This is a genomic window from Nonomuraea sp. NPDC002799, assembly GCF_053592075.1.
The window spans coordinates 1-92,212 of sequence record NZ_JBSFVA010000037.1 but is presented as its reverse complement, the minus strand read 5'-3'; the positions used below and the strand labels follow the sequence as shown (position 1 = coordinate 92,212).

Sequence of the window (92,212 nt, the reverse complement as noted above, 5' to 3'; positions counted from 1 at the left end):
GACTTGAAGACGGCGAACATGACCGCCGCCGTGCGGCCGCGACCCGACCCGGGCCGTCCTGGCGCTTTCCTGCCCAACGGGCGGGCCGCGAAGTCGGGCCTGAACAAGGCGATCCTGGACAAGGGCTGGTACGGGCTGGAGATCGCGCTGCGGTCCAAGGCCCGCTACACCGGGACGGTCATCGCAGCCGTTCCGGCCCCGTACACCTCACAGACCTGCCCGGCACCAGCCTGCGGGGTGATGGATGGCAAGAGCCGCGAGAGCCAAGCACTCTTCTCCTGCACCACCTGCGGGCATACCGAGCACGCCGACATCGTCGGGGCAAAGAACACGTTAGCGAAGTATCAGGCGGCCGGGCCGGCCGTCTCAGGGCGTGGAGACCCATCCGGGTCTGTGAAGCGTCAAGCACCCCGTTCCACAGCACGGGCCGCGTCAGCGGCACGAACTGCCGCGTGAGCGGCACGGGAATCTCCGTCCTCAGGGCGGAGAGCAAGTCAATTGTTGCCCTCGGCGGCCGAGATGTCGGCGAGGGCCGAGGTGGGGTCGCGTTCGACCGCGAGGTCGCCGAGGCTGACGATGCCGACCGCGCGGCCGTCCTCGACCACCGGCAGACGGCGTACGGCGTGCGAGCGCATGAGCTGCACCGCCTGGTCGACGCTGGTGTCGGGCCCGACGGCCTCGACGGACGGGCTGTAGGCGTCGCGCACCGGCGTCTGCGGCGGCTTCTCGCCGGCCACCACGCGCACCGTGATGTCCCGGTCGGTGATGATGCCGCACATGCGCCCGTTGTCGTTGACGATCACGGCTCCGGCGTCGTTGTCGCGCATCAGCGCCGCGGCGACGGACACCGGCTGCCCGGCCTCCACCGTCGCCGGATGCGAGGTCATCACGTCTGCCACGGTCTTCGCCATGGGGTCCTCCTGTGAGTTCGGTCCAGGCGGCCCCTACCCGGGGGCATTGGTGACTCACGGCGCTTTGTCGGTTCTCTGCGTTCGGCCCGCATGTCCGGCACGTGCGCAGGCCGCCTTTTTGACCTGCCGCGACCTACGGCGACACCGTGACCTCCTGCAGGTCCTTGGCCGCCAGGCGGATCTCATCGAGCAGCACGGTCAGGTCGTCCTCGGTGGTGTCCGGATGCAGGAAGCAGGCCCGCAGCGCGTCGCGCCCGCCGAGCCGGGTGCCGGTGATGAAGGTGTTCCCGCGGGCCTGGACCGCGCCGGGGATCGCCCGGTTGAGGGCGTCCAGCCCGTCCGCGTGCCGCGGGGTGTGGCGGAAGGCCGTGATGGAGGTCGCGACCGGGGCGAGCAACTCGAAGTCGGGAGCCTGCTCGACCATGGCGGCCAGCGTGCGGGCCAGGCCGGTCGTGTGGCCGACCAGGCGGGTGATGCCCTGTCTGCCCAGGTAGGACATGGTCGCCCACGTCTTCAGGGCGCGGAACGGGCGGGTCTGCTCGGGCCCGTACTCGGCGAACCACCCCAGATCGCCCGCGTTGTCGTCGATCAGGTACGACGGCACCAGGCTGAACGCCGCCCGCGCCGCGCCCGGGTCGCGCAGCAGGGCGCAACCGCAGCCCACCGGCACGCCCAGCCACTTGTGCGGGTCGAGGGCGAGCGAGTCGGCCCGCTCCAGCCCCGCGTAGCGTGGCGCGGCGCCGTCGGCCAGGATGCCGAGGGCGCCGTACGCGCCGTCCACGTGGAACCAGAGCCCGTGCTCGGCGGCCACGTCGGCGATCTCGGCGAGCGGGTCGACCGCGCCGGAGTTCACGGTGCCCGCGCTGCCCGCCACGCAGAACGGCCGCAGGCCGGCGGCCAGGTCGTCCGCGACCATGGCGCGCAGCGCGCCCACGTCCATCCGGTAGGCGTCGTCGACCGGCACGACGCGGACGTTCCGCGCCCCGAGGCCGAGGAGCTGGGCCGCCTTGTGCAGGCAGCTGTGGCCCTCCTCCGTGACGTACATGATCATGGCCGGCCGGCCGGACAGCCCTTCCTCGCGGGCGTCCCAGCCGTCGGCGAGGGCCGCCTGCTGGCGGGCGGTGGCCAGGCAGATCACGGTGGCCATGGACGCGCCGCTGGTGAGCAGCCCGCCGCCGGGCGGGTGCGGGAAGCCGACGAGGTCCGCCAGCCAGCGCACGACGGAACGTTCCAACTGCGGGCCCGCGTGGTCGCCGCCGGCGCAGCTCGGGTTCAGGGCGGCGGCGAGCGGCTCCACGAGGACGCCGGCCGGGTTGGGCGGGGAGTTCACCCATCCGAAGAAGCGGGGGTGGCCGTTGCCCATCGGGTGCGGCAGCACGCGGGCGCGGGCGTCGTCGAGCAGGTCGTCGAGGGGGCGGCCGGTCTCGGGCAGGTCCTGCTCGCTCAGCCAGGCGCGGTCGGCGGCGGGCACCGGCTGCCACACCGGGCGCCCGGTCACGCCGGCCAGGTGCTCGGCCACGATCCCGGCCGCCCGCACACCGGCCCGGCCCAGGCCGGTCTCCGGGGCGGCGGGGTGGTCGAGGCCGGTGCCGGCGGTGTGCGGCGCGGGCGGGCGGGGCTCATCCATCGGGCGATTCCTTCCAGTGTTCGTGCTGTCCGGCCGCGCCCAGCTCCATGGCGAGGTAGTAGACGCAGTCGGTGGCGCCGTCGTTGGCGAAGGCGTGGCGGCAGTCGCCCGGGTAGTACGCCGAGTCCCCGGCCGCCAGTTCGTACGGCCTGCCGTTGATCGTCAGCCGCAGGCCGCCGTGCTCGACCGCGAGGTATTCCCGCGACCCCGGCGCGTGCGGCGCGAACTCGCCCGCGTCCACGCCGGGCGCGATCGTCGTGCGCATGAACTCGAACTCCACGTCGCCCAGCACCGGCGACAACACCCGCCGCTCCCAGCCGGACGGGTCGCGCAGGACCCGCTGCTCGGCGTGGCGCAGCACCCGCATCGCCGCGTGCGCGGGCTCGTCGAGCAGTTGCCCGATCGAGGTGCCGAGCGCCGTGGCCAGCCGGTCGAGCACCAGCACGGTCGGCGTCTTGGCGCCCCGTTCGACCTCCGAGACCATGCTGCGGCTGATGCCGCTCAGCTCGGCCAGCCGCTCGATGGACAGCCCGCGCTCGCGGCGCTCGGTGCGGATCCGCGACCCCAGCTCGGCCATCGACAGGCCGCTGGACAGAACCCCTTCGCCTTGCATTCCTCCACTATAGCGGTGAAATGTCCACTATGGCGGAATGCTCCTCCTGATACGCCGCCAGCACCTGCCTGCGGCGCTTGGCCGGAAGGCGGTCGATGTACAGGTGGCCGTCGAGGTGATCGCTCTCGTGCTGCAGGCAGCGGGCCAGCAGCCCGGTGCCCTCGACCGTGACCGGCTTCCCGGCCGCGTCGAACCCGTGCACGGTGGCGTGGTCGGCGCGGGGGAGCGGCGCGTACTGGCCCGGAACCGACAGGCAGCCCTCGTCGCCCGGATCGAGCCGGCGCTCGCCGAGCCGCGGCAGCTCCAGTGCCGGGTTGACGACCACGCCCTTGTGACGCTCGCCGTCCTCGTCCGGGCAGTCATAGACGAACACGCGCAGCGGCACGCCGATCTGGTTGGCGGCCAGGCCCACGCCCTCCGCCGCGTACATGCTGGCGAACATGTCGTCCACCAGCGCCGCCAGCTCACCGTCGAACCGGGTGACCGGCTCGCACGCCCGGTGCAGCACCGGGTCTCCCACACGCACGATCGGCCGGACCTCTCCCACGACCAACGCCTCTCCTCACCTCGCGAACGTTTCGCGCCAAGTGTACGAGTATTTCACTATGTCTCATATATCAAGACGTTCTTTCTTAAAGTATGAGATGAGGGATAGGGTCGTTCTTATTGAAGGCGAAACAAGGGAGTTTGTCGCGATGGATGCCGTCTACACCCATGGCCATCACGAGTCCGTGCTGCGCTCGCACCGCTGGCGCACCGCGGAGAACTCGGCCGCGTACCTGCTGCCGCACCTCAAGCCGCACATGAAGGTGCTGGACGTGGGCAGCGGCCCCGGGACGATCACCGCCGACCTGGCGGCCAGGACCGGGCACGTGACGGCCTCCGAGGTGACGGCGGACGCGCTGGAGCTGGCCAGGGCCGAGGTGACCGCCAGAGGGCTGGCCAACGTGGACTTCGCCGTCGCCGACGTGCACGCGCTGGAGTTCGCCGACGACACGTTCTGCGTGGTCCACGCGCACCAGGTGCTGCAGCACGTGGGCGATCCGGTGCGGGCGCTGCGCGAGATGCGCCGGGTGACCAAGCCCACCGGGTACGTGGCCGCCAGGGACAGCGACTACGCCTCCTTCGCGTGGTACCCGCTGCTGCCTGAGCTGGACGAGTGGCTCGCGCTCTACGACAAGATCGCGCGCGGGAACGGGGGCGAGCCGGACGCCGGGCGGCGGCTGCTGTCGTGGGCCAGGGCGGCGGGCTTCTCCGACGTCACCGCCACCTCCTCCACCTGGTGCTTCGCCACCCCGGAAGACCGGGCCTGGTGGGGCGGGATGTGGGCCGAGCGCATCCTGCGCTCCTCGATGGCCGAGCAGGCGCTGGCCACCGGGGCCGCCACGGAGAGCGACCTGCGGCGGATCTCGGAGGGATGGCTGACGTGGGCGGCGGCCGACGACGGCTGGTTCTCGGTCCTGCACGGCGAGATCCTCTGCCGCGTCTGACCACCCTGCCCGAGGCTGGGTGGCGTCTCAGCCAGGGATGGCTACAGGCCGAGGGTGCGGGCGCGCTGCCAGGCCGGGTCGCGATAGAGCACCCGGTCCGTGCCGACCAGCTCGTCCGGCGCCGACAACATCGTGATCTCGCCCTCGGCCTGCAACCGCAGCAGCAGATCCCGCACCCGGGGCCCCACCGGCAGGCGCCCCGGCGGCAGTCCCAGCCCGGAGCGCACGGTGTCGGCGATCTCCGACAGGTGGAACGGCCCGTCGAACCCCGCCACGATCCCGCGTACGACGGGCATCGAGATCAGCTGCTCGGCCTCGGCGTGCGCGAGCTGCCAGATGACCTGCTCCTTGCGGCGGCCGGTCGCCGCGCACGCGGTGCAGTCGCGCGGCAGGCCGGGCGCCATCTCCCCGGCGGCCGAGCCCAGGCACGCCGAGCACAGGCCGTTCTCGGCCGCGTGCGACTCGGCCGTCATCCGGCCGGCCAGGAGGACGCCGCAGTCGCAGGCGTACGCGTCATCCAGGATGCCGGTCTGCGGGGAGATCGCATGCTTAGTCACCGAGCCGACTCTACCGGGGCCCGCCGCCGGGCCGACCCCGCCCGAATCGCCGGGCCGACCCCGCCCCAACCGCCACGCCGACCCCGCGCTCACCGCGCCCGGTGTGGTCAGCCGCGGGCGTCGGCCAGGCCGTGCAGGCGGCGCAGGGCCTTGCGGGCCGAGGCCGCCACCCGTTCGTCCGGATGGTGGTCGATGAACACCCGCAACACCCGCCCCGTCCACGGATGATCCCCGAACGCCAGGATCGCGATCGTCCCCGCCTGCTCCTCCGCCGCCATCCCCATGGCGATCGACTCGATCACCTCACCCGTCTCGCCGCCGAACTCCAGCAGCGCCGCCGCCATGTCCACCAGCACCCAGGCGATCTCCTCCGGTGCCGGCTGCCGGTCCTCGCGCCCGGTCCTGGCGGCGATCACGGCGCCCAGCCGCGGCTCCTCCAGCAGTCCCGCCAGGGCCAGCCGGCCCTCGTCGCCGAGGTCCGACGACAACAGCTCCACGCCGACGGCCCGGCTCAGCGGGCTCACCGTGCCCAGCACCGAGGCGATCTGGGCGGCGGCCCCGTCCCGCTCCTTGAGCCACCCGGCCAGCTCCTCGCCGCGCTCGGCCTCAGGGTAGGAACGCAGTCCGTGCAGCAGCGCCGCCGCGTCGGCGTCCGCGAGCGAGCCCATGACCGGGATCTCCTGCCCGGTGGTGTCCGCGATGATCCGCCGCGCCGCCCACAGGCCGAGCCAGCTCAGCGTGTACGGCTCCGCCTGCCGTACCAGCCCGAGCCCGGTCAGCGTCTCGGGAACGTCGCCCACGAGCGGCTCGCGCGACAGGAACATCCGGATCAGCTCCAGCAGCAGCCCCTCGTCGGCGGCCAGCCGCTCGCGGCAGTGGTCGGCCCACACGGTCAGCACCTCGGCGTCGGAGCCTTCCGGCGTCAGCTCCCCGGCCAGCGGGGCGGCGTGTACGGCGGCCGCGAGCGTGGCCTCGCCGGGCAGCCGGATCGGGGGCTGCAGGGGCAGCGTGTCGTCTTCGTAGGACCTCACGAGCCCATCCTGTCGCGATATTTCCGGTAGAGTGCCGCCGGATAACCGAAAAGTCGGAAGAAAGGAGGCGCAGAGATGTTCAGCATTGCCGTGGGCGCTCGCCGCGCCCGCTTCTACTTCTCGGAGGAACCGTGCTTTTCCGTCCTGCGGTCGAGGCTGACCTAGACCGCTTGCTCGGCTGTGTCGTCGATGAGTCCATCAGCTGGGCGCATCCCGACCGGCTGCTGTCGTTCCTGGAGAGCGGCAACTACCGTTATGACCGCATCTGGCTCGCCACTGATGACGACGGCGAGATCCTGGGCCGGGCCGTCTGGTGGGGCTTCCCTGACGGGGCCAAGCCGCTCGCGATGGACTGCCTCTACGTCGGCCCGTCCGTCGACGACCGCGTGGGCCTGGCCGCCGAACTGCTGACCCATGCCCACGCCGCCTTCGGGCTGGCGCCCGAGTACCACGTCTTCGTCGCCGGCGACTGGCGCGACGACCCGCGCGCCTCCGCCGCCGTCGCCTGGCGCTGGGAGGCCGCCGGCCGGGCCGGGCTGATCAAGGAGCTGGAACGCCTGCGCTACGCCTGGACGCCGGACGCGCCCGTGCCGCGGCCGTCGGAGCGGCTGGTGTTCCGGGAGGATGACGACGACGAGGCGTTCGTGACCGCGTTCCGGCGGGTGGCGGCCGGCACCCTCGACGCCCACACGCGTGCGGCCCTGAAGACCACGGACCCCGTGGCGCAGGCCCGCGAGGACGTCGCCGACTACAGATCCATGCCGGGGGAGCGGGCATGGTGGCGGCTGGCGTACACGCCGGACGGAGACCTGGTGGGGGTCGCGCTGCCGTCGGAGAACAACGCGGGTCCCGTGGTCGGCTATCTGGGCGTGGTGCCCGAGCACCGCGGCCACGGATACGTCGACGACCTGCTCGGCGAGATCACCCGGTTCCACGCGGACCGCGGCGTGCGGCGGATCGCGGCCGACACCGACACCGGCAACGTGCCGATGGCGGCGGCGTTCGAACGGGCCGGATACGAGAAGTTCGCGATAAGGCTGGTCCTGTCCGCGGACCCGCCCACCGCGTGAGCTGACCCACCCGCCCGCCCCGCCCGCCACGGCGCGGCGGGCGGGGCGGTCTCACACGGGCGGTCTCACACGGGCGGCCCCACGCGGGCGACCCCACCTCAGGTCACCGCGCCGGTCCGGGCCCGCACCACCAGGTCGTGCAGGGCGTCCTCCGCCGTCGCCCGCTCGGGCAGCGCGCAGGACTCCCGCGCCTCCTCCAGCGCCCCCGTCATCCGCTCCAGGTCCGCCGCCACCTCCGGCCTGGCCGGCGCCGCCCCGTGCTCGGCCTCCCGCTTCATGGCGACCAGCTCGGGCAGGTACGCGGGCCCGTACGCGTACAGCCGCGTCAGATCGGCCTGGAGCTCGCCGGTGCGCATGAGGTGCGTGCCCGTGGCCAGCACACGGAAGGTGTAGAGCAGCGGCTTCAGCTCCCGGGTCCGCTCGAACAACCGCCACTGCGTACGCGCGAAGCCCAGGTAGTGGTGCGCGTGATGCCGCGTCACGCACTCGGGGGCCAGCGCGACCAGCTCCTCGTGCACCGGCGACGACGCCACCACCAGCGGCGACAGGAGCTGCTCCAGCACGTAGCCGTTGCGGCCGAGCAGCAGCCGGCCGAACTTGGCCAGGTCATGGGTGACCAGGTCCATCTCCACGCCGTCGCGCGTCCACGAGCCCTCCAGCGTCTCCGGGCCGTGCCGCAGCCCCGCCACCTCCTCGACCGGCAGCACGTGCGCGCCGCGCAGGTCCACGTCGGAGTCCGCCGACGGGAACCCGTACAGATGCGCGCCGCTGACCGTCGCGAACACCATCGGATACGGCTGCGCACCGGGGATCTCGGTGAGCCAGCCGGGCAACTCGGTCACAGGCCCTCCCTTCGGACTTCCACCAGGAAGTCGTCCACCCGCTCACGGTCCGGCCGCGCGGGAAGCGTGTCCGGCGCCGAGGAGAGCGCGGCCGTGAGCGCGGCGCGCCAGGCGTCCACCTCGGCCCACGGCAGCTCGCCCCGCTTGATCGCCAGCAGCCGCTCCCGGTGCGCGTCCATGGCCACCAGCGGCTCGCCGTGCCGCACCAGGTTGAGGCCGCTGAGCAGCAGCCGGATCATGTGCATGGCCTGCTTCCACTTGGGCGCGGCCGGGTCGAGCCGGCGGAACTGGGCGTCGGCGTACCCGGCGAACGACTGCCGCGCCCGCGCCGACACGAACGCCCCGCGCAGGTCCCGCAGGCGCTGCCCGGCCGGGGTGACGACCTCGACCATGGGGGACCACAGGCATTCCAGGACGGTCGGGTTCGCGTCGAGGGCGAGGACGCAGAAGCGCTCGACCTCCCACGAGAACTGCTCGGGCAGGGGGCCGTCCCGGTGCGTGGCCGGCTTGTCCAGCCGCCAGAACGCCGCCGTCGGCGCGGCGAACACGCCGCGCCGGTCGGTGTCGGAGTCCTCCGTGTCGAGCCCGTACGCCCTCGACCCCAGGACGACGGAAAGGATCATGTCATCGCTCACGCGCCTATCTTGCGTCATGGGGCGGTGGACTGGTCTGATCGATAAGTGGGCGGTTATGACGAGGCTTACCGGCGCAGCATCGAGGACCCCGAGGCGTTCTGGGGTGAGGCGGCGCGCGCGATCGACTGGGACGTGGCGCCGGCCACCGTGACCCGTGACGGCCGATGGTTCCCCGACGGGCGGCTCAACACCTGTCACAACGCGGTGGACCGGCATGTCGCGGCCGGGCGCGGCGATCAGGCGGCGCTGATCTACGACAGCCCGGTCACCGGCACGGTGCGCACCATCACCTACGCCGAGCTGCTCGACGAGGTCGCCAGGACCGCGGGCATGCTGCGCGACCTCGGCGTCCGGGCCGGCGACACGGTGGTGATCTATCTGCCCATGGTGCCCGAGGCGGTGGTCGCGATGCTGGCCTGCGCGCGGCTGGGGGCGGTGCACTCGGTGGTGTTCGGCGGGTTCGCGGCCAGGGAGCTGGCGGTGCGGATCGACCACGCCCGGCCCAAGGTGGTGCTCTCGGCGTCCTGCGGCATCGAGCCGGGCCGCGTCGTGCCCTACAAACCGCTGCTCGACGCGGCGCTGGAGCAGGCCGCGCACCGGCCCGCCCACTGCGTGATCCTGCGCCGGCCGCAGTGCCCGGCCGAGCTGGTGGACGGCCGCGACCTCGACTGGGAGAGCACGGTCCGCGACGCCGAGCCCGCTTCCTGCGTGAGCGTGGCGGCCACCGACCCGCTCTACATCCTCTACACCTCCGGCACCACCGGCTCGCCCAAGGGCGTCGTGCGCGACAACGGCGGCCACGCGGTCGCGCTGCGCTGGAGCATCCCGGCCGTCTACGGCGCCGCCCCGGGCGAGGTCTTCTGGGCGGCCTCCGACGTGGGCTGGGTGGTCGGCCACTCCTACATCGTGTACGCGCCGCTACTGGCCGGCTGCACGAGCGTGCTGTACGAAGGCAAACCGGTCGGCACCCCCGACCCCGGCGCGTTCTGGCGGGTGGTGGCCACGCACGGGGTACGGACGCTGTTCACGGCGCCGACCGCGTTCCGCGCCATCAAGAAAGAGGACCCATCGGGAAATTTCACTAAAAAGTGGGACTTGTCCTCACTTCGATACCTCTTCCTCGCGGGCGAGCGGCTCGACCCCGACACCTACCACTGGGCCTCCGACCTGCTCGGCATCCCGGTGATCGACCACTGGTGGCAGACGGAGACCGGCTGGCCCATGGCCGCCGACTGCGTCGGCATCGAGCGGCTGCCGCTCAAGCCCGGCTCGCCCACCAAGCCCGTCCCCGGCTGGGACGTGCGCATCCTCGACGCCGACGGCGAGGAGTGCCCGCCGGGCGTGGAAGGCGCGGTCACGGTCAAGCTGCCCCTGCCACCCGGCGCGCTGCTCACCCTCTACCGCGACGACGCCCGCTTCACCGCCTCCTACCTGTCGCGCCATCCCGGCCACTACCTCACGGGCGACGGCGGCCACGTCGACGCCGACGGCTACCTCTACGTCATGGGCCGCATCGACGACGTGATCAACGTGGCCGGCCACCGGCTCTCGACCGGCTCGATGGAGGAGGTCATCGCCGCCCATCCGGACGTGGCCGAGTGCGCCGTGATCGGCGTGGCCGACGAGCTGAAGGGCCAGCTCCCGGTCGGCTTCGTGGTGCTCAAGGCCGGCGCCGCCCGCGACCACGGGGAGATCGAGCGCGAGCTGACCGCGCTCGTCCGCGAGCGCATCGGCCCCGTCGCCGCCTTCCGCCGCGCCGTGGTGGTCGCCCGCCTGCCGAAGACCCGGTCGGGCAAGATCCTGCGCGCCACGATGCGGGACATCGCCGACGGCAATCCCTACACCACGCCGTCGACGATCGAGGATCCGGCGGCGTTGCCGGAGATCGCCCAAGCCGTGAAAAGGCCGGAGAAGGCCGTGAAGGAACCATGACGGACGGATAACGTCCGTGGCGTCTCCGCCAAGAAGCCTGCGCGATAGCCGCATACAACGCATGATGGGACATCCCAGTCTCGGGAGGAGGCCATGATCGAGACTCCCAGCTACGCCGACGCCCTGAGGATCCTCGGCTGCAAGGACAGCAGGCTGGTCAAGGTGGTCGGGTTCGCGGCGGCCGCGGCCCGTACCGGATGGGCGCTGGCGGGGGCCGGGCGCCTGGTGACGAGCCTGGCCGACATGCGCGCGGACGTCCTGCGCTACGGCGAGGAGGTCGTCCGCCGCCTGCCGGAGCTGAAGACCGGCGTGGACCGTTTCACCCGCACCCAGCGCATGGCCGCCGCGCACGCCGTCATCGTCGTCTCGGCCTACTTCGAGGCGCTGGGCGAGACGAAGCTGCCGTTCACGCTGGAGCAGCTCGACCGCGGCGGCAAGATCTCCCGCGGCGTGCCGACACCCGAGCGGTTCGCCCGGCTGATGGCCGGGCTGCTGCTGGAGCGGCTGCCCACGCCCGAGCCGCACCTGCCCTACGCCGAGACCCGCCAGGACGTGGAACGTGCCTATCTGCGCATGTCCGAGGCCGTGGCCGGATACATCGGCGGCCTGGCCGTCTGGGACGAGCTGTCCGTCGACGAACGGCTCCTGCTGCCCCGCATGCTGACCGAAGGGCCGCCCGCGCACGCGCTGCGCATCTACGACGAGGACTACCGGTCGCTGGCCCTCGACAGCCACGAGTTCGGCGTGCGCACCCTCGTCACCGAGAAGCCGGCCCCCGCCACGGCGCTGTCGCGGGTCGCGTGGCTGCTGGCCGAGCTGGCCCCGCCGCGCGTGGGCGACCGCCCCGTGATCCACCGGGCCAGGATGGCCGCCAACGCGCTCGACCAGCCGCTGCTGATCGCCGGCAAGCTCCCCGAGGACGTCTACCTGCCGCTGCTCGGCGAGGGCTATCTCAGCCCCCGCTTCCGGGTCGCGGAGCTGGCCCGCGAGGCCACCCCCGCCCAGCGCGACTGGTGGGCCGACCGCCGGCTGCTGGCCGACAGCGAGGCCTTCCTGGTCGGGCACCTCACCTCGCTGCGCGCCACCCAGGCGCCCCTGCTCGTGCTGGGCGAGCCCGGCTCCGGCAAGACCAAGCTGACGGAGGTGCTCGCCGCCCGCCTGGCCAGGTCGGAGTTCCTGCCGATCCGGGTGGAGCTGCGCGGCGTGGCGGCGCGGGCCGGCGTCACCGAGCAGATCGAGCAGGCCGTCGCCGAGATGCTGGGCGAGGAGGTCGGATACGCCGACCTGGTCGCCGCCGGCGACGGCGCCATGCCGGTGATCCTGCTCGACGGGTTCGACGAGCTGGTCCAGGGCGGGGCCGGCCGTTACGACTACCTGGAGCACGTACGGGAGTTCCAGCGCAGGGAGGCCGGTCTGGGCCGCCCCGTCGCGGTGATCGTGACCAGCCGCACCATCGTGGCCGACCGGATACGGTTCCCCGACGGGCTGCTGGCGCTGCAGCTCCAGCCGTTCGAGGAGCAGCAGGTCCGCCAGTGGCTCGACGTCTGGGACCAGGCCAACCGCGCCCTGCTGGCCCGGCGCGACCTGCGGCCCCTGCCCGCCGCGGCGGCGCTCGCGCACGGCGAGATGGCCCGCCAGCCGCTGCTCCTGCTGCTGCTCGCGCTCTACGACGCGGGCAGCAACGCCCTGCAGCGCGACCACGGCCCGCTCGGCCGCGCCCGCCTGTACGAGGTCCTGCTGCGCGACTACACCGAGCGCGAGACCGGCGGCGTCCGGCGGGTGGCGATCGACCAGGAGCTGGTCCTGCTCGGCGCGGTGGCGCTGTCCATGCTCGCGGCCGGCCGGCAGGTGATCACCGACGAGGCGCTCAACCGGGACCTGCCCGCGCTCTGCCACGGCGGCGATGAGGACCCCGGTGAGGAGGACGGCCGCGTCGACTGGGCGCGCAAGGCCACCGAGCGCTTCTTCTTCGTCCGCCGGGGCGGCCACGCGTTCCTGCACGCCACGTTCGGCGAGTTCCTGGTGGCGTGGCTGGCCATGTACGCCCTGCGCGACCTCGACCGGCGCCGCCGCCTGGCCGGCGACGAGCCCCTCGCCATCGTGCAGAGCGTGGACGACGACCTGCTGTACGCGGTCACCTCCCACTCCTGCCTGGCCGAGCGCGGCCCGACGGTCGGTTTCGTCCTGGAGCTGCTCGGCGAGGTGCCCGGAGCGGTGCGGGCCCGATGCGTCACGCTGCTGTCCGGGCTGCTGCGGCGCTCCCTGTACGAGCGGCCCCGCCGCCACTTCACCGGCTTCAGCCCTGTACGCCACACGCTGACCCGCCGCCTGGCCGCCTACTCCGCCAACCTCACCCTGCTCATCGTGGCCGCCTCCGAGCAGCCGGTCGCCGTCTCCTCGATCCTGACCGGCCCCGACCACCTCGAACGCTGGGCCGCGCTCACCCACCTGTGGAAGGGCCAGCTCGGCCAGGAGGGCTGGACCGGCCTGGTCACCGCGCTGTCGGCGCACCGGGTCATGGCGGACGGCAAGGAGGACGTCGTCATCGGGGGCGTCCCCGGGGGCGCCCCCGGGGACGCGGAGGCCGGCGGCATGGGCGACGTCGTGGTCGCGGTCGCCACCGGGCACACGCCCCGGCACCGCCGCCTGCTCGACCTGCTGCTGCGCGCGCTGGGGGAGGGGCGCGCCCTGCCCTACCGCGACCGCGCCGGCATCCTGGAGGAGCTGGTCCACGCGGTGGGCGCGCGGTCGCCGGCCGTGCACCAGGCGCTGGGCGCCATGTGGGCCGAGGAGGACGCCGACCACGCCCTGCTGCGGCCGCTGCTGAAGGCCATGCTCGCCGACGCGACCGACCGCATGGCGACCTGGGACCAGCTTGTCAAGGCCGGCATCCCGGACACGGTGCTCTGGGAGATCCAGGAAGGCGTCTGACCCGCCCGACCGGCACCGCGCCGCCTGGCTGCGGTGCCCGCCGCCGCGAAAGTACCCGGTGAGTGCGCCCGGTGGTTTCCCGGCCTCACCTTTGCGAGGCTGCCACTCAAGCCGAATGTTACGTAATATCCCAACATCACGAGCGTTGGGGGCGCCAGGGTGCCAGGACAGAGCGTGGGTGTGGTCGTCGATCCGGGAGTGCCGCCGGAAGTCGCCGGTGTGCTGCGTGCCAACGCCCCGCTGCTGTCGAGGGTCAGATCCGGCTGGGTGCCCCCGGCCGATGTGCGGCCCACGCGCCGGCGCAGCCCGTCCAGCGCGGCGTTGCTGGCCGCCACCCCCGTCGTCATCGCCCTCATGGCCGTCCTGCTCGCCTCGCGCTTCGCGCCGGCCGGATTCGTGCTGCTGGGCACGTACGTCTTCATCGTCCTGGTCAAGATCGCCTCCATGAGCGAGGTGCCCGACGACGACCGGCCGCACGAGCGCGGCGTGTACGAGCAGGCCCGCTGGTACGACGGCCGCTACCTGCTGTCCGAGGACTTCGACCCGGAGGCCAGGCTCGTGCTGACCAGGGCGCAGCGCGCGATCGGCTCCGTGCTGCGCTCCCACGTCAACGCCGAGGGGCTGCTCGACGACGCCCGCAACGCGGTGATGCTGCCCGCGCAGGAGTGGGAGATCGCCCGGCTGCTGGCCAAGCTGTCGGCGCTGCGCGTGGAGCACAGGGAGCTGCTGGCCAGGGGGATCGCCCCTGAGGTGGCCGCGGTGATCGAGCCGCTCGAACGCGCCCTGTCCACCAGCGAGGCCGCCGTGGTGGCCCGCGTCGAGTCGCTGGAACGTTACGCCGGCCACGTCGCCGAGGCCGAGCGCGCCTACCACGCCCAGGGCCAGATCGAGGAGCTGCGCGCCCGCCTGCCGCGTTACGAGGAGCTGCTGGCCGAGTCGGGCGCCGACGCGCTGGCCGTGCCCGAGATCGAACGCCTGGCGGAGGACGCCGACGTGCTCGAACGCACGTTGCGGCGCAGTGTCCGGTCCGCGCACGAGGCCTTCCGCTACCTCGAAGGATGAGCGGGCGGCCCGGGTACGAGGGCCGCCCGCCTGAGGCTTTCGCCGCCTTAACGGCTGCATTCCCTTAGAATCCGGATTCGTGGCGGACGTGATGGTAGACCCGGGGATCCCGCCGGACGATGCCCGGCTCCTCAGGGGCGGCCGGCAGGTGCTGATCAAGATGCGCCGGGGCTGGGCCCCCGATGCGCGGCGGGTCAGGACCACCTCGCCTTTCCGCATGATGGCGACCCTCGGGACCGTGGCCTTCATCGGCATGCTGGCCGGCCTCGGCTTCCTGCGCCAGGGGCTGGGCCTGCTGATGCTGGTGTTGATCGGCGTCCCGCTGATGATCGTGCTCTTCCTCCGTGACGACCTGCGCGACAACGACGAGGACGAGGACGGCGACGAGAGGGAGACCTACGAGCGGCTGCTCCGGTACGAGGGCCACTACCTGCTGGTGGAGGACCTCGACGAGTCCGCCCGCAGACTGCTCTCCCGCGGCCGGCGCGCCATCGACGCCGTGACCGCCTCCCGGGTCAACGCCGAGGGCCTGCTCGACGACGTGCGCAACGCGGTGATGTTGCCCGCGCAGGAGTGGGAGATCGCCCGGCTGCTGGCCAAGCTCTCCGCCCTGCGCACCCAGCACCGGGAGACCGTCTCCCAGGGGATCACGCCCGAGGTGGCGGCCGTGGCCGAGCCGCTGGCCAGGGCGCTCGACAGCAGCGAGAACGCCGTGCTGGCCCGGGTCGAGGCGCTGGAACGTTACGCCGCCAACGTCGCGGAGGCCGAGCGCGCCTACCGGGCCCATCACCAGATCGAGGAGCTGCGCGGGCGGCTGCACCAGTATGAGGAGCTGGTGGCCGAGACGGGGGCCGACAGTTTCGCCCTGCCGGAGCTGGACCGGCTGGCGCACGAGGCCGACCAGCTCGACCAGGCGCTGAGGCGGAGCGTGAGCTCCGCCCGCGACGCCTTCCGCTATCTCGGCCCCGGCGGCGGGGACCCGACCGGTCCCGCGGACCCGGCCGCGACGCTCTGAGCCGCCTGCAGCAGCACGTCGCACAGCGCGTCGGCGGCGTCCAGCCGGCCCAGCCTGGCCGCCGCGTAGCCCATCGACTGGCGCAGCCCCGGGTCGGCCAGCAGCGGCATCAGCTCCGCCAGGAGCTGATCGGCCGCCGGGTGCGGCTCCAGCAACGCCCGCGCCGCGCCCGCCGAGGCGAGGTAGCCGGCGTTCTTGCGCTGCTCGTCGCCGCCCGTCGGGATCAGCGGGATGAGCACGGAGGGCTTGCCGATGGCCGTCAGCTCCGACACCGTGCCCGCGCCGCTGCGCGAGATCACCACGTCGGCCGCCGCGAACAGGTCGGCCAGCTCCGCGCCCACGTAGGGCACCGGATGGTAGCGGTCGGCCAGGTCGGGCGGCAGCTCCACCGCCCGCATCTGGTCGATCCAGGCGGGCCCGCACTGGTGCACGATCTGAGCGTGCGGCAACAACCGCGGCAGCACCTCGGCGATCAGGGTGTTGATCTGCTTGCTGCCCTGCGCGCCGCCTGTCACGTAGATCAGCGGCACCTCGAACGTCAGCCCGAACAGGTCATAGGCCGCCGCCCGGTTGCCCTGGAGCAGCTCCGGCCTGATCGGGTTGCCCGTCACCACGGCCTTCTCCCTGGCCGAGGCCGGCAGATAGTCGAGCGACGACTCGTGGGACAACGCGATCCTGGTCGCCAGCCGGGCCAGGAGGCGGTTGGCCAGCCCCACCACGGTCGTCTGCTCGTGCATGACCAGCGGCCGGCGGATCAGCTTGGCCGCCACCCCGATGGGCACCGCCACGTAACCACCGGTCGAGAGCACCACGTCGGGCAGGTAGCGGGCCGCGTGCCCGACCGCCTGGAAGACGCCGATCGGGATGCGGAACACGTCGGCGATGTTGGTGCCGAGCTCTTTCAGGTTGGGGCGGCGGCGCAGCTTGCCCGTGGTGATCGCTTTGAATGGGATGCCGTGCTCGGCCGTGATCCTGGCTTCCAGGCCGTTCGCGGTGCCCACCCAGAGCACGTCGTGCGGCACCTGACGTCGCTGGACGGCCGACAGGGTCGTCAGGGCCGGATAGGTATGACCGCCGGTCCCGCCGCCGGTGATCAACAGTCGCAAAGTTCGTGACATGCGATCAGCGTAGGGCCGCGCAGCGGAAACCGGTGTGCCCGGTCGAGGAGTCCGGCGTGTTCGAGGTTCTGGCGGCCACGCGGTAGCGGTTGCAGTAGGAGTCGTGGCACATGTACGACCCGCCGCGGGTCACCTTCGCCGTGCCCGTCGCGGGCCCCGCGGGATCGTCGGCGACCGGCTCCCACGCCGTGCCCCACCAGTCGGCGGTCCACTCCCACACGTTCCCCGACACGTTGTACAGGCCGTAGCCGTTGGGCTGGAACGACTTCACCGGCACCGTGCCCTTGCTCGGCGCGGCCGGGAAGGGGCCCTGCCAGATGTTGCAGCGCTGCCGCCCCTTCGGCGCCAGCTCGTCGCCCCACGGGTAACGCGCGCCTTCGAGCCCGCCGCGGGCCGCCATCTCCCACTCCGCCTCGGTGGGCAGCCGCTTGCCCGCCCAGGTGGCGTAGGCGGTGGCGTCGTTCCAGGACACGTGCACGACCGGATGGTTCTGCCGGTCGCCGATGGAGGAGCCGGGCCCCTCGGGCGAGCGCCACGTCGCCCCCTCGACCCCGGCCCACCAGGGGGCGCCCGGCACGGTGGCCTCCATCACCCCGCCCGTGGCGAACTGCCGGAAGACGAACGACCAGCCGATCCGCTCCGCCTCGGTCACGTAGCCGCTCTCCTTGACGAACGTGGCGAACTGCGCGTTCGTCACGCACGCCGGGTCGATCATGAACGGCTGGAGCCGCACCTCCCGCACCGGCCCCTCACCGTCCTCGGGGCGCCCGTCCGGATCGTCGCCGCCCATGAGGAACCTGCCCCCGGGCACGCGCACCATCCCGCGCGGAGCCGCCCGCCGCACGGCGATCCGCACGTCCTCGTACGGCCGTACGGCAGTGTCCCGGCCTGGGCCACAACAAGCGCTCAAAATACCCCCAAAACGTGTCATGACACCAAGGAAGGGTAGTCCCTGAAGCATGGCCACGACGACGCGGCTGCCCAAGGTCACGGCCGCGCAGAGCCTCGCGCTCGCCACCACGCTGGTGCTGCCGGCCGTCGCGCAGGGCGTGATCCTGCGCCGCCCGATGGCGGTGCACGCGGCCGGGCTCGCCGGCGCCGACGCCCGGGCCGTCAAGCTGCTGCGCCGGCTGCGCGCCGAGCACGGCGACGGCCCGCTCCTGGCCCGGCTGCCGGGGCGCGGCCGGATGATGGTGCCGCTGGCCGCGCACGACGTGCGCGCGGTGCTGGAGAGCCGGGCGTTCGCCCCGGCCACCAAGGAGAAACGCGGCGCGCTGGCCCACTTCCAGCCCGACGGCGTGCTGATCACGGCGGAGCCGGACCTGCGCGAGCGGCGGCGCGCGCTCAACGAGGCGGTGCTCTGCTCCGGGTTCGCCCCCTTCGAGGAGGTCGTCGAGCAGGAGGCCGGCACACTCCCCGTCGAGGGGACGCTGACCTGGCGGCGCTTCCACGCCGCGTTCTGGCGGATCGCGCGCCGCGTCGTGCTCGGTGACGGGGCCCGCGACGACGTGACGCTCACCAGGCAGCTCGACCGGCTGCGCGGCGACGCCAACTGGTCCTACCTGCGCGGGCGCCGCACCGACGTCTACAACGCCTTCCGGCGCAGGCTGGCGGGGCATCTGGCGCGGGCCGAGCCCGGCAGCCTGGCCGCCGTGCTCGCCGCCACCCGCTGCCCGGCCGACGTGCACGCCGAGGGGCAGGTGCCGCACTGGTTGTTCGCGTTCGACGCGGCGGCCATCGCCACCTACCGGGCGCTCGCCCTGCTCGGGACCCATCCGGGGCCGCGCGACCCCGGCCGCCTGCGCGCCGCCGTGCTGGAGTCGCTGCGTCTGTGGCCGACCACCCTGGCCATCCTGCGCGACGCCGACGGCCCCAACCCGTGGGACCTGCCCGCGGGCACGCGGGTGGTCATCTACAGCCCGTACGTCAACAGGGCCGAACCCGGCGACGCCTACCGGCCCGAGTTGTGGCTGAACGGCGGCGGCGTATGGGCGGGCGTGCCCTTCAGCGCCGGGTTCGCCCGCTGCCCCGGGCAGGACCTGGTGCTGTTCACCGCGGCCGCGTTCCTGGCCGCCTTCCTGCGTGAGCGCTCAGTCAGGGCGTCCGTCACCTTGGAGGATCCATTGCCTGCCACGCTCGATCACTTCTGGCTCCGTTTCGCGGTAAAAGCCGCAGACCGGTAGCGTTTTCCCATGCGACTCGGCGTGCTGGACATCGGTTCTAACACCGTCCATTTACTGGTCGTCGACGCCCATCGCGGCGCCCGGCCCATGCCCGCCTATTCCCACAAGGAGGGGCTCCGGCTGACGGAGTACCTCGACGCGGACAACCGCCTGGTCGGTGAGGGCGTCGAGCGGCTCGGCGCGTTCGTCGAGGAGGCCGTGCACCTGGCCGAGGACAAGGGGGTGGAGGACCTGCTGGCCTTCGCCACCTCCGCCGTGCGCGAGGCCGCCAACGGCGAGCAGGTGCTCGCGCGGATCCAGGAGCGCAGCGGGGTGCACATCTCCGTGCTGTCCGGACGTGACGAGGCCCGGCTGACGTTCCTGGCCGTGCGCCGGTGGTTCGGCTGGTCCTCGGGACGGTTGCTGGCCTTCGACATAGGGGGCGGCTCACTGGAGATCGCCGCGGGGGTGGACGAGGAGCCGGACGCGGCCGTGTCGTTGCCGCTGGGCGCGGGGCGGCTGACGCGCGACTGGTTCACCGGTGACCCGCCGTCCGCCGATGAGGTGCGCAAGCTGCGCAAGCACGTGCGCGCCGAGATCGCCCGCTCCGTCGGCGACGTCGTCAGGTTCGGCGAGCCGGACCGCGCGGTGGCCACGTCCAAGACCTTCAAGCAGCTCGCCAGGATCGCCGGCGCGGCGCCCTCCCATGAGGGCCACTACATCTCGCGCGCGCTGTCCCGGCAGGACATGGCCGACTGGGCGATCAAGCTCACCACCATGGACTCCGTCGAGCGGGCCGAGCTGTCCGGCGTCTCAGAGGGGCGCGCGGCCCAGCTCGCCGCCGGGGCGCTGGTCGCCGACGCGGCCATGGACCTGTTCGAGGTGGACCGGCTGGAGGTGTGCCCGTGGGCGCTGCGCGAGGGCGTGATACTGCGCCGGCTCGACCTCCTGCCGGGGCGGCTCGACCAGCTCAACGGCGGTCCTGCGTCATAGTAAGGTCGATATATCTCCCAAAACTGGCATAAAGTGCTGGTGAGCGGGCATTTTTGGCCAAATGTTGGCTGTGCTCGGCGCGATCGGGTCCCTGGTAATCGCTTCGCTCCTCATCGTCCTGGCCGTTCTCCTCGTCGCGGTGGTCTTCCTGGCCGTCCTCGCGGCGCTGGCCGGGTCGATGACCGACTGGGGGGCGTTGCGAAGACGGCTGAGCCGCCGGCGGGCGCCGCTCGCGCTGAAACTCAGCGGGAGCGCCGTGCCGCAGCGGCTCCGGGCCGAGCTGACCGGCCGGACCCCGCGCCTGCGCCGCCGCTTCGTGCTCGGTGACGGCCCGCCCAGGGCGCCGCACCGGATCGCCGGGGAATCGCGCTTCGGGTTCCGCCGGCACCGGGGGCTCGCCCGCCGCAGCAGGATCTGACATGACGCGGCCCGGGCCGATCCGGCATGGCTCGGCCCGAGCCCGCGTGACGCGGCCCGGGCCGATCAGACATGACGAGGCCCGGGCCGCGTCATGGGGACGCGACCCGGGCCGACCGCCTTGCTCAGGTCGCCATCAGGTGCCGGCCCACCGCCCCCGGGGCGAACTTCAGCCGCTTCTCCAGGCAGACCATGGCGCCGTTCTCGCGCTTGTTGGTGAACCGGATGTCGTCGGCGAGCGCGCGCATGATCTGCAGCCCCCGCCCGTTCTCCGCGCCGGGCTCGGGCTCGGTCACCTGGCGCGGGTCGAAGCCGCCGCCGGTGTCGATCACCTTGATGACGCACAGGTCGTCGCGCAGGGTCGCGCTGACCGTGTAGTCGTCGCTGGGGGCCGCGTGCCTGATCACGTTGGAACAGGCCTCGCTGAGCATGAGCTCGATGTCCTCGCGGACCTGCTGGTCGACGCCGAGCGACCGCAGCGTTCCGTCCAGCATCTGCCTGCTCACCGGGACGCTCGCCGCGTCCCTGGGCAGCCGGAGCGCTATCGTGGCCTCCACTGCGTCTCCTCCCGTGGGGTTGCTTTGCGGGGCACTTCTGCCCCCGATCCTGCGCCCCAATCGTCCCTTTCGGTAACGGACGTCCGAAGCGTTAGGGCTCCAGCAACCTCATGGCGACGTCCATGCAGGCCTTGTCGACCTCGTCCTCCGTCAGCCCGCCCTCCAGCGGCAGCCACTTGCCCGCGTGCAGCGCGAACAGCGCCAGCGAGCGGCTGACCCGCTCGGCCGGCGTGGCGTCGGGGCCGCTCATCTCCCTGGTGAGCTCCAGCATCGCCGCGCGCATCAGCCTGAGTTTCGGATGGTCGCGCAGCGCCGTCTGGTTGCGCTCCAGGAACCGGGCGACCTGGAGGTAGCGGCCCTCCTTGAGCTTGCCGGCGTAGCGCTCCAGCAGCTCGCGGCGCGTCTGCAGGGTCTTCGGCCGGCTCCGCGCCCAGGCGAGCAGCTCCTGCATCTCGGTGACGCGCAACTCGACGAGGCTCGTGACGATGTCGTCCTTCGTCTTGAAGTGGTAGTAAAGAGCGGCTTTGGTCACGCCGAGCTCCTCGGCGATCTCCCGCAGGGAGGTCGCCTCGTACCCCTGCTCGGTGAAGAGCCTCAGGGCGATCTCCTGGATCCGGGCTCTCGTGTCTTCCCGCACTTCGCACCTATTCTGACTTGACGGCCGACAAGTAAGTATTTACCTTATTCTATGCTTGCCGGGCGGCAAGTAAGCACGATCCAGAGCGTGGGGGTGCGCAGTGGCGGAGTTGGCGACGGCGGCGGGGGGACGGCGCCGCGAGGTCATGGTCGTCCTGCCGGGACTGATGCTGGCGATGGTCCTGGCGATGCTGGACAACATGGTCGTGGGCACGGCGATGCCGCGCATCGTGGGCGAGCTCGGCGGCCTGGCGCACTTCTCCTGGGTCGTCACGGCGTACGTGCTGGGCACGACCGTCTCGACCCCGATCTGGGGCAAGATCGGCGACCTCTACGGCCGTAAGAGCATCTTCCTCATCTCCATCGTCATCTTCATGATCGGCTCCGCGCTCTGCGGCATGGCCGGCTCGTCGTTCTTCGGCGGCGTCGACGGCGGCATGACCGAGCTCATCGTCTTCAGGGCCGTGCAGGGCCTGGGCGCGGGCGGCCTGATCGTGAACGTCATGGCCATTATCGGCGACCTGGTGCCGCCCCGCGAACGCGGGCAGTACCAGGGCATCATGGCCGCCGTCATGTCGCTGGCGATGATCGCGGGCCCGCTGGTCGGCGGCTTCATCACCGACCACCTCGACTGGCGCTGGGCCTTCTACGTGAACCTGCCGGTCGGCGCGGTCGCCCTGGTGCTGATCGTGGCCCGGCTGAACCTGCCCAAACTACGCAACCGGGTGCGCATCGACTGGCTGGGCGCCGTCCTGCTGTCGGCCGGCATCACCGCCCTGGTGCTCATCACGACCTGGGGCGGCGCACAGTACGCGTGGGGCTCCTGGCAGATCCTCGCCCTGGCGGCGGCCGCCGTGGTGACGCTGGCGGCGTTCGTCCTGGCCGAGCGCCGGGCCGCCGAGCCGATCATGCCGTTGCAGCTCTTCCGCGACCGCAACTTCACCCTGATCTCGCTCATCGGCTTCCTGCTGGGCTTCGCGATGTTCGGCGTGATCAACTTCCTGCCGATGTTCCAGCAGCTGGTGCAGGGCGCCACGGCCACCAACTCCGGCCTGCTGTTGCTGCCGATGATGGGGGCCGCCATGGTGGTCTCGCTGGTCGTGGGCCGGGCCATCACCAGCACGGGCAAGTACAAGATCTATCCGGTGCTCGGCGGCGCCGGCATGGTGGCGGGCATGTGGCTGCTGTCCACCATGGACGTCACCACGCCCGCGTGGGTGACCGGCGTGCACATCGCGGTGCTCGGCCTCGGCATGGGCTTCCTCATGCAGACCACGCTGCTCATCGCGCAGAACAGCGTCGAGCAGCGCGACCTCGGCGTGGCCAGCAGCACCTCCACGTTCTTCCGCTCGATCGGCGGCTCGTTCGGGGTGTCGCTGTTCGGCGCCATCTTCAACGACCGTTTCCTGTCGGAGCTGACCGGCAGGTTCGGTCCCGAGGAGGCGGAGCGGCTCGCCAGGGGCGGCATGCGGATCGACCCCGCGGCGCTCGCCCGGATGGCGCAGGGGCGGCGCACCGGGCTGCTGGAGTCGCTGGCGACCTCGATCACCGGCGTGTTCTGGTGGGCGATCGTGTTCGCCGTCGCCGTGCCGGTGCTGGCGGCCTTCATCAAGGAGATCCCGCTGCGCGGCGGGAACCCGTTGGACGCCTCCGGTGAGCAGGCCCCCGCCCCGGACAGCCACGCGGGAAAATAGGAGGCGCCCGGCCGGGGTTTTTGAGGACAATTTCGCACATGCATCGGTTCAGCCGGCCGCGGGCGGAAGACGCCCAGGTCATTCACGAGCTCGTCGCGGCCTACGACACCACGGTGATCGGGGTGCCCGACATGACGCTAGCCGACATCGCCGACGAGCTGGCCGAGCCCGGCTTCGACCATGACAGGGACGGCTGGCTGGCGTACGACGCCGAAGGCGCGCCGGCCGGCTGGGCCTGGGCGTTTGCGAACGGCGACAGCGACCTGGTCGACGTCGAGGTGATCGTCCGCCCCGGCGTCGAGGGCCTGGCGGCGGAGTTGTGGCAGCGCGTGCTCGGCCGGGCCCGCGAGCTGGCCGCCGAGCGCGGCCACGACGGCGCCACCGCGCACGTCGGTGTCTACCGCGCCGACCACGGCAAGCAGCGCGCGGTCAAGGAGCTCGGCTTCGAGCCCGGCACCAGCTATCACCGCATGCGCATCGACCATGACGGCCCGCTCGGCCCGCCCGCCCCGCCGGCCGGCCTCACGCTGCACACCGGCGAGAGCGACGACGTGCGCCGCGAGGCGCACCGGGTGCACCAGGAGGGGTTCGCCGAGCACTTCGGCTTCGTCCCGGCGGGCTACGACCTGTGGTACGAACGCAGGCAGGCGATGACCGCCACCGACTGGAGCCAGTGCACGCTGGCCAGGATCGACGGCCGGCCGGCGGCGCTGCTGATCGGCACCGACCAGTTCGTGCCCGACGAGGAGTGCGGCTACGTGGCCACACTGGCCGTGCTGCGGGAGTTCCGCGGCAGGGGGCTCGGCCGGTTCCTGCTGCGCCACGCCTTCGCCGCCGACGCGGCCCGCGGGCGCAAGGGCACGATCCTGCACGTCGACTCCAACAACACGACACCGGCGCTGGGACTGTACGAGTCGGCGGGGATGCGCCTGGTGCTGGCCATCGACGTCTGGCGCCGCCGCCTCTGACCCGGGGAACGGCCCGCTGAACGACCCGGGGGAGACGGCCGCTAAACGCGGTGCCGGGACAGGTGGTCCAGGACCGACTGGTTGGCCTCCCACCCGTCGGGGAACTTCACCGGCACCCCGAGCTGCACCGGGTCCGCCGACGGGTGCGCGTCGAGCAGCTCGGCGATCCCCGCCCTGGCCACCACCACGCACGCGTGCCGGTGCCGGGAGGCCAGCACGCACAACCGCCCCGACTCCAGGTGGAACGCCGTGGCGTCGCGGCGGCCCGACAACGGGTGGAGGACGATCGTCACGTCGTACTCCCGGCCCTGCAGCCGGTTGGCCGTGTCCACGGTGACGTCCGGCGGCAGTCCCGCGGCCCGGATGGCGGCCACCTGGTCGCGATGCGCCGCCCCGACCGCGATCCGCTCGGCCGTCACCGGCCGCTCGCCCTGCTCGGAGCCGGCCACCGCGCCCCGCTGCAGCAGCCGCCGCGCCAGCGCGGCCACCGCCTCGACGGCCTCGCCGTCGGTGCGCACGGTGTGCCGGTTCGGCAGCTCCAGCAGCGCCCATCCCGACCGCGCGGCCTCCTCCAGCGCCCGGTCGTGCACCGTGCCCATGCCGCCCGTCACCAGCTCCAGCCGCCGGTCACCGTCGCCGGTGCCCGACCGGAACCCGGTGAAGGGGTAGAAGGCCCGCGACACCACGGGGGCGGCCGAGGCCGGCAGCCGCCACGACACCGGCAGCCGGTGCACGGGCAGGTCCGGGTTGTGCCGCAGCAGCACCGACACCGCGCTCTGCAGCGGGTCCCAGGACAGCCCCGACCAGCGGTCGCCGTCGACGATCGAGAACGGGTCGAGCTGCCCGGGATCGCCGACGAACAGCGCCCGCTCGAACAATCCGGCGATCCGCAGCAGCTTGTCCGAGCGCATCTGGTACGCCTCGTCCACGATCGCCCACGGCCACACCCGGCCGCTGATCCAGGCCCACTTGTCCGCGGTCGCGATCACGATGTCGGGATCGCCGAGATCCTGGATCCGGGTGCCGACCCGCACGCCCGGCAGCTCCAGCATGCGCAGCGGCGGCACGTAACCGCCCGCCGACAGCCGGCCCACCGTCAGACGCGGATGCCGGTCGGAGATCCGGCCCACCAGGTCGTCGACCTGCTCGTTGGTCTGGGCCACGATCATCAGCGGCTCGCCGGTCGCCGCGATGTGCGCCGCGGCGCGCACGACCAGGGTGGACTTGCCCGCACCCGGCGGCGAGTCGACCACCACGCCGCGGTGCCGGGGCAGGTCCGCCAGCACGTTCGCGATGACCTGCTCCGGGCTGTCGGTCACGACCACTCCTCCTGGGCGTCCTCGTCGTCGGGCACGTAGTCCTGCGGCGGCCCGCCGTGCGTCCACGGCGTGGCCTCGGAGTCGGGCAGGCTCGGTGAGCCCTGGAAGTCGTCGGTCAGCGAGCTGTAGCAGACCCGCTCGCCGACCTCGGGCACCGCGCCCGGCGCCGCCGTCTTGCCCCGCCCCATGCCCTTGGTGATCTTCAGGGTGACGAGTCCTCCGTCCGCCGACACCAGCTCCGCCCCCTGGGCGCGGCGCTGCGGGGTGCCGAGGGAGGTGCCGGGCGGCAGGCGTACCGGATCGTCGGTTTTGATCACCACGAGCGGGCGGAGCTTGCGCGAGCGGCCCTCGCCCTCGACGTTGTCGGGCACGACCTCGATCACCTCGCCCGCGAACGCCTCCCCGGTGAGCCGGTATTCGGCCATGACGAGGGGGTCGTCGTAGGCGCGCTGCACGTCGTAGGCGGCCTGGGCGCGCTCCATGCGCGACAGCTTGGCGGCGGCGGAGACGGCGCCGTCCCGCCTGGCCTGCGGCGGCGCGCCCTCGGCGACGTGCGCCGCCATACCGCTGAACGAGCCGCGGTCCTGCTCCCACCGCTGCGCCACGCTGGCGCCCGCCGTCAGCCCGGCGAGCAGGTCGACGGCCTGCCACATGAGCCGCCAGGTGGGCTCCACCTGGGTGCGCAGCGCCTCGGTGATGCGCTCGGGCGAGCCGTTCTCGATGGCCGGCGCCAGCACCTCCCCGTCGAACCCCGGGTCGGTCGCGGGCCCGGCGGGCGGCCAGATCAGCGGATCCTCGGCCGCCTCGCCCGGCCCCTCGGTGATCCAGCCGACCAGGGCGGCCAGGTTGGCGTCCTCCAGCCCGCTCTGCCCGCTGGCCCAGTGGCGGCCCAGCTCCTCGGTCATGGCGACCATCAGCGACGAGCCGGGGTAGGCGGCCCGCTCCCCGAAGTAGGTCAGCCACCGCCCCAGCAGCGGCACCCGCTCGGGCACCGGATAGGGGCCGTCGGCCCGGCGGAAGCGGGTCGAGCGGCCCAGCAGCCTGGTGAAGGCCACGCCGGCCTGGTTGGGCACGAGAAGTTGCGGCGCGTCGACCGTCCGCTCGTAGGGGTCGGCGTTGCGCCGCTCCACCGTCTCGGTGCCGGCCAGGAAGCTCTCGACGTACGGCAGCAGCACCCCGGCCAGCTCGGCGGCCCAGGCGAAACGCAGGTCGCGGTTACGCGGCTGGGTCACCACCAGCAGGCGCGGCCGTTCGCGGTCGGTGCCGAGCATGGCGGCCAGCGGCGCGGCGGCCTCGCCGGACAGCTTGAGCGGGATGAACACCATCGGCCGCGCCGACAGGTGCACGTGCCTGACGGTCGCGACCGGTTGCGCGATGCCCTCGTCGAGGGCCCGCAGCCGGGCGAGCGAGGTCAGCAGGCTCACCTCACGAACCTCCGGCGGGCGCGAGGTCGAGGCACTCCCGGCGCAGGCGTTCGGCGCCCTGGAGCAGGCGGGCGATCTCCTCCTGCCCCGGCGCGGGGTCGCGGGTGCCGTCGGCCAGGCCCAGCGCCTCGGCCACCGAGGCGACGCCGCCGAGCTCGTCGCGCACCTGGCGGCCGAGCAGGTCGGACGCGCCCTCCTGGCGGGCCTCGTCCCGGCAGAAGAAGCACAGGTCGCAGGCCGACAGGCAGTCGGGGGCGTAGCGGGCCGTGGCGCCGCGCAGCGCGTCGGCCAGCTCGGCGGCCGGCCGGGTGGGGCGCCCGTCCTTGTCCGGCCGCAGGTCGAACGTCAGCCCGTCGGGCAGGCCGTCGAGCAGCCGGTCGAGCGAGGTCATCCGGGCGAGCTGGCGCCGCAGCACGGCGAGCTGCTTGCGGACGTCGACCAGGGTCGCGACCGGGCGGTTGGCGAAGTTCTCCGGGCAGACCAGGATCACGTCGTGGGAGACCTGCCGGGGGTCGTGCCCGAGCTCCTCCAGCAGGGTGCCCAGCGCCAGCACGTAGACCGCCGCCTGCCGCGCCGCCGCCGCCACCGCCGCGGGGTCGGCCTGGCCGTCGACGACCGCGAACGACTTGATCTCCACGATGTGGAAGCGGCCGCCGAGCTGGAAGGCCACCACGTCGGGCTCCAGGAAGGCGGTGTGCCCGGCGATCTCCAGGGTGAGCAGCGGATGGTCGTACAGGGTGCCGGCGTCCTGGCCGTCGCCCGCCGCGCGGTCGATCAGCGCCCTGGTGTGGGCGTGGCGCAGGTGGGCTCCGACGTTCTCCACGTCGTGGTAGGAGACCTCGGCGACCGGCAGGCCGAGCAGCTCGCGCAACATCCGCAGCAGCTCCGCGCAGCCGTCGGCCTTGACCAGCGACTCGAACACGTTGCCGCGCGTGATCGCGAACGGCGACTGCCCGAACGGCGCGGGAAAGCCCAGATGCCGGGCCGCCGCGTCCTTGTCGACCCCGGCGCCGTCCAGCAGGGCCCGGCGGGTGCAGCCCGGGTTCGCGGCCAGCGCCGCGATGGCGCGGGCGTCGTGCGGGTGCGGCGGCGTCGTGCCGCGCAGGGCGTCGAGCCGGTGCACGGGATCGCCTTCGCGCTTCAAGCCGCTCACTTGGCCCCCTCTTTCTTGATCGTGCTCAGCGTAGCGGCGCCGAACAGCCGGGCGACGTCACCGAGCTGCGCCGCCGCGCGTCCTGCCAGCTCGGCGCGGTCCCGCGTGTCGCGCTCGGCGTGCACGCGCAACTCCGCGCGGGCCGCCTCGATCACCCGCGCGCGGTCCGGCGGGCCGATGGCGGCGGCGTCGGCGGCGCCGGGGATGTTCCTGGCCATGCGCACCAATAACCGGCCGCCCCGCTCGCCCGCGCCCTCCTGGGAGGCGATCGCGATGGCGCAGGTCAGGAAGTCGACCCGGGGGCTGAGCGGGCCGACCACGCGCCGCTCCAGCGGCCACGTGCTGAGCGTCAGCAGGCCGCGGGCGGGGGAGAGGCGGTCGGTCAGGGCCGCGCACAGGTAGTAGGGGCGTCCGTGCGGCGTGGAACGGAACGAGCGCTCCTCGTCCCTGCGCAGGCTGGTGAGCCGGCTGCTGCGGATCGTGCCGCCGAAGAAGGCGTCGCTGACGGCCACGATCAGCCTCGGCTGCGCCGCCGCGCCCAGCACCCGCAGCCCCTGGTGCACCTGCTCGCGGACGGTGACCAGACGGGGCGGCTCCGGCTCGGCCCGCGGCTGCTCGCCGGTGACCAGCGCGTCCCAGGCGCGCTCGGCGGTGCGCAGCTCGGCGCGGAGCACGCGGGCGGTGCCGCCGTCCTTGTCCCGCATCGCCTTGCGCACGCCCGCGCGCAGCCCGTCGATCCGGCGCTCCAGATCGTCCAGCCCGTCACTCATGGCGCGAGCGTACCAACAGTCCCAGTATTTTCCAGTATTTTCGGGACTTCGACACGATCGCGTGATCTACAGCGTAAAGGCGGCGGCCTGGGGCGGCCCGCCTACCGGCGCAGCGCCCATTCGACGCCGGGACACCGGTCCATGACGACGTCGAGCCCGGCGTCGAGGGCGCGCCCTGCGGCGGCCTCGACGATCACGCCGAGCGGCAGCCAGATCGCGCCGGCGCCCGCCGCGATCGCCTCGTCCACCGCCCGCGCCGCGAACTCCGAGCGCCGGTACACCGCCACGACGTCCACCTGGACGGGAACGTCGGCCAGCCGGGCGTATCCCGGCTCGCCCAGCACGGTCTCGGCATCCGGATGGACCGGGATGATCCGCTTGTCCCTCGACTGGAGCAGGCGGGCCTGGTCGTAGGCCGTGCGCTCCGGGTTGTCGCTCAGGCCCACGAAGGCCCACGTCCGTGACCGGTGGAGCAGGCGCTTGATGACGTCCGCGTCGGCGTAACGATGATCCATGCTCTGAGCAACGCGGCGGCCCCGCCGGAACTTCCTGGAGCGGGCGGGCGAGGGGGCCGGTGAGCCGTCGTCCCTCGCCGCTCACCGGCCCGGGCGCCGCTGCCCGCACACGGGCGATGGGCAGGAGCGCGTGATCAACGTAGGCGGTGCGACGTTGCATCCAGGTTGCCCCCTTTTGTTCACCATTGGGGCCCGTACGCCCTCCAGCCCTCGGCGCGCTATGACCCCGCCGTCACTCCTTCCCGACTCCGGGTCGCCGATCATGTGACCCCATGACGGATGCGTAACGTGTGCGTCCTGCTACATGCTGTGACGGGGCCGGAGGAAGGTCCCCCGATATGAGGAGGACGGCAATGAAGACGACGACACGGACGGCCATGGCCGCGGGCAGCGTCGCACTCGTCATGCTGACCGGCGTCACCCCGGCCGCGGCCGCCGGCCGCGCGGCCGGGGACATCTGCCTGTGGAGCGGATCGAACTTCACCGGCGGGTCGTGGTGCTGGAACCCGGGCAACGGCTACGTGGACGTCCCGCCGGCGCTGCACGACAACGTGGGCTCGTTCAGGGCCCAGGCCGACGGCTGCTTCATCAACTGGATCCACGTCCCCGACCGGAAGGAGACGCGGGTGGTCCGCAACGGCGACTACCGCAACGTCTACAAGAACGACTTCGGCGGCAAGATCGACGCGGTGGCGCCCACCTGCTGACGTGAGCGGGCTCCCGGGCTCACCCGCCCGGCCCGTCGCAGGGCTGGAAGAGCTCCCTGACGGCTGCGATCACCCGCCGCGTGTACGCGGACGCGGCGCCCGGCCCGTCGAACGCGTGCGTGCCGCCCTCGGCGACGCCTTCCACGGTGGCGATGTCGGCGCCCGGATGGCAGACGACATCCGGTCCCGGCAGATTGGCCAGCAGGAACTCGCCGCGCTCGGCACGCGCGTCCGCCGGGTGCGCGCCCCGGCGAACCCACGAGAGGTGGCCGCCGGGGTCCAGGCGGTAGACGCCCGGGCCCTGGCCGGCCGCGACGCGCACCGGGCCGTCCTCGTGGCGCAGGCGCACCTTGACGTAGAAGGGGCCGCCGGGCTCGGTGGCGCGCAGGAGCGTGCGGTGGTTGTGCTCCTGCGAGTCGCCCAGCCAGGTCAGCGGGCCGTTCAGCATGACGGCCAGATGCGCCAGGACGAACGGCGGCATGCCGAGCGTCTGCTGGTTGACCGCCGCCACCTCGGTGCTCTCCCGGTGCCGCCACTTGATCGCGCACACGTAGACGCGCTCGCCCGGCGTGAGGATGGCGTCCAGGCCGAACAGGCCGGCGATGCCGTACCTGCGCCAGGCCCAGACCGCGATCCGCTCCGCGCACTCGATGAGCAGCGCGGCGGCCGGAGTCGGCCACGGCCGTGACCAGTCGGTGCCGGCCCGCCGCATCAGCCCGACGCCCAGCTCCGCCATCCCGGCCGCCGTGTGCGCCGGGCGGTCGGCGTACACGCGCACGCCGCCGTCGCCGTCCGGCACGCTGAGCACCGAGAGGGTGGACGGCCAGCCGCTCACGTAAGCCGCCACCCGGTACGGGCCGAGCAGCCGGACCGCCCGGGCCATGTCGTGCTCGCCGGCGACGATCACCGTGCCACGCCCGTCCGTCGTCCACCCCGCCTGCACCACGACCCGCTCGGTGCCGACCGCGCGCCGCAGCTCCGGCAGCTCCGGCAGCCGCTCGGCGTGCACGCACGGGATCCTGGCCACCGCGGGCACGCCGGCCGCGCGCAGCAGGTCGTCCAGGAGGTGCTTGGCCTCGATCGTGGCCCGCACGCCGCCGTCGATCGCCGCGATCACCGCGCCGGGGCCGGCCAGCTCGCGCAGCCTCGGGTTGGTGTGCCAGGTGAAGACGACCGGCGGCCGGTCCAGCTTGAGCAGGTGACGGGCGGCGTCATGCCGGATCAGGGACAACCAGCCGTGCCGCTCGGGGATCGAGCGCACGCGGGTACGGTCCTCGGCGGCCACGACCATGGCCGGCGTGGCCGGGTCCCACGCCGAGTAGCAGCCGAGGCTCAGGGCCGGGCGCAGGGCCTCGATCGCGTACGGGCCGGTGTAGCCGATGCGCAGCGCGGTGCTGAACCGGTCGAGACTGATCAGCGGGCGGCCCGCCAGCGCGGTCACCAGCTCCTGCTGGGCCGCCCGCGCGCGGGCGACGTCCATGGTGCCGCCGTCCCTGCTGTTGTGCGGCCTATCCATCAGGCGTCCTCTGCTCCATCGGGCCTCCTTCGCGAAGTCACGTCGGCGCCGTGACCTCCCCCGGTCACGGTTCGCACTATTGACGGTGCGCTGCGTGGGGCGCATCGTCGAGGCCACGGCGATGTGAAGCGATGTGAAGATGCGATGCCGCCCCGGCGCACCCACCCCGTCGTCAACCGGGCGCTCGCCACGCTGATCGAGCAGGCGGGCTGGACGCACGCCGCGACCGCGCAGCGGGTCAACGCCGTCGCCGCGGAGGGCGGGGAACGGTTGCACTACGACCGTTCGGCGATCGGGCACTGGCTGACCGGGACCACCCCGCGCCCGGAGGCCGTGCACGCCGCCGTGGAGGCGTTCCGCCGCGGGCTCGGCCGGCCGCACCTCGGCCCGGCCGATCTGGGGTGGCCCGAACCGGGCGGACCGGCCCCCGCCGACGACCCCTGGCGTGGCGATCCGGTGTCCCGGCTGGCCACGCTGGGGGAGGACGACATGCTGAACCGCCGTACGGTGCTCACCGCGGGCACGTTCACGCTGGCGGCCCTGTCCGGCCTGTCCGGCTTATCCGCGCACGCCGGCGCCCGGAGCGCCGGTCCCCGGCGCGCGGGCGCCGGCGAGGTCGAGCGGATCCGCGCCACCACCCGCGGCTTCGCCGACCTCGACGACCGCTTCGGCGGCGGCCACGCCCGCGCGGCCGTCGCCGCCTACCTGGCCAGGGAGGTGACGCCGCTGCTGCACGAGACGACCGGCCGCAGCCGCCCGGACCTGTTCGCCGCCGCCGCCGAGCTCAGCTACCTGGCCGCCTACATGGCGATGGACGCCGGAGCGAACGCGCTCGCCCAGCGCTACTACATCAGCAGCGTGCGCCTGGCCGACGAGGCGGGCGACGGGGTGCTGCGCGCGACGGCGTTACGCAGCATGGCCGTCCAGGCGGCCGAGCTGGGCCACGACGGCGAAGCGCTGGTCCTGGCCGAGGCCGCCGCCTCCGCGCTGGCCGGCCACGGCCCCCCGCGCACGCAGGCGTGGATCACCGGGATGCGTGCCGAGGCGCACGCCGCCGCCGGGACCCGCTGGGACGCGCTCAGCCTGCTCCACCGCACCGAGTCCCAGCTCGAACGGGCCGACTCCGCGCCCGAGTCCGACTGGACGGGCAACTACCGGCGCGAGTCCCTGGAGCACCAGATCGGATTGACCCTCACCCAGCTCGGCGACCATGCCACCGCCGCCCGCCACTTCACCGCCTCCATGAACGCGCGGCGGCCGGGGGAGCTGCGCACCCACGCGCTGATCGGCCTGCGGGCCGCGCACGCCTACCTGCGGGCGGGGGAGGTCGAGCGGGCCGCCGTCACCGTTCTGGAGCTGAGCGACGACGTCCGGCAGCTCTCCTCCGCGCGCGTCCGCGACGAGTTGCACCGGCTGCGCGCGGGCTGGCAGCCGTATCGCGGGAACGCGCTCGTCACCCGGGTCGACCGCCTCGTGGCGGAAACGGTCCGGCGGACGAGGATCTTCTGAGCCGCCGGCGGGGCCGGGCCCGCCGGTGAGCGTGCCGGTTCCGCCACCGGCCGCGCCGGGGCGGCTCAGGTGACCTCGTCGGCGGCCAGGAGGGCGGCCAGGCCGAGGAAGCACACCCCGGTGCCGAAGTCGACCCGGCGTCGCGTGCGAGAGCGCAGACCTGTCGCGCCGATGCGGCTGCCGATCCCCACGTAGCCGAGCCCGACCACGAGCTCGATCAGGAGATAGGCCGCGCCGAGCAGCGCGATCCGGGTGTCGAGGTCGCCCGCCGGCCCGCCGGTGAACTGCGGCAGCAGGGCGGCGAAGAGCAGCAGCGCCTTCGGGTTGCTGATCGCGACGGCGAACTCGTGCGTCACCACCGGCCACATGCCCTTGTCGCCGGTGGTGCCGGGAGCCGCCGCGGGGACCGGCTCGCGCCGGGCGCGGCGCAGGCTCGCGTACCCGAGCCAGGCGAGGTAGACGACGCCCACCCATTTGATCACCGTGAGCGCGGTGGCCGACGTCGCCAGCACCGCGCCGAGCCCGGCCACGACCAGCCCGATGAGGATGACGAAGGCGGCGAGCCGGCCGCCGATCCCGGCCAGCGCGTACGCCGTGCCGTGCCGGACCGCGTTGCTCAGGCCGAGGAGCTGGTTCGCCCCGGGGATCAGGGACACGAGCAGGGCGGCCGGCAGGAATCCAGCCCAGTTGACCATGTAGTCCTCACTTCGGCTCCACGTCCGTTGCGTAGATATTCACCCTATTGGGGGGATTTTGATGCTATGTCGGCTTTTATCGTCCTGGATGCGCAACCGGTGAGCGTCCGGCCCGCGACCTCAGGCCGGAAGACCCCTTGACCGTGACGTGATCTCAGGCTGAGCTGACCCTGCCCCCTGGACGAGGACGGGAGAAATTCCGGCGTGAACGACGACAGCGACGCTCGCAAGATCCAGCGCCCCGGCATCGAGGAGACCTGCCCGGTCAGCCGCACCGGCGACGGCACCTGGCAGGTCCGCGGTTACCCGCAGGCCCGCGCCCTGCTGCGCAGCGACGGCACCGTACAGGCCGGCCTCGGCATCGAGACGGTGGAGAAGATGCCCGCCCGCATCCGGCGGCCCGTCCTCTACCGCGACGGGCCCGAGCACCGCGAGCACCGCCGGCAGACCGCCCGCTACTTCACGCCCCGGCGCGTGGACGAGCAGTACCGCGGGCTGATGGCGGAGATCGCCGGCCAGCAGCTCGCCCGGCTGCGCGCGGCGGGCGAGGCGGACCTGCCGGAGCTGAGCTTCGGCATGGCGATCGGGGTGGCGGGCGCGGTCGTCGGCCTCACCTCCAGCAAGCCGGGAATCCGGCGCAGGCTGGAACGCTTCTTCCCGGAGAAGTTCGGCCGCCCGGGGCTGACCAGCGCGAGCGGGATCTACTGGCTGGTCCGCCAGAACGCCAACTGGCTGCGCTTCTACCTGGCCGACGTGCGCCCGGCCATCCGCGACCACCGCCGCGAGCCGCGCGACGACCTCATCTCGCACCTGCTCGGCGAGGGCCGCACGGCCGCCGAGATCCTCGGCGAGTGCCTGACCTTCGCCGCCGCCGGGATGGTCACCACGCGGGAGTTCATCTGCGTCGCGGCCTGGCACCTGTTCACCGACGAGGCGCTGCTGGAGCGCTACCGCGCGGGCGACGAGCCGGGGCGCCTGGCCCTGCTGCACGAGCTCCTGCGGCTCGAACCCATGGTCGCGCGGCTGCGGCGGCGCACCACGGCCGCGCTCGAACTCCCCGGCGCCGGCGGTCCCGTCACCGTTCCGGCGGGCGCGCTGGTCGAGGTGCTCGTCGAGGCGGCCAACACCGACGCGGGCGCGGTGGGCGCCCGGCCGCTGTCGGTCTGTCCCGGCCGCGTCATCGAGGGGGCCACGACGGGCGCGGCCCTGTCCTTCGGCGACGGCCCGCACCGCTGTCCAGGGGCGGGCATCGCGATCCTGGAGACGGACGTCTTCCTCAGCCGCCTGTTCGCGATCGAGGGCATCCGGATGGTGACGGAGCCGCGCGTCAGCCTGAACGACGAGATCGGCGGATACGAGATCCGCGGGTTGCGGGTCCGCGCCGGGTAGCGCGACGGACAGGGGTGGAGCGGGCGGCCGGGTGGCGCGACGGATCGGGGTGGAGCGGGCGGCCGGGTGGAGCGGGCGATGGCGTCCGCTCCACCCTGATGTTCAGCCTTGTTCGTGCACCACGATCGCGGCGGCGGGGCAGACGGCGGCGGCCTCACGGACCAGGGCGTGCTGGTCCTCGCCGGGCTCGGCCTCCAGCAGGACGACGATGCCGTCGTCCTCGTTCTGGTCGAACACCTCCGGCGCGATCAGCACGCACTGGCCGGCGCCGCAACATTTGACCTCGTCCACGATGACTTTCATGGGGTTCCTCTCTGTATCAGCAGGTGTGGTGGCGCGGGGTCACCAGCGGACGGGGACCGTGCGCAGGCCGCCGACCGCCAGTCCCTCCACCCGCTCCAGCTCCTCCACCGGCACGGCCAGCTCCAGGGACGGCAGCTTGCGCAGCAGCACCTCCAGCACGACCTGCAGCTCGGTGCGGGCCAGCGCCTGGCCCAGGCAGGAGTGGGCGCCCGCGCCGAAGGACAGGTGGGGGTTCGGGCTGCGGCTCAGGTCCATCTCGGCGGCCGCCTCGAAGGCGCCCTCGTCGCGGTTGGCCGCGGCCATGCTGCAGATCACCGTGGTGCCCCGGGGCAGGACGGTGCCGCTGACCTCGGTCTCCTCGCGCAGGTAGCGCGGCAGACCGAAGCCGGAGTTGGCGTCGAGCCGCAGCGTCTCCTCCACCGCCGTGCGGATCAGCGACGGGTCGGCCAGCAGCGCCTCCCACCGGGTGCGGTCGGCCAGCAGCATGGAGACCATCTTGCCGATCATGTTCGCGGTGGTCTCGTGCCCGGCGACCAGCAGCGCCATGCCGGTGACCAGGATCTGGATCTCCGACAGCCCGCCGTCCTCGGGGCCGCCGGCCGCGATCAGCGCGCTGAGCAGGTCCTCCCCGGGCGCGGCGCGCTTGGCGGCGACGTGCTCGGACATGTACTGGAAGAACGCGGCCTGGGCCGCCTCGATCTCGGCCTGGCTGTAGCGGGTCAGGTTGAGCAGGGTGTCGGACCAGTACGAGAACCGGTCCCGGTCCGCGGCCGGCACGCCGAGCATGTCGCAGATCACGTACACCGGCAGCGGGAAGCCCAGACCCGCCTTGAGGTCGCCCGGCGCGCCGCCCTCGACCAGGTCGTCGATGAGCTCCTCGGCGATGCGGGCCATCGAGGGCCGCAGCGCGGCCATGCGCTTGGCGGTGAACCACTTGCCGACCAGGCGCCGCCAGTGCTGGTGCTCCTCGCCGCCGTCGGGGATGATCGTCGCCATCTCGCTGTTGAACACCCCGCCGCCCTCGGCCGACAGCCGGGCCGCGTCCGGCGCGTTGAGCTGGCGGGTGAAACGCGGATCGGCGAGCACCTGCTTGACGTCGTCGTAGCGGGTCAGCAGCGTCGCCCCGTCACCGCTCGGCAGCTTCACGTGGGCCACCGGACACGTGCCGCGCAGCTCCGCCCATGCGGCGGGCGGCTCCAGAGGCGCGTCGCCGGGGATCGGGTAGCTCAGAACCTGCTCGTTGACACTCATTCGACATCTCCTTCGGAGGGATGGTTGGTCGTCCGCGTACCGGCGGCCGGTGCCTCCCGGCGCCGTCGTCAGGCGGGCGCGAGCGGCTGGGCGTCCCACCAGGTGCCGAGAGCCTGCTGCCGCAGGAGGCGGGCCTGTTTGGGCATGTTCCAGCCGAGCACGCCGGTGACCCGGCCGCCCTCGCGGTAGAGGGCGGCGAAGCGGTGCCGGCCCGGGTCGCCTTCGGCGATGCTCACCTCGGCCGCCGGCGACGGGAGGCCGTGGGCCTGGATCTTGACGTCGTACTGATCGGTCCAGAAATAGGGGATCGGCGTGTACGGGCGATCGGCGCCGAGGAGGTTGGCCGCCACCACCTGGGCCTGTTCGGTGGCGTTGGTGCGGCTCTCCAGGCGCAGCCGCCTGCCGAGCCCTTCGTGCTCCCAGGAGGCCACGTCCCCGACGGCGTAGACACCTTCGGCGGCGCGGCAGCGCGAGTCGCACTCCACCCCGTCGCCCACGGCGAGCCCGCTGCCGCGCAGCCACCCGGTCGCCGGACGGGAACCGATCGCCACCGCGACCGCGTCGGCGGGCAGGAGCTCGCCGCCGGCCAGCCGGACCCCGGTCACACGCCCGGCGGTGCCCGTCAGCCCTTCGACGGCGACGCCCAGCCGCAGCCGGACCCCGCGCTCGGTGTGCGTCCGGGCGAGCATCGTGCCGATCACGCCGCCGAGCTGGTCGCCCAGCAGGGTGTGCCCCATCCCGGCGAGGGTGACGTCCAGGCCCATGGTGCGGGCGGTGGCGGCGATCTCGGCGCCCAGCACCCCTTCGCCCACGACCACGAGCCGCTTGGCGGCGGTCAGGTGGGCGTGCAGGGTGAGCGCGTCGTCCAGGGTACGCAGCACGTGCACGCCCGCCAGCCCGTCCTGGCCGGGGAGCCGGATGGGGGTCAGGCCGGTGGCGATCACCACGGCGTCGCCGCGCAGCACGCGGCCGGAGGCGGTGGTGACGGCCCGCGCCGCCGCGTCCAGCGCGCCGACGGGCTCGCCCAGCACCAGGTCGGCGTGCAGGGCGTCCAGTTGGGCGTGGTCGCGGAGCCGGGCGCGGGACGGCTCCCAGTCGCCCGCCAGGACCTGCTTCGACAGCGGCGGCCGGTCGTAGGGGAGGTGGGGATCGGCGTCCAGGAGGGTGAGGCGGCCCTGGTGGCCGTGCCGCCGCAGGGCCTCCGCCGTGCTCAGGCCGGCGGCCGACGCGCCGACGATCAGAACGTGGCCGGGCGAGGTCACGAGGCGTCGCTCAGGCAGAGGGTGGTGACCCGGCCAAGACGTATCCGCATATGTCGTGATCCCTTCGGTCGTCCCGTCCCGTCGAGATTACCGTACACATGTAGGAAAACGTACAAGTGTAGTAAAAGGTAAGGTAGACGGTGTGGTGACGACCAGAGGCGGCATTCCATCGGGTGACAGGCGTGTGCGCCGCACCCGCGCGGCTCTGGCGCGCGCGCTGATCCAGCTCGTCGAGGAGCAGGATCTGTCCCGGATCAGCGTCGCCGACGTCGCCGAGAGCGCGGGGGTGAGCCGCTCGACCTTCTACGGCCATTTCCGCGACGTTCACGAGCTGGCCGAGGCGGCCTGCACCGCGATGGTCGACAACCTGATCGAGTCGTTGCCGGTGCCCGGCCCCGACTCGGTGGATCCGGTGCACGACGCGACCCGGTCGCTGGAGGCGTTCTTCGCCAGCCTCGCCCAGCACGCCGGGCTCTACCGCGCGTTGCTGGGGCCGCAGGGCAGCGCCCGCCTCGTCGACCACATCCGCCGCCGCACCGCCGCCGGCGTCTATGACCGCGTACGCCAGGCCGCCGTCGGTGGCGATCTGCCGGTACGCTCCGGCGCGCTGGAGGACATTCCGCACGACGTGCCCGCCGCCTTCACCGCAGGGGCGCTCGTCGGGGTGGCCACCGACTGGATCCAGCGCGGCTGCCCGCGGTCGCCGGCCGAGATGGCCGCCCTGGCCTGGCCGCTCTTCAACGCGCTCTACCGCGTCGACACCAGCACCCTCACCTGAGCCGAACCTCAGCGCCCTCTACTGTGTTGACGCCCTCACCTGGGCCGGGACTCCAGCGCGCTCCACCGCGTCGGCACCCTCACCCGAACCGGGACTCCGGCGCCGGACTCGCGGCTGGAAGTTCGATGCCGGACTCGCGCCTGGGATGCATCGTGCCGCCACCGGGGAGGACCAGGGGAGCCGCCGTCCGGCGGCGCTCCCGACGGGAGCCGCCCGCGACCTCGCCGAGGAGTGCGACCATGACGACCGGTCCGCGACCTCACCGCGTCAGGAGCGCGTTGCGGTGGGCCGCCGACGGACTGTTCTCCAGCGGTGCGAACCCGCACGGCGTCCTGCCGGCCCTGCTGATCGTGCTGGCCCTGGTGACCGGCCTCGTCGACGCCGTCAGCTACCTCGGCCTGAACCGCGTCTTCGTCGCCAACATGACCGGCAACATCGTCTTCCTCGGCTTCGCCCTGGCCGGTGACATCGAGCTGTCGAAATGGGCGCCGCCGCTGGCCCTCGCCTCGTTCGGGGCCGGCGCGTGGACCGCGGGCCGCGTCATCAGGCGGACGGGGCAGGCACGGCGGGCCTTCGCCGCCGCCACCGGCGTGCACCTGCTCCTCATGATGGCCGCCCTCGTCGTGGCCGCTGTCGGCGGGCACGTCGTGGCGGGGGCGCAGGTGGTGCTCATCGGGCTGCTCGGCTGCGGCATGGGCCTGCAGAACGCGTCCGTACGCGCGCTGGGCGTGCCCGACCTGACCACCAACGTTCTCACCACCACTCTCACCGGCCTGGCCGCCGACGCTCCCGGGCGGCCGGCCTTCCGCCGGGCCGCCTCCGTGGCCGCGATGTTCCTCGGCGCGCTGACCGGCGCCGCGCTGCACCTGACGATCGGCCCGGTGCCCGTGCTGGCGGTGGCGGCGGTCCTGCTCGCGAGCGTCGCCGTCCTGGCCCGCCGGCCCGCCAAGAGCACGGGCTGAGCCCAGCCCGGTGGGTCAGCCGTTCGCGTCCAGTGCCCCGACGAGCCCGCACAGGGCGGTGGTGAGGTCGGCGCCCAGCCGGCGCCAGGCGTCCGCGGCGGCCACGGCGCCGGGCTGCTCCCGGGCCAGCTCCGCCTCCAGTTCGGCGCTCATGTGCACGAGGAGCTGGCGGATCATGGCCTCGCGCCGGGCGCCGCGGCCCGGGTCGTGCTCGTCGTGATGGGCGTGGACGGCGTGGATGGCGTCGTACAGGCGGCGCAGCGACGGTGTGTTCAGGTGCGCCAGGACGGCGTACTCGCGCAGGGCGGGCTCGACGGCCACCTGCGCCAGGAACCGGCCGTACCAGGAGGGCGTGCCCAGGTCGACGTGATGCTCGATCTTGGGCTGGACGATGCAGCGGAGCTGCTCGCGCAGCGGCATCCGGCCCGGCTCGCCGAGCGGGCTCATCATCGCGAACCGGTGCCGTTCGACCGCCTCGGCGTGCTCGGCCAGGATGGCCTTGATGAGCTCGTCGCGGCCGGCGAAGTGATACTGCACGGCCGACTTGTTGCGCTGCCCGGCGGCCTCGCCGATCTGCCGCATGGACACCGCGGCGAAGCCCTGGGCGGCGTAGAGCCGTTCGGCGGTGCGCATGATCAGCGCCCTGACGGTCGCCGAACGCGCGCGCAGCACGCCGCCCTCCGCGCTCACCAGGTCACCCACACGTCCTCCAGGCCGCCGGACAGCAGTCCGGTGCGCAGCCGCAGGTCTCCGGCGTCGTCGCGCAGGCGCAGGGCAGGCAGCCGGCGGGTGAGCGTGCCGAGCACGATCTGCAGCTCCAGCCGGGCCAGCGGCTGGCCGAGGCAGTAGTGCGCGCCCGCGCCGAAGGCCAGGTGCTGGGCGGCGTTGTCCCGGCGCGGGTCGAAACGCTCGGGGTCGGCGAACTTGCGCGGATCCCGGTTGGCCGCCGGCCGGGCCGGGATGACCGTGCTGCCCGCCGCCACCACGACCCCGTCCAGGTCGACGTCCTCGGCGGCCACGCGGGGGAAGCCGATCACGCTGAGCGTGCTGTCCAGCCGCAGGACCTCCTCGACGGTGCCGGGGATCAGCTCCGGGTCGTCGATGACCGCCTGGTAGCGCTCGGGCTCGGCCAGCAACATCGCGGCCATGATGGCGATCATGTTGGAGGTGGTCTCGTGCCCGGCCAGCAGCAGCGCCCGTACGGTCGCGATCAGCTCCTCGTGGCTGAGCCGCCCGTCCTGGCTGTCGGAGATCTGGGTCAGCTCGCTGAGCAGGTCGTCGCCCGGATGGGCGCGCGCGGCGTCGACCAGGTCGGAGACGTAGGCGTTGAACTCGCGATAGGCCAGCTCCACCTCCTCCTGGGTGTGGCGGGTGAGCGTCAGCATGACCTGTGACCAGTGCGCGAACCGGTCCTGATCCGCGGCGGGCGCGCCGACGAGGGCGCAGATGACGCGTACCGGCAGGGGCAGGCCGAGCCGGGTGGACAGGTTGCCGGGGGAGCCCGACTTCAGCAGGTCGTCGACCAGCTCGTCGGCCATCTCCTGCACCCTCGTCCGCCAGGTCTCCATCTTGCGGATGGTGAAGGAGCGGCTGAGCAGCCGCCGCCAGCGCAGGTGGCCGTCGCCCTCGATGGTGTTCGTGTTGCCGCTGCGCGCGAACAGGCCGCCGTCCTGGGTGGTCGACACCCGCGCGGCGTTCTGCCCGCCGCGGCGGAACCGCGGATCGGTGAGCAGCGCGCGTACGTCGTCGTAGCGGGTCACGAGCTGGGCGGTGTCGCCGCTGGGCAGCCGTACGTGGGCCACGGGGCAGCGGGCCTGCAACTCCGCCCACTCCTGCGGCGGCTCCAGGGCCGTGGCCCGGTCGAAGGGATAGGCGGGCATGGACTCGGTCATGACGGCCCTCTTTCTTGACGGTACTCCGCACGCTAAGGCAGGCACCCAAGTAAGGCAAGTGCCTTAAACCGTGTGAAACCGTCGAGCTCGCTCGCGAGTCCGGCGTCAGGCCGGGGCCGGGTGGCGCACCATGAAGACGTCCACCTCGTCCTCGGTCTCCGTCGTGAACCCGTGCCGCTCGTACAACCGGCGGGCCGGGCTGCCCCGCAGCACGTTCAGCCGGACCGTGGCGGCCTCGCGATCGCACCGTTCCAGCAGCCCGCTCAGCACGGCGGCGCCGGTGCCCCGGCCCTGCAGCTCCGGGTCCAGGTAGAAGTGCTGCAGCCAGTAGGCGTCCTTCGCCGGCCGCAGCGCCACGCAGCCGGCGAAGGCGCCACCCACGTCGATCATCCAGGTGTGCGCCGGGGTGAACTCGTCCCGCAGGCGCTGCTTCACCCGCTGCGCGTCGTACCGTCCGAGCCGCGTGAGGTCCGGCCTCATCACCACGGCTCGCAACTCGGCCACCGCCTCAACGTCCGTCACCAACGCCGGCCGAAGCTCCCAATCCGCCACGATCGGGATGTTATCGCCCCAGACTTCGCCCCATCCTGCGGGGCCACTTGGACGGGCCGCGCAGGCCGGGCTACTTGGAGCGGCCGCGCAGTCCGCGCAGGCCGAGGAACGCGATCACCAGGCCGATGACCAGGACGATGGGCCCGATGACGGCCCAGGTGGTGTCGCCGCTCATCACGCTGCCGCCGACGACGCCCAGCCCTTGCAGCGCCCACACGGCGCCCGCCAGAGCCAGGAGAACGCCGACGACGAGGAGGATCCATGCTTTCACTGCTTCCTCGTTTCCCGATCGGGGGTGGCGGGTCCAGGATGACAGATGAGAATGGCTGCTGACCGCGGACCCGTCGCCATGATCAGGGGCACTCTTGAACATGACCATCGAGCAGGCCGGGCTCATGCTCGCCGATCCCGCCTCCTACACCGATGAGACACGGCTGCACCAGGGGCTCGCCCTGCTGCGCCGGGAGGATCCCGTGCATCTCGTCCAGGCTCCCGGCTACCGGCCCTTCTACGCCGTCACCGGGCACGCGGACATCCTGCGGATCGAACGCGAGAACGCCCTGTGGCTCAGTGAGCCCCGTCCGCTGCTGGCGCACCGCGCGTTCGAGGAACTGGCCGGAAAACAGGCGGCGCAGGGCATCGTGCTGAAGACCCTGGTCCACATGGACGATCCGCAACACCGCGTGGTCCGCGCGATCGGCGCGGACTGGTTCCGCCCCAAGGCCATGCGGGCCATGGAGAGCCGGATCCAGGAGCTCGCCCGCCGTTTCGTCGACCGGATGGCCGACTACGGCGGCGCCTGCGACTTCGCCGGCCAGGTCGCGGTGCACTACCCGCTGTACGTGATCCTCTCGCTGCTCGGCCTGCCCGAATCCGACTTCCCGCGGATGCTCAAGCTCACCCAGGAGTTGTTCGGGGGCGAGGACGCGGAGAACCGGCGCGGCGAGAGCGTCGAGGAGCGGTTCGGCGTGCTCCTGGACTTCTTCTCCTACTTCCAGGAGCTCACGGCCGCCCGCCGCGCCCGTCCGACCGAGGACCTGGCCTCCGCCATCGCCAACGCCGTGGTCGGCGGCGAGCCCCTGAGCGACATGGACACGGCCTCCTACTACGTCATCATCGCCACCGCCGGGCATGACACCACCAGCTCCACCGTCGCGGGCGGGCTGCACGCCCTCCTGGAGCACCCCGGCGAGCTGGCCAGGCTGCGCGAGGATCCCGGCCTGCTGCCGCTCGCGGTCGACGAGATGATCCGCTGGGTCACGCCGGTCAAGGAGTTCATGCGCACGGCCGCGGTGGACACCAGCGTGCACGGCGTGCCGATCCGCGCGGGGGAGTCGGTGTTGTTGTCCTACCCGTCGGCCAACCGCGACGAGGCGGTCTTCGACGCCCCGTTCCGGTTCGACGCCGGTCGTGACCCCAACCGGCACCTCGCGTTCGGGTTCGGCGTGCACTACTGCCTGGGCGCGGCGCTGGCCAGGATGGAGCTGCGGGCCCTGTTCGCCGAGCTGCTGCCCCGCCTGGACAGGGTGGAGCTGGCCGGCCGCCCGGAATGGACGGCCACGACGTTCGTCGGCGGCATCAAGCACCTGCCGATCCGTTTCACGCTGCGCCGCTGAGGATTCTTCCGCGAGAACCTATACAAATAGGACGAAAAGCCATAATCTCGACATTGCTCCAGTCGGACAACGACTGGAGCGCCAAAGCTTGGTTCGCGGCATATTCCGCCTCTGCCCGTCGAAGGACGGCGGCGCGGGGGTTGGTGCGGCGTCAGTGGCTGCCGGACAGCTCGCCGGACAAGGTGGCGTGCATCTTGGCGCTGGCCTGGTTCAGCCCGATGATGCGCACGGTTTTGCCGCGGGTGGCGTACTTGGCCTCGACGGCGTCCAGGGCGGCCACGGAGGAGGCGTCCCAGATGTGGGCGTCGGTCAGGTCGATGACCACGTCATCGGGGTCGTCGGCGTAGTTGAACTGGGAGACCAGGTCGTTGCTGGAGGCGAAGAACAGCTCGCCGGTCACGGCGTAGACGACCGGGCCGCCGCCGGGATCGACGATGGCGGAGACCTCGGCCAGGTGCGCCACCCGGCGGGCGAAGATGACCAGGCCGGTCAGCGAGCCGACGATCACGCCGATGGCCAGGTTGTGGGTGGCGACCACTACGGCGACGGTGACGACCATGACGGTGATCTCGCCGACGGGCATGCGCTTGAGCGTGGCGGGGGCGATGGAGTGCCAGTCGAAGGTGCCGACCGAGACCAGGATCATGACGGAGACCAGGGCGGCCATCGGGATCTGCGACACCCAGGGCCCGAAAACGATGCACAAGACCATGAGCATGACGCCGGCGGTGAAGGTGGACAGGCGGGTGCGCGCGCCGTTCTTGACATTGATCATGGTCTGGCCGATCATCGCGCAGCCACCCATGCCGCCGAAGAAGCCGGTGACGATGTTGGCGACGCCCTGCCCGATCGACTCGCGGGTCTTGGAGGAGCGGGTGTCGGTGATGTCGTCCACCAGCTTGGCGGTCATCAGCGACTCCATCAGCCCGACCAGGGCGAAGGCCAGCGCGTACGGGGCGATCAGGGTGAGCGTGTCGAGGGTGAAGGGCACATCCGGCAGGCCGGGCACGGGCAGCGCGGACGGCAGCGCGCCACGGTCGCCCACGGTGGGCACGGCCAGGGCGGCGCCGACGGTGATGGCGGTCAGGGCGGCGATGGAGACCAGCGGTGCCGGTACGGCTTTGGTCAGGCGGGGGAAGAACACCATCAGCGCCAGCCCGGCGGCCACCAGCGGATACACCATCCAGGGCACGTCGACGAGTTCGGGCACCTGAGCCATGAAGATCAGGATGGCCAGGGCGTTGACGAAGCCGACCATGACGCTGCGCGGCACGAAGCGCATCAGCTTGGCCACCCCGAGCGCGCCCAGCACGATCTGGATGAGGCCGGCGAGGATGACGGCGGCGATCAGGTAGCCCAGGCCGTGCTCGCGCGTCAGCGGCGCCACGACCAGCGCGATGGCACCGGTGGCGGCGGAGATCATCGCGGGGCGGCCGCCGGCGATGGCGATGACGACCGCCATGGTGAAGGAGGCGAACAGGCCGACGCTGGGATCGACGCCGGCGATGACGGAGAACGAGATCGCCTCGGGGATGAGGGCGAGGGCGACGACCAGGCCGGACAGAATCTCGGTACGGGCCACCGAGGGTTCGAGCCAGGCAGGCCGGCCGGGCTGCGGGCGGCCCGCCAGGGTCGTGGACGGTCGGGCGGGTACGGATGAGCTGGGCAACAGACGTCCTTCAACACATGGATCGGCCCCACGGGGCCTGCGGGCAGCGCGTCACCGGCCAGGGGCACGGCGGCAGCAGACGAGGAAGCGGCCGAGCAGGCGGCCGCAGGGTGTGCCAGGGCGATGGGATGTCCGGTCTGTGCAGAGACGCCCGGCTTGATCCGTCCATCGATGACTCTACCTTAACGTTAGGGTAGGGATTCGGCGGGACCGGGTGTGGCCCCCGCGCCGCCCTACCGGCTAAGCAGTGAGGTCGTGCAAAAGATGGACGAATCGGCGCTTTCCGCCGCCGAGGGCGAAGCCGTGGCTTCGCCGGGCAGCGGTGGAGATCACATGCACATCGGGCAGGTGGCGGCGCGAACCTCGCTGTCGCTGCGGACCATCCGGCACTACGACGAGGTGGGCCTGGTGCGGCCCTCGGCGCGTAGCCAGGGCGGCTTCCGCCTCTACACCGAGGCGGACGTCGCCCGGCTGATGGTGATCCGCCGGATGAAACCGCTCGGCTTCACCCTGGAGGAGATGGGCGAACTGCTGTCCATCACCGACCGGCTCGACACCGGTGCCGCGACGGTCCTGGAGACGGCCGAGCGCGAGGCGATGCTGGCCCGACTCGGCCAGTTCGAGCAGGCCACCCATGAGCGTTGTGAAGCGTTGCGCGCGCAACTGAACAGGGCCGAGGAGTTCGCCGCCGACCTGCAGCGTCGAGCCGGCCAGATGAGCGGCGGCACTGCCTGACCGGCGCGCATGGCGGGCACGGCCGTGGCCCGGTGCGGGGCTGCGCTCGTACACGGTGCCGGCCGGCCCGGCTGCAGCGCAGTACCCCCGCCTACGGCTCCGCCGGTGAGGCCGAGTGCGCCGTGCTGGTCACCCGCGACTGCGGCTCGGGATCGGGCGCGATCGAGGTCGCCGCCACGAACAGGCTCACGTCCCGCATCGCCTCACTGAACACCAGCGCGGGCACCTCGGCCGGCGACACCGCCGCCCAGCCGCCGTCCACCAGCCGTTGGAAGCCCACCTGCCCGGTGACGGCGCGTCCGTTCGCGCCGTCCTGCACGTACTCGTGGCCGAACGACGCCCGCCATCCGCCGCCGGCCGGCACCCGCGTGGCCTCGCCCGTCTCCCCGCCCTCCCACGGGCCGAGCATCCCGGCCCGCCAGCCCCGCTGCCCGAACATCGTGTACAGCCGCCCGTAATCGACGAGCCGCCCGGCGAACCCGGCCACGTCCCCGGCCACGTCCCCGGCCGCCTTTCCGGCCGGCCGGTAGACCTCGCGCGTGGCCTGCTCGAACGGCTGCCTGACCCGCCCTGCCGCCACGGCCTCCCGCAGGCCCGCGACCTCCGCGGGCGTCGCCCGCACCGGATGCCACAACCGCACCCGCCCGGCCGGCGCGTCCAGGTCGCCCAGCGGGTTCGGGTCGCCCGTCGCGTTCGAGTCGCCCGACGGGTCCAGGTCGCCCAGCGCGGCCTGCCACGTCCCGGGCGCGATCTCGACCTCCCAAACCAGCCGCCGCGCCACGGTGGCGGCGATCGGGTGCTCGGCGATCCGCGTGCGCCACGTCTCGTACGGCCAGCAGGTCTCGTCCATGAGCGCCGTCTCCAGCGCCCCGGCCAAGGTCGTCACCTGCCGCCGCAGCACGTCCGCCAGCCCGCGCACCCGCTTGACCTCGTCGGCGTGCGCCTTGCGCACCGCCGCGGGCAGGCTCTTGAGCCGCTGGCTCCCCTGCCACCAGGTCAGCTCGAACGCGTCGTCCGCGACAGCGATCACCGCCTTGTGCGCACCCAGCGGCGCCTCCAGCCGCCCGGGGTCCGGCATGCGGAACGCCACCTCCGCCCGGTCGGCCAGCCCCGGCTCCGCCCGTACGATCATGCGGTCGAGCTGCTTGATCACACCGGCGTGCCGCGTCACCGCACGCGCCGTGCGCAGCGCCTCGATGGCCTCCGGCGTCGGATGCCGCTCGATCGCGCGGGCGATCTCGTACAGCAGCGCCTGCGACGGCAGCGTCTTGGCCGCCGTCGGCGCGACCGCTACCTGGGCCAGCACCGTGGCGAGCAGCTCAGGCAGCCACGGCTCGTCGCCGGCCAGCGCCAGCCTCACCGCCCGCCCGATCGCCGCGGTCTCCGCCGCGCCGAACGCCTTGTCCGCCTGGTACGGGATCTCGCGCGCGTGAATGGCCGTCAGCCTGGCCGCGGCGCTCTCCAGCGCAGAGCGGGCGAAGCGCGCGTACGCCGGCACGGCCGCCAGCCGCTCCCACACGCCGGGCAGCTCGGGCGGCGACCCGTACGCACGAGGCCCGACCTCGGCCAGCAGCGCCCTGTCCGCCGGATCGAGACTCAGGACCAGATCGAGCTCGGCCGCCCCCAGCGGCTCCGGCCCCACGTCCAGGGCCCCGGCCGCCACCTCGTCCAGGCCGGCCAGCCCGGCCACCGCCAGCAGCGCGTACGGCTCCTCGGTCCGCCTCTTGGCCACCATGAACGCGGTCAGCGTGCCCGCGGCCCCGGCCAGCTCGGCCACCGGCGCCCCGCCAGGACAGCGCACCAGCGCCGCGGCCGCCAGGCACAGGTTCGCCCACTTGCGCTTGGCCAGGCCGGCGACCAGCGCCTCGTACAACGCCACGCACGACTCAGGGGTGAAGACCGGCTGCCGCCGCTTGACCTCGTCCTCGACCTCGACCCGCATCGAGAAGGCCGGACCGCCGGTCCCGGCCGTTCCGTAGGCGAGCGGCAGCAGGTTCCCCAGATCGACGGCGGTCAGCGCGGCTCCGTCCGGCCACGGTTTCGGGTAGCCCGCCTCAGGGTCGGTCAGGTGGTGGTGAAGGTAGCGGCCGGTGGGGGAGAGCTGCATACGGTCAGTCCTTGATGGGTTCGTGAAGGTCGCAGATGGCCGGTCACCCGTCGCCGGGCACCGGTCACCGACCTGCGATCAGTCGCCGCCACCTGGGGCACGGTCGCGTCGTGACGGGCGGCGACGGCGTCCAGGCGCTCGGTCGTGAGCGGCTGAAAACCGCCGATCGGGAAGAAGGGCACGTAGGCGATGCCCGCCTCGGCGCAGGCGTCGACGAGCGCGTCGTCATCGCGCCTGGCCACGTTGCAGAGGTTCTGAACGCAGGCGATCGGCGCGATCTCGCGGGCTTCGGCCAGCTCGGCCGCAGGTTGGCGGGGGTCAGGCCGGTCTGCTCCGCCGCCGGCAGGGCGATGTCGGAGCCCTCGACCAGCGCCCCGACCTTGGTCACGATCACCAGGTCGTCCGGGTACGGGTGCAGCGCCTCCCGGATCAGCTCGTTGGCCGCCACCCCGTCCATCGCCGCCCAAGGCCATCGTTCCGTTGTCACGGTCACCCACTCTAGATGTCCGGGAAAGACCGCAGTTTCGGCAGCGAGCACTTTGTCCGGCTTGACCCGGTTCTTGCGTGTCGTCCAGGCGGCTATGAGCTAGATCACCGTTGAGGCTGCCCTTGGGTCAGGGTGGAAGCTCGCCGCAGCGGCAGGACGCCGGCCGCACACAACAGATTCAAGGAGCAGACCACCATGCCCATCACCCTTTCCGACCAGGACAAGAGCATCCTGCGGACTGCCGCGTACGGTGCCGTGTCGCTGATGGCCGCCGCCACCGGCTCGCCCCAGCAGGCCGCTGCGAATGCCTCCATCGCCCTGAGGTCGGCGACCGGTCTGGTCGGGCACGTGCTGGCCGCGAAGGCCAAGGACATCGAACTGAAGGGCAAGTCCGTCGCCGAGCTCGCCGACCGGGTCCTGCCGGCCCTGACCGCAGCCATGCGGCTGCTCGGCGAGCAAGCTCCGGCGGAGGCCGGCAACTTCCGCAACACCGTCCTCCTTGCCGTCGAAGCCGCCCAGGTCAGCCCGGACGATCCCGGCACCATCACGGCCGCGATGGCCCGCAAGATCACCGCCGTCCTCGACGCCGCTGAGGTGCCCCCTGCGGACTGCGCGGCTGCTGCGGGGCAGGATCGCCCGGAGTTGCAGAAGGCGATCGAGGAGATCGTCGATTCCGGTTTCGTCGGGGTGTCGCTGCGCGTGCACGATGAACGGGGCGAGTGGGCCGGCAGCGCCGGGGCGGCCGAGCTGGGCGGGGCCGCGAAGCCGTCGGTGAACGGGCATGTCCGGATCGGCAGCAACACCAAGACCTTCATCGCGACGGTGGTGCTGCGGCTGGTGGCCGAGGGCAGGGTCGGGCTGGACGCGCCGGCGGCGGACTACCTGCCCGAGTTCGGGCTGGACGGGCGGATCACGGTGCGGATGTTGTTGCAGCACACCAGCGGGGTGTTCAACTTCAGCGGCGAGGTCTACGACGACGGGACGATCGTGCCGGGGATCCCCATCCCCTACGGCGCCACGGGCGAAGAGTGGATGGACAAGCGGTTCACCATCTACCGGCCGCAGGAGCTGGTGGAGCTGGCGTTGTCCCGACCGGCGCGGTTCGAGCCGGGGACGGGCTGGAGCTATTCCAACACCAACTACGTGCTGGCCAGGCTGCTGATCGAGAAGGTCACCGGCCGCTCGGTCGCCGAGGAGATGAGGCGGCTGATCCTGGAGCCGCTCGGGCTGTCGGGCACCGTGGTGCCGGACGCCTCGCCGGAGATCCCCGAGCCGCACGCCCACGCCTACTACCGGTACGAGGACGCCGGCGAGCCGAAGACGGTCGACATCACCCGCCAGAACCCCTCCTGGATCTCCAGCGGCGGCGACATGATCTCGACCACCCAGGACCTCCACACGTTCATCTCCGCGCTGCTGGGCGGCGAGCTCCTGCCGGCCGCGCTGCTGGCCGAGATGTGCACCCCGCACCCGACGGGCATCCCGAACATGGACTACGGCCTGGGAGTGTTCGTGGTGACCACGGACGGCGGCGGCACCGTCATCTCCCACAATGGCGCCGCCGTGGGCCACGCGGCGCTCATGTACAGCACACCTGACGGCAGCAAGACCCTGACCGCCGCGCTGAACTGTGTGGACGACGCCGGCTTGTCCATCGCGGCAGCATTCCAGAACGCCCAGCGAAGGCTCCTCAACGAGGTGTTCTGCGGTGGGCGAGCCGATTCGGCTCAGCCGGCCGACTGAGCACCGGTGACCCGTACGCCTTCAGGGGCGACCCCTTCGGGTCGTGCGGCAGGTGGAACGCGAACCGGGGCCGCGCCGGGCTCAACGGCCCGGCGTGGCCCGTCCACATGCTCGGCTGTGTGTAGCCGCCGGGTTCCAGCACAAGGCAGGCTGAGCGGATGAGGAACGGAATCACGATCGGGCAGGCGGCGGCATTCGTCGGCGTCACGGTGAAGACGGTGCGGCATTATCACAAGCTCGGCCTGGTCGAGGAGCCGGAACGCGACAGCTCCGGCTATCGGCGGTACGGATCGGCCGATCTGCTGCGGCTGGTGCAGGCCCGGACGCTGGCCGCCGCCGGGGTGCCGCTGGGCGAGATAGGGTCCCTGCTCGACGCCGACGCCGAGCTGTTCGCCGCCGCGCTCGCCGACGTCGAGCGGCAGCTCACCGAACGGATCGAGGAGTTGATGGCGCGGCGTGACACGCTGCATCGGCTCGCGGACGGTGACCGGGCGCTGCTGCCCGACCGAGCTGTGGCGCTGCTGAAGCGGATGCTCGGCCTCGGATTCCCCGCGGACGAGGTGGCGGCCACCAGGGAGGGCTGGGTGCTGGCCAAGGCCCTGGTCCCCGAAGGCTTCGACGACTACCTCACCGACTTCGAGCACGCACTCGAAGACACCCGCTTCGTCGCCTTGACCAGGCGCGTGGCCGAAGCCGGGGCCTGGGACCCGGACGACCCCCGCATCGCCGAGCTCGCCACCGCCGTGGCCGGCCACTACCTCGCCGACCCGGCACTGCTGAAGACGGTGACCGGCCTGCAAGCCCGCACCGAGGCCGCGACCCGGTACACGCTGATCGCCCACCACGGCGAAGAGCAGACGCCGGCTGCGGCGCGGCTGACCGCGCTTTTCGAGGCTGAGCTCCGCGCGGCCGGCATCCACATCCCCAGACCGAACTCCCACTGACCGCGCCGTGCTCCGGTCCTTCGCCCCAGGCGACCGGCCGGGGTCTGCCCGCAGACACCGCTGGAGCGACTGCACGGCCGTAGGCCGCTGGTGCCGCCCGTGAGCGACATGCCCGGCTGAGCTCCTCCGATCAGCCGGTCCGCATCCCGTTCGCACGGCCGCGCTCACCTGGGCGGGATGGCTGAGCTGCGGATGGTGCCCCGCCCCCGCGACCACCGTCACCGGAACGCCGACGGCGTCGCCGACGAGCGGATCGAGCTCGCCGGCGACGACGTGCACCGGAACCGGGCAGGTGGCCAGCAGTTCCCGCAGGTCGGCGCGCTCGGCCCGGCGCTGCGCCCTGCTGAGCCACCGCGCCGTACGCCACGCGACCCCCGGCCGCCGCAACTGCGCCACCGCCTCCTCCAGCGCGGGCAGCGTTTGACCTGGAAGCGTCCGGCCCAGCAGGGCCGCGCCGAGCCGCCGTGCGGAAGCGGTGCGGAGCAGGGGCCCGGTGAGCACGGATGTGCGCAGGTGCCACCGGGGGCGCCGCTGAAGGAAGTAAGGGGAGACGAGGACCAGGCCGGAGACGCGTCCGGGGTGGGCGTGCGCGTACCGGAGGGCGAGCGCGCCGCCTGCCGAGTGGCCGACGAGCACCGGCCGGGTCCGCAGGGGAGCGAGGAGGGCGGTGAGCCACTCCGCAGGGTCGCCGCCCTCCCGGGCGGAGCGGCCGGGTCCACCGAGGTTCGGCCGGGCGGAGCGGCTGGGCCCACGGACGTTCGGCGGGGCGGAGCGGCCGAGGCCGGGCAGGTCCGCCACCAGGGCCGGGCCGTCCAGCTCGGGCAGCACACCGCGCCACGTCTCGGCGTTGAGCGGCAGGCCGTGCAGGAGGACGTACGCCGGAGAGACACGATCACCGGCGAGGTAGACCGGCGCTTCCGCGACCAGGTGGAACCCGCCGGCCAGCGGCGGCCGGGCGCGGCCGAAGCGCTCCGCGACGAGCCGGTCGGCCCAGTGGCGCAGCGCGTCCGTCACGGGCGGATGGCTCAGCCCGGCGGCGCCGGCCAGCGAGCGCCCGGTCGTCGGCGCCGTGCCCGCGCAGCCAGGCGCGCAGCTCGGCGCCTCGGGAGGCCGGGTCCCGGACGGTCACGGCGACCGAGCGTCCGGCGGTGAGCAGCTCCGCCGTCAGCCACCGGCCGATGAAGCCGGTCGCGCCGGCGACCAGGGTGTCGGGTCTGTCTGTCATAGGGGCTCCCTGTAGACCGATCTACATATTCGTGGCACAAAAACCCGCAGCCGCACACCGCGCCGCTGCCGAGCAACGGCCCTGCCGAGCGCCGAGCAACGCCATCGACGAGCAGCCCGCCGAACGGACCGGTCAGCGCCCCCGTTCAGGCGCCGAGCAGCACCGCCGCCGCGCGCCGGGCGCGCTCCATGGGCGCTCGGCTGCGCCGGGCGCGGGCCAGGACCAGCGCGCCCTCGATCAGGGCCAGCAGTGAGCCGGCCAGATCCCCGGCTCGCTCGGGGGCGTGCCCGTCGAGGACCAGCCGGTCCGCGAGCGCCCGCTCCCAGCCGTCGTAGACCTGCGCGCAGACCCGTTGCAGCGCGTCGTTGGTGGCCGCCACCTCCAGGGCGACCGTGGCGATCGGGCACCCCTTGGCGTAGCCGGCCTGCTCCATCCGGTCGGCGAGCGCGTCCAGCACGGCTTCGACCAGCGCCCTGGTGCTGGGGACCGAGTCCGCCAGGCTCCTGATGAGGGCGTCGATCTCCCGGCCGGACGCGGTGAGGGCCTCGGCGGTGAGCTGATCCTTGCCGCCGGGGAAATGGTGGTACAGCGAGCCTCTGGGGGCCTTGCCCGCCTCGATCACCTCGTTGAGCCCCGCGCCGAAATAGCCCCGCGCCTCGACCAGCGTGCGCGCGGCGTCGATCAGCCGCGCCCGCGTCTGGTCTCCCTTGACCGCCATGCCACGAGATTAGACCGATCTACATAATTTGTCCATCGTGCCCGTGCGTCAGGCCGGGACGAGCAGGGTGGTCAGGAGGTCGTCGAGGGCGATGAGCCCGCGTACGGTGCCGTCGGCCGTCCTGATCAGGGCGAGCTGGCTGTGCGCCGCGCGCAGCCGGGCCACCGCCTCGGCGACGGAGACGTCCGGCGGCAACACCGGCAGGTGGTAGGCGAGCTGCCCGGCGGTGGCCGGGCTGCCGCGCCGGTGGGCGAGATAGGCGTCGCGCAGGTGCACCACGCCGACCGGGCCGGTGACCGGGCCGACCGGCAGGCGGGAACGCCGGGCGCGGACCGCGACGTCGATGACCTGCCGGGGCGTGGCGTCGGCGGGCACGGTGACGATCCGATGGGGCGGCGTGAGCAGCGCGGTGATGCCGGCGTCCGGAGCCCGCAGGGCCTGGGTGAGGACGGCGTGGTCGTCGGCCTCGATGAGACCGAGCCGGCGCGACTCCTCCACCAGGTGCCGGAGCTGGACGGGGGTGCGCGGATTGCCGCCCTCCTCGCGCGGACGCACCCTGAACAGGCGCAGCAGGCCGTTGGTGACCGCGTTCAGCGCGCTGATCAGCGGGCGGACCAGCAGGGTGAAGCCGCGGAACGGCAGCGCCAGCACGGTCGCCGAGCGTTCGGGATGGGCGATGGCCCACGACTTGGGCGCCATCTCGCCGAGCACCATGTGCAGGAACGTCACGATGGCCAGCGCGATGACGAACGCCACCGTGTGCGCGGCCGTCTTGGGCAGGCCCATGGTGTGGAAGAGCGGGGCGAGGGTGCCGGCGATGAGCGGCTCGGAGACCACGCCGAGCCCGAGGGAGCAGAGCGTGATGCCGAGCTGGGCGCCGGCCAGCATCAGCGACAGCTCCTTGATGCCCGACAGCGCGGCGGCGGCGGCCTTGCTGCCGTGCGCGGCGGCCTTCTCCAGACGGTGCCGCTTGGCGGCGACGAGTGCGAACTCGGCGGCCACGAAGAAGCCGTTGCCGATCAGCAGGAGCAGGGTGAGCACCAGGCCGGTGGTCAAGCTCACGGCCGCTCCTCTGGGTCTCGGCGGAAGGGGGTGACGCGGACACGTTCGGGGACGTGCCGGTTGAGGGTCCGCACCGCGACGCGGGCGTGGGTGGGGGCGGTCGGGTCGAGGGTGGCGGGCAGCGCGACGGTGATGACGTCGCCGGGCGCGGCGAAGCGGCCCAGCCGGTGCAGGATGAGACCGGCGAGGGTGTCGTACTCGTCCTCGTCGGGCAGGTTGAGGCCGGTTCCGAGGGCGATCTCGTCGATGCGCAGGCCGGCGTCGAGCTCCCAGCCGCCGTCGCGGCGTACCGCCGTGGGGGCGTCCTGGTCGTTCTCGTCGGCGATCTCGCCGACGAGCTCCTCCGCGACGTCCTCCCAGGTGAGCAGCCCGGCCAGGCCGCCGTGCTCGTCGACCACGCAGGCGACCTCCTCGCCGCGCTCGTGCAACTGCTGGACGAGGTCGGGCAGGGAGAGGGAGAACGGCACGATGAGCACGTCCCTGGCGATGTCGGCGATCCGGGTGCCGGCCGCCTCGCCGGTCGGCACGGGCGCGACGTCGCGCAGGCTGACCAGCCCGATCACGTCGTCGATGGTCGCGCCGAGCACCGGGTAGTGGGTGTGGCCGTGCGCGGCGATCAGCTCGTCCAGGTCGGCCACGGTGGCGGTGCCGCTGACGGCGACCACCTCCACGCGCGGCACCATGACCTCCTCCGCGGTGTGGTCGGAGAACGCGAGCGCCCGCTCCAGCACGTCGGCCTGGCTGCCCGGAAGGTGCCCGTACGCCTCGGACTCGCCGATGATGTGGCCGAGCTCCTCCAGGGTGGCGCCGTGGTGCAGCTCTTCGACGGGCTCGATGCCGACGGCGCGCACCAGCTTGTTGGCCGCCGCGTCGAACAGCTTGATGATCGGGCCCGCGACCGTGAGGTAGACCAGGGTGGAGGCGGCCAGGGCGCGGGCCAGCGGCTCGGGCCGGGCCAGCGCGAGGTTCTTGGGCGCGAGCTCGCCCAGCACCATCTGGATGACGGCGGCCAGCGCGAACCCGATCGCCAGGGCCACCGCCCCGACCAGGCCCGCGGGCAGGCCGAGCGCGGTCAGCGCCGGAGCGATCAGCTCCGCCAGGGCCGGGCGGGCGATGAAGCCGACGATCAGGGCGGTGACGGTGATGCCGAGCTGCGCGCCCGACAACATGAACGACAACCGCTCCATCACCGCGACCGCCTTGGCGGCCTTCTTGTCGCCCGCGGCGGCCTGCTGGGACAGGGTCAGCCGGTCGGCGCTGACGTAGGCGAACTCCTGGGCCACGAAGTAGCCGGTGGCCGCCGTCAGCACGAAGACGGCCAGCAGGCCGAGGGCCGCGTTCATCGCGCCCACCCGTCACGAGCCCGCCCGAGGGACGGCCCGCCTGAGTCCGTGGAGAGCGACACCACCACCAAGCCTTTCCCCGTCGGCGCACCTGCTTAGGACCGTATCGGATCCGGACATGCCGGCAGCCGCGGGGACACCTCGCGTCCGGCCCGCTCCGGGATCAACACTCCGATACGTTGGGGCATATGGCGATCGCCCCCGCAGAAGCCTCCCTAACGGCTCAGAAGACGCCTTCCAGGCTCGCGTGGCTGGACGCGCTGCGCGGCATCGGCGCGCTCGCCGTCGTGGGCGAGCACCTGACGACCTGGGCCATGCCCTGGTTACGGCCCGTCTCCTTCAACCTGGGCGTGGCCGGCGTGCTGGTGTTCTTCCTGGTCAGCGGATATATCATCCCGACCTCGCTGGAACGGCACGGCGATGTGCGGGCCTTCTGGGTCGGCCGCCTGTTCCGCCTCTACCCGCTCTACCTGGCGGTCATCGGCCTGGCCCTGGCCTTGTCGTGGTGGATCCCCATCCGCGCGGAGGTGCCCAGGGACGCCGCCTCGGTGGCCGCCCACGTGACGATGCTGATGGACGTGGTCGGCGTGGGCGGCGTGCTGAACACCATGTGGACGCTGTCGTACGAGATGGTCTTCTATCTGCTGGTCGCCGCGCTGTTCGTGACCGGCGTGCGCGATCGCCGCGGCCTGCTGCCGGCCGGGTTCGGGTTGCTCGCCCTGGTCGCGGGGGTCACCCTGTCCGGGACGACGTTGTCGGGCGGGTGGCTGGCCTGGTCGTCGCTGGTGGTGTTCGCGGCCGGCCTGGCGTGCGTCGTCTCCGGACGCGCCCGGACGGCCGGCGCCTGCGTGCTGGGCGTCATGGCGCTGGCCCTGGTGCTGCTGGGCAGCGGTGTGCCGTGGTTCGGGGCGGCGATCCTCGCGGTCATGTTCACCGGCACGGCGCTGCACCGGTGGGAGCGCGGCGCGGGGCCGCTGTGGCCGGTGGCGGCGGCGGCCCTGTTCGTGATCGCGACGCCGTTGTGGGCGATCAACGCCGGATGGTGGTGGGTGCGGCCGGAGGTGTGGGGGCTGACCATCGTGCTGGCGGGCGCGACCTTCGCGAGCGCCATGGCCTGGCGCGGGCGCCGCGTGCCCGCCCTCCTGACCTGGCTGGGCGCGATCAGCTACTCCCTCTACCTGGTGCATCTGCCGATCCTGCTCATCGTCATGCGCGTGGTGGGGGAGATGCGCTGGGCGCCGCTGCCCGCGCAGCTCGGCATCGGCGTGGCCGTGCTCGGGCTGCTCCTGCCGGCGAGCTGGCTGACCTACCGGTTCATCGAGCTGCCCATGCAGCGCCTCGGCCGGCGCTGCGCCGCACGCCTCGGACCCGCTCGACCGGCTCCTCAAACCGACAGCGCGGGCTAGCGTCCAGGGCCACCGGAAAGAGCGTCCAGCCGCCGGTGCGCCGTCGGCCGGGCGGGCGGGCGAGGTCACCTGACCGGTTGCGGACACATTCGGTTCTGTCCCGAAGCAGTGGGCCGGCGGGCGTTCTCCCGCGCGCCCGGAGAAGCCGCGGTTCCCGCGTGCGGCAAGGATCGGGCGGATAAGGTTTCGGCGGGACACGGCGATGATCGGGTACAGGCTGATCCGGCACGGGATGATCCGGCACAGGATGGGTGGGACGTGAAGCGCGACCGACAGGCTCGTCTGCTGCTGGGCGCCGCCACCGGCCTGGCCGCGATCGCTCCCGTCTACTACCTGACCGAGGCCGCCGCCAGAGCGTTGCGCGCGGGCCACGCCACGTTCGGCCCGGCGCCCGCGGGCCTGGGCTACCTGGCGGCGGTGGCGGTCATCGTCACCCTCCTCACCGCCTGGCCCCCCGCGGCGCTCGGCTGCGGGCTGCCCCTGGCCGCGGCCGGCCTGCTGTTCTCCCTCGACCTGGACGCCGCCATCGGCGCGGCGGCCAGGCTGCCCTGGGCGGGCGCGGGCGGGCTGCCGTGGTCGGCGCCGGACGGCCTGCCGTGGGCCGAGCTGGCCGAGCCGCCGGGCACCATGGCGGGCATGACCGGCCTGTACGCGCTGATCGGGGGGCTGCTGGTGCTCTCGGCGCTGCTGCCCGGCCGGTTGCGATCTATATTGAGCGGGTGAGCGGACGGGACCCCGACAGGCGCAGGGCGCTGCTCGACGCCGCCGACCGCGTCATCCTCAGCGAGGGCCCCGAGGTGTCGATGGCCGCCATCGCCGCCGAGGCGGGCATCACCAAGCCCATCCTCTACCGTCACTTCGGCGACAAGAGCGGCCTCTACCAGGCGCTGGCCGACCGGCACGTGCGCACGGTGATCTCCTCGCTGCGGCCGCGGCTCGCCGAGTCCGGGACGGGCCTGCGGGACAGGGCCAGGGCGGCCATCGGCGTCTACCTCGACCTCGTCTCGGTCAACCTCAACCTCTACCGCTTCCTGTTCCACCGGGCCAGCGCCGAGGACACGAGGATCCGCTCCCACATGACCTCGCTGGTGCGCAACCTCGGCGAGGAGCTCGGCGGGATACTGGCGGCCGAGCGGGTGGTGCACGACCCGGTGCGGGCGCAGGTGCTCGGGCACGCGTTCGTCGGCATGGTCCAGACGACCGGCGACTGGTGGCTGGAGCATCCGGAGGTGGATCGCGAGCAGGTCGTGGAGGGCCTGGTCGACGTGATCGCCGCCGCCCTCACTCCCCGAACCGCGAGAGCCTCCCACGCCGCCGGGCGTGGCTGAGCGCCCAGGCGAACAGGCCCACCGCCGCCACCAGATAGACCACGTTGAGCACGCTCGCCAGGACCAGCCGGTCCCACGGCACCGCGCCGCCCGCCAGGACCGTGCGCATGCCCTCGAAGACGTGGGAGGCCGGCAGCAGCCACGCGACCGACTGGACCGGCGCGGGCAGCACCGAGATCGGATAGAAGATCCCGGCCAGCGGCTGTACCACGAACACCAGCGACCAGGCGATCACCTGGGCCTTCTCGCCGAAGCGGAGCACCGCCGCGATCGCGACCAGGCCGAGCGACCAGCCGAGCATGAGCAGCACCCCCATGAACGGCACCAGGCCCACGCCGATGCTCGTCACGCCGAACCCGTACAGGCCGAAGGCGAGCCCGGACACCACCGCCACGGCGAAGGCCACCTTGCCCAGCGAGAACAGCACCAGACCGCTCAGGTATTCGACGCTGGACAGCGGGCTGACCTGCACGTTGAGCAGGTTGCGCGACCAGATGTCCTCCAGGAAGGCGATCGAGATCTCGTTGCTCGCCTTCTGCAGCACCTGCCAGAGCAGCACCGCGCCGAGCAGGAACGACACCGCGAACGGCACCCGCTGTGTCTGCAGGAACGCCGTGACGAACCCCCACAGCACCAGCTCCACGGTCGGCCAGAACAGGATCTCGAACACCCGGACGGGGCTGCGCCGCAGCGCCGCGAAGTCGCGCCGGACCACGCCCAGGACCCGGGCGCGCCGCGCGGCCAGGCTGAGCGGGGGCAGGGTCGTCGCCGCCGTCGTCGTCATCCGCGGGCCACCCTCAGGAACACCCCTTCCAGGTCTTCGGCCCCGTAGCGGCCGGCCAGCTCGGTGGCGGTGCCGGTGGCCACGATGAGGCCGTCCGACAGGAAGTGGATGCGGTCGCACATGCGCTCGACCTCGCGCATGTTGTGGGAGGTGATCAGCATGGAGCCGCCGTTCTCGGCGGCCACGCGGGACAGCAGGCCGCGGATCCGGTCGCCGGCGTCAGGGTCGAGGTTGGCCGTGGGCTCGTCGAGCACCAGCAGCCGGGGCGCGTTCAGCAGGGCCTTGGCCAGCTGCACGCGGGTGCGCTGGCCCGAGGACAGGGCCATGACCTGCCGTTTCCGCAGCGGGCCCAGCTCGAACAGCTCGATCATCTCGGCCACCCGCTCGCGGGGGCGGCGCAGGGCGTACAGGCGGGCGAAGGCGTCGAGGACCTCGTGCACGCGCAGCACGCCGGGCAGGTCGACGTAGCTGGCGGCGAAGTTGACCTGGCTGAGCACCTCGATGCGGTGCTGGGCCAGCTCCATCCCGAACATCCGGATGCTGCCCGCGTCGGGGGTGATCAGGCCGAGCAGCATGTGCAGGGTGGTCGACTTGCCCGCGCCGTTGGGGCCGAGCAGGCCCACGACCTCGTTCGCGCCGACGGTCAGGCTCAGGTCGCGTACGGCGGTGACCGATCCGAACCGCTTCAGCAGATGGGACGCCTCAAGAATGGTCACCGACCAAGCGTGCGTTCAACCGAATCGTTCAGGCAACGGGTTTTCCCCGCAGCAGCCCGAGAAGGTCCCACTCGGTCTCGCACACCCGCCGCCCGATCGCGGCCAGCTCCACCGAGCGCGCGCCCCCGCGCAGGTGCCGCATGGTCTGCATGACGCAGATGATGCCCCACTTGAGCACCCCGAACGTCTCCCACCACCGCAGCGCGTCCCGGTCGACGTGCTGCCCGCCGGCCCGCTCGTAGGCCGCCACCAGGTCGTCGTAGCCGCCGAACCCGCCCACCGGCAGCGGCGAGCCGAACCGCCACGCCTTCACGCACAACCACCCCAGGTCCTCCAGGGGGTCGCCGGCGTGGGCCAGCTCCCAGTCGAGCACCGCCCTGATGCCCTCGGGGCCGACGATCAGGTTGCCGTTGCGGAAGTCGCCGTGCACGACCGTGCGCCGGGCGCTGTCCGGGCGGCCGGTGGCCAGCCGGCGCAGCGCCAGCTCGAACACCGGATGCGGCTCGCCCAGCACGTCGAGCACCTCCCGCCAGCGCAGCAGCGGGTCCTGCGCCGGCTCCTCGGCGAGGCAGGAGAGCGGCATCCGGTGCACGGCGGCCAGCGCCTGCCCGCACTGCGCGGCCAGCCGGGGCCTGGCCGCGGCGTAGGCGTCGTCGCGCAGGATCCGGCGCGGGATCGTCTCGCCGGGGACGCGGGTCATGAGGATGTACGACGCGCCGGAGGAGACGACGTGGGGCACCGGCACCCCGGCGTCGAGCGCGGCCCGCATCAGCGTCGCCTCGGCCGCCAGCCCCGCTCCGGCCTCCAGGGCGGCGGCGCCGGGGGAGTCGAGCCGCAGGATCAGCTCGTGCGCTCCGCCGCCGGGGACGACGACGTCCAGGGCCCACGTCTCGCGCGAGGCCCCGCCGGGCAGCCGGACGCTGTGCGGGATCGCCGCCTCCGGCCCGAACACCTCGGCCACGATCGCCTGGAGGTCGTTCATCGCAGGCCGAACTCCCAGTTGCCGCCCGCCGCGTACTCGCCGAGGATCCGCCGCCCGACCGAGTCGATGTGCACCTCGTCCGGCCCGTCGTAGATCCGCCCGGCCCTGGCGTGCCGGTACATGCGGTCCAGGGGCGTGTCCGGCGTCAGCCCGGCGGCGCCGTACACCTGGATGGCCCGGTCGATCACGTTGTGCAGCATGCGCGCGCCCACCACCTTGATCGCCCCGATCTCCACCCGGGCCTGCGACCCGGCGTCGATCGCCTCGGCGGCGTTGAGCGTGAGCAGCCGCGCGGCCTGGATCTCGGCGTAGGAGTCGAACACGTGCTGCCGCATGAGCTGCTTGCCCGCCAGCGGCTGGCCGAACGCGGTGCGCTCACGCAACCGGCGGCACATCAGGTCGAACGCCCGCTGCGCCTGCCCCAGCCAGCGCATGCAGTGGAAGATCCGCCCCGGCCCGAGCCGCCGCTGCGCGATGACGAACCCCTGCCCGCGCGGGCCCAGCAGGTTGGAGGAGGGCACGCGGACGTCCTCGTAACGCACCTCGCAGTGCGCTCCGTCGAGCCCCAGCACGGGCGTCTCCCGGACGATCGTGTAGCCGGGCGTGTCGGTCGGCACGAGGATCATGGAGAAGGCCAGGTGCGGCGGCGCGTCCTGCTCGGTCCGGCACATCACCGTCGTGTACGCCGCCCGCGACGCCCCGGTCGTGAACCACTTGTGCCCGTTGATCACCCATTCGTCCCCGTCGAGCACGGCGGCCGTCGCGAGCTGGGTGGGATCGCTGCTGGAGACCGACGGCTCGGTCATCGCGAAGCTCGGCCAGATGTCGCCGCGCACCAGCGGCTCCAGGTAGCGCCCGCGCTGCTCGGCGGAGGCGTGCTCGTGCAGCATCAGCGAGTCCTGCAGGGTGAACGTGCCCAGCGCGAGCTGCCCGAACTCGCTGCGCCCCTGCACCTCGTTGACATAGACGTAGTCGAGGAACGGCAGCCCGGCCCCGCCCAGCTCCCGTGGATGGCCGAGCGCCCACAGGCCCTCCTTCTTGGCCTCCGCGCGCAGCTCGTCGAGCGTCGCGGCGGCGGCCGGCCCGCCCTCGTGCAGCACCGGCTCGGCCGGTTCCACCCGCTCGGTCATGAAGGCGTGGACGGCGTCGCGGATCGGCCGGACGCGGTCGGGCACGGCGAAGCTCATGGAAGGATCTCATCCCGAACCCGTTGCCGAGTCAACAACTTCAGGGCAGCCAGCTCACCCGGCCGCGCAGGAAGGCGTACCCGACGAAGGCGACGGCGTCGATGAGCGTGTGCGCCACCACCAGCGGCATGGCCCGTCCCCACCGCTGGTACAACCGCCCGAACACCAGCCCCATCACCACGTTCCCGACGAAGCCCCCGAACCCCTGATACAGGTGGTACGACCCGCGCAGCAACGACGACACCACCAGTGCCCGCCACGGCCCCCACCCGGCCTGGTCCAGCCGGTGCAGCAGGTATCCGGCGACGAGCACCTCCTCCAGCACGCCGTTCTGCGCCGCCGCGAGCAGCAGCACCGGCACCTGCCACCACACCTGGGGCAGCTGGCCCGGCACGACGGTCAGGTTCACCCCCGCCGCCTGCACCGCCAGGTAGAACGCCAGCCCGGTCCCGCCGATGGCGGCCGCGAGCGCCATCCCGCGCACCGTGTCCCGCCCCGGCTGCCGGAAGTCGGCGCCGATCGTCCGCAACGACTCCCCGGAGCGCACCATCAGGTACGCCACCAGCCCCACCGGCGCCACCGCGATCGCGATCTGGACGAGCTGCAACGTCAGGTCCAGCCAGGGCCGCCCGGGCGCCATCGACCCGACGAGCACCGCCTGCTGGTCGCGCAGCTCCTGGGGCGCCGTGAGCGCGCCGATCAGCCGCACGAACGCCACCAGGCCGCTGGCGCCGAGCGAGACCGACAACACGGCGAGGACCTCGGCCCTGATGAGCTTCGGCCCGAGCACCGGAACGGGCACGGGAGGAGACTGCGTGGTCATGGCGGCAGAGTAACCCCCACATGATCGGACCCGGATAAAGGCCCCGCCTTGGGAACGGGCCCCTCCGTCTGCTAGGCAGGTGGGGTGACGCGAACCGACCCGCACGACGTGCCCACGGCCGCGCAGCTCGTGGCCGCCGTCCGCGACTTCCTCCAGAGCGATGTGCTGCCCGCCGTCGAGGACCGGGTGCGCTTCCACACCCGTGTCGCGATCAACGTGCTGGGCATGGTGGAGCGCGAGATCCTCCTCGGTCCCGCCCAGGCGGAGGAGCACGCCGCGCGGCTGGCCGGGCTCGGGGTGGCGAGCGACGCGGAGCTGGCCGCCGCCATCCGCGCGGGCCGCGTCGAGGACGGCGACGCGCTCGTCACCGCCCTGGAGGCCGCCGTGCGGGCGAAGCTGGAGGTGGCCAATCCCGGGCACCTCACGGCGGACTGACCGGTCGCGACCGGCGTGCCGAGCCGGGCGCCGATCCTTGTTTGACGACCATCGAACATCTGTGCTTGGGTTGGACCACCCAAGTACTGAGGAGATGGCGTGATGAAGGTTGTGCGCTTCCATGAGCTCGGCGGCCCCGAGGTCATGCGACTGGAAGATCTGGAGATCGGTGAGCCGGGGCCGGGCGAGGTGCGCATCCGGGTGGAGGCGATCGGCGTCAACCGGGCCGAGGCGCTGTTCCGGAGTGGTGACTACATCGAGCAGGTGCGGCGGTTCCCGGCCGGGCTCGGCACCGAGGCGGCCGGAGTGGTCGAGGCGGTCGGGCCGGAGGTCGCCGGGTTCGCGCCGGGGCAGGCGGTCAGCAGCGTGCCGGCGTTCTCGCAGAACGATTACGGCGTCTACGCCGAGCAGGCGATCGTGCCCGCGGCCGCGCTGCTGCACCGGCCCGACGGGCTGGACGCCGTGTCCGGCGCCGCGGTCTGGATGCCCTACCTCACCGCCTACGGCGCGCTGGTCGAGGTGGGCGGCATGCGCGCGGGCGACGTCGTCGCGCTGACCGCCGCCTCCAGCAGCGTCGGCCTGGCCGCGATCCAGACGGCGAACCGGGCGGGGGCCACGCCGATCGCCGTCACCCGCACCGGCGCCAAGAAGGAGCGGCTGCTCAAGGAGGGCGCCGCCGAGGTGATCGTCGCCGAGGAGGAGGACGTGCCGGCCAGGCTGCTGGCCCTGACCGGCGGCAAGGGCGTCGAGCACGTCTTCGACGCCGTCGCCGGGCCCGGCGTGACCGGCCTCGCGCGGGCGGTGGCCCCCGGGGGCACGCTCTTCCTGTACGGGGCGCTGAGCGGGCAGCCGACGCCGTACCCGGGTTTCGACCTGGGCATGCCCGCCCTCAACCTGCGCACCTACACGGTGCTGGAGACCACGAAGGACCCCGAGCGGCTGCGCCGGGCCGCCGCGTACGTCGTCTCGGGCCTGCGCAGCGGAGCCTTCCGGCCGGTGGTGGACCGCCTCTTCCCGCTGGAGGAGATCGTGCGGGCGCACCGGCACATGGAGTCCGGCGACCAGTTCGGCAAGATCGTGGTCACGACGGGGCGGTGAGCGCGCGAAGGCCCGCCTCCGTCAAGCGTGGAGGCGGGCCCACCGGCCGGATCAGTGCGAGTCGGTCAGGTCCAGCTCCTTGACGCCGGGCTCGCCCGCGTCGGCGAAGTAGTCGCCGCGGGCCGTCCCGTCCTCGCCGTCGGCCACCTTGGCCGCCCGGAACGCCAGCGTGCCGAGGGCCGCCACCACCAGGTTGACGGCCAGCGCCAGGAACCCGGCGTAGATCGTCATCTTGGTGTCGAAGCCCAGGTTCGACAGCGGGAACGCCGAGCCGCCGAAGTGCAGCTTGCCGTTGGCCGGGTTGGGGATCAGGTAGAGCATCCACACGCCGGCCGCCAGCCCGGCCGCCCACCCGGCGATCAGGCCGCTCTTGTGGAACCAGCGGGTGTAGAGCCCCAGCGCCACCGACGGCAGCGTCTGCAGGATGATCACGCCGCCGATGAGCTGCAGGTCGATGGAGAACTGCGGGTCGAGCAGCAGGATGCAGAGCACCGCGCCCACCTTGACCACCAGCGACACCACCTTGGAGACGCCGGCCTCCTGGGCGTCGGTGGCGTTCTTGTTGATGTACTCGCGGTAGATGTTGCGGGTGAACAGGTTCGCCGCCGCGATCGACATGATCGCCGCCGGGACGAGCGCGCCGATGCCGATGGCGGCGTAGGCGACGCCGGTGAACCAGTCGGGGAACATCTGGTCGAACAACATCGGCACGATCGTGTTGGTGTCGGCCTTGCCGTTGGGGCCCACGACGGGCTTGGTGCCGGCCGCGATCGCCATGAAGCCGAGCAGCGCGATGAGGCCGAGCACGAAGCTGTAGGCCGGCAGGGCCGACATGTTCCGCTTGATCACGTTGCGGCTCTTCGAGGCCAGCACGCCGGTGAGGCTGTGCGGGTAGAGGAACAGCGCCAGCGCCGAGCCGAACGCCAGCGTGATGTACTGGAGCTGGTTGTTGGCGTTCAGGAGCGGGCCGTCGCCCGGCGCCGGGGTGGCGTCGAACTTGGCCTTGGCCGCGTCGAAGATCGAGTCCCAGCCGCCCAGCTTGGCCGGGATGTAGATGACGGCCGCCAGGATCACGATGTAGATCAGCGCGTCCTTCACGAACGCGATCAGCGCCGGCGCGCGCAGTCCCGACTGGTAGGTGTAGGCCGCCAGGATCGCGAACGCGATGATGATCGGCAGGTGCCCGGTGATGCCCATCGACTTCAGCACCGCCTCGATGCCGACGAGCTGCAGCGCGATGTACGGCATCGTGGCCAGCAGCCCGGTGATCGCGATGAGCAGCGCCAGCGTCGGCGACCCGAACCGCACCCGGACGAAGTCGGCCGGCGTGACGAACCCGTGCACGTGCGACACCGACCACATCCGCGCCAGCACCAGGAACACCAGCGGATAGACCACCACGGTGTACGGCAGCGCGTAGAACCCCAGCGCCCCCGAGCTGAACACCAGGGCCGGCACCGCCACGAAGGTGTAGGCGGTGTAGAGGTCACCGCCGACCAGGAACCAGGTGATCCACGAGCCGAAGCTGCGCCCGCCCAGGCCCCACTCGTTGAGGCTGGCCAGGTCGGTGGGCCGCCGCCAGCGCGCGGCCACGAAGCCCATGCCGCTCACCAGGGCGAACAGCACGATGAAGACGATCAGCTCCGTCGTGTGCCCGCTCATTTGGTCATCCTGTAGACGATCGTCGTGCAGGTGACGCCGACCACGATGAAGGCGAGCTGCAGCCAGTAGAAGAGCGGGAAGCCCAGCAGGCGGGGCTCGTCCGCGTTGAACAGGAATGTCAGCAGCGGCAGCACGATAGGCGGGACCAGCAGCCAGTTCCAGGGGCTGCGGTCGGTGCGCGGCTGCCCGGGTTCCCCGGTAGTCATCGACCCTCCGATAAATTGATCAGCAGCCGTTGTCGATCGGCTCCCGACAGTTAGTCAACTTGAAGGGAGAGTAAATTACCGGGGTATTAAACCCAATGACGGGCACATTACGGTTTGGCCTATATATCGAAATGACCTTCCGGGCACGCGACGGCAGCACTCTAACCCCTGTGACCAGGGCAGGTGCTCAGCCGATCGGCGAAGGGTCGGTTACTCGCGCCGAACGGTCAGCTCGTCGGCGATGTCCCGCGTCCCGTATCCCTCGGGTGCCGGCGCCTCGGTGATCGGATCGGGCCGGTCGTCGAATTCCAGCCGCAGCGCCCGCGCCATCGTGGCGTGCATCTCGTACATGCACGTGACGTACGTCAGCTCCAGGATCTGCTCGTCCGGCAGGTGCGCGCGCAGCACGGCGAACACCTCGTCGTGCACCCGCCCGCCCTCCAGCACCAGCGCGTCGGTGTAGGCCAGCACCGCCCGCTCCAGCTCCCCGAACAGCTCGCTGACCGGCCAGTGCGCCACCGCCCGCACCTTCTCCTCGGGCACCCCGAGCGCCCGGAGCTGCTTGCAGTGCTGGGAGTAGACGAAGCGGCTCTGCCGCGTCCATCCCGCCCTGGTCTGGCTCAGCTCGCGCAGCACCGGGTCCAGCGCCGACTCCCGGTAGAGCTGGAAGCCCTTGACGCAGTGCCGGAAGATCTTCGGGTCGAGCGCGAAGACCGTCCACCAGTCGCCGGGCGACCCGGTGGCGGTGCCCTCCCGGCCGGGGGAGAACAGGCGGTCGTAGAAGAACTGGACGACGGGGTCGGTCATCTCCTCGCGCGGCACCTGCCGCAGGCGGGGCATCAGACGGTCCGGTCGGCGGCGGTCTTCGGCTCGTGCCGCACGTCGCCGGGCCGCCCCACCTCGCGCGTCCAGGCGGCGAACTCCACCAGCACCCCGTCGGGGTCCTTGAAGTAGATGGACCGGACGAACACGCCGTCGTGCATCTCGGACGCCACGCCGAACTCGCTGTCGTCATGGTTGAGCAGCACGCCCACGTCGATGCCCTTGGCCAGGAGCCGGTCGCGGTACTCCTCGATCTTCTCCGGCGGCACGTCGAAGGCGATGTGGTTCATCGAGCCGACGGCCGACAACAACTCGCCGCGGTCGGGCAGGTTCTTCGGCGCCGACACCCCGGGCACGCCGTCCGGCGCGTCGGGGAACCAGAAGAAGGCCAGTGCGTTCCCGCCGCCGCAGTCGAAGAAGAAGTGCTGCCCCCAGCCCAGCGGCAGGTCGATGGTCTTGATCAGGGGCATGCCCAGCACGCCCGAGTAGAAGTCGACGGTCTGCTTCATGTCCGAGCAGACCAGCGCGAGATGGTTGACGCCGCGGAGCTCGAATTCGCTGTTCATGGTAACTCCCTACTTATCACAGCGTTCTGCGGAAAAACATGACATGAGATGTCCTCTATGGCGGGCACGATCGCAGCATGATCGTTGTGGTGGCGGGGGCGACCCGCGGAACGGGACGAGGACTGGCGGTCGCGCTGGGCGCGGCGGGCGCGACGGTGTACTGCGCCGGCAGGAGCACGCGGGAGGCACGCTCGGAGATCGACCGGCCGGAGACCATCGAGGAGACGGCCGAGCTGGTGACCGCGGCCGGCGGGACGGGCATCGCGGTCAGGACCGACTTCCTGGTCCCCGATCAGGTGCGGGCGCTGGCCGAGCGCGTGGATCGGGAGCGGGGGCGGCTCGACGTGCTGGTCAACGACGTCTGGGGCAGCGAGCACCTGTGGGAGTGGGACACCCCGGTCTGGAAGCACGACATGGACAAGGGGCTGCGCCTGCTCAGGCTGGGCATCGAGACCCACATCGTCAGCAGCCGGCACCTGCTGCCGCTGCTCATCCGGAACGAGGGCGGCCTGGTGGTCGAGGTCACCGACGGCACCTGGTCCTACAACGAGACGCGCTACCGGGAGAACGTCTACTACGACCTGGCCAAGATGTCGGTGAACCGGCTGGGGTTCGCCTGGTCCAACGAGCTGCGTCCCTACGGCGGGACGGGGGTGGCCGTCACGCCCGGCTTCCTGCGCTCGGAGGCGATGCTCGACGGTTTCGGCGTCACCGAGGACAACTGGCGTGAGGCGAAGGTGGACAGCGCCTGGATGGTCTCCGAGACGCCCGCCTACGTCGGCCGCGGCGTCGCCGCCCTCGCCCAGGACCCGGACAAGCAGCGCTGGTCCGGCAAGTCGGTCACCAGCGGCGAGCTGGCCGAGGCGTACGGGGTGACGGACGTGGACGGCAGCCGCCCGCAGGTGTGGCGCTACCTCACCGAGGTCAAGGAGGCCGGCCGCGACACCGGCTGGGAGCACTACCGGTAGAGGCCGGACATGCGGGCGGCGGCCTCGGCGACCATCGCCCGCAACTCCGGCGGATCCAGCACCTCCGCCTCCGGCCCGAACCGCAACACCTGCGAGTACGCCACGTGCACCGACTCCACCGCCAGCCTCATGGTCCCGTCGGGCTGGAGCGAGGCCAGCGCGTCGCCGACCGCGGCCGGGTCGGCGACGTGCCGCACCATCCGCACGCCACGCTCGCTGAGCCGCAGCGTGATCACCTCCCGCAGCAGCGACCGGGTGAACCGGGCCGACTGCTCGGCCCAGAACGCGGCCAGGTCGAAGCCCGGGTCCCGGTCGAAAGACTCCTTCAGCACCGAGACCTCGCCGAACCGGTGCACCCGGAAGATCAGGAACCGGTCCTTGAGCCGCGCCGCCAGGTACCAGGCGCCCGCCTTCAGCACCAGCCCGTACGGCTCCAGCGTGCGCGGGCCGCCCTTGTAGACGGTCGCGACGCGGCGGTCGCTCCACACGGCCCTGGCCAGCGGCGCCAGCGCGCCCGGCGGCGGATCGTCGCCGGCGAACCAGCCGGGCGCGTCCAGGTGGAACCGCTGCGCCGCCAGGGAGGGCGCGTCGCGCAGCGCGGGAGAGAGCGCCGCGGCGGCCTTCAGCCGGGCCGTGGCCGCCACGTCCTGCAACCCCATCTCGCGCAGCGCCGCCGGCACCCCGGACAGGAACAGCGCCTCCGCCTCGGCCCGGTCCAGCCCGGTCAGCCGGGTACGGTAACCGTCGAGCAGCCGGTAGCCCCCGCCCCGCCCCCGGTCCGCGTAGACGGGCACGCCCGCCTCCGACAGCGCCAGCACGTCGCGGTGCACCGTGCGCTCGGAGACCTCCAGCTCCTTGGCCAGCTCCGCCGCCGTCATCCCGCCCCGGCCCTGCAGCAGCAGGACCAGCGACATCAGTCTTGAGGCGCGCACAGCGGCAGCACCACGGCGGAGGGACGATCGGGGGAGTGGAAGACCTCGACGTCGGCGGGCACCATCGAGCCGCCCGCGCCCAGCGGGTCGCCGGTGCCGTGGTTGCGGGCGATCGTCGGGTACGCCCCGGCCGCCACGTGCACCCTGATCCGGTGGCCGCGCCCGAACCGGTGCCCGATCGGCCACAGGTCCACCTCCACCCGCCGCACCCCTTCCTCGCCGCCGGCCGTACCTCCGGTGGGGCCGCCTGTGGGGCCACCGGCCGTGCCGCTTGTGGAGCCGCCTTCGGGGCCGAGCCGGCGCACGCCCTCGCACACGTTGAACGAGCGCCCGTCCGGCCGCACGTCGCAGACCCGCACGACCACGTCCACGGAGGGGGTGCTGGAGCGCACGAACAGCTCCGCGCGCACCGGGCCGATCATCTCCACGTCCGACCCTAGCGCGGCCGAGCTGTAGACCAGCACGTCGCGCCGCCGCTCCAGCCGCCGCTGGTCACGCGGCCTGGAGTCGCCGAGCAGCAGCGGCCCGCCGATCACCGGGGTCGGGTGCGCGGGGTGATAGCGGAAACGGTCCGAGCCCGCCGCGCCGGGGGCCTCGATCCCGAGCCCGAGCCCCTCCCGCAGGTGCCAGCGCTGCTCCCGCATCCCCGGCACCGGCCAGTCCGGATAGTCGCGCCACTCCCCGGCCCCCGTCACGTGGATCCGCACCGGATCGGCCCGCAGGCGGGAGCGGTCGCCGAGCAGGTGCGCCCGGAACCAGGCGCTCGCCTCGGCCATCGTGGGGCGGCCGTGCCGCGCGTCGATGTGGTACCAGGGGCCGATCGTCAGGTACGGCCGCCGGCCCGCCGCCCGCAGCGCCGCGTAGTCCTTGAGCTGCCACGGCAGGAACACGTCGTACCAGCCGCCCAGCATGGTGACCGCCGCCGCCACGTCGCCGACCTGGGGGGAGAAGTCACGCCTGTCCCAGTAGGGGACGGCGGGGTCGGCGTGGTGCGCGAGCAGGTCCTGGAAGAACCGCAGCGGGCGCCCCGCCGAGGCCAGGTCGAGCTCGGCGACCGGGCGGCCCGACAGGACCGCCCGGCGGGTGAGGCGGGGCGCGGTCAGCACCGAGGCGCCGCCGAAACGGCGGGACATGCCGTCGGTCAGCGTGGTCCAGCTCAGCGCCGACTCCAGCGCGAACGCGCCGCCCACGTAGGCCGCGTCCCTGAACTGGGACGCGGTGATCTGCGTGGCCATCGCCTTCAGCTCGGGCCCCGCGTAGGACGCGATCGCCCACTGCGTGTACCCCAGGTAGGAGGGGCCGAACGTGGCGAACGAGCCGCCGTACCAGGGCTGCTCGCGCAGCCAGGCGACGGTGGCCAGCCCGTCGTCGTGCTCGTCGCCGAGGGGGTCGAGCAGGCCGCCGGAGCCGAAACCGCCCCGGCAGCTCTGGATCACGACGTGGAAGCCCTGCCGGGCGAAGCCGCGGCCGTAGACCCAGCCGAACAGGCCGCGCCGGCCGTAGGGGGAGCGCATCAGGATGACGGGGGCCCGCTCGTTCCCGGCCGGAGCGTAGTGGTCGGCCAGCAGCGTCACGCCGTCGGGCATCGGCACGGGAAGATCCCGCTGGAGCCGCACGCGTCTCATATACCAACCAGTAACAGATGCCGCCCGGTGTGCGGTAGACCGGTGGCATCCATAGGGCTATCGGGCGAGCTGGATTGCTATGTCGCTGACCTGGTGCCGCTCCGGGAACGTTCCCATGACGACGGCGTTACCGGTCAGGCCGTTGACCGCGTAGAACCGGTAGGCGCCGTCGACCTTGAGCGTGGCGTACGCGGTGTTCGACACCGTCACGCCCTTGCGGAGCTGGCTGTAGACGTCGAAGCCGGCGTCGGTGTCGGCGTCCACGCCCAGCTTGCCGGTGGGGGCCAGGCTGCCGGCGTTGGCGGGCGACTGCAGGGAGACCTGGTCGGCCGTGGTGTCCAGGTCGAACAGCGTGGTGCCGGTGGCGGCGTCGAGGTCGTTGTTGGTGTAGCCGGCGCCGGTCACGCCGAGCGCGGTCACTCCGGCGGTGGCGGGGGGCACCGGCGGGTTGGTGAGCGTGCCGTCGGTGGCGGTCGTGCCCGCGGCGGGCGTGCCGCCCGGGTCGTCCAGGTTGTGCCGCAGGTTCTGGCCGGCGTCGCTGATCACGCGCAGCCGGTTGGCCGCGGGGTTGAAGTCGACGCCGAACGTCTTGCCGTTCAGCGCGACGGTGAGCTGCGACACCTTGGTGGCCTTGGCGCCGTTGTCGAGCGTGTAGACGCCGCCCTTGTCGCCCACCGCGTACAGTTTGCCGTTCTGCACCCGGTAGTCGATGCCGACGACCTTCATGTCGCCCTTCAGCCCGCTGATCCGGCCGGTCCTGCTGACGTACCTGGGGTCGCCGGCGTCGAAGACGACCAGGTCGCCCGCGGTCGTCAGGCCCGTCACGCGGGGGCCGTCGTCACGCTGGTGAGCCTGCGCCGGCGAGGCCAGGACCGCGCCGGCGCCGAGTACGGCCACGGCGAGCGCCAGTTGCTTACGCATCGAATCTCCTTGTGTGGGTGGTGCCTTGCCCCCTTCTTCGCTGACCCGCCGCTTTTGGATGGAGCCCGCCCCGCGAGGGCGGGACGGGCTCCGGTGGTGCTACTTCAGTGGTGCTACTTCAGTGGTGCTACTTCAGTGGTGCTACGCGGCCGCCTTGTCGGGGCGCTCCGAGATGCGCACCCCGTTCACGATCGTCGCGCCCTGCCGGGTGGCGAAGCGCAGGTTGAGCTGACCGTCGGTGACCGTCACCGTGTACTGCCTGGACACGGCCGTGTACGTGCCGGCCTCCAGCGCCAGGTCCAGGGCCGGGATGGCCAGTTGCCCCTCGACCAGCACGTCGAAGACCCGCCTGCCGATCTGCGTGCTCTTGACGTCGGCGAAGTCCAGCTCGACGGTGTACGTGCCGGCCGGCACGTTGTCGAAGCGGTACTCCAGCATGCTCTCCCTGGCCGTCCTGAACAGCGTCTGGTCCGGGGTGCCGCTGATGGTCCTGGACGTGCTCTGCGTCTTGTTCTGGGTGGCGATGTAGCCGTAGCCGCCCGCCGCGTACTTCTTGTCGGGCGTCCAGGTGTCACCCGCGGCGTCGGTCAGGCTCTTGGAGCCGCCCACGTCGATGGCCACCTGGTGCTTGGGCACCACGACCGTCACCTTGATCTCGATGGTCGGCTGCCGGCCGCTGGCCGACTTGACGAGCAGCTTGCCCTCGCGGAACGTGCCGGGCGCGACGCCGGCGCTGGAGAGCGTGACCTTCAGCGTCACCGCCTGCCCCTTGGCCAGCTCGCCCGCCGCCGGGGACACGACCGCCCAAGTCTCCCCGGCCGCCGTGTACGGCGTCGGTGAGCCCAGGTTCGTCAGCTCCAGCGTCCGCACCCGGCTCGACTCGGCCGGCAGCACCACGGTCAGCTCGCCCACGGACGCGCTCACCCGCCCGGTGACCAGCGCCGTGTCGATCCGCTGCACCGTGGCCGGCGCGATCGTGACCGGCTGGGTGAAGGTGCCGTAGTGCTCCTTGGACACCACGACCTCGTAGTCGCCGGCCAGCACCTGCCCGTAGAACGAGCCGTCCGCGCCGGTGGTGAACGTGGCCACGTCGCCGATCTTCACCGTCGCCCCGGCCAGCGCCTTGCCGTCGTTGGCGTCGGTGACCGCGCCGGTGACCAGGCCGTGCCTGCTCGCCGTGAACGTCAGGCTCTGACCGGCCGACAGCGCCGCCTCCTCATAGGAGTACAGCAGCGCGTCGGTGCCGCCCGCGTTCTCGACGCCGACGGTGGCGCTGGTGCCCTTCTCGCGCTCGCTCTCGACGTCCTTGTAGCGGTAGCCGATCGAGCCGTCCTCGCCCAGCAGCGCCGAGAAGGAGATCCGCTGGTCCGTCGCGTTGTAGAAGCCGACGTTGCGCCACTCGACGACGAACACCCGGTGCGGCGCCGTGCCCGTCACCGCGGTGTAGACCCCGGCCTGCGCGTCCACCGTCAGGTCGTCCCAGTACGGGTAGAGCGCGTTGTTGGGCGTGGCCGTGGTCGGCAGCCGGCCGTTGCTCGCGGTGGTGATCCGGTCGGCGGCGAAGGTGAGGAAGCCGTTCGTCCCCACCCAGGCCTTGCTCTGGCCGGTGCCGTAGAACGGGACGGGGAACGGCAGCGTCACCTGCACGGCCTCGTCGTCGCCCGTCAGCGCCAGCTTCTCGGTGCCCGCCGCGTACGGCTGGGTGCCGCTCGCGCAGGTGTAGCCGAAGGTGTCGCCGCGCAGCGGCAGCTCGACGTCCTTGACCACGTCGCCGGCCACCGTGACCGCCGCCGTCGCGCCGCTGGAGCAGCGGGACACCGGCGTGATCTTGAGGCTGTACTCGCCGTGCGGCAGCGACAGGCTGTAGCGGCCGGCGGCGTCGGTGACCGCGCTGACCGGCGTGCCGGTCGCCGCGACCGTCGCGCCCGGCTCGGGCGTGCCCGCCGTGGTGACGGTTCCCGACACCACGCCGGTCGGCAACTGCGTCAGGGCCAGGTCCGCGGTGGCGGCCTGCTCGGCCGTGATCGTCGCGGTCGTGGTGGCGGTGCCGTAGCCGTACTTCGCCGCGCTGATCTCGTAGTCGCCCGGCAGCAGGCGCGGGATGGCGTACCCGCCGCCGGCGCCGGTGATCACCGTACGGCTCAGCGGCCCCGACACCGTGATCGTCACGCCGGGCACCGGCGCGCCGCCGGAGGTGACCGTGCCGGCGAGGTCGCCGAGCCCCTCGTGCGGAGCGGCCTGCACGGCGGCGTAGGTGTCGAGCCTGCCCTCGCCCCAGATGTTGTTGTCGCCCGCGGTGCCGCCGCAGGCGGTGTCGGCGACGTCGACGGCCGTCGAGTCGAGCAGCGGCCTGGTCGCGTCGACCTTGCCCTGCAGGCCGGGCGAGCCCGACCAGATCAGCGCCACCGTGGCCGCCACGTGCGGCGAGGCCATCGAGGTGCCGGTGTAGCTGCTGTAGGTGTTGCCGGGCGTCGAGGAGCGCACGTTGACGCCGGGGGCGGCGATGTTCGGCTTGGTCTCGCCGTTCTCGCCCTCACCCTTGCTGGAGCGGGCGTACAGCGCGTTGTTGATGTCGAAGCCGCCCGCGCTGTAGCTGATGGTGTACTGGCCGGGCGAGCCGGAGGTGTCGCAGGCGGGGCCCTCGTTGCCGTTGGAGAAGGCGGGGAAGATCCCGGCCGCGACCCACGCCTCGACCGTCTCCTTGTACCAGGGGTCGAACCCGTCGCCGCCCCAGGAGTTGTTGACGATGTCGGGCGCCAGGTCGGAGCGCGGGTTCTGGCCGTTCAGGTCGGTCGGAGCCAGGACCCACTGCCCGGCCGCCAGCAGGGAGGCGTCGGTGCAGGTGTTGATCTCGCAGCCCTTGGCGGCGATCCACCGGGCGCCCGGGGCGACGCCGATGCCGTTCGCGCCGACCATGGTGCCCATGGTGTGGGTGCCGTGCCCGTTGTTGTCGCACGGGGCCGCGGTCGGGCAGACCTCGGCGGGGTCGAACCAGTTGTAGTCGTGGCTGACCGAGCCGTCCGGGTTCTTGCCCCGGTAGCTCGCGGCCAGCTCGGGGTGGTCGAACTGGGCGCCGGTGTCGATGTTGGCGACCACGATGCCCTCACCGCGGTTGCCCAGCTCGCTCCACACGCGCGGCGCGTTGACCCGGTCGACGTTCCACTCGACCGCGTTGACCTTGTTCTCCGCCGTGCCCGCGACGGGCTTCGGCACCGTGAGGGTGCGGACCGGTTCGAGCCGGTCCACCTCGGGCAGCTTGGCGATCTCGCCCGCCAGCTTCTCGTCCGCCGTGACGCGCACGGCGTTGACGATCCAGTAGGAGGTGTAGTCGGCGTCGCGGGCGTCGAGCAGCTTGCGCAGGCTCTCCTGCGAGGTGACGGCACGCTCGGTCTTGGCCTCGTAGACCAGCTCGGCCTTCGCGTCCTTGGTGATCGCCCGGCGGGCGCCGCTCAAGTCGGCGGCTCCCTTCATCCGGACCCAGAAGGTGGCCTTGTCATCCTGCGCGAGTCGCGCCTGGACGGTGCTTTCGATCTTGTCGGGATCTGGCGCCGCGGAGGCCGCGGCCTGCGGGACGAGGAGGCCGGCGGCGGTGATGATCCCGATCAGGATCGCTCGCCGGCGGGGGGTGTTGAGCACGCGCCTCTCCTTCGAGACAAGAGGTGATCTTTATGCCTCTGTCGAGAAGGGTGAAGAGATCTTGTCGGGAAAGCAAGAGGTGTCATGAAATGTAACTTTGCTGTCTGAAATGTAATCTGGTCATCTGAAATGTCGTCACAGTGAAGCCCCTGATCCCCCTTGACGGCACCCCGGAGCCGACCTGGCGGCGGGTCCGGGCCGGCTCCGAACGGGGCCGCCGGCCGAGCCGCGAAGCCGGCGGTGGCGCACGGGCGGGTCGCGTTGCGCGATCATGGTCGGGCGGTTAACCTGTTCTCATGCGAACTCACGCTCAGCTCCAGTGGTGGCGCCGCTCCTAGGCGGCGCGTGTTTCGCATTCCTCAACGGACGGCCGCCCCGGGATGGCGGCCTTTCTTGTGTCCGCCCCCGGGGCGCATCATGTGACGTGGTAAGGGGCAGCAAGTGGAGACGAGCGGATATACCACCGCCGGGGGCATCGGCGTTGAGCGTGAGGCTCGGGAGTCCGACGAGGCGGCGCTCGAAGAGATCGTGACGGCCCTCGGCGAACGGCGCGGGGGCGCCTTCTCCTCGGGCATGGACTATCCAGGCCGCTACAGCCGATGGGCGTTCGGCTACGTCGACCCGTGCCTGGAGCTGGTCGCCAAGGGCCGCACCATCTCGGCGACCGCGCTCAACGCGCGCGGCCGGGTCGTGCTGCCCGCCATCGCCTCCTGCCTGCTGGCCGCGGGCAAGCCGGTCACCGAGCCGACCCCCGACCGCGTCGAGGTCTACGTCTCCGAATCGGGAGACCTGCTCCCCGAGGAGATGCGCAGCCGCCGGCCCACCGTCTTCACCGCGATCCGCGAGGTCATCGCCGCCTTCAAGGGCGACGATCCGCACCTCGGGCTCTACGGCGCGTTCGGCTACGACCTGGCCTTCCAGTTCGAGCCCATCAGGCAGGAGCTCGTCCGCCCCGACGACCAGCGCGACCTGGTGCTGCACCTGCCCGACCGGCTGGTCGTGATCGACCGGCAGCGCGAGACCAGCGTCGAATACCGCTACGAGTTCACCGTCGACGGCGCCACCACCCGGGGCCTGGAGCGGGCCGGCGCGAGCGCCGCCCCCGTTCCCCCGGCCGAGCTGCCCGCGGACCCGGTGCGGGGCGAATACGCCAAGGTCGTCGCCGCCGCCAAGGAGCGGTTCAAGCGCGGCGACCTGTTCGAGGTCGTGCCCGGCCAGGTCTTCCACGCCACCTGCGCCGACCCGTCCGGTTTCTACCGCGGCCTGCGCCACAGCAACCCGGCCCCCTACGAGTTCATCATCAGCCTCGGCGAGGGCGAGCACCTCGTGGGCGCCTCGCCCGAGATGTACGTCAGGGTGAGCGGCGACCGGGTGGAGACCTGCCCCATCTCCGGCACCATCGCCCGCGGCAGCAACCCCGTCGAGGACGCCGAGGCCATCCGCACCCTCCTGTCGAGCGTCAAGGAGGAGTCGGAGCTGACCATGTGCACCGACGTGGACCGCAACGACAAGTCGCGCATCTGCGTCCCCGGCACCGTCAAGGTCATCGGCCGCCGCCAGATCGAGCTCTACTCCCGCCTCATCCACACCGTCGACCACATCGAGGGCCGGCTGCGCCCCGAGTTCGACGCGCTCGACGCCTTCCTCACCCACATGTGGGCCGTCACCGTCACCGGCGCGCCCAAGACGTGGGCGATGCAGTTCATCGAGGACCACGAGGCCACCACCCGCAGGTGGTACGGCGGCGCGATCGGCTTCATCGGCTTCGACGGCTCCATGAACACCGGCCTGACCCTGCGCACCGCCCAGATCAGAGACGGCGTGGCGACCGTCAGGGCCGGGGCCACGCTGCTGTTCGACTCCGACCCCGAGGCCGAGGAGCGCGAGACCGAGCTCAAGGCCAGCGCCCTGCTCGGCGCCCTGGCCGCGGTCAACCAGCCCGGCACCGTGCCCGTCCCCGAGCCCAGGCCGCAGCCCGGCCGCGGCATGAAGGTGCTCCTGGTCGACCACGAGGACTCCTTCGTCAACACGCTGGCCGACTACTTCCGCCAGGAAGGCGCCGACGTGGTGACGCTGCGCCACGGCTTCCCCGGCCACATGATCGACGACATCGGGCCCGACCTGGTGGTGCTCTCGCCCGGCCCCGGCTGGCCGACCGACTTCGGCATGTCGGCGCTGATCGACCAGATCTACGCCCGCGACCTGCCGGTGTTCGGCGTCTGCCTGGGCCTGCAGGCCATGGTCGAGCAGGCGGGCGGCTCGCTGGAGCTGCTCGACTACCCCGAGCACGGCAAGCGCGGCCAGGTGTCACGGCTCGGCGGCAGCGCGCTGCTCGACGGGCTGCCGGAGGAGTTCACCGCGGCCCGCTACCACTCCTTGCACGCCAAGCGGCCCGGCGTCGTCGGCTTCACGCCGATCGCGGTCACGCCCGACGGCAACGTGATGGCCATCGAGGACGTCGAGCGACGCCGGTTCGCCGTGCAGTTCCATCCCGAGTCGATCCTGACGCAGGAGGGCGGCGCCGGCGCCAAGATCATCGCGAACGTGCTGCGCCTGGCCCGGCGGTAGCGCTCCGGGCGAGTCGGATCGCCGCCGGGCCCCGATCGGGCCGGGTCCGGCGGTAGCTCGGCGAGCCGGCGCCGGGCCCCGATCGGTCACGGCCGGAGCGGCGGTCCGGCTCGGACTGCCGCCACGGCCCTGACCGGGCACGACGGCCGGAGCGGCAGTCCGATGATCAGGTAAAAGCCCCTCGGGGTGCGCGGAGCTCCCTTAGAGTCTGCGCATGCTCCCCGCAGACCTGCCCGGCACGGTGCGTGACGCGCTGCTCGCCCCGCTCGTCGACCACCACTGTCACGGGGTGCGGCGGGACGACCTGAGCAGAGCGCAGTTCGAGCTGCTCATCAACGCGGGCGGCAGTCCCGCCCCGCCCGGCACCACCCACTTCGACACCCCGTTCGGCGCGGCCGTGCGCCGCTGGTGCGCGCCGCTGCTCGACCTGGAGCCGCACGCCCCGCCCGCCGTCTACCTCGCCCGGCGGGCCGAGCTGGGCGCGGGCGAGGTCAACCGGCGGTTGCTGGCGGGGGCGGGTGTGGTCGCGTTCCTGGTCGACACCACGTACGCCTCCTACGCCGCCTTGGAGTACGCCGGCTCCGACGGCATCGACCTGTTGTCGGCCGCCGAGATGGGCCGCCACGGTGGCGCCGCGGCCGACGAGCTCGTGCGCGTCGAGCAGATCGAGCGGGACGTGGCGGAGCTGGCCCAGGTCGCCGCCGACTACCTCGACGGCCTCGGCGAGGCGCTGGGAGCCAGGGCCGCCAGGGCGGTGGGCCTCAAGACGGTCGTCGCGTCCCGGTGCGGCCTCGACTTCGATCCGGCCAGGCCCAGCACGGGCTCGGTGATCGCCGCCGCCAACCGGCGCCTGGGCGATCCCAAGGCGCCGCTGACGGATCCGGTCCTGCTGCGCCATCTGCTCTGGAGCGCCGTCGACGTGGCCAGGGAGCGCGGGCTGCCCGTGCAGTTCCACACCGGCTTCGGCGGCTCGGGCCCGGAGCCGCGGCGCACGGAGCCGGCCCGGCTGAGCACGTTCGTCGGGGCGCTGCAGCCGCTGGGGGTGCCGGTGATCCTGCTGCACTGCTATCCCTACCATCGGCAGGCCGCCTACCTGGCGGCCGTCCATCCGCACGTCTACGTGGACGTCGGCCTGGCGCTGCCGTACACCGCAGCCGGGTCGGCCCGGGTGGTGGACGAGCTGCTGGAGCTGGCGCCGTTCCACAAGCAGTTGTACAGCTCCGGCTGCCACGGGGTGGCGGAGTCGGCCTACCTGGGGGCGCTGTACTACCGGCAGGCGCTGGGAGCGGCGCTGCGGTCCCGGCTCGGCACGGGGGAGTGGAGCACCGCGGACGCCGCCAGGATCGCCCACATGATCGGCGCCGGAAACGCCCGCCGGATCTACCGGCTGTAAGCCGGGGCCGGGCGGCAGCTACCGGTTGTAAGCGGGGGCCGGCTGGCATCTACCGGTTGTAAGCGAGGGCCGGGCGGCTCACGGCCACGCGGCAGGCATGGTGGGACTGGGCATTCCCCGGATGACGGGTGATGATCGAGGCGCCAGAAAGCCGACGTACACCTGGAGGTGTCGTGTCCTGGCGTCCCATCACTCTCACGATCGCCGCGTTATGCCTGGCGCTGTCCCTGCCGGGAGTCGCCGCGGCCGACGACCCGCCCCCCGAGGTCGAGGCGCGCGCGGGCACGCGGGCGCCCGCCGAGGTGCGCGGGCTGGCCGAGCCCGCGCCGGCCGGCGACCCCGTCGTGGCGGCCAGGGCGCACCTGGCCGATCCGCGCTACCACCTCGACCCGGCGGCCGACCTCGTGCCACTGGGCACCGTCGTGGACGGCGCCGACACGACGGTCCGGTTCGCCCAGCGCCACCATGGCCTGCCCGTCTTCGGCGGGCAGTATCTCGTGCACTTCACGGGGAACGGCGCCCAGCGCGAGGTCACGGGGGCGGGCGGCCGCTTCCACACCGAGCTGAGCGTCGATCCCGCCCCCGAGGTCGGCGCGCCGGCGGCGGCCCGGCTCGCCCGCAACCGGCTCGTCACCGACCGCCACGTCCGCGCGACGATCAAGGCCACGACCGGCGAGCTGGTCGTGGTGCCGCGCGGCCCGGGCGTGCTGGCCTGGCACGTCGTCCTGTCCGGCGCGGACGCGGCGGGCAGGCGCCCTGTCCTGCTCGACGCCTACGTCGACGCCCACTCGGGCCGGCCGCTGTTCGCGCTCGACCGGCTGCGGCACGAGGGCCCGGTGCGCGCCACCGGCACGACCACGCACGGCCGCCACGTCGAGCTCGGCGCCTACCAGCGCGCCGACGGCGCCTACGAGCTGCGCGACCGCTCCCGCCCGATGTGGAACGGCGCCACCGGCGAGATCCTCACCTACGACGCCAAGGGCGGCGACGTCTTCGACTACGTCTTCCCCGGCATCCCGGCGGGCACCGAGCTCGCCCGCTCGGCCGGCCCGGCCTTCGGCCCCGAGCACACCGCGAGCGGCGCCGTGGACGCGCACTGGGGCGCCGGCGAGGTCTACGCGTACTACCGGCGGCTCGGCCGCGAGGGCCTGGACGGCGCCGGCGGCACGATGTACTCGGTCGTCAACGTCACCTACCTGGGCGAGCCGTTCGGCGACGCCTTCTGGGACGGCACCAAGATGGTGTACGGCGGAGGTGGCCCCCTCTACCACTCCCTGGCGGCGGGGCTGGACATCGTCGGCCACGAGATGACCCACGGCGTCATCACCCACAGCGCCGGCCTGGTCTACCAGGGTCAGTCGGGCGCGATCAACGAGGGCCTGGCCGACTACTTCGGCGACGCGATCGAGGCGGACACGTTCGGCATCCCGATGAGCGACCCCGACGCCAGCCTGATCGGCGAGGACATCTGCAAGACCCTGCCGCCCGCCGAGTGCGGCTTCCGCGACCTCGACGACGACCGGAACGCGGCCGAGGACTACATCGGCCTCACCGCGGCCTCTGACAGCGGCGGCGTGCACCTCAACTCGACGATCTTCTCCGGTGCCCTCTGGGACGTCAGGGAGCGGCTCGGCGCCGGGTTCGACAAGGTCGTCTACAAGGCGCTGACCGAGTACATGACGCCCCTGGACGACTTCGCCGACGGCCGCCGCGCCGTCGAGTCCGCCGCCCGCGCCGCCGGTCTGTCCGCCGGCGACCGGGCCGTGATCGGGCGCGCGTTCGAGCGGCACGGCATCAGGCCCGGCTGGGAGCGGCGCATCCCGGTCGACAGCAGGGTCGTGATCGACGGGCTCACCGACGCCTCCGACCCGCCGGGGCTGGCCGGCGACCGGTACGTCGTCGTGAACTCCACCCCGGACGCCGCCGGCCCCACGACGATCCTCACCGGCGGCCTGAGAGGCGGCGGCCCCGCCACGCTGTCGGACAACGACCTGTGGAACTGGCTGCCCGTGACCGACGGCGGGCGCGGGCTCTGGGTCACGTACGGGACCGAGCTCGGGACCTATCAGATCCGCTCGCGGCCCCTCGACCGAAGCCGGCCCTCGACGGTGGTGCACGACTCGACCGGCTACGTCTTCGCCATCGCCGTCTCCGGCGGCACCGTCGCCTGGTCGGGCGAGGACCCCGCCACGGGGGAGGTCGAGCTCTGGCTGAAGCGGGGCGCCGCCGCGCCGGTCCTCCTCACCGCCGAGGCGGGCGTGCACGGCTACACGCCCTCGATCAGCGGCGGCCGGCTCGCCTATGTACGCGTCTGGTACGACGGCGACGTCGAGCACAGCACCCCGGTCGTCCACGACCTGGGCACCGGCCGGGAGGTGGTGCTGCCCGAGGTGCCGGGCGCCCCGTCGATCTCGGCGCAGACCGTGATGACCGCCGGGCACGTGGTCTGGCTGTACGACGCCGACCGCGACGGCCGCACGGGCGTCATGCGGGCCCGCGCCGACGGTACCGGCTCGACGCCCCTCGTGCCCGACGGGCCGCAGGCGCCCCAGGGCTTCCGGATCGACGCCAGCGACACGCTGGTCACGATCAACCATTTCCCCGACGACTTCACGATCTCGAACGAGGCCATGCTGAAGTTGCTGCAGATCCCGATCACGGGCGGCCCGCCGGTCCGGTACTCGTGCAACAGGGGCGAGCAGTCCCTGTTCGCCGCCGGCGAAGGCGCCCGCGTCCTGTGGCTCGACGGCACGGCCACCGACACGGACCTGGTGACCAGGGAACGGCCCGCATACCACTGCTGACCTGGCTCGCTGCCCGCCGTACCCCCGCGACGGGGGTGCGGCGGGCCCGAGTCGCGCCGAGCGGTGGGACCTGGTTTGCTTGAGCTGTCACTACCACCCAACACGAGCGGGGGCCTCTCTATGGGCACTGTCGAACCGGAGATCGAGATCAAGTTCCGCAGCGACATGGACGTGGAGCTGGTCAAGTCGGCCGCCTCGGACGCCGACGTGTTGTGGGCCGCGCGCGTCTCCACCAAGGGCGAGAGCTCGCTGGCCGAGATCGAGGCCGACCCCCAGCGTTCCAAGGGGCTCATCAACTACCTGATGCGTGACAGGCACGGCACGCCGTTCGAGCATTCGTCCATGACGTTCTACATCAGCGCGCCGATCTTCGTCTTCCGTGAGTTCATGCGCCACCGCACCTTCTCCTACAACGAGGAGTCCGGCCGCTACCGCCAGCTCGTCCCGGTCTTCTACGTGCCGGGGCCGGACCGCAAGCTGGTGCAGGAGGGCAAGCCGGGTAAATACCTCTTCAAGGACGGCACCCCGGAGCAGCACGAGCTGGTGACCGAGGCGACCCTGGCCAGCTACCGCCACTCCTACCGCGCCTACCAGGAGATGCTCGACGCCGGGGTGGCCCGTGAGGTGGCCCGCACCGTGCTCCCCGTCGGCCTCTACTCCTCGATGTACGCCACGTGCAACGCCCGCGCCCTGATGAACTTCCTGTCCCTCCGGGTCCAGCGCGAGGACTCCACCTTCCCGTCGTTCCCGCAGCGGGAGATCGAGATGGTGGCCGAGAAGATGGAGGAGCTGTGGCAGGGCCTCATGCCGTTGACCCATGCGGCGTTCGAGGCCAACGGCCGCGTCTGCCCGTGACACCCCCGCGCTGAGAGCCGGTCGCGGCCGGAGACCTACGGCGGCACGGAGTCTTGCGGCGGCCGGAGACCTGAGGGCGGGGGCCTTGCTGCGGGGCCGGGGCCCGGGGGCCGGTGGTCCCCGGACGGTGCGGAGCGGCGCTCAGGCGAGCGCGGGCAACACGTAGACCTCGGCCCCCGGCGGCAGCGCACAGTCGAGTCCGCCGAACGCCTGGGCGTTCTCCCCGCATACGATCATGCTGATGTGCCGGCGGATGCGCCCGTAGTCGTCGCGCAGCCGCTCCTCCAGCCGCGGATGCGTGCGCCGCAACATGTCGAGGGCCGAGCCGAGGGTGGGCGGCGAGTCCCGGTCGGCGCCGATCGCGAAGACCTTGACCTCGCTGCGCCCGCTCACCCACCGGCGCAGCGAACTGGGCAGCACGAACACGACCATCATCACGGGTTTCGTCATCGGCTAGAGCACCGCCGCGCGGACGGTCAGCACGTCGGGCAGGTGCCGGCCGACCAGCGACCACGTCTCGCCGTCGTCGCGCGAGCAGTGCACCTCGCCGTCGCGGGTGCCGAAGAACAGGCCCGCCTCCGAGGCCGTCATGGCGTCGCGGAGCACGGTGGCGTGCACTGGACCCTCCGGCAGCCCCTGGCCGAACGGCTGCCACGTCTGGCCCGCGTCGTCGCTGCGGAAGACCTGGTAGCGGTGGCCGACCGGCGTGCGGTCGATGTCGGCCGTCAGCGGCAGCACGAAGATCGTGCCGGGCTTCGACGGGTGCGTCACGATCGGGAAGCCGAAGTCGGACGGCAGCGAGGAGCCGATGTCGTGCCAGCTGCCGCCGAAGTCGTCGCTGCGGTAGACGCCGAAGTGGTGCTGCAGGTAGAGGCGCTCGGGCCGGACCGGGTCCATGCCGACCTTGTGCACGCACTGCCCGAACTCGGGATATTGCTGCCCCTCGGGCATGAACGGCGCCCTGATGTTGTGGTTGGCGGCCTCCCAGGACTGCCCGCCGTCGGCCGAGCGGTAGAAGCCGGCGGCCGAGACCGCCACCGCCAGCACGCGGGGGTCGGTGGGGTGATTGAGGATCGTGTGCAGGCACAGGCCGCCGCCGCCCGGCTGCCAGTGCGGCCGGTGGGGATGCTCCCAGAGCCCCTCGACCAGGCGGTAGGTGACGCCGCGGTCCTCGGAGCGGAACAGCGCTCCCGGCTCGACGCCCGCCCACACCACGTCGGGCTCCGACGGCGAGGGGAGAAGCTGCCAGACCCTCGTCAGCGTCGTGCCGGTCTGCTCGGGGAAGGCGATCGGCGGCTGCTCGGCCTCGCCCCACGTCTTGCCCAGATCGTCGGAGTACATCACCGATGGACCGAAATGTCCGTACTCGATGCCGGCCAGGAGCCGGGGCGTGGTGCCGCGCGTGTCGATCGCGACCGAGGGCACCGCGACGGTGGAGAACTGGATCGGCTCGATCTCGAACGGGCCGCCGTCCGTCGAGCGGGCGAGGAAAAGGCCCTTGCGGGTGCCGATCGCGAGCACTGCTTCACTCATGGCATCGCTCCCATGTTGGCTTGCCCGCCATCGTGCCACGCTGCTACGACAGTTTCCGAAGACTGGGCGATTCCGCACCTGCCGAGCCGATTACCTGGGGGGTAATCGTCCCGCTTCCCTCCGGCCGCTAGCGTTGCGGGCATGGGAGCGGTCGCCGTACGTGAAGAGTCCTTCGGAGAGCTGCTGCGCTCGTGGCGCCAGCGGCGCCGCGTGAGCCAGCTCGACCTCGCCATCGAGGCCGACGTTTCGGCCCGCCACATCAGCTTTCTGGAGACCGGGCGCGCCGGGCCGAGCCGGGAGATGGTGATGAAGCTCGCCGAGGAGCTGGAGGTGCCGCTGCGGCACCGCAACAGGTTGCTGATGTCCGCCGGGTTCGCCCCGGTCTATCCCGAGCGTGCGGTGCGCGCCCCGGAGATGCGGGTGGTCCGCGAGGCGCTGGACAAGATCCTGGCCGGCCACGAACCCTATCCGGCGGTCGTGGTGGACGCGGTGTGGAACCTGGTGGCGGCCAACTCGGCGGCCGGCATGTTCATGGAGGGGGTGCCGGCCGAGCTGCTCCGGGAGCCGATCAACGTCATGCGGTTGTCGCTGCATCCCGACGCGATGGGCGGCCGGCTGCTCAACCTCGCCGAGGTGCGCGCCCATCTGCTGCCCCGGCTGCGCATGCAGGCCGAGACGTCCGGTGACGGGCGGCTGGCGGAGCTGCACGACGAGCTGGCCTCCTATACCTATCCGGGTGTGGATCTGAACGTGACGCACATGCCCGGGCCCGCCGACATCCTGGTGCCGCTGCGGATCGCGGCCGGTGACCGGGTGTTGTCGATGTTCACCACGATCGCCACGTTCGGGACGCCGGTGGACGTGACGGTCTCCGAGCTGGCCATCGAGACGTTCTGGCCCAACGACGAGGAAACCGCCGCCGCCTTCCGCTGACCGCGATGGGCCACTAGTCGCGTCGGGTCGTTGACCGCGACCGGGTCGTTGACCGCGACGGGCCGCAGAGCGCGACCAGGGTCAGCGGGCCGTGCGGGGGAGGGTCTGGACGGGCTCATCGGAGGCCGCGGTGGGCGCCTCCACGGACACCGGCGCGGCGGGGCCGCCCGCGATCGGCAGCCCGCCCGTGACGGTGTAGGTACGCACGTCGAACCCGCCGCCCGGCGGCGCCGCCGCGACCGTGAACGCCGGGAAGGCGTTGCCGCCGGGGACGACGGAGGTCGAGATGTAGTCGCCGGCCAGCCGCCCCTGGTCGGTGCCGGCCAGCCGGTCGAGCGGCATCGCGCCCTGCAGCTCCGCCGGCGCCGACCAGGTCGCGCCGCCGTTGGCGGAGGAGGTGTAGCCGACCGTGAGCTCGCAGGTCGCGGCCGTGCAGGCGGCGGCCGGGTAACGGTAGTAGGCGAGCGCCAGCCGGGCCGCGCCGCCCGGGGAGTCGCGGTCCACGCCGAGGCCGGGGATGAAGTGGTCGCCGCCGTCCGAGGTGACGCGCGTGACGACGCTCCAGGCGTTCCCGCCGGGCGAGGTGCTCATCACGATGTCGTTGCCGGCGCAACCGGCCTGGAAGCGGCAGTCGTGCCAGACGACGTACACGGTGCCGTCCGCGTCCGTCTCCGCCGACGGCAGCGGCGCGGCCCGCAGGCCGCCCGCCACCGTGTGCCGCTGCACCGTCGAGACCAGCACGTTCGCCCCCCAGCTCGCGCCGCCGTCGCGGGAGCGGAAGGAGCGGATCTGCCCGTCGCCGCTCAGGTACGGCACCACGACCGCGCCGTTCGGCCGCACCACCGGCTGCCCGCCGAGCCCGGTAGCGGTGGTGGCGGCCACGGACCAGGTCTGGGCGCCGTCGGAGGAGCGGGCCACGCCGATCGTGCCGCCGGTGGCGTGGTCGTCGAACGTCGTGTAGCAGGTGCCGTAGAACGGGCTGGCGTCGGTGTTGTCGCAGACGATCCAGCCCTTGTCCAGATCGCCTCCGGTGGCGGTCACGACCGGTTTGCCCCAGGTCAGGCCACCGTCGGAGGAGCGGCTCGTCAGCACCGCCGCGCCGATGACCCCGCCCGCGTCCGTGAGCGCCAGCGACGAGATCAGCCACACCCCGTGCCGGGCGTCGAAGGCCACCGACGGATCACTGACCCGCTGGTACGGCCCGCCGCCGGTGATGCCGGGCAGGACCCCCTTGGCCCAGGTGCCGCCGTTGTCGGGCGAGGTCGCGAACGTGATGTCGGCCGCCCCTCCGTCGAAGAAGCGCCCGCTCTGGTGCGCCGTGACGATGGTCCTGCCCCACTGGTAGGTGTCGGGCCCCGCCTGTGTGCCGCGCTGCCCGGCGCCGGTGGCCCCGTCGGCCCCGATCTCGGTCAGCGGCACCACGCTCGCCGTCGCGGGGGTGCAGATGAGCAGCAGCGTCGCCATGACGACGGCCGGCAGGCCGCCGAGCCGGCCGAGTCCCCGGCGCCCAGCGGGTGGCGGAGCAGGACATGGAGCAGGGGACGGTGCGGGCGCCGGCGCGGGGGACGTCGCGGGCGATGGAGCAGAGGACGATGCGGGCGACGGTGCGGCCGATAGAGCAGGGGACGGTGCGGGGGAGGGCGAGGGGGCTGGCACTGTCCACCTCCGTTGGCGTGTCAGTTCCAGATGGCACCGTCCGCCCCCCGCTGTCAACCTCCCGAGGTGGCGCGGCCGGGCTTTCGGAGAAGTCGCGCAGCGGGCGCCGAAGACGACGGAACAGGTCCGCCGCCGTCCCAAGGAGAAGAATCAGTGCTCGCTCTGGACGATGTCCCGGTGGATGTGCGACAGCGGCACGCCGTCGTCTTGCCGCAGCCGGCGCACCGTCTCGTTGACCATGACGGGCGGGCCGCACACGTAGACGTCGTGATCGGCCCAGGAGTGGAAGCGCCCCGTCACCTCGGCCAGATGGCCGCGCATCCCGTCGTACGACGGCTGGTCCGACACCACGGGCACCACCCGCAGCCACGGGAACGACGACTCCATCCTGATCAGGTCCGGCAGGTCGTACAGCTCGTCGGCGGTGCGGGCGCCGTACAGCAGGTAGATGTTGGGCCGGCGGCCCGAGGCGATGAGGGACTCGATGATCGCCTTCAGCGGCGCCAGCCCGGTGCCGCCCGCCACGCACAGCACGTCGCGCTCGCTCTGCTCGCGCGGCGTCATCAGGCCCATCGGCGGCCCCAGCATGAGCGTGTCGCCGATGCGGGTGTGCCTGGCGAGCGTGGTGGACACCCAGCCGCCGGGCACCGAGCGCACGTGCAGCCTGATCGTGTTGTCGGCGCGCGGCGCGTTGGCGATCGAGAACGTCCGCCACACCCGGGGCCAGCGTGAGGTCTGCACGTTGACGTACTGGCCCGGCGTGTACGGCAGGCGCTGGGTGGGCCGGAGCGTGAGGACCGCGATGTCGCGATGGCGCTGCTCGTGGTCGATGACGTCGGCCAGCCACCACGCGGGGGCGAGCCCGGCGTCGGACGTGGCCGACTCGATCATGAGACCGGCCGCCGTCGCGTACGCCGACACCCAGGCCGCCTCGATCTCGTGGTTCCAGACGTCGGCGGCGAAGCGGCGGATCGTGGCGAGCAGCGCGTTGCCGACGGCCGTGTAGTGCTCGGCGAGCACCCCGTACTTGCGGTGGTCCCTGCCCAGCTGGGCCAGGAACCCCGCGAGACTGTCCGGGCTGTCCAAGCTCCACACGATGCGGGTCAGCGCGCTGAACAACCGGTCACGCTGTACGTCCATGGCGGGCGGGAACATGCCCCGCAAATGCGGACTCTCAGCGAACAGCCGGCCGTAGAAGTAGGCCGTGGCCTTGTCGGCCACCGGCTCGACGACGGAGAAACTCTCTTTAACCAGGCGCGGATTCAACGACATATATCCAACCCCACCTTTGGACCGGAAAAGCATTCCGGTCTTGTCGTTCCCCTCCCTGACGGCTCCGGGTCGTGAGCGGCCGGCGAACCCCGGTACATCCAGCGCGCTCGAAAATGAGTCTTACACCACCGATGACGCGTCACAACCGATTCACGGCAATAAGGTGCGAAGAAGAACTATCAGTAATGAGATCGTGATTCTCTGCAGTCGGCGTTTCCCGCTTTTTCAGACAAAGAATGCGAACATAATTTATATTCGTTTTTATGCGCTGAATGGAGGGTCGGTCCGGTCTCGCGCCCCGGGGGCATAGCGGCCCGCTTCCCGGAGGAGACGCCAGGACCTTCGCCGCGACGGCCCGCCCGGCACCCGCCCCGCCCTCGCCCGGATGATCTCCGAGACGGCCTCCCGGCAGTCCTGATCCGGAGATAAGCGGACGAACGGCAGCAAGCCCGGTGGCGTGGGAGGGAAGTGGTGGCCGGGGATCTTTGGGAGGGGTGACATATCGGAAAGAGTGTGCGCCATGATGGGGGCCGTGGGCCGTCACCTGGAGGGGCTGACGGCCGCACGCACTCCACCATGCCCCCTGGAGATCGCATGTCCCGACCGCTGATCGGCATCACCGCCTACTTCGAGGCCGCCCGCTGGAGCGACTACGTCCGCGAGGCCGTGTTGTCCCCGCCCTCCTACGCCAAGGCCGTGGCCCGCGCGGGGGGTGCGCCGGTGATCCTGCCGCCGATCGGCCTGCCCGCCATCGAGGACTACGTGCGCGGGCTGAGCGGAGTGGTGCTGGCGGGCGGCGTGGAGCTCGGCGCCGGAACGTACGGCGACGAGCAGGACGAACGCGTCCCCGAGGCGCAGACGCACCGCGACCGGTTCGAGCTGGCGCTGGCCAGGGCGGCCGTCCGCGCCGACGTGCCCATCCTGGCCATCGCCAGGGGCATGCACGTGCTCAACGTCGCCCAGGGCGGCACGCTCATCCCGTGGTTGCCCGAGATGCTCGACCACGGGCGGCACGGCGAGCCGGCCGCGAGCCACGTCATCCAGGTCAGCGTGACCAGCAAGCTCGGCAAGGCGGTCGGCGACCGGGTCGAGGTGACCGCGCCGCACCACCAGTCCGTCCGCCGGCTCGGCAGCGGCCTGCTGGCCGTGGCCTGGGCCGAGGACCAGATCGTCGAGGGCGTCGAGTTGCAGGGGCACAAATTCGGCGTGGGCGTCCAGTGGCATCCGGAGCGGGGCGGCGACGACCGGATCTTCGATGCGTTCGTCGAAGCGGCCCGATAGGCTCCGCTCATGCCGTTGCACCCGCAGGCACGCGACTACCTCGCCGCCGACGCGCAGGACGGGGAGATCGACTTCGACGCGATCACGCCGGAGGACATCCAGCGGGCGCGCACGCAGGATGACCTCGCCGCCCAGCGCGGCCCGCTGACCAAGCTGCCCTTCGTCCGCGACGAGCGGGCCGAGGGCGTGCCCATCCGGATCTACCGGGCCGACCCCGGCGACGGCCGGCTGCCCGTCGTGGTCTACTTCCACGGCGGCGGCTGGGTCCACGGCAGCGTCAAGCGCAGCGACGCCCTCGGGCGCGACCTGGCCATCCGGGCCGGCGCCGTCGTGGTGTCCGTCGACTACCGCCTGGCCCCCGAGCACCCGTTCCCGGCCGCCGTCGACGACGCCTGGACGGTCGTGCGCGACATCTTCGCCAGGCCCGCCTTCTACCAGAGCGACGGCAGCGTCGCCGTCCTCGGCGAGAGCGCGGGCGGCAACCTCGCGGCCGTCGCGGCGCGGCTGGCCCGCGACGCGGGCCTGCGGCTGGCCCACCAGGCGCTCGTCTTCCCCGTGCTCGACCTGGCCATGGACACGCCCAGCCACCGGGAGTTCGCCAGCGGCTACGTGCTCTCTGCGTCCGAGCTGACCTGGTTCGCCCGCCAGTACGCACCCGGCGCCGACCCGGCCGACCCGCGGCTGTCCCCGCTGCGGCTCGCCGACGTCGCCGGCCTGGCCCCCGCGACCGTGGTCACGGCCGAGTACGACATCCTGCGCGACGAGGGCGAGCGGTACGCCCGCCGCCTGGCCCAGGCGGGCGTGCCCGCCGAGAGCCGCAGGTTCGACGGCGCCCTGCACGGCTTCTTCGGCCTGCCGGGCCTGTTCGACCAGGCCGTCGAGGCCCGCGACTACGTCGCCGGGCGGTTGCGGGAGTCCCGGTGACCTACACCAAGCTCAAGATCGACACTCCGGCCGAAGGCGTGCTGCGGATCACGATCAGCGAGCCGGCCCGGCTCAACGCCGTCGACATGACCGGCCACCGCGAGCTGAGCGAGATCTGGCGCGACGCCGACCGCGACGACGCCGTACGGGCGATCGTCGTCAGAGGAGAGGGCGCGGCGTTCTCGGCGGGCGGCGACCTGTCCATGATCGAGGAGATGACCCGCGACCACGCCACCAGGCTGCGCGTGTTCGCCGAGGCCCGCGACATCGTCTACAACGTGCTCAACTGCGCCAAGCCGATCGTCTCCGCCATCCAGGGCCCCGCCGTCGGCGCCGGGCTCGCGGTCGCGCTGCTGGCCGACATCTCCGTCGCCGGCCGGACCGCGCGGATCATCGACGGGCACACCCGGCTCGGCGTCGCGGCCGGCGACCACGCCGCGATCATCTGGCCGCTGCTGTGCGGGCTGGCCAAGGCCAAATACCACCTGCTGCTGTGCGAGCCCGTCACGGGGGAGCAGGCCGAGCACATGGGGCTGGTCAGCCTCTGCGTGGACGACGACCAGGTGCACGACAAGGCCATGGAGATCGCCGTCCGGCTCGCCGCCGGCTCCCAGGAGGCGATCAGGCTCACCAAATACTCGCTCAACAACTGGCTGCGCCTGGCCGGTCCCACCTTCGACGCCTCGCTGGCGATGGAGTTCCTCGGTTTCACCGGACCGGACGTGGCCGAGGGCCTGCGCGCCCTGCGGGAGAAACGGCCGCCCGCCTTCGGCTGAGAAGGGGTGTGCTTCCCCCGGCCCCGGGTAGTCGCAATCTTGAAGGCGAACGGTGTGTCAGCAGATCAGGCCCGGTTCGCCGGGGTCGAGAACGCTGCCCCGGAGATCCGAACCGCGGCATGCCGGCGGCGGGCGCGCCCCCCCCCGACCACGACACCCGAAGGAGGGCAAAGCCGATCACGCCGGAGCCGACACGCCCCGCGAGAAGCTGCG

General features: G+C 72.5%; 85 protein-coding genes and 1 pseudogene. 35 read left to right on the top strand and 51 right to left on the bottom strand.

The genetic code is table 11. The features are described 5' to 3' along the window. Positions 1–456, top strand: a 456-nt coding sequence (locus ACWD0F_RS42340) for a zinc ribbon domain-containing protein (protein ID WP_449887244.1), incomplete at its 5' end; no start/stop codon positions are given. A gap of 38 nt (positions 457–494) precedes the next feature. Here the strand turns inward: ACWD0F_RS42340 and ACWD0F_RS42335 are convergent. The 4 genes from ACWD0F_RS42335 to def form a co-directional block, all read right to left on the bottom strand. Further along, entirely contained in the window at positions 495–911 is a 417-nt protein-coding gene (locus ACWD0F_RS42335) for a CBS domain-containing protein (protein ID WP_449887242.1), read from the bottom strand. Positions 912–1,044: 133 nt separating this feature from the next. Beyond that, complete coding sequence (locus tag ACWD0F_RS42330) at positions 1,045–2,538, bottom strand: pyridoxal phosphate-dependent decarboxylase family protein (RefSeq protein ID WP_449887240.1); 1,494 nt, start codon at positions 2,536–2,538, stop codon at positions 1,045–1,047. Next, a complete protein-coding gene (locus tag ACWD0F_RS42325; RefSeq protein WP_449887239.1) occupies positions 2,531–3,151 on the bottom strand; it encodes a helix-turn-helix domain-containing protein in 621 nt (206 codons plus the stop codon). Before ACWD0F_RS42325 ends, ACWD0F_RS42330 begins: the two co-directional genes overlap by 8 nt. Before the next feature lie 7 nt (positions 3,152–3,158). Further along, the gene (gene def, locus ACWD0F_RS42320; RefSeq protein WP_449887253.1) at positions 3,159–3,698 is read right to left on the bottom strand and encodes a peptide deformylase; all 540 of its coding nucleotides are present in this window, start codon (positions 3,696–3,698) and stop codon (positions 3,159–3,161) included. A 148-nt stretch (positions 3,699–3,846) separates the two neighbouring features. Between def and ACWD0F_RS42315 the strand changes: the two genes are divergently transcribed. After that, complete coding sequence (locus tag ACWD0F_RS42315; protein ID WP_449887237.1) at positions 3,847–4,641, top strand: class I SAM-dependent methyltransferase; 795 nt, start codon at positions 3,847–3,849, stop codon at positions 4,639–4,641. A gap of 41 nt (positions 4,642–4,682) precedes the next feature. Here the strand turns inward: ACWD0F_RS42315 and ACWD0F_RS42310 are convergent, their stop codons facing one another. Together ACWD0F_RS42310 and ACWD0F_RS42305 are read right to left on the bottom strand one after the other, a co-directional pair. Beyond that, the gene (locus ACWD0F_RS42310) at positions 4,683–5,198 is read right to left on the bottom strand and encodes a hypothetical protein (protein ID WP_449887235.1); all 516 of its coding nucleotides are present in this window, start codon (positions 5,196–5,198) and stop codon (positions 4,683–4,685) included. Between the two features lie 107 nt (positions 5,199–5,305). Then, a complete protein-coding gene (locus ACWD0F_RS42305) occupies positions 5,306–6,229 on the bottom strand; it encodes a hypothetical protein (RefSeq protein WP_449887233.1) in 924 nt (307 codons plus the stop codon). A gap of 170 nt (positions 6,230–6,399) precedes the next feature. Between ACWD0F_RS42305 and ACWD0F_RS42300 the strand changes: the two genes are divergently transcribed. Further along, positions 6,400–7,299, top strand: coding sequence for a GNAT family N-acetyltransferase (locus ACWD0F_RS42300; protein WP_449887232.1), 900 nt, complete (start codon positions 6,400–6,402; stop codon positions 7,297–7,299). A gap of 98 nt (positions 7,300–7,397) precedes the next feature. On the opposite strand, the gene ACWD0F_RS42295 is transcribed toward ACWD0F_RS42300, so the two are convergent. Continuing rightward, complete coding sequence (locus tag ACWD0F_RS42295) at positions 7,398–8,141, bottom strand: nucleotidyltransferase domain-containing protein (protein ID WP_449887230.1); 744 nt, start codon at positions 8,139–8,141, stop codon at positions 7,398–7,400. Beyond that, entirely contained in the window at positions 8,138–8,776 is a 639-nt protein-coding gene (locus tag ACWD0F_RS42290; protein ID WP_449887229.1) for a nucleotidyltransferase domain-containing protein, read from the bottom strand. The genes ACWD0F_RS42295 and ACWD0F_RS42290 overlap by 4 nt, the downstream gene beginning before the upstream one ends. Positions 8,777–8,821: 45 nt before the next feature. On the opposite strand from ACWD0F_RS42290, the gene ACWD0F_RS42285 reads away from it, so the two are divergent. The 4 genes from ACWD0F_RS42285 to ACWD0F_RS42270 all read left to right on the top strand — a co-directional run bounded on the left by ACWD0F_RS42285 (position 8,822) and on the right by ACWD0F_RS42270 (position 15,716). Beyond that, complete coding sequence (locus tag ACWD0F_RS42285; RefSeq protein WP_449887228.1) at positions 8,822–10,708, top strand: propionyl-CoA synthetase; 1,887 nt, start codon at positions 8,822–8,824, stop codon at positions 10,706–10,708. A 93-nt stretch (positions 10,709–10,801) separates the two neighbouring features. After that, positions 10,802–13,639 (top strand): NACHT domain-containing protein, encoded by a 2,838-nt coding sequence (locus ACWD0F_RS42280; RefSeq protein WP_449887226.1) that lies wholly within the window; start codon positions 10,802–10,804, stop codon positions 13,637–13,639. A gap of 174 nt (positions 13,640–13,813) precedes the next feature. Next, positions 13,814–14,701, top strand: coding sequence for a hypothetical protein (locus ACWD0F_RS42275; protein ID WP_449887224.1), 888 nt, complete (start codon positions 13,814–13,816; stop codon positions 14,699–14,701). Between the two features lie 79 nt (positions 14,702–14,780). Continuing rightward, positions 14,781–15,716 (top strand): hypothetical protein, encoded by a 936-nt coding sequence (locus ACWD0F_RS42270; protein ID WP_449887222.1) that lies wholly within the window; start codon positions 14,781–14,783, stop codon positions 15,714–15,716. Here the strand turns inward: ACWD0F_RS42270 and ACWD0F_RS42265 are convergent. Then, positions 15,656–16,834 (bottom strand): UDP-N-acetylglucosamine--N-acetylmuramyl-(pentapeptide) pyrophosphoryl-undecaprenol N-acetylglucosamine transferase, encoded by a 1,179-nt coding sequence (locus ACWD0F_RS42265; protein WP_449887220.1) that lies wholly within the window; start codon positions 16,832–16,834, stop codon positions 15,656–15,658. The two genes, ACWD0F_RS42270 and ACWD0F_RS42265, sit on opposite strands and share 61 nt — an antisense overlap. A 4-nt stretch (positions 16,835–16,838) precedes the next feature. Next, complete coding sequence (locus ACWD0F_RS42260; RefSeq protein ID WP_449887251.1) at positions 16,839–17,654, bottom strand: formylglycine-generating enzyme family protein; 816 nt, start codon at positions 17,652–17,654, stop codon at positions 16,839–16,841. A gap of 139 nt (positions 17,655–17,793) precedes the next feature. Between ACWD0F_RS42260 and ACWD0F_RS42255 the strand changes: the two genes are divergently transcribed. The 3 genes from ACWD0F_RS42255 to ACWD0F_RS42245 all read left to right on the top strand — a co-directional run bounded on the left by ACWD0F_RS42255 (position 17,794) and on the right by ACWD0F_RS42245 (position 20,407). Next, positions 17,794–19,017 carry a cytochrome P450 gene (locus ACWD0F_RS42255; RefSeq protein WP_449887218.1) on the top strand — a complete coding sequence of 408 codons (1,224 nt, stop codon included), beginning with the start codon at positions 17,794–17,796 and terminating at the stop codon, positions 19,015–19,017. Between the two features lie 9 nt (positions 19,018–19,026). Next, positions 19,027–19,989: a Ppx/GppA phosphatase family protein gene (locus tag ACWD0F_RS42250; RefSeq protein ID WP_449887216.1), complete on the top strand. Its 963-nt coding sequence runs from the start codon at positions 19,027–19,029 to the stop codon at positions 19,987–19,989. Positions 19,990–20,050: 61 nt separating this feature from the next. Next, positions 20,051–20,407 (top strand): hypothetical protein, encoded by a 357-nt coding sequence (locus tag ACWD0F_RS42245; RefSeq protein ID WP_449887214.1) that lies wholly within the window; start codon positions 20,051–20,053, stop codon positions 20,405–20,407. A gap of 124 nt (positions 20,408–20,531) precedes the next feature. Here ACWD0F_RS42245 and ACWD0F_RS42240 read toward each other — a convergent pair whose 3' ends face one another. Together ACWD0F_RS42240 and ACWD0F_RS42235 are read right to left on the bottom strand one after the other, a co-directional pair. After that, on the bottom strand, positions 20,532–20,963 hold the full coding sequence (locus ACWD0F_RS42240; protein ID WP_449887212.1) for an ATP-binding protein: 432 nt from the start codon (positions 20,961–20,963) through the stop codon (positions 20,532–20,534). A gap of 91 nt (positions 20,964–21,054) precedes the next feature. After that, complete coding sequence (locus tag ACWD0F_RS42235; RefSeq protein WP_449887210.1) at positions 21,055–21,600, bottom strand: TetR/AcrR family transcriptional regulator; 546 nt, start codon at positions 21,598–21,600, stop codon at positions 21,055–21,057. Between the two features lie 100 nt (positions 21,601–21,700). On the opposite strand from ACWD0F_RS42235, the gene ACWD0F_RS42230 reads away from it, so the two are divergent. Together ACWD0F_RS42230 and ACWD0F_RS42225 are read left to right on the top strand one after the other, a co-directional pair. Beyond that, positions 21,701–23,293 (top strand): MDR family MFS transporter, encoded by a 1,593-nt coding sequence (locus ACWD0F_RS42230; RefSeq protein ID WP_449887208.1) that lies wholly within the window; start codon positions 21,701–21,703, stop codon positions 23,291–23,293. Positions 23,294–23,331: 38 nt separating this feature from the next. Then, the gene (locus ACWD0F_RS42225) at positions 23,332–24,261 is read left to right on the top strand and encodes a GNAT family N-acetyltransferase (protein ID WP_449887207.1); all 930 of its coding nucleotides are present in this window, start codon (positions 23,332–23,334) and stop codon (positions 24,259–24,261) included. A 41-nt stretch (positions 24,262–24,302) separates the two neighbouring features. Here the strand turns inward: ACWD0F_RS42225 and ACWD0F_RS42220 are convergent, their stop codons facing one another. The 5 genes from ACWD0F_RS42220 to ACWD0F_RS42200 all read right to left on the bottom strand — a co-directional run bounded on the left by ACWD0F_RS42220 (position 24,303) and on the right by ACWD0F_RS42200 (position 29,442). Then, entirely contained in the window at positions 24,303–25,580 is a 1,278-nt protein-coding gene (locus ACWD0F_RS42220) for an AAA family ATPase (protein WP_449887206.1), read from the bottom strand. After that, positions 25,577–27,004: a hypothetical protein gene (locus tag ACWD0F_RS42215; RefSeq protein WP_449887204.1), complete on the bottom strand. Its 1,428-nt coding sequence runs from the start codon at positions 27,002–27,004 to the stop codon at positions 25,577–25,579. Before ACWD0F_RS42215 ends, ACWD0F_RS42220 begins: the two co-directional genes overlap by 4 nt. A gap of 1 nt (position 27,005) precedes the next feature. After that, on the bottom strand, positions 27,006–28,157 hold the full coding sequence (locus tag ACWD0F_RS42210) for a hypothetical protein (protein WP_449887203.1): 1,152 nt from the start codon (positions 28,155–28,157) through the stop codon (positions 27,006–27,008). Further along, the gene (locus ACWD0F_RS42205) at positions 28,154–28,927 is read right to left on the bottom strand and encodes a hypothetical protein (protein ID WP_449887201.1); all 774 of its coding nucleotides are present in this window, start codon (positions 28,925–28,927) and stop codon (positions 28,154–28,156) included. The genes ACWD0F_RS42210 and ACWD0F_RS42205 overlap by 4 nt, the downstream gene beginning before the upstream one ends. Positions 28,928–29,028: 101 nt before the next feature. Next, on the bottom strand, positions 29,029–29,442 hold the full coding sequence (locus ACWD0F_RS42200; RefSeq protein WP_449887200.1) for a CoA-binding protein: 414 nt from the start codon (positions 29,440–29,442) through the stop codon (positions 29,029–29,031). 353 nt (positions 29,443–29,795) lie between these two features. Here ACWD0F_RS42200 and ACWD0F_RS42195 point away from each other — a divergent pair, with 353 nt between their 5' ends. Further along, positions 29,796–30,149 carry a peptidase inhibitor family I36 protein gene (locus ACWD0F_RS42195; RefSeq protein WP_449887198.1) on the top strand — a complete coding sequence of 118 codons (354 nt, stop codon included), beginning with the start codon at positions 29,796–29,798 and terminating at the stop codon, positions 30,147–30,149. 19 nt (positions 30,150–30,168) lie between these two features. Here ACWD0F_RS42195 and ACWD0F_RS42190 read toward each other — a convergent pair whose 3' ends face one another. After that, positions 30,169–31,665 carry a hypothetical protein gene (locus ACWD0F_RS42190; protein WP_449887196.1) on the bottom strand — a complete coding sequence of 499 codons (1,497 nt, stop codon included), beginning with the start codon at positions 31,663–31,665 and terminating at the stop codon, positions 30,169–30,171. A 144-nt stretch (positions 31,666–31,809) separates the two neighbouring features. Here ACWD0F_RS42190 and ACWD0F_RS42185 point away from each other — a divergent pair, with 144 nt between their 5' ends. Next, positions 31,810–33,174: a hypothetical protein gene (locus ACWD0F_RS42185; RefSeq protein ID WP_449887194.1), complete on the top strand. Its 1,365-nt coding sequence runs from the start codon at positions 31,810–31,812 to the stop codon at positions 33,172–33,174. 65 nt (positions 33,175–33,239) lie between these two features. Here the strand turns inward: ACWD0F_RS42185 and ACWD0F_RS42180 are convergent, their stop codons facing one another. Then, positions 33,240–33,869, bottom strand: a complete 630-nt coding sequence (locus tag ACWD0F_RS42180) for a LysE family translocator (protein ID WP_449887192.1) — start codon at positions 33,867–33,869, stop codon at positions 33,240–33,242. 204 nt (positions 33,870–34,073) lie between these two features. Between ACWD0F_RS42180 and ACWD0F_RS42175 the strand changes: the two genes are divergently transcribed. Further along, positions 34,074–35,258: a cytochrome P450 gene (locus tag ACWD0F_RS42175; protein ID WP_449887191.1), complete on the top strand. Its 1,185-nt coding sequence runs from the start codon at positions 34,074–34,076 to the stop codon at positions 35,256–35,258. Positions 35,259–35,360: 102 nt separating this feature from the next. Here ACWD0F_RS42175 and ACWD0F_RS42170 read toward each other — a convergent pair whose 3' ends face one another. From ACWD0F_RS42170 to ACWD0F_RS42160, 3 genes are all read right to left on the bottom strand, one after another. Further along, a complete protein-coding gene (locus tag ACWD0F_RS42170; RefSeq protein ID WP_449887190.1) occupies positions 35,361–35,561 on the bottom strand; it encodes a ferredoxin in 201 nt (66 codons plus the stop codon). A gap of 39 nt (positions 35,562–35,600) precedes the next feature. Further along, positions 35,601–36,812 carry a cytochrome P450 gene (locus ACWD0F_RS42165; protein WP_449887189.1) on the bottom strand — a complete coding sequence of 404 codons (1,212 nt, stop codon included), beginning with the start codon at positions 36,810–36,812 and terminating at the stop codon, positions 35,601–35,603. A gap of 68 nt (positions 36,813–36,880) precedes the next feature. Then, the gene (locus ACWD0F_RS42160; protein ID WP_449887188.1) at positions 36,881–38,074 is read right to left on the bottom strand and encodes an NAD(P)/FAD-dependent oxidoreductase; all 1,194 of its coding nucleotides are present in this window, start codon (positions 38,072–38,074) and stop codon (positions 36,881–36,883) included. Positions 38,075–38,216: 142 nt separating this feature from the next. Here ACWD0F_RS42160 and ACWD0F_RS42155 point away from each other — a divergent pair, with 142 nt between their 5' ends. Together ACWD0F_RS42155 and ACWD0F_RS42150 are read left to right on the top strand one after the other, a co-directional pair. Further along, positions 38,217–38,852, top strand: a complete 636-nt coding sequence (locus tag ACWD0F_RS42155; protein ID WP_449887186.1) for a TetR/AcrR family transcriptional regulator — start codon at positions 38,217–38,219, stop codon at positions 38,850–38,852. A 239-nt stretch (positions 38,853–39,091) separates the two neighbouring features. Next, the gene (locus ACWD0F_RS42150; protein ID WP_449887184.1) at positions 39,092–39,814 is read left to right on the top strand and encodes a YoaK family protein; all 723 of its coding nucleotides are present in this window, start codon (positions 39,092–39,094) and stop codon (positions 39,812–39,814) included. A gap of 15 nt (positions 39,815–39,829) precedes the next feature. Here ACWD0F_RS42150 and ACWD0F_RS42145 read toward each other — a convergent pair whose 3' ends face one another. The 4 genes from ACWD0F_RS42145 to ACWD0F_RS42130 all read right to left on the bottom strand — a co-directional run bounded on the left by ACWD0F_RS42145 (position 39,830) and on the right by ACWD0F_RS42130 (position 42,529). After that, positions 39,830–40,516, bottom strand: coding sequence for a TetR/AcrR family transcriptional regulator (locus tag ACWD0F_RS42145; protein ID WP_449887183.1), 687 nt, complete (start codon positions 40,514–40,516; stop codon positions 39,830–39,832). Further along, positions 40,501–41,706 (bottom strand): cytochrome P450, encoded by a 1,206-nt coding sequence (locus tag ACWD0F_RS42140; protein WP_449887181.1) that lies wholly within the window; start codon positions 41,704–41,706, stop codon positions 40,501–40,503. Before ACWD0F_RS42140 ends, ACWD0F_RS42145 begins: the two co-directional genes overlap by 16 nt. A 105-nt stretch (positions 41,707–41,811) precedes the next feature. Next, on the bottom strand, positions 41,812–42,228 hold the full coding sequence (locus ACWD0F_RS42135; RefSeq protein ID WP_449887179.1) for a GNAT family N-acetyltransferase: 417 nt from the start codon (positions 42,226–42,228) through the stop codon (positions 41,812–41,814). Between the two features lie 100 nt (positions 42,229–42,328). Beyond that, positions 42,329–42,529, bottom strand: coding sequence for a hypothetical protein (locus tag ACWD0F_RS42130; RefSeq protein WP_449887178.1), 201 nt, complete (start codon positions 42,527–42,529; stop codon positions 42,329–42,331). Positions 42,530–42,629: 100 nt separating this feature from the next. Between ACWD0F_RS42130 and ACWD0F_RS42125 the strand changes: the two genes are divergently transcribed. Beyond that, positions 42,630–43,874, top strand: coding sequence for a cytochrome P450 (locus ACWD0F_RS42125; protein WP_449887176.1), 1,245 nt, complete (start codon positions 42,630–42,632; stop codon positions 43,872–43,874). A gap of 151 nt (positions 43,875–44,025) precedes the next feature. Here ACWD0F_RS42125 and ACWD0F_RS42120 read toward each other — a convergent pair whose 3' ends face one another. Beyond that, a complete protein-coding gene (locus tag ACWD0F_RS42120; RefSeq protein WP_449887249.1) occupies positions 44,026–45,504 on the bottom strand; it encodes a SulP family inorganic anion transporter in 1,479 nt (492 codons plus the stop codon). Positions 45,505–45,876: 372 nt separating this feature from the next. Here ACWD0F_RS42120 and ACWD0F_RS42115 point away from each other — a divergent pair, with 372 nt between their 5' ends. After that, positions 45,877–46,278, top strand: coding sequence for a MerR family transcriptional regulator (locus ACWD0F_RS42115; RefSeq protein WP_449887247.1), 402 nt, complete (start codon positions 45,877–45,879; stop codon positions 46,276–46,278). Positions 46,279–46,369: 91 nt separating this feature from the next. Here the strand turns inward: ACWD0F_RS42115 and ACWD0F_RS42110 are convergent, their stop codons facing one another. Both ACWD0F_RS42110 and ACWD0F_RS42105 read right to left on the bottom strand, forming a co-directional pair. Further along, a complete protein-coding gene (locus ACWD0F_RS42110) occupies positions 46,370–48,385 on the bottom strand; it encodes a DUF4132 domain-containing protein (RefSeq protein WP_449887174.1) in 2,016 nt (671 codons plus the stop codon). Next, positions 48,343–48,627, bottom strand: a complete 285-nt coding sequence (locus ACWD0F_RS42105; RefSeq protein WP_449887172.1) for a hypothetical protein — start codon at positions 48,625–48,627, stop codon at positions 48,343–48,345. The genes ACWD0F_RS42110 and ACWD0F_RS42105 overlap by 43 nt, the downstream gene beginning before the upstream one ends. 440 nt (positions 48,628–49,067) lie before the next feature. Between ACWD0F_RS42105 and ACWD0F_RS42100 the strand changes: the two genes are divergently transcribed. Together ACWD0F_RS42100 and ACWD0F_RS42095 are read left to right on the top strand one after the other, a co-directional pair. Then, positions 49,068–50,615 carry a serine hydrolase domain-containing protein gene (locus ACWD0F_RS42100; protein ID WP_449887170.1) on the top strand — a complete coding sequence of 516 codons (1,548 nt, stop codon included), beginning with the start codon at positions 49,068–49,070 and terminating at the stop codon, positions 50,613–50,615. A 158-nt stretch (positions 50,616–50,773) separates the two neighbouring features. Further along, positions 50,774–51,559, top strand: a complete 786-nt coding sequence (locus ACWD0F_RS42095) for a MerR family transcriptional regulator (protein WP_449887168.1) — start codon at positions 50,774–50,776, stop codon at positions 51,557–51,559. Between the two features lie 219 nt (positions 51,560–51,778). On the opposite strand, the pseudogene ACWD0F_RS42090 reads toward ACWD0F_RS42095, so the two are convergent. The 5 genes and pseudogenes from ACWD0F_RS42090 to ACWD0F_RS42070 all read right to left on the bottom strand — a co-directional run. Then, a pseudogene (locus ACWD0F_RS42090) lies at positions 51,779–52,387 on the bottom strand (alpha/beta hydrolase); the annotation flags it as partial. A gap of 64 nt (positions 52,388–52,451) precedes the next feature. After that, a complete protein-coding gene (locus tag ACWD0F_RS42085; protein ID WP_449887165.1) occupies positions 52,452–52,784 on the bottom strand; it encodes an NAD-dependent epimerase/dehydratase family protein in 333 nt (110 codons plus the stop codon). Positions 52,785–52,929: 145 nt separating this feature from the next. Beyond that, positions 52,930–53,502 (bottom strand): TetR/AcrR family transcriptional regulator, encoded by a 573-nt coding sequence (locus ACWD0F_RS42080; RefSeq protein WP_449887162.1) that lies wholly within the window; start codon positions 53,500–53,502, stop codon positions 52,930–52,932. Positions 53,503–53,550: 48 nt separating this feature from the next. Continuing rightward, the gene (locus ACWD0F_RS42075; RefSeq protein WP_449887159.1) at positions 53,551–54,564 is read right to left on the bottom strand and encodes a hemolysin family protein; all 1,014 of its coding nucleotides are present in this window, start codon (positions 54,562–54,564) and stop codon (positions 53,551–53,553) included. Then, positions 54,561–55,907 (bottom strand): hemolysin family protein, encoded by a 1,347-nt coding sequence (locus ACWD0F_RS42070; RefSeq protein ID WP_449887156.1) that lies wholly within the window; start codon positions 55,905–55,907, stop codon positions 54,561–54,563. The genes ACWD0F_RS42075 and ACWD0F_RS42070 overlap by 4 nt, the downstream gene beginning before the upstream one ends. A 188-nt stretch (positions 55,908–56,095) precedes the next feature. Between ACWD0F_RS42070 and ACWD0F_RS42065 the strand changes: the two genes are divergently transcribed. The 3 genes from ACWD0F_RS42065 (at position 56,096) to ACWD0F_RS42055 (ending at position 58,641) form a co-directional block, all read left to right on the top strand. Continuing rightward, positions 56,096–57,313, top strand: a complete 1,218-nt coding sequence (locus tag ACWD0F_RS42065; protein WP_449887153.1) for an acyltransferase family protein — start codon at positions 56,096–56,098, stop codon at positions 57,311–57,313. Positions 57,314–57,571: 258 nt separating this feature from the next. Further along, entirely contained in the window at positions 57,572–58,036 is a 465-nt protein-coding gene (locus ACWD0F_RS42060) for a hypothetical protein (RefSeq protein ID WP_449887150.1), read from the top strand. After that, positions 58,033–58,641, top strand: coding sequence for a TetR/AcrR family transcriptional regulator (locus ACWD0F_RS42055; protein WP_449887148.1), 609 nt, complete (start codon positions 58,033–58,035; stop codon positions 58,639–58,641). Before ACWD0F_RS42060 ends, ACWD0F_RS42055 begins: the two co-directional genes overlap by 4 nt. On the opposite strand, the gene ACWD0F_RS42050 is transcribed toward ACWD0F_RS42055, so the two are convergent. From ACWD0F_RS42050 to ACWD0F_RS42030, 5 genes are read right to left on the bottom strand one after another with little or no spacing between them, the layout of a single operon-like run. Then, positions 58,595–59,425, bottom strand: coding sequence for an ABC transporter permease (locus ACWD0F_RS42050; RefSeq protein ID WP_449887146.1), 831 nt, complete (start codon positions 59,423–59,425; stop codon positions 58,595–58,597). The genes ACWD0F_RS42055 and ACWD0F_RS42050 overlap by 47 nt on opposite strands. Then, entirely contained in the window at positions 59,422–60,141 is a 720-nt protein-coding gene (locus ACWD0F_RS42045; protein WP_449887144.1) for an ABC transporter ATP-binding protein, read from the bottom strand. The genes ACWD0F_RS42050 and ACWD0F_RS42045 overlap by 4 nt, the downstream gene beginning before the upstream one ends. A 28-nt stretch (positions 60,142–60,169) precedes the next feature. Further along, positions 60,170–61,123 carry a phosphotransferase family protein gene (locus ACWD0F_RS42040; RefSeq protein ID WP_449887141.1) on the bottom strand — a complete coding sequence of 318 codons (954 nt, stop codon included), beginning with the start codon at positions 61,121–61,123 and terminating at the stop codon, positions 60,170–60,172. Beyond that, positions 61,120–62,310: an acyl-CoA dehydrogenase family protein gene (locus tag ACWD0F_RS42035; RefSeq protein ID WP_449887138.1), complete on the bottom strand. Its 1,191-nt coding sequence runs from the start codon at positions 62,308–62,310 to the stop codon at positions 61,120–61,122. Before ACWD0F_RS42035 ends, ACWD0F_RS42040 begins: the two co-directional genes overlap by 4 nt. A gap of 40 nt (positions 62,311–62,350) precedes the next feature. Beyond that, positions 62,351–63,133 (bottom strand): CPBP family intramembrane glutamic endopeptidase, encoded by a 783-nt coding sequence (locus ACWD0F_RS42030; protein WP_449887135.1) that lies wholly within the window; start codon positions 63,131–63,133, stop codon positions 62,351–62,353. Between the two features lie 84 nt (positions 63,134–63,217). Here ACWD0F_RS42030 and ACWD0F_RS42025 point away from each other — a divergent pair, with 84 nt between their 5' ends. Together ACWD0F_RS42025 and ACWD0F_RS42020 are read left to right on the top strand one after the other, a co-directional pair. Further along, positions 63,218–63,568 carry a DUF6285 domain-containing protein gene (locus ACWD0F_RS42025; protein ID WP_449887133.1) on the top strand — a complete coding sequence of 117 codons (351 nt, stop codon included), beginning with the start codon at positions 63,218–63,220 and terminating at the stop codon, positions 63,566–63,568. 102 nt (positions 63,569–63,670) lie between these two features. Continuing rightward, on the top strand, positions 63,671–64,666 hold the full coding sequence (locus ACWD0F_RS42020) for a zinc-dependent alcohol dehydrogenase family protein (protein WP_449887245.1): 996 nt from the start codon (positions 63,671–63,673) through the stop codon (positions 64,664–64,666). Positions 64,667–64,717: 51 nt separating this feature from the next. Here ACWD0F_RS42020 and mctP read toward each other — a convergent pair whose 3' ends face one another. From mctP to ACWD0F_RS42000, 4 genes are all read right to left on the bottom strand, one after another. Continuing rightward, complete coding sequence (mctP, locus tag ACWD0F_RS42015) at positions 64,718–66,328, bottom strand: monocarboxylate uptake permease MctP (RefSeq protein WP_449887130.1); 1,611 nt, start codon at positions 66,326–66,328, stop codon at positions 64,718–64,720. After that, complete coding sequence (locus ACWD0F_RS42010; RefSeq protein WP_449887127.1) at positions 66,325–66,534, bottom strand: DUF3311 domain-containing protein; 210 nt, start codon at positions 66,532–66,534, stop codon at positions 66,325–66,327. The genes mctP and ACWD0F_RS42010 overlap by 4 nt, the downstream gene beginning before the upstream one ends. A 210-nt stretch (positions 66,535–66,744) precedes the next feature. Beyond that, positions 66,745–67,374: a carboxymuconolactone decarboxylase family protein gene (locus ACWD0F_RS42005; RefSeq protein ID WP_449887124.1), complete on the bottom strand. Its 630-nt coding sequence runs from the start codon at positions 67,372–67,374 to the stop codon at positions 66,745–66,747. Then, positions 67,374–67,922 (bottom strand): VOC family protein, encoded by a 549-nt coding sequence (locus ACWD0F_RS42000; protein ID WP_449887122.1) that lies wholly within the window; start codon positions 67,920–67,922, stop codon positions 67,374–67,376. Before ACWD0F_RS42000 ends, ACWD0F_RS42005 begins: the two co-directional genes overlap by 1 nt. Positions 67,923–67,999: 77 nt before the next feature. Between ACWD0F_RS42000 and ACWD0F_RS41995 the strand changes: the two genes are divergently transcribed. Next, positions 68,000–68,890: an SDR family oxidoreductase gene (locus ACWD0F_RS41995; protein ID WP_449887119.1), complete on the top strand. Its 891-nt coding sequence runs from the start codon at positions 68,000–68,002 to the stop codon at positions 68,888–68,890. On the opposite strand, the gene ACWD0F_RS41990 is transcribed toward ACWD0F_RS41995, so the two are convergent. The 4 genes from ACWD0F_RS41990 to ACWD0F_RS41975 all read right to left on the bottom strand — a co-directional run bounded on the left by ACWD0F_RS41990 (position 68,881) and on the right by ACWD0F_RS41975 (position 76,004). After that, positions 68,881–69,822, bottom strand: coding sequence for a helix-turn-helix transcriptional regulator (locus tag ACWD0F_RS41990; protein WP_449887116.1), 942 nt, complete (start codon positions 69,820–69,822; stop codon positions 68,881–68,883). The two genes, ACWD0F_RS41995 and ACWD0F_RS41990, sit on opposite strands and share 10 nt — an antisense overlap. Beyond that, positions 69,804–71,447, bottom strand: a complete 1,644-nt coding sequence (locus ACWD0F_RS41985; protein ID WP_449887113.1) for a CocE/NonD family hydrolase — start codon at positions 71,445–71,447, stop codon at positions 69,804–69,806. The genes ACWD0F_RS41990 and ACWD0F_RS41985 overlap by 19 nt, the downstream gene beginning before the upstream one ends. Positions 71,448–71,504: 57 nt before the next feature. After that, positions 71,505–72,368 carry a DUF4394 domain-containing protein gene (locus ACWD0F_RS41980; RefSeq protein ID WP_449887110.1) on the bottom strand — a complete coding sequence of 288 codons (864 nt, stop codon included), beginning with the start codon at positions 72,366–72,368 and terminating at the stop codon, positions 71,505–71,507. 141 nt (positions 72,369–72,509) lie between these two features. Further along, a complete protein-coding gene (locus tag ACWD0F_RS41975; protein WP_449887108.1) occupies positions 72,510–76,004 on the bottom strand; it encodes a S8 family serine peptidase in 3,495 nt (1,164 codons plus the stop codon). Between the two features lie 441 nt (positions 76,005–76,445). Here ACWD0F_RS41975 and ACWD0F_RS41970 point away from each other — a divergent pair, with 441 nt between their 5' ends. The 4 genes from ACWD0F_RS41970 (at position 76,446) to thyX (ending at position 83,624) form a co-directional block, all read left to right on the top strand. Next, entirely contained in the window at positions 76,446–78,572 is a 2,127-nt protein-coding gene (locus tag ACWD0F_RS41970; RefSeq protein WP_449887106.1) for an anthranilate synthase component I, read from the top strand. Positions 78,573–78,786: 214 nt separating this feature from the next. Next, the gene (locus tag ACWD0F_RS41965) at positions 78,787–79,965 is read left to right on the top strand and encodes an amidohydrolase family protein (RefSeq protein ID WP_449887104.1); all 1,179 of its coding nucleotides are present in this window, start codon (positions 78,787–78,789) and stop codon (positions 79,963–79,965) included. Positions 79,966–80,138: 173 nt separating this feature from the next. Next, positions 80,139–82,769, top strand: coding sequence for a M4 family metallopeptidase (locus ACWD0F_RS41960; RefSeq protein WP_449887102.1), 2,631 nt, complete (start codon positions 80,139–80,141; stop codon positions 82,767–82,769). A 120-nt stretch (positions 82,770–82,889) separates the two neighbouring features. Then, positions 82,890–83,624: an FAD-dependent thymidylate synthase gene (thyX, locus tag ACWD0F_RS41955; RefSeq protein ID WP_449887100.1), complete on the top strand. Its 735-nt coding sequence runs from the start codon at positions 82,890–82,892 to the stop codon at positions 83,622–83,624. 141 nt (positions 83,625–83,765) lie between these two features. Here the strand turns inward: thyX and ACWD0F_RS41950 are convergent, their stop codons facing one another. Both ACWD0F_RS41950 and ACWD0F_RS41945 read right to left on the bottom strand, forming a co-directional pair. Then, positions 83,766–84,074 (bottom strand): hypothetical protein, encoded by a 309-nt coding sequence (locus tag ACWD0F_RS41950; RefSeq protein ID WP_449887098.1) that lies wholly within the window; start codon positions 84,072–84,074, stop codon positions 83,766–83,768. 3 nt (positions 84,075–84,077) lie between these two features. Beyond that, the gene (locus ACWD0F_RS41945; RefSeq protein WP_449887096.1) at positions 84,078–85,157 is read right to left on the bottom strand and encodes a WD40/YVTN/BNR-like repeat-containing protein; all 1,080 of its coding nucleotides are present in this window, start codon (positions 85,155–85,157) and stop codon (positions 84,078–84,080) included. Between the two features lie 141 nt (positions 85,158–85,298). Here ACWD0F_RS41945 and ACWD0F_RS41940 point away from each other — a divergent pair, with 141 nt between their 5' ends. After that, a complete protein-coding gene (locus ACWD0F_RS41940) occupies positions 85,299–86,090 on the top strand; it encodes a helix-turn-helix domain-containing protein (RefSeq protein WP_449887094.1) in 792 nt (263 codons plus the stop codon). 81 nt (positions 86,091–86,171) lie between these two features. On the opposite strand, the gene ACWD0F_RS41935 is transcribed toward ACWD0F_RS41940, so the two are convergent. Together ACWD0F_RS41935 and ACWD0F_RS41930 are read right to left on the bottom strand one after the other, a co-directional pair. Beyond that, positions 86,172–87,554, bottom strand: coding sequence for a sialidase family protein (locus tag ACWD0F_RS41935; protein WP_449887091.1), 1,383 nt, complete (start codon positions 87,552–87,554; stop codon positions 86,172–86,174). Positions 87,555–87,896: 342 nt separating this feature from the next. Further along, positions 87,897–89,018, bottom strand: coding sequence for a globin domain-containing protein (locus ACWD0F_RS41930; RefSeq protein ID WP_449887088.1), 1,122 nt, complete (start codon positions 89,016–89,018; stop codon positions 87,897–87,899). A 594-nt stretch (positions 89,019–89,612) separates the two neighbouring features. Between ACWD0F_RS41930 and ACWD0F_RS41925 the strand changes: the two genes are divergently transcribed. The 3 genes from ACWD0F_RS41925 to ACWD0F_RS41915 are packed head-to-tail and all read left to right on the top strand — an operon-like array spanning position 89,613 to position 91,999. Next, positions 89,613–90,299 carry a gamma-glutamyl-gamma-aminobutyrate hydrolase family protein gene (locus ACWD0F_RS41925; protein ID WP_449887085.1) on the top strand — a complete coding sequence of 229 codons (687 nt, stop codon included), beginning with the start codon at positions 89,613–89,615 and terminating at the stop codon, positions 90,297–90,299. Between the two features lie 9 nt (positions 90,300–90,308). Further along, positions 90,309–91,223: an alpha/beta hydrolase gene (locus tag ACWD0F_RS41920; protein ID WP_449887083.1), complete on the top strand. Its 915-nt coding sequence runs from the start codon at positions 90,309–90,311 to the stop codon at positions 91,221–91,223. After that, positions 91,220–91,999 (top strand): enoyl-CoA hydratase/isomerase family protein, encoded by a 780-nt coding sequence (locus tag ACWD0F_RS41915; protein WP_449887080.1) that lies wholly within the window; start codon positions 91,220–91,222, stop codon positions 91,997–91,999. Before ACWD0F_RS41920 ends, ACWD0F_RS41915 begins: the two co-directional genes overlap by 4 nt. The last annotated feature ends 213 nt before the right edge of the window (positions 92,000–92,212 follow it).

Bases quoted from the DNA above. Each gene is read 5' to 3' on its own strand.
- ACWD0F_RS42335 (WP_449887242.1), bottom strand. From the start codon at position 911: ATGGCGAAGACCGTGGCAGACGTGATGACCTCGCATCCGGCGACGGTG.
- ACWD0F_RS42330 (WP_449887240.1), bottom strand. From the start codon at position 2,538: ATGGATGAGCCCCGCCCGCCCGCGCCGCACACCGCCGGCACCGGCCTC.
- ACWD0F_RS42325 (WP_449887239.1), bottom strand. From the start codon at position 3,151: ATGCAAGGCGAAGGGGTTCTGTCCAGCGGCCTGTCGATGGCCGAGCTG.
- ACWD0F_RS42315 (WP_449887237.1), top strand. From the start codon at position 3,847: ATGGATGCCGTCTACACCCATGGCCATCACGAGTCCGTGCTGCGCTCG.
- ACWD0F_RS42280 (WP_449887226.1), top strand. From the start codon at position 10,802: ATGATCGAGACTCCCAGCTACGCCGACGCCCTGAGGATCCTCGGCTGC.
- ACWD0F_RS42265 (WP_449887220.1), bottom strand. From the start codon at position 16,834: ATGTCACGAACTTTGCGACTGTTGATCACCGGCGGCGGGACCGGCGGT.
- ACWD0F_RS42260 (WP_449887251.1), bottom strand. From the start codon at position 17,654: ATGGTGCGCGTGCCCGGGGGCAGGTTCCTCATGGGCGGCGACGATCCG.
- ACWD0F_RS42255 (WP_449887218.1), top strand. From the start codon at position 17,794: ATGGCCACGACGACGCGGCTGCCCAAGGTCACGGCCGCGCAGAGCCTC.
- ACWD0F_RS42250 (WP_449887216.1), top strand. From the start codon at position 19,027: ATGCGACTCGGCGTGCTGGACATCGGTTCTAACACCGTCCATTTACTG.
- ACWD0F_RS42245 (WP_449887214.1), top strand. From the start codon at position 20,051: ATGTTGGCTGTGCTCGGCGCGATCGGGTCCCTGGTAATCGCTTCGCTC.
- ACWD0F_RS42225 (WP_449887207.1), top strand. From the start codon at position 23,332: ATGCATCGGTTCAGCCGGCCGCGGGCGGAAGACGCCCAGGTCATTCAC.
- ACWD0F_RS42205 (WP_449887201.1), bottom strand. From the start codon at position 28,927: ATGAGTGACGGGCTGGACGATCTGGAGCGCCGGATCGACGGGCTGCGC.
- ACWD0F_RS42200 (WP_449887200.1), bottom strand. From the start codon at position 29,442: ATGGATCATCGTTACGCCGACGCGGACGTCATCAAGCGCCTGCTCCAC.
- ACWD0F_RS42195 (WP_449887198.1), top strand. From the start codon at position 29,796: ATGAAGACGACGACACGGACGGCCATGGCCGCGGGCAGCGTCGCACTC.
- ACWD0F_RS42190 (WP_449887196.1), bottom strand. From the start codon at position 31,665: ATGGATAGGCCGCACAACAGCAGGGACGGCGGCACCATGGACGTCGCC.
- ACWD0F_RS42185 (WP_449887194.1), top strand. From the start codon at position 31,810: ATGCCGCCCCGGCGCACCCACCCCGTCGTCAACCGGGCGCTCGCCACG.
- ACWD0F_RS42180 (WP_449887192.1), bottom strand. From the start codon at position 33,869: ATGGTCAACTGGGCTGGATTCCTGCCGGCCGCCCTGCTCGTGTCCCTG.
- ACWD0F_RS42170 (WP_449887190.1), bottom strand. From the start codon at position 35,561: ATGAAAGTCATCGTGGACGAGGTCAAATGTTGCGGCGCCGGCCAGTGC.
- ACWD0F_RS42165 (WP_449887189.1), bottom strand. From the start codon at position 36,812: ATGAGTGTCAACGAGCAGGTTCTGAGCTACCCGATCCCCGGCGACGCG.
- ACWD0F_RS42150 (WP_449887184.1), top strand. From the start codon at position 39,092: ATGACGACCGGTCCGCGACCTCACCGCGTCAGGAGCGCGTTGCGGTGG.
- ACWD0F_RS42140 (WP_449887181.1), bottom strand. From the start codon at position 41,706: ATGACCGAGTCCATGCCCGCCTATCCCTTCGACCGGGCCACGGCCCTG.
- ACWD0F_RS42125 (WP_449887176.1), top strand. From the start codon at position 42,630: ATGACCATCGAGCAGGCCGGGCTCATGCTCGCCGATCCCGCCTCCTAC.
- ACWD0F_RS42115 (WP_449887247.1), top strand. From the start codon at position 45,877: ATGCACATCGGGCAGGTGGCGGCGCGAACCTCGCTGTCGCTGCGGACC.
- ACWD0F_RS42110 (WP_449887174.1), bottom strand. From the start codon at position 48,385: ATGCAGCTCTCCCCCACCGGCCGCTACCTTCACCACCACCTGACCGAC.
- ACWD0F_RS42100 (WP_449887170.1), top strand. From the start codon at position 49,068: ATGCCCATCACCCTTTCCGACCAGGACAAGAGCATCCTGCGGACTGCC.
- ACWD0F_RS42095 (WP_449887168.1), top strand. From the start codon at position 50,774: ATGAGGAACGGAATCACGATCGGGCAGGCGGCGGCATTCGTCGGCGTC.
- ACWD0F_RS42085 (WP_449887165.1), bottom strand. From the start codon at position 52,784: ATGACAGACAGACCCGACACCCTGGTCGCCGGCGCGACCGGCTTCATC.
- ACWD0F_RS42080 (WP_449887162.1), bottom strand. From the start codon at position 53,502: ATGGCGGTCAAGGGAGACCAGACGCGGGCGCGGCTGATCGACGCCGCG.
- ACWD0F_RS42070 (WP_449887156.1), bottom strand. From the start codon at position 55,907: ATGAACGCGGCCCTCGGCCTGCTGGCCGTCTTCGTGCTGACGGCGGCC.
- ACWD0F_RS42065 (WP_449887153.1), top strand. From the start codon at position 56,096: ATGGCGATCGCCCCCGCAGAAGCCTCCCTAACGGCTCAGAAGACGCCT.
- ACWD0F_RS42050 (WP_449887146.1), bottom strand. From the start codon at position 59,425: ATGACGACGACGGCGGCGACGACCCTGCCCCCGCTCAGCCTGGCCGCG.
- ACWD0F_RS42040 (WP_449887141.1), bottom strand. From the start codon at position 61,123: ATGAACGACCTCCAGGCGATCGTGGCCGAGGTGTTCGGGCCGGAGGCG.
- ACWD0F_RS42035 (WP_449887138.1), bottom strand. From the start codon at position 62,310: ATGAGCTTCGCCGTGCCCGACCGCGTCCGGCCGATCCGCGACGCCGTC.
- ACWD0F_RS42030 (WP_449887135.1), bottom strand. From the start codon at position 63,133: ATGACCACGCAGTCTCCTCCCGTGCCCGTTCCGGTGCTCGGGCCGAAG.
- ACWD0F_RS42020 (WP_449887245.1), top strand. From the start codon at position 63,671: ATGAAGGTTGTGCGCTTCCATGAGCTCGGCGGCCCCGAGGTCATGCGA.
- mctP (WP_449887130.1), bottom strand. From the start codon at position 66,328: ATGAGCGGGCACACGACGGAGCTGATCGTCTTCATCGTGCTGTTCGCC.
- ACWD0F_RS42010 (WP_449887127.1), bottom strand. From the start codon at position 66,534: ATGACTACCGGGGAACCCGGGCAGCCGCGCACCGACCGCAGCCCCTGG.
- ACWD0F_RS42005 (WP_449887124.1), bottom strand. From the start codon at position 67,374: ATGCCCCGCCTGCGGCAGGTGCCGCGCGAGGAGATGACCGACCCCGTC.
- ACWD0F_RS42000 (WP_449887122.1), bottom strand. From the start codon at position 67,922: ATGAACAGCGAATTCGAGCTCCGCGGCGTCAACCATCTCGCGCTGGTC.
- ACWD0F_RS41995 (WP_449887119.1), top strand. From the start codon at position 68,000: ATGATCGTTGTGGTGGCGGGGGCGACCCGCGGAACGGGACGAGGACTG.
- ACWD0F_RS41985 (WP_449887113.1), bottom strand. From the start codon at position 71,447: ATGAGACGCGTGCGGCTCCAGCGGGATCTTCCCGTGCCGATGCCCGAC.
- ACWD0F_RS41980 (WP_449887110.1), bottom strand. From the start codon at position 72,368: ATGCGTAAGCAACTGGCGCTCGCCGTGGCCGTACTCGGCGCCGGCGCG.
- ACWD0F_RS41965 (WP_449887104.1), top strand. From the start codon at position 78,787: ATGCTCCCCGCAGACCTGCCCGGCACGGTGCGTGACGCGCTGCTCGCC.
- thyX (WP_449887100.1), top strand. From the start codon at position 82,890: ATGGGCACTGTCGAACCGGAGATCGAGATCAAGTTCCGCAGCGACATG.
- ACWD0F_RS41950 (WP_449887098.1), bottom strand. From the start codon at position 84,074: ATGACGAAACCCGTGATGATGGTCGTGTTCGTGCTGCCCAGTTCGCTG.
- ACWD0F_RS41945 (WP_449887096.1), bottom strand. From the start codon at position 85,157: ATGAGTGAAGCAGTGCTCGCGATCGGCACCCGCAAGGGCCTTTTCCTC.
- ACWD0F_RS41940 (WP_449887094.1), top strand. From the start codon at position 85,299: ATGGGAGCGGTCGCCGTACGTGAAGAGTCCTTCGGAGAGCTGCTGCGC.
- ACWD0F_RS41935 (WP_449887091.1), bottom strand. From the start codon at position 87,554: ATGGCGACGCTGCTGCTCATCTGCACCCCCGCGACGGCGAGCGTGGTG.
- ACWD0F_RS41930 (WP_449887088.1), bottom strand. From the start codon at position 89,018: ATGTCGTTGAATCCGCGCCTGGTTAAAGAGAGTTTCTCCGTCGTCGAG.
- ACWD0F_RS41925 (WP_449887085.1), top strand. From the start codon at position 89,613: ATGTCCCGACCGCTGATCGGCATCACCGCCTACTTCGAGGCCGCCCGC.
- ACWD0F_RS41920 (WP_449887083.1), top strand. From the start codon at position 90,309: ATGCCGTTGCACCCGCAGGCACGCGACTACCTCGCCGCCGACGCGCAG.